Annotated in this window: 102 protein-coding genes, 1 tRNA gene and 1 riboswitch (1 of these 104 running past the window's edge); of the genes, 46 read left to right on the plus strand and 57 right to left on the minus strand. The window is 71.7% G+C overall.

Going from position 1 to position 113,561, the window contains the following annotated elements; genetic code table 11:
* Positions 1 to 427: 427 nt before the first annotated feature.
* Both NE234_RS38445 and NE234_RS38450 read left to right on the plus strand, forming a co-directional pair.
* Positions 428 to 1,153: an acetate uptake transporter family protein gene (locus tag NE234_RS38445; RefSeq protein WP_252785902.1), complete on the plus strand. Its 726-nt coding sequence runs from the start codon at positions 428 to 430 to the stop codon at positions 1,151 to 1,153.
* A gap of 329 nt (positions 1,154 to 1,482) precedes the next feature.
* Positions 1,483 to 1,683, plus strand: coding sequence for a hypothetical protein (locus NE234_RS38450; RefSeq protein WP_252785903.1), 201 nt, complete (start codon positions 1,483 to 1,485; stop codon positions 1,681 to 1,683).
* 95 nt (positions 1,684 to 1,778) lie between these two features.
* On the opposite strand, the gene NE234_RS38455 is transcribed toward NE234_RS38450, so the two are convergent.
* The gene (locus NE234_RS38455) at positions 1,779 to 2,303 is read right to left on the minus strand and encodes a hypothetical protein (RefSeq protein WP_252785904.1); all 525 of its coding nucleotides are present in this window, start codon (positions 2,301 to 2,303) and stop codon (positions 1,779 to 1,781) included.
* Between the two features lie 155 nt (positions 2,304 to 2,458).
* Here NE234_RS38455 and NE234_RS38460 point away from each other — a divergent pair, with 155 nt between their 5' ends.
* Both NE234_RS38460 and NE234_RS38465 read left to right on the plus strand, forming a co-directional pair.
* Complete coding sequence (locus NE234_RS38460; RefSeq protein ID WP_252785905.1) at positions 2,459 to 3,274, plus strand: alpha/beta fold hydrolase; 816 nt, start codon at positions 2,459 to 2,461, stop codon at positions 3,272 to 3,274.
* A gap of 2 nt (positions 3,275 to 3,276) precedes the next feature.
* Positions 3,277 to 4,803, plus strand: coding sequence for a hypothetical protein (locus NE234_RS38465; RefSeq protein ID WP_252785906.1), 1,527 nt, complete (start codon positions 3,277 to 3,279; stop codon positions 4,801 to 4,803).
* Here NE234_RS38465 and NE234_RS38470 read toward each other — a convergent pair.
* Together NE234_RS38470 and NE234_RS38475 are read right to left on the minus strand one after the other, a co-directional pair.
* Positions 4,689 to 6,215, minus strand: coding sequence for an alpha/beta hydrolase domain-containing protein (locus NE234_RS38470; protein ID WP_252785907.1), 1,527 nt, complete (start codon positions 6,213 to 6,215; stop codon positions 4,689 to 4,691). The genes NE234_RS38465 and NE234_RS38470 overlap by 115 nt on opposite strands.
* 416 nt (positions 6,216 to 6,631) lie before the next feature.
* Positions 6,632 to 8,830 carry an alpha-L-rhamnosidase C-terminal domain-containing protein gene (locus tag NE234_RS38475; RefSeq protein ID WP_252785908.1) on the minus strand — a complete coding sequence of 733 codons (2,199 nt, stop codon included), beginning with the start codon at positions 8,828 to 8,830 and terminating at the stop codon, positions 6,632 to 6,634.
* Positions 8,831 to 10,310: 1,480 nt separating this feature from the next.
* Between NE234_RS38475 and NE234_RS38480 the strand changes: the two genes are divergently transcribed.
* Complete coding sequence (locus tag NE234_RS38480; protein WP_252785909.1) at positions 10,311 to 10,676, plus strand: hypothetical protein; 366 nt, start codon at positions 10,311 to 10,313, stop codon at positions 10,674 to 10,676.
* A gap of 14 nt (positions 10,677 to 10,690) precedes the next feature.
* On the opposite strand, the gene NE234_RS38485 is transcribed toward NE234_RS38480, so the two are convergent.
* On the minus strand, positions 10,691 to 11,767 hold the full coding sequence (locus NE234_RS38485) for a hypothetical protein (RefSeq protein ID WP_252785910.1): 1,077 nt from the start codon (positions 11,765 to 11,767) through the stop codon (positions 10,691 to 10,693).
* Between the two features lie 412 nt (positions 11,768 to 12,179).
* On the opposite strand from NE234_RS38485, the gene NE234_RS38490 reads away from it, so the two are divergent.
* On the plus strand, positions 12,180 to 12,524 hold the full coding sequence (locus NE234_RS38490) for a hypothetical protein (RefSeq protein WP_252785911.1): 345 nt from the start codon (positions 12,180 to 12,182) through the stop codon (positions 12,522 to 12,524).
* 525 nt (positions 12,525 to 13,049) lie between these two features.
* Here NE234_RS38490 and NE234_RS38495 read toward each other — a convergent pair.
* From NE234_RS38495 to NE234_RS38510, 4 genes are all read right to left on the minus strand, one after another.
* Entirely contained in the window at positions 13,050 to 13,616 is a 567-nt protein-coding gene (locus NE234_RS38495; protein ID WP_252785912.1) for a hypothetical protein, read from the minus strand.
* Positions 13,617 to 13,785: 169 nt separating this feature from the next.
* Positions 13,786 to 13,881, minus strand: a tRNA-Sec gene (locus NE234_RS38500).
* Between the two features lie 14 nt (positions 13,882 to 13,895).
* Positions 13,896 to 14,600, minus strand: a complete 705-nt coding sequence (locus NE234_RS38505) for a YidC/Oxa1 family membrane protein insertase (protein ID WP_252785913.1) — start codon at positions 14,598 to 14,600, stop codon at positions 13,896 to 13,898.
* A 124-nt stretch (positions 14,601 to 14,724) separates the two neighbouring features.
* The gene (locus tag NE234_RS38510; protein ID WP_252785914.1) at positions 14,725 to 14,991 is read right to left on the minus strand and encodes a DUF6412 domain-containing protein; all 267 of its coding nucleotides are present in this window, start codon (positions 14,989 to 14,991) and stop codon (positions 14,725 to 14,727) included.
* A 95-nt stretch (positions 14,992 to 15,086) separates the two neighbouring features.
* On the opposite strand from NE234_RS38510, the gene selD reads away from it, so the two are divergent.
* The 3 genes from selD (at position 15,087) to NE234_RS38525 (ending at position 17,733) form a co-directional block, all read left to right on the plus strand.
* The gene (selD, locus tag NE234_RS38515) at positions 15,087 to 16,094 is read left to right on the plus strand and encodes a selenide, water dikinase SelD (protein WP_252785915.1); all 1,008 of its coding nucleotides are present in this window, start codon (positions 15,087 to 15,089) and stop codon (positions 16,092 to 16,094) included.
* A 69-nt stretch (positions 16,095 to 16,163) separates the two neighbouring features.
* Positions 16,164 to 16,805, plus strand: a complete 642-nt coding sequence (locus NE234_RS38520) for a trimeric intracellular cation channel family protein (RefSeq protein WP_252785916.1) — start codon at positions 16,164 to 16,166, stop codon at positions 16,803 to 16,805.
* Positions 16,806 to 16,956: 151 nt separating this feature from the next.
* Positions 16,957 to 17,733 (plus strand): LppU/SCO3897 family protein, encoded by a 777-nt coding sequence (locus NE234_RS38525; protein WP_252785917.1) that lies wholly within the window; start codon positions 16,957 to 16,959, stop codon positions 17,731 to 17,733.
* Between the two features lie 108 nt (positions 17,734 to 17,841).
* Here the strand turns inward: NE234_RS38525 and nrfD are convergent, their stop codons facing one another.
* The 3 genes from nrfD to fdh form a co-directional block, all read right to left on the minus strand.
* Positions 17,842 to 18,750, minus strand: coding sequence for an NrfD/PsrC family molybdoenzyme membrane anchor subunit (nrfD, locus tag NE234_RS38530; RefSeq protein WP_252785918.1), 909 nt, complete (start codon positions 18,748 to 18,750; stop codon positions 17,842 to 17,844).
* A gap of 86 nt (positions 18,751 to 18,836) precedes the next feature.
* Positions 18,837 to 19,673, minus strand: a complete 837-nt coding sequence (locus NE234_RS38535; RefSeq protein WP_252785919.1) for a 4Fe-4S dicluster domain-containing protein — start codon at positions 19,671 to 19,673, stop codon at positions 18,837 to 18,839.
* A gap of 5 nt (positions 19,674 to 19,678) precedes the next feature.
* Positions 19,679 to 22,897, minus strand: coding sequence for a formate dehydrogenase (fdh, locus tag NE234_RS38540; protein ID WP_252786056.1), 3,219 nt, complete (start codon positions 22,895 to 22,897; stop codon positions 19,679 to 19,681).
* A gap of 165 nt (positions 22,898 to 23,062) precedes the next feature.
* Between fdh and fdhD the strand changes: the two genes are divergently transcribed.
* Both fdhD and NE234_RS38550 read left to right on the plus strand, forming a co-directional pair.
* Positions 23,063 to 23,872 carry a formate dehydrogenase accessory sulfurtransferase FdhD gene (gene fdhD, locus NE234_RS38545; protein ID WP_252785920.1) on the plus strand — a complete coding sequence of 270 codons (810 nt, stop codon included), beginning with the start codon at positions 23,063 to 23,065 and terminating at the stop codon, positions 23,870 to 23,872.
* A 22-nt stretch (positions 23,873 to 23,894) separates the two neighbouring features.
* Positions 23,895 to 24,800, plus strand: coding sequence for an alpha/beta fold hydrolase (locus NE234_RS38550; RefSeq protein ID WP_252785921.1), 906 nt, complete (start codon positions 23,895 to 23,897; stop codon positions 24,798 to 24,800).
* A gap of 54 nt (positions 24,801 to 24,854) precedes the next feature.
* On the opposite strand, the gene yczR is transcribed toward NE234_RS38550, so the two are convergent.
* The gene (yczR, locus tag NE234_RS38555; RefSeq protein ID WP_252785922.1) at positions 24,855 to 26,273 is read right to left on the minus strand and encodes a MocR-like transcription factor YczR; all 1,419 of its coding nucleotides are present in this window, start codon (positions 26,271 to 26,273) and stop codon (positions 24,855 to 24,857) included.
* 191 nt (positions 26,274 to 26,464) lie between these two features.
* On the opposite strand from yczR, the gene yczE reads away from it, so the two are divergent.
* Entirely contained in the window at positions 26,465 to 27,055 is a 591-nt protein-coding gene (gene yczE, locus NE234_RS38560; protein ID WP_406567123.1) for a membrane protein YczE, read from the plus strand.
* Here the strand turns inward: yczE and NE234_RS38565 are convergent.
* Positions 27,052 to 28,617, minus strand: coding sequence for an MFS transporter (locus tag NE234_RS38565; protein ID WP_252785923.1), 1,566 nt, complete (start codon positions 28,615 to 28,617; stop codon positions 27,052 to 27,054). The two genes, yczE and NE234_RS38565, sit on opposite strands and share 4 nt — an antisense overlap.
* A 151-nt stretch (positions 28,618 to 28,768) precedes the next feature.
* On the opposite strand from NE234_RS38565, the gene NE234_RS38570 reads away from it, so the two are divergent.
* On the plus strand, positions 28,769 to 30,565 hold the full coding sequence (locus NE234_RS38570; protein WP_252785924.1) for a glycoside hydrolase family 15 protein: 1,797 nt from the start codon (positions 28,769 to 28,771) through the stop codon (positions 30,563 to 30,565).
* 66 nt (positions 30,566 to 30,631) lie between these two features.
* On the opposite strand, the gene NE234_RS38575 is transcribed toward NE234_RS38570, so the two are convergent.
* The gene (locus tag NE234_RS38575) at positions 30,632 to 31,495 is read right to left on the minus strand and encodes a hypothetical protein (RefSeq protein WP_252785925.1); all 864 of its coding nucleotides are present in this window, start codon (positions 31,493 to 31,495) and stop codon (positions 30,632 to 30,634) included.
* The gene (locus tag NE234_RS38580; RefSeq protein ID WP_252785926.1) at positions 31,492 to 32,448 is read right to left on the minus strand and encodes a S66 peptidase family protein; all 957 of its coding nucleotides are present in this window, start codon (positions 32,446 to 32,448) and stop codon (positions 31,492 to 31,494) included. Before NE234_RS38580 ends, NE234_RS38575 begins: the two co-directional genes overlap by 4 nt.
* Before the next feature lie 339 nt (positions 32,449 to 32,787).
* Here NE234_RS38580 and NE234_RS38585 point away from each other — a divergent pair, with 339 nt between their 5' ends.
* The 3 genes from NE234_RS38585 to NE234_RS38595 all read left to right on the plus strand — a co-directional run bounded on the left by NE234_RS38585 (position 32,788) and on the right by NE234_RS38595 (position 36,005).
* The gene (locus NE234_RS38585) at positions 32,788 to 33,543 is read left to right on the plus strand and encodes a glucose 1-dehydrogenase (RefSeq protein ID WP_252785927.1); all 756 of its coding nucleotides are present in this window, start codon (positions 32,788 to 32,790) and stop codon (positions 33,541 to 33,543) included.
* A gap of 194 nt (positions 33,544 to 33,737) precedes the next feature.
* Entirely contained in the window at positions 33,738 to 34,934 is a 1,197-nt protein-coding gene (locus tag NE234_RS38590) for a glycoside hydrolase family 3 N-terminal domain-containing protein (RefSeq protein WP_252785928.1), read from the plus strand.
* 168 nt (positions 34,935 to 35,102) lie between these two features.
* Entirely contained in the window at positions 35,103 to 36,005 is a 903-nt protein-coding gene (locus NE234_RS38595; RefSeq protein WP_252785929.1) for a sulfotransferase family protein, read from the plus strand.
* A 294-nt stretch (positions 36,006 to 36,299) separates the two neighbouring features.
* Here the strand turns inward: NE234_RS38595 and NE234_RS38600 are convergent, their stop codons facing one another.
* The 4 genes from NE234_RS38600 to NE234_RS38615 all read right to left on the minus strand — a co-directional run bounded on the left by NE234_RS38600 (position 36,300) and on the right by NE234_RS38615 (position 39,634).
* The gene (locus NE234_RS38600) at positions 36,300 to 36,701 is read right to left on the minus strand and encodes a hypothetical protein (protein WP_252785930.1); all 402 of its coding nucleotides are present in this window, start codon (positions 36,699 to 36,701) and stop codon (positions 36,300 to 36,302) included.
* A gap of 24 nt (positions 36,702 to 36,725) precedes the next feature.
* Positions 36,726 to 37,253: a hypothetical protein gene (locus NE234_RS38605; RefSeq protein ID WP_252785931.1), complete on the minus strand. Its 528-nt coding sequence runs from the start codon at positions 37,251 to 37,253 to the stop codon at positions 36,726 to 36,728.
* A 128-nt stretch (positions 37,254 to 37,381) separates the two neighbouring features.
* Positions 37,382 to 37,558, minus strand: coding sequence for a hypothetical protein (locus NE234_RS38610; RefSeq protein ID WP_252785932.1), 177 nt, complete (start codon positions 37,556 to 37,558; stop codon positions 37,382 to 37,384).
* A gap of 141 nt (positions 37,559 to 37,699) precedes the next feature.
* Entirely contained in the window at positions 37,700 to 39,634 is a 1,935-nt protein-coding gene (locus tag NE234_RS38615) for an ABC transporter ATP-binding protein (protein ID WP_252786060.1), read from the minus strand.
* Between the two features lie 262 nt (positions 39,635 to 39,896).
* Here NE234_RS38615 and NE234_RS38620 point away from each other — a divergent pair, with 262 nt between their 5' ends.
* Entirely contained in the window at positions 39,897 to 41,765 is a 1,869-nt protein-coding gene (locus NE234_RS38620; protein ID WP_252785933.1) for a Xaa-Pro dipeptidyl-peptidase, read from the plus strand.
* Positions 41,766 to 41,813: 48 nt separating this feature from the next.
* Here NE234_RS38620 and NE234_RS38625 read toward each other — a convergent pair whose 3' ends face one another.
* From NE234_RS38625 to NE234_RS38645, 5 genes are all read right to left on the minus strand, one after another.
* Entirely contained in the window at positions 41,814 to 42,650 is an 837-nt protein-coding gene (locus NE234_RS38625) for an aldo/keto reductase (RefSeq protein ID WP_252785934.1), read from the minus strand.
* 102 nt (positions 42,651 to 42,752) lie between these two features.
* The gene (gene bioB / locus NE234_RS38630) at positions 42,753 to 43,811 is read right to left on the minus strand and encodes a biotin synthase BioB (protein WP_252785935.1); all 1,059 of its coding nucleotides are present in this window, start codon (positions 43,809 to 43,811) and stop codon (positions 42,753 to 42,755) included.
* 248 nt (positions 43,812 to 44,059) lie between these two features.
* Positions 44,060 to 44,845 (minus strand): enoyl-CoA hydratase/isomerase family protein, encoded by a 786-nt coding sequence (locus tag NE234_RS38635; RefSeq protein ID WP_252785936.1) that lies wholly within the window; start codon positions 44,843 to 44,845, stop codon positions 44,060 to 44,062.
* Positions 44,846 to 44,966: 121 nt separating this feature from the next.
* Positions 44,967 to 45,179 (minus strand): helix-turn-helix domain-containing protein, encoded by a 213-nt coding sequence (locus NE234_RS38640; RefSeq protein ID WP_141961196.1) that lies wholly within the window; start codon positions 45,177 to 45,179, stop codon positions 44,967 to 44,969.
* Between the two features lie 126 nt (positions 45,180 to 45,305).
* Positions 45,306 to 46,904 carry an ABC-F family ATP-binding cassette domain-containing protein gene (locus NE234_RS38645; RefSeq protein ID WP_252785937.1) on the minus strand — a complete coding sequence of 533 codons (1,599 nt, stop codon included), beginning with the start codon at positions 46,902 to 46,904 and terminating at the stop codon, positions 45,306 to 45,308.
* 303 nt (positions 46,905 to 47,207) lie between these two features.
* Here NE234_RS38645 and NE234_RS38650 point away from each other — a divergent pair, with 303 nt between their 5' ends.
* The 4 genes from NE234_RS38650 (at position 47,208) to NE234_RS38665 (ending at position 50,662) form a co-directional block, all read left to right on the plus strand.
* Positions 47,208 to 47,447 carry a hypothetical protein gene (locus NE234_RS38650; RefSeq protein ID WP_252785938.1) on the plus strand — a complete coding sequence of 80 codons (240 nt, stop codon included), beginning with the start codon at positions 47,208 to 47,210 and terminating at the stop codon, positions 47,445 to 47,447.
* Between the two features lie 361 nt (positions 47,448 to 47,808).
* Positions 47,809 to 48,867 (plus strand): DUF2330 domain-containing protein, encoded by a 1,059-nt coding sequence (locus NE234_RS38655; protein WP_252785939.1) that lies wholly within the window; start codon positions 47,809 to 47,811, stop codon positions 48,865 to 48,867.
* Positions 48,868 to 48,924: 57 nt separating this feature from the next.
* Positions 48,925 to 49,320, plus strand: a complete 396-nt coding sequence (locus NE234_RS38660) for an ABC transporter permease (protein WP_252785940.1) — start codon at positions 48,925 to 48,927, stop codon at positions 49,318 to 49,320.
* A gap of 202 nt (positions 49,321 to 49,522) precedes the next feature.
* The gene (locus NE234_RS38665; protein WP_252785941.1) at positions 49,523 to 50,662 is read left to right on the plus strand and encodes an EAL domain-containing protein; all 1,140 of its coding nucleotides are present in this window, start codon (positions 49,523 to 49,525) and stop codon (positions 50,660 to 50,662) included.
* 99 nt (positions 50,663 to 50,761) lie between these two features.
* On the opposite strand, the gene NE234_RS38670 is transcribed toward NE234_RS38665, so the two are convergent.
* Together NE234_RS38670 and NE234_RS38675 are read right to left on the minus strand one after the other, a co-directional pair.
* Entirely contained in the window at positions 50,762 to 51,244 is a 483-nt protein-coding gene (locus NE234_RS38670) for an SRPBCC family protein (RefSeq protein WP_252785942.1), read from the minus strand.
* A 23-nt stretch (positions 51,245 to 51,267) separates the two neighbouring features.
* Positions 51,268 to 51,852 carry an HD domain-containing protein gene (locus NE234_RS38675; protein WP_252785943.1) on the minus strand — a complete coding sequence of 195 codons (585 nt, stop codon included), beginning with the start codon at positions 51,850 to 51,852 and terminating at the stop codon, positions 51,268 to 51,270.
* 96 nt (positions 51,853 to 51,948) lie between these two features.
* Between NE234_RS38675 and NE234_RS38680 the strand changes: the two genes are divergently transcribed.
* Positions 51,949 to 52,461, plus strand: coding sequence for a hypothetical protein (locus NE234_RS38680; protein ID WP_252785944.1), 513 nt, complete (start codon positions 51,949 to 51,951; stop codon positions 52,459 to 52,461).
* 22 nt (positions 52,462 to 52,483) lie between these two features.
* Here the strand turns inward: NE234_RS38680 and NE234_RS38685 are convergent, their stop codons facing one another.
* The 10 genes from NE234_RS38685 to argF form a co-directional block, all read right to left on the minus strand.
* Positions 52,484 to 52,804, minus strand: coding sequence for a metal-sulfur cluster assembly factor (locus tag NE234_RS38685; RefSeq protein ID WP_252785945.1), 321 nt, complete (start codon positions 52,802 to 52,804; stop codon positions 52,484 to 52,486).
* Positions 52,801 to 53,247, minus strand: a complete 447-nt coding sequence (sufU, locus tag NE234_RS38690; RefSeq protein WP_252785946.1) for a Fe-S cluster assembly sulfur transfer protein SufU — start codon at positions 53,245 to 53,247, stop codon at positions 52,801 to 52,803. Before sufU ends, NE234_RS38685 begins: the two co-directional genes overlap by 4 nt.
* A gap of 37 nt (positions 53,248 to 53,284) precedes the next feature.
* Complete coding sequence (locus NE234_RS38695; RefSeq protein ID WP_308206980.1) at positions 53,285 to 54,565, minus strand: cysteine desulfurase; 1,281 nt, start codon at positions 54,563 to 54,565, stop codon at positions 53,285 to 53,287.
* Positions 54,562 to 55,314 (minus strand): Fe-S cluster assembly ATPase SufC, encoded by a 753-nt coding sequence (sufC, locus tag NE234_RS38700; RefSeq protein ID WP_252785947.1) that lies wholly within the window; start codon positions 55,312 to 55,314, stop codon positions 54,562 to 54,564. The genes NE234_RS38695 and sufC overlap by 4 nt, the downstream gene beginning before the upstream one ends.
* A gap of 7 nt (positions 55,315 to 55,321) precedes the next feature.
* Positions 55,322 to 55,636: a non-heme iron oxygenase ferredoxin subunit gene (locus NE234_RS38705; protein WP_252785948.1), complete on the minus strand. Its 315-nt coding sequence runs from the start codon at positions 55,634 to 55,636 to the stop codon at positions 55,322 to 55,324.
* Positions 55,633 to 56,748 (minus strand): Fe-S cluster assembly protein SufD, encoded by a 1,116-nt coding sequence (sufD, locus tag NE234_RS38710; protein ID WP_252785949.1) that lies wholly within the window; start codon positions 56,746 to 56,748, stop codon positions 55,633 to 55,635. Before sufD ends, NE234_RS38705 begins: the two co-directional genes overlap by 4 nt.
* The gene (gene sufB / locus NE234_RS38715) at positions 56,748 to 58,160 is read right to left on the minus strand and encodes a Fe-S cluster assembly protein SufB (protein ID WP_252785950.1); all 1,413 of its coding nucleotides are present in this window, start codon (positions 58,158 to 58,160) and stop codon (positions 56,748 to 56,750) included. Before sufB ends, sufD begins: the two co-directional genes overlap by 1 nt.
* Positions 58,157 to 58,924: a helix-turn-helix transcriptional regulator gene (locus tag NE234_RS38720; protein WP_406567124.1), complete on the minus strand. Its 768-nt coding sequence runs from the start codon at positions 58,922 to 58,924 to the stop codon at positions 58,157 to 58,159. Before NE234_RS38720 ends, sufB begins: the two co-directional genes overlap by 4 nt.
* Before the next feature lie 138 nt (positions 58,925 to 59,062).
* Positions 59,063 to 60,445, minus strand: coding sequence for an MFS transporter (locus tag NE234_RS38725; protein WP_252785951.1), 1,383 nt, complete (start codon positions 60,443 to 60,445; stop codon positions 59,063 to 59,065).
* A gap of 200 nt (positions 60,446 to 60,645) precedes the next feature.
* Entirely contained in the window at positions 60,646 to 61,662 is a 1,017-nt protein-coding gene (gene argF / locus NE234_RS38730; protein WP_319947029.1) for an ornithine carbamoyltransferase, read from the minus strand.
* Positions 61,663 to 61,761: 99 nt separating this feature from the next.
* On the opposite strand from argF, the gene NE234_RS38735 reads away from it, so the two are divergent.
* The 4 genes from NE234_RS38735 (at position 61,762) to NE234_RS38750 (ending at position 65,457) form a co-directional block, all read left to right on the plus strand.
* Positions 61,762 to 62,673 (plus strand): ABC transporter ATP-binding protein, encoded by a 912-nt coding sequence (locus NE234_RS38735; protein ID WP_252785952.1) that lies wholly within the window; start codon positions 61,762 to 61,764, stop codon positions 62,671 to 62,673.
* Positions 62,670 to 63,437 carry an ABC transporter permease gene (locus NE234_RS38740; RefSeq protein ID WP_406567125.1) on the plus strand — a complete coding sequence of 256 codons (768 nt, stop codon included), beginning with the start codon at positions 62,670 to 62,672 and terminating at the stop codon, positions 63,435 to 63,437. Before NE234_RS38735 ends, NE234_RS38740 begins: the two co-directional genes overlap by 4 nt.
* Positions 63,438 to 63,440: 3 nt before the next feature.
* Complete coding sequence (locus NE234_RS38745) at positions 63,441 to 64,376, plus strand: EamA family transporter (RefSeq protein WP_252785953.1); 936 nt, start codon at positions 63,441 to 63,443, stop codon at positions 64,374 to 64,376.
* Between the two features lie 73 nt (positions 64,377 to 64,449).
* Positions 64,450 to 65,457 (plus strand): COX15/CtaA family protein, encoded by a 1,008-nt coding sequence (locus NE234_RS38750; protein ID WP_252785955.1) that lies wholly within the window; start codon positions 64,450 to 64,452, stop codon positions 65,455 to 65,457.
* Positions 65,458 to 65,572: 115 nt separating this feature from the next.
* Here the strand turns inward: NE234_RS38750 and NE234_RS38755 are convergent, their stop codons facing one another.
* Both NE234_RS38755 and NE234_RS38760 read right to left on the minus strand, forming a co-directional pair.
* Positions 65,573 to 66,640 carry an alpha/beta hydrolase gene (locus NE234_RS38755; RefSeq protein ID WP_252785956.1) on the minus strand — a complete coding sequence of 356 codons (1,068 nt, stop codon included), beginning with the start codon at positions 66,638 to 66,640 and terminating at the stop codon, positions 65,573 to 65,575.
* Between the two features lie 182 nt (positions 66,641 to 66,822).
* Positions 66,823 to 67,662: an SDR family oxidoreductase gene (locus NE234_RS38760; protein ID WP_252785957.1), complete on the minus strand. Its 840-nt coding sequence runs from the start codon at positions 67,660 to 67,662 to the stop codon at positions 66,823 to 66,825.
* A 156-nt stretch (positions 67,663 to 67,818) separates the two neighbouring features.
* On the opposite strand from NE234_RS38760, the gene NE234_RS38765 reads away from it, so the two are divergent.
* Positions 67,819 to 68,652, plus strand: a complete 834-nt coding sequence (locus NE234_RS38765; protein WP_252785959.1) for a helix-turn-helix domain-containing protein — start codon at positions 67,819 to 67,821, stop codon at positions 68,650 to 68,652.
* Here the strand turns inward: NE234_RS38765 and polX are convergent.
* Positions 68,634 to 70,346, minus strand: coding sequence for a DNA polymerase/3'-5' exonuclease PolX (polX, locus tag NE234_RS38770; RefSeq protein WP_252785960.1), 1,713 nt, complete (start codon positions 70,344 to 70,346; stop codon positions 68,634 to 68,636). The genes NE234_RS38765 and polX overlap by 19 nt on opposite strands.
* A 76-nt stretch (positions 70,347 to 70,422) precedes the next feature.
* Positions 70,423 to 71,040: a GntR family transcriptional regulator gene (locus NE234_RS38775; RefSeq protein ID WP_252785961.1), complete on the minus strand. Its 618-nt coding sequence runs from the start codon at positions 71,038 to 71,040 to the stop codon at positions 70,423 to 70,425.
* Between the two features lie 144 nt (positions 71,041 to 71,184).
* Between NE234_RS38775 and pdhA the strand changes: the two genes are divergently transcribed.
* The 3 genes from pdhA to NE234_RS38790 are packed head-to-tail and all read left to right on the plus strand — an operon-like array spanning position 71,185 to position 74,544.
* Entirely contained in the window at positions 71,185 to 72,243 is a 1,059-nt protein-coding gene (gene pdhA, locus NE234_RS38780; RefSeq protein WP_252785963.1) for a pyruvate dehydrogenase (acetyl-transferring) E1 component subunit alpha, read from the plus strand.
* 10 nt (positions 72,244 to 72,253) lie between these two features.
* Positions 72,254 to 73,240 (plus strand): alpha-ketoacid dehydrogenase subunit beta, encoded by a 987-nt coding sequence (locus NE234_RS38785; RefSeq protein WP_252785965.1) that lies wholly within the window; start codon positions 72,254 to 72,256, stop codon positions 73,238 to 73,240.
* Positions 73,241 to 73,248: 8 nt separating this feature from the next.
* Positions 73,249 to 74,544, plus strand: a complete 1,296-nt coding sequence (locus NE234_RS38790) for a dihydrolipoamide acetyltransferase family protein (protein WP_252785966.1) — start codon at positions 73,249 to 73,251, stop codon at positions 74,542 to 74,544.
* Positions 74,545 to 74,622: 78 nt separating this feature from the next.
* On the opposite strand, the gene NE234_RS38795 is transcribed toward NE234_RS38790, so the two are convergent.
* Positions 74,623 to 75,216, minus strand: a complete 594-nt coding sequence (locus tag NE234_RS38795; RefSeq protein ID WP_252785968.1) for an RICIN domain-containing protein — start codon at positions 75,214 to 75,216, stop codon at positions 74,623 to 74,625.
* Positions 75,217 to 75,622: 406 nt separating this feature from the next.
* Here NE234_RS38795 and NE234_RS38800 point away from each other — a divergent pair, with 406 nt between their 5' ends.
* Entirely contained in the window at positions 75,623 to 76,579 is a 957-nt protein-coding gene (locus NE234_RS38800) for a helix-turn-helix domain-containing protein (protein WP_252785970.1), read from the plus strand.
* A gap of 368 nt (positions 76,580 to 76,947) precedes the next feature.
* Positions 76,948 to 77,337: a hypothetical protein gene (locus tag NE234_RS38805; RefSeq protein WP_252785971.1), complete on the plus strand. Its 390-nt coding sequence runs from the start codon at positions 76,948 to 76,950 to the stop codon at positions 77,335 to 77,337.
* Between the two features lie 212 nt (positions 77,338 to 77,549).
* Here the strand turns inward: NE234_RS38805 and NE234_RS38810 are convergent, their stop codons facing one another.
* Positions 77,550 to 78,434 (minus strand): helix-turn-helix transcriptional regulator, encoded by an 885-nt coding sequence (locus tag NE234_RS38810; protein ID WP_252785972.1) that lies wholly within the window; start codon positions 78,432 to 78,434, stop codon positions 77,550 to 77,552.
* Positions 78,435 to 78,623: 189 nt separating this feature from the next.
* Between NE234_RS38810 and NE234_RS38815 the strand changes: the two genes are divergently transcribed.
* Positions 78,624 to 79,487: an SDR family oxidoreductase gene (locus tag NE234_RS38815; RefSeq protein ID WP_252785973.1), complete on the plus strand. Its 864-nt coding sequence runs from the start codon at positions 78,624 to 78,626 to the stop codon at positions 79,485 to 79,487.
* A 279-nt stretch (positions 79,488 to 79,766) separates the two neighbouring features.
* On the opposite strand, the gene NE234_RS38820 is transcribed toward NE234_RS38815, so the two are convergent.
* From NE234_RS38820 to NE234_RS38830, 3 genes are all read right to left on the minus strand, one after another.
* On the minus strand, positions 79,767 to 80,759 hold the full coding sequence (locus NE234_RS38820; protein ID WP_252785974.1) for an LLM class flavin-dependent oxidoreductase: 993 nt from the start codon (positions 80,757 to 80,759) through the stop codon (positions 79,767 to 79,769).
* Positions 80,760 to 80,926: 167 nt separating this feature from the next.
* Entirely contained in the window at positions 80,927 to 81,778 is an 852-nt protein-coding gene (locus NE234_RS38825) for a hypothetical protein (RefSeq protein WP_252785975.1), read from the minus strand.
* Positions 81,775 to 82,686 carry an ABC transporter ATP-binding protein gene (locus NE234_RS38830; protein ID WP_252785976.1) on the minus strand — a complete coding sequence of 304 codons (912 nt, stop codon included), beginning with the start codon at positions 82,684 to 82,686 and terminating at the stop codon, positions 81,775 to 81,777. Before NE234_RS38830 ends, NE234_RS38825 begins: the two co-directional genes overlap by 4 nt.
* A 133-nt stretch (positions 82,687 to 82,819) precedes the next feature.
* Here NE234_RS38830 and NE234_RS38835 point away from each other — a divergent pair, with 133 nt between their 5' ends.
* From NE234_RS38835 to NE234_RS38860, 6 genes are all read left to right on the plus strand, one after another.
* Positions 82,820 to 84,025, plus strand: a complete 1,206-nt coding sequence (locus NE234_RS38835) for a sensor histidine kinase (protein WP_252785978.1) — start codon at positions 82,820 to 82,822, stop codon at positions 84,023 to 84,025.
* Positions 84,022 to 85,173, plus strand: coding sequence for a sensor histidine kinase (locus NE234_RS38840; protein ID WP_252785979.1), 1,152 nt, complete (start codon positions 84,022 to 84,024; stop codon positions 85,171 to 85,173). Before NE234_RS38835 ends, NE234_RS38840 begins: the two co-directional genes overlap by 4 nt.
* Positions 85,170 to 85,826 carry a response regulator gene (locus tag NE234_RS38845; protein WP_252785982.1) on the plus strand — a complete coding sequence of 219 codons (657 nt, stop codon included), beginning with the start codon at positions 85,170 to 85,172 and terminating at the stop codon, positions 85,824 to 85,826. The genes NE234_RS38840 and NE234_RS38845 overlap by 4 nt, the downstream gene beginning before the upstream one ends.
* Entirely contained in the window at positions 85,823 to 86,671 is an 849-nt protein-coding gene (locus NE234_RS38850) for a carbon-nitrogen hydrolase family protein (RefSeq protein WP_252785983.1), read from the plus strand. Before NE234_RS38845 ends, NE234_RS38850 begins: the two co-directional genes overlap by 4 nt.
* A 170-nt stretch (positions 86,672 to 86,841) precedes the next feature.
* The gene (locus NE234_RS38855; protein ID WP_252785985.1) at positions 86,842 to 88,452 is read left to right on the plus strand and encodes an FAD-dependent oxidoreductase; all 1,611 of its coding nucleotides are present in this window, start codon (positions 86,842 to 86,844) and stop codon (positions 88,450 to 88,452) included.
* 23 nt (positions 88,453 to 88,475) lie between these two features.
* On the plus strand, positions 88,476 to 89,702 hold the full coding sequence (locus NE234_RS38860) for a cytochrome P450 (protein WP_252785986.1): 1,227 nt from the start codon (positions 88,476 to 88,478) through the stop codon (positions 89,700 to 89,702).
* A gap of 117 nt (positions 89,703 to 89,819) precedes the next feature.
* Here the strand turns inward: NE234_RS38860 and NE234_RS38865 are convergent, their stop codons facing one another.
* The 3 genes from NE234_RS38865 to NE234_RS38875 form a co-directional block, all read right to left on the minus strand.
* Complete coding sequence (locus NE234_RS38865) at positions 89,820 to 93,110, minus strand: GH92 family glycosyl hydrolase (RefSeq protein ID WP_252785987.1); 3,291 nt, start codon at positions 93,108 to 93,110, stop codon at positions 89,820 to 89,822.
* 322 nt (positions 93,111 to 93,432) lie between these two features.
* Positions 93,433 to 94,917, minus strand: coding sequence for a PrsW family intramembrane metalloprotease (locus NE234_RS38870; RefSeq protein ID WP_252785989.1), 1,485 nt, complete (start codon positions 94,915 to 94,917; stop codon positions 93,433 to 93,435).
* A gap of 16 nt (positions 94,918 to 94,933) precedes the next feature.
* On the minus strand, positions 94,934 to 95,878 hold the full coding sequence (locus NE234_RS38875) for a heme o synthase (protein WP_406567126.1): 945 nt from the start codon (positions 95,876 to 95,878) through the stop codon (positions 94,934 to 94,936).
* Between the two features lie 359 nt (positions 95,879 to 96,237).
* Between NE234_RS38875 and tkt the strand changes: the two genes are divergently transcribed.
* From tkt to pgl, 6 genes are all read left to right on the plus strand, one after another.
* The gene (gene tkt, locus NE234_RS38880; RefSeq protein ID WP_406567127.1) at positions 96,238 to 98,358 is read left to right on the plus strand and encodes a transketolase; all 2,121 of its coding nucleotides are present in this window, start codon (positions 96,238 to 96,240) and stop codon (positions 98,356 to 98,358) included.
* A gap of 8 nt (positions 98,359 to 98,366) precedes the next feature.
* On the plus strand, positions 98,367 to 99,461 hold the full coding sequence (gene tal / locus NE234_RS38885) for a transaldolase (protein ID WP_252785993.1): 1,095 nt from the start codon (positions 98,367 to 98,369) through the stop codon (positions 99,459 to 99,461).
* 234 nt (positions 99,462 to 99,695) lie between these two features.
* The gene (locus NE234_RS38890; RefSeq protein ID WP_252785995.1) at positions 99,696 to 101,318 is read left to right on the plus strand and encodes a glucose-6-phosphate isomerase; all 1,623 of its coding nucleotides are present in this window, start codon (positions 99,696 to 99,698) and stop codon (positions 101,316 to 101,318) included.
* Between the two features lie 385 nt (positions 101,319 to 101,703).
* On the plus strand, positions 101,704 to 103,239 hold the full coding sequence (gene zwf / locus NE234_RS38895; protein WP_252785996.1) for a glucose-6-phosphate dehydrogenase: 1,536 nt from the start codon (positions 101,704 to 101,706) through the stop codon (positions 103,237 to 103,239).
* On the plus strand, positions 103,240 to 104,265 hold the full coding sequence (locus tag NE234_RS38900) for a glucose-6-phosphate dehydrogenase assembly protein OpcA (protein WP_252785997.1): 1,026 nt from the start codon (positions 103,240 to 103,242) through the stop codon (positions 104,263 to 104,265).
* Complete coding sequence (gene pgl, locus NE234_RS38905; protein WP_252785998.1) at positions 104,262 to 105,038, plus strand: 6-phosphogluconolactonase; 777 nt, start codon at positions 104,262 to 104,264, stop codon at positions 105,036 to 105,038. Before NE234_RS38900 ends, pgl begins: the two co-directional genes overlap by 4 nt.
* A 34-nt stretch (positions 105,039 to 105,072) precedes the next feature.
* Here the strand turns inward: pgl and NE234_RS38910 are convergent, their stop codons facing one another.
* The gene (locus NE234_RS38910; RefSeq protein WP_252785999.1) at positions 105,073 to 105,846 is read right to left on the minus strand and encodes a class I SAM-dependent methyltransferase; all 774 of its coding nucleotides are present in this window, start codon (positions 105,844 to 105,846) and stop codon (positions 105,073 to 105,075) included.
* A gap of 64 nt (positions 105,847 to 105,910) precedes the next feature.
* Between NE234_RS38910 and NE234_RS38915 the strand changes: the two genes are divergently transcribed.
* The gene (locus NE234_RS38915) at positions 105,911 to 106,621 is read left to right on the plus strand and encodes a (2Fe-2S)-binding protein (RefSeq protein ID WP_252786000.1); all 711 of its coding nucleotides are present in this window, start codon (positions 105,911 to 105,913) and stop codon (positions 106,619 to 106,621) included.
* Between the two features lie 78 nt (positions 106,622 to 106,699).
* Here the strand turns inward: NE234_RS38915 and NE234_RS38920 are convergent, their stop codons facing one another.
* The 8 genes from NE234_RS38920 to tpiA form a co-directional block, all read right to left on the minus strand.
* Positions 106,700 to 107,158 (minus strand): hypothetical protein, encoded by a 459-nt coding sequence (locus tag NE234_RS38920; RefSeq protein WP_252786001.1) that lies wholly within the window; start codon positions 107,156 to 107,158, stop codon positions 106,700 to 106,702.
* An 80-nt stretch (positions 107,159 to 107,238) separates the two neighbouring features.
* On the minus strand, positions 107,239 to 107,961 hold the full coding sequence (locus tag NE234_RS38925; protein WP_252786002.1) for a glycine-rich domain-containing protein: 723 nt from the start codon (positions 107,959 to 107,961) through the stop codon (positions 107,239 to 107,241).
* A 422-nt stretch (positions 107,962 to 108,383) separates the two neighbouring features.
* Complete coding sequence (locus NE234_RS38930) at positions 108,384 to 109,094, minus strand: ClpP family protease (RefSeq protein ID WP_252786004.1); 711 nt, start codon at positions 109,092 to 109,094, stop codon at positions 108,384 to 108,386.
* 44 nt (positions 109,095 to 109,138) lie between these two features.
* Positions 109,139 to 110,206, minus strand: a complete 1,068-nt coding sequence (locus NE234_RS38935) for a GNAT family N-acetyltransferase (RefSeq protein ID WP_252786005.1) — start codon at positions 110,204 to 110,206, stop codon at positions 109,139 to 109,141.
* Positions 110,207 to 110,361: 155 nt separating this feature from the next.
* Positions 110,362 to 111,627, minus strand: coding sequence for a serine hydroxymethyltransferase (locus tag NE234_RS38940; protein ID WP_308206981.1), 1,266 nt, complete (start codon positions 111,625 to 111,627; stop codon positions 110,362 to 110,364).
* Positions 111,628 to 111,650: 23 nt separating this feature from the next.
* Positions 111,651 to 111,726: riboswitch (ZMP/ZTP riboswitch) on the minus strand.
* Between the two features lie 251 nt (positions 111,727 to 111,977).
* A complete protein-coding gene (locus NE234_RS38945) occupies positions 111,978 to 112,349 on the minus strand; it encodes an RNA polymerase-binding protein RbpA (RefSeq protein WP_308206111.1) in 372 nt (123 codons plus the stop codon).
* Positions 112,350 to 112,425: 76 nt separating this feature from the next.
* A complete protein-coding gene (secG, locus tag NE234_RS38950; protein ID WP_252786007.1) occupies positions 112,426 to 112,668 on the minus strand; it encodes a preprotein translocase subunit SecG in 243 nt (80 codons plus the stop codon).
* Between the two features lie 129 nt (positions 112,669 to 112,797).
* On the minus strand, positions 112,798 to 113,561 hold the 3' portion of the coding sequence (tpiA, locus tag NE234_RS38955) for a triose-phosphate isomerase (RefSeq protein ID WP_305886740.1). Its footprint extends 43 nt past the window's final position; 764 of the gene's 807 nt are visible here — the last part of the coding sequence; its start codon lies off the right edge, out of view — the gene reads right to left on this strand; its stop codon occupies positions 112,798 to 112,800.

Genomic DNA, 113,561 nt, shown 5'->3' on the forward strand with positions numbered 1-113,561 from the left:
GGGGGAGGAGTCGACCGTCCCACGCTCCGGCGCTCGTACGGCTCGACGCCGAAGTGGGAGCGAAATGCTCGGCGAATCCTCGGTTCGGCGATGCGCGAATCCCCATCAAAGATCATTTGTTTCGACCCACACCGTGAGTCCCGAGCATTTCTCCCTTCTCGCCGCCGGGCCGCTCCACCGCAGGTGGCGGTGGGTGCGAGACGGAACTGCCGTGACTGAAGCGGCGATGGATAAAGGTGCGCTAATACACCAATATCTACCCATAAGAGGTTTTTGGCGGATGGAATCGCGGTATGGACAGTTCGGGCATCCGTGAGCTAGGGGGGAGGATGCCATGACCGAATCAAGGGGCCAAGGCGCCTATAACAGACCCACGGGAACCGGAGCCAGGGGGCACGAGACCGCCGGTACACCCACGGGCGGGGAGATGGAGACCGAGCAACGCGAGTTCTCGTTCTGGCAGGACAGGAGCCGGGTGTTCCTGCAGCCGATCGCCGCGCCGTCGATCCTCGGTCTCTTCGGGCTGGCGACGGCGACCTTGATGGTCGGCGCGTGGATGGCGCGATGGTACGGGGGCGCGCTCAGCCCGGTGATCCTGTTCCCCTTCGTGCTGACCGCCGGCGGGCTCGCGCAGTTCCTGGCGGGCATGTGGTCCTATCGTGCCCGAGATGGCCTGGCCACCGCGGTGCACGGGATCTGGGGGGCGTTCTGGCTCGCGTTCGGCCTCATGTTCATGATGGTCGCGGCGGGGGCCTTCCCCATCGTTCTGGCACCGCGGATCGGGGCCGCCAACACACCGTTCGCGTTCTGGTTGATCGCGCTGTGCGTGATCACCGGTCTCTGCGCGATGGCCGCGACGGCTGAGAGCATGGGCCTGAGCCTCGTGCTCGTCCTGCTGGCCGTGGGGACCGGGTTCGCCGCCGCCGGCTTCTTCGCCGGGGCGTCATGGCCGATCATCATCGCAGGCTGGCTCTTCGTGGCGTCCGCCGCGGCCGCACTGTACGTGGCCGGCGCGATGATGCTGGAAGGCAGCTTCGGGCGGACCATGATGCCGCTGGGCAAGTACAGGGCGGCGGCCAACATCCCGGGCCGGAGGATCACCCGGCCCCTGGAGTACAAGTACGGACAGCCCGGGGTCAAGATCGGCCAGTGACCGGCTCCCGCGACCGCGGACGCTCCTCCGAGGGCGGCACAGCCGCCCTTGGAGCCTTCCGCCCTCAGAGGTCGCGCCGCCGTCCTCCGGAGCGGGCGGCCCGCTCCGGAGGACGGCGCCCTCGATGACGGCCGGACGCGGGCGGGAGAGTCGAGAAGGGGACACGGGGCGCGGCGGACCGCACGCCGGCCCGGGGGCGCCATCGGCCGGGAAGACTCTTACGGTCACCCATGGGATGAAGGAAACCCCTGGCCAGAGGCGGTCTTCCCGTCCGCTACGCTCGACAGACAGTCTGATTTATGACGGTTTGTCCAGCGGGAGTCCCCCTCATGTCTCGTGTGGCCGAGTTCTGTAGAGCCCTGACGCGCCGTTCCCTCCGCGCATACCGCCTCGCCTGCGCACGCGACGACGCGGCGACCTGGAACGTCGTCGTGCCCGACGGCGTGTGGTCATGTTCCGGATGCGACGCGGTACTCCTCCAGGCCGAGGCCCCGTCGTGGCACATGTGCACCGGCCACACCACCGTCTGAGCACCGTCCCCCGCACCGGCGGAGAAGCGATCGCCCGGGCCGGACACGGAACGCCGGCCGTACCGCCGCCACGATGATCCCTCGCTCAGAGGAGTTCACGCGACACTGAGCGTCGTCACTCCCGTCGCGTTGGTCAGGCCGGTGGTGAGGCAGCGCAGCGCGCTCGGCTGCGGAAGGGTGACCGTCTGAACCGCCGTCCGGCCGGTGAACCGGCCCCGGATGATGCGGCCGGTGATCGTGGTGATGACCTGACCGGCCACGGCGGTGCTGCTTCCGGTCGCGTCGAGGACGCTCGCGTCTCCGGTGTTCCACCGGAACGTGCGCCGGGCATGGAAGCCGTCGAGCAGATCGCCGCAGCCCGCGAAGATGGTGAAGCGCTCCGCGTACGCCCCGCTCGTCACCGCGCCGCCGGCGCACGAGCCGAAACGCCCCGCGGTCGTGATCTCGATGTTCCGGGGCCGCAGGAGCACTCCGGGCCGGTAGGTGACGGTCTCGGCGCCCTGGCACTGCAGGAGGGCGGGCGACTCCGCGGCGGCCGGGCGCGCGATCGGCACGATCGCCCCGAGCGCCGCGGCACTCGCCGCGACGAGGACACGCGCCGGTGTTCCGTGGTCGGCCATGAGGTTCCTCCGTCATCCGTGACGCTTCGCTCACGTTCGGTGAGCGATCCGGCCGGACCATGAGAGCACATCCCTGACCACATGCGCGTACTTTCCGGTTAACTCCCGTGACTTTGTGCGATGATGGCGGTCCTCCTCGAATGTCCTGGAGCGTCATGGCCGCCGTCGAAGTCGGCAGGCTCGCCGTGCCCGGCGCAAGCCTGCATTACGAGGTCCGTGGGACGGGCCCGCTGCTGTTACTGATCGCCGCGGGGTCCTCGGACGCGACCGTGTTCGAAGAGCCGGCGGCGGTTCTGGCCGTCCGCCACCGGGTGATCTCCTACGATCCGCGCGGCAACTCCCGCAGTGTCCTGCACGGACCGCCGGTCGACCAACGGGTCGAGGTCCACGCCGACGACGCGGCCCGCCTGATCGACCATGTGGCCGCCGCTGGTGAGCCGGTGCACGTGTTCGGCAGCTGCTCGGGCGGGCTGGTCGCGCTCGAACTCGCGGTGGGCCGGCCGGACCGGATCCAGCGGGTCGTCGTGCACGAGCCGCCCGCGATGGCGCTGCTGCCGGACGCCGAAGAGCACCAGGCCTTCTTCGAGGACGTCCACGAGGTCTTCCGCCGCGATGGCGTCGCAGCCGCGCTGGGCAGGCTCAGCGCCATCTTCGGCGGAAGCCCCCCGCCGGCGCTGCCGCGGGCACACGACAACAGCGCGTTCTTCCTCGCCCACGTCATGCGGCCGTTCACCCGTCACGTGCCCGATCTGACCGCTCTCGAGGCGGTCGCGGGCCGGGTCGTGGCGGCAGGCGGCGAAGACTCCCGGGCGTACGCCGTCCACCGTCCGGTGGACGCCCTCGCCGAGCGGCTCGGCCACCGGCCGGTCCTCTTCCCCGGCGGCCACATGGGGTACGCCAAGGACCCGGTCGGCTTCGCCGGCCGGCTCGTCGAGGTGCTCGCGGCCACGGCCCCGTCCCGGGAACGGTGACGATGCGGATCATCATGGGGGCGCAAGGTTGCGGCTTCGGACCGGCGGCCGAGCTCGTCGCCGTCTCAAGGCTGCTGGCCGGCCACGAGCGGGTGTTCGTCGGCGATGGCGTGGCGGCCGCCTTCGCGCACCGGAACGCCGACGCCTTCGACGAGCTGCACGAACGGCCGCCGGGAGCCGCGTCCGCGTCGATCGACGACCTGGTCGGGTCCGGTGACCTGGTGATCTCGGTGATGGAGGCGGACCTGGTCCTGCGGGCGGCCACCGTCGGCCGCCCCGCCGTGGTGGTGGACAGCCTGTTCGGCTTCTGGTCACTGCGCCGCCCTCTGACCGCCGTCCAGCGCCTGTGCGCGAGCCTGCCCCGCTCGTCCTTCGCCGCGGCGGCCCGGCATCTGGCCGGCCTGTCACCGCACGAACGCGTCGTCGCGGCGCATCTGCTCGCCGCGCACAGTGTCGTGCAGACCTTTCCCGGCGTCCCCGAACGCGCGGCCGCGTTCGCCTCTCTCGGGCCCGGCCCCGAGATCCACCTGACCGGCTCGATCATCGACCTGGAAGGCGTACGGGACGTGCCGCCGGACACCACCCCCGGATGCGACCTTCTCATCAACGTCGGCGGGTTCAAGAACTTCCTGCTGGACTTCGACGTCAACGACGACTACCTGCGGTTGCTGCACCGGTGGATCCCGGACCTGCTGCGAGACTGGCCGCGGTTCACGCGGGTGCTGGTCTGCGGCGGCCCCTACGGTCCCGGGCGGGAGCGGTCCTTCTCGGTCGCGGGTCGTCGCGCCGACTTCCGTCTTCTGCCCCAGCGCGAGCTGCTGCGGTGCGCGGCGGTCGCCCCCGACTATCTGATCGCGCCGGGCCTGACGGCACTGCATGAGGCGATGGCCCTCGGGCGGCTGCCGCTCGGGCTGCCCGAACAGCACTACGCGCACGTCTTCACCGTGCGGCGGCTCGGCGGCACGCTCTTCGGCCGCTCCGCCGGCCGATTCGCCGACGTCCTGCCGGATCACCCCGTACCCGAGGACGACCTCACCGGAACCGCGGCCCTCGTACGGATCGCCGGCCGGATCCGCGAGGACGACGGGCTGTACCGGCGTTTCCGGAGGACCTTCAACGAACGGATCGAGCACCACCTCGCCCTCGGCCCGGCTCGGCGCGCCGAGGGCGTCCGGGAACTACGGGAGGTACTCGACGGCGATCCGATGCCGTCGGTGCTCGCCAAGATCGTTCCTCCCCGGTGGCCCATCCCGGCCGGAGTACCGCCTGGCCCGGTGGCACCGCTCGGTGGCGCGGCGCATCACGGCTCACCCTCTCCCGCGCGGCGCCATCCGCGCGGCCCCGCCCCGGGCCGATCCCGGAGCGGGGCACGCGGGTCGGTCCTCGGGGCAGGGCGGGCGGCACCAACGCGGGTTCAGCCGCCGATGTTCGAGTTCTGCGCGTCGTCGACGATCGTCGTGGCGTCCTCCGGCAGGAGGTACCCGGCGTTCACCGAGTCCTGCGCGGCCGCCCGTACCTTGCTCACGTAGTCCGCGTGCGTCGGGTACAGCCGGCTGAGCACCGGCTCGGTGTTCAGCGGAGGGGCGGGATCGGACGGGTCACCGGCGTTGTGCCGGTCCCACGGGTCGGCGTCGCCGTTCCACGGATCGCTCGCGCCGTACAGCCCGCAGAAGACGCCGCCGCCGCTGGTGTCCCGCAGCCCGGTGAGCGTACGGGTCGGCACCGCGACGTCGGGCAACCGGATCCCTCCGGTGGCCAGGCCGGTGCTCGGGTCGCGCACATCGGCGTTCAGCACCGGCCCGCTCGGCGGCGGGTTCCCGCCCTGCGCCCAGTCGGCCAGGTGGCGCAGCGCGGCGTTCATCGAGTAGTGGCCGGGCCCGTCGTTGTAGGGGGCCGTCCCCGCGGCGCAGTCGGGCTGCGGTGCGGCGGAGCCCGCGGACCTCTGCACGGTCGGGTTACCGAGGTCGTACGCCCACTGGTCGCCGTGCGAGGTGCCGGCCAGCTCCCAGTGCACCACCCGGTTCGTGTCGGGCTGCCGGGCGACGGAGGCGAGCGGGACGTCGGTCTCGGTGAGCACCACGAACGTCGGTACGGACAGGTCGGTCCGGATGCGGGACGGGTTCGGCATCAGCAACGTGTCGGCGGCGTTGCCGCTGATGGGCGCGCCGACGGCGCTGTTGCTGTGGATCATGAAGCCGTCGTAGACCTGCGCCACCGGCTGGACGGCGTCGACGTACGTCGTCATGAACCCGGCCGACTGCGACTCGCCGTCGGCGAGCAGCGTCCGGATGTGCAGCCCGCCGAGCGGGTCGGGCCCGTTCGGCGTACGCAGCGCCTGCCCGGCCTGGGAGAAGATGTCGTACGAGAAGGCGTCGCCGGGATGGAAGAGGGTGCCGTACCGCGCCGGGTCCCAGCCCTTGAGACCGTGGATCTGGCCGAGGCCGCCGTTCACGCCGATCGCCTGCGCCGAGACGCCGACCCAGGCGTAGCCCTTGCGGAGCAGTTCGTCCCGCGCGAACCAGTAGTCCGGGGAGAGATCGATCTGCCCGCTGACGTTGAGCCACTCGACGACGACGGTGCCGTTGAACTTCGCCGGGTCGGTCGGCCGGCGGACGAGGATGCGGGTCCGGTACGGGGCGCGGAGGGACGCGCGGACGCCCCATCGGCCGTCCGAGGTCCAGATTCCGGACGGCGCGTAGGCCGTGGCGGTGCCCGCGATGAAGTACTCGCTCTCGGTGTAGCCGAATGAGCCGAGGTCCTCCGCCGCGGCGAGGAACGGAAAGCCATGGCTGCCGCTGGGCGGCACCGTGATGGTCGGGCCGGCCACCGCGGCCCGGGCGGCCGAGGTCGCCGCCGGGGCGCCGAGGAAGACGGCGCAGAGCACCGCTGCCAGCGCCGCGGCGATCGTCCGCCGCCGCGGGAACCGAACGGGTAGGCGCACGGGTGCCTCCTGAGGAGCAGGGGTCAGGGAAGCACAGTGTCGGCCGTCCGCCCCGGCCCGGGCATCGGGAGAATCACCGGTCTTGCGACTCCGATGAACTCCCGATGGTGGGGTCGGCCGTACTCGCGTTCGGACGGCCTGCACGCTGTTCCTCAGCACTCGTCGGACCGAATCCTTGGTCCTCTGGGTCTCGTCGTGCACTGGGAACCGGTCAGTCGTCGCTACGGCTCCGGCGGGCGGCAGGTGACGGCGTTGGACGGGGTGTCGGTCGACACGAGCTGATGGTCGCCCAGAACGTGCTGTTGCCGCGCCGGCTGGGCGGCCCGGCGGCACGCCGTCTCGCCGACGTGCTCGACGTCGTCGGTCTCGGCCGAATGGACCGCCGGCCGGTCCGATGTCGTCCGTACCGTCGTGCGCTAAGCGCTCCAGGCGAAGGTGTGACCGCCCTGCACCTGGTCGAACATGATTCGATCCCCCTCCTGGTGCGCGTGCACGCCGCGGACCGGGTGGCCGTCCCGCCAGGCGATCCGGCCGTCCACCGCGATGGTGCGGTCACCGTGGAAGGTCGGAATCGCGACCTGTCCGGTGGTGCGCTCCGGCGCCGCGACGCTCAGGGTGAACGAACCGTCGTCCTTGCCGCGCTTCCACGCGGTGGAGATGGCCCCGCCGGGCACGGGTACGGTCCCCTGCGCCCAGGACAGGTCGACAGGGTCGGGGCTCACCGTCCAGCGCGCGTACCCGTCGCTCACCGGCCGCACGCCGAGAACGTCCATGGACAGCGCGGGCACAGCGGTGCTCCACGCGTGCGCGAGGTCGGCCCCACCGCCGGTCCCGGTCCCGGCTCCCCCGGGTGTCCCATCGGCCGCCGACTGCTCCCACGGAGTACCGGGCCAGTTCTCGATCATGTGGTTCCAGGCCGTACGGATGAGACTCAGCGCTCCGGTGCCGTCGCCGTACTCGAAACGTCCCAGTGCCTCCCGCGCCATGATGTACGGGGACAGCTGCCGCGTCATGTACGGATCGTCGGGATACTCACCGGTCGCCGTTCCGTAGGGAGTTCCCAGCCGCCGCTTGAGGAACGCCATGGCGCTCTTCGCCTGCTCGGGGCTGAGCAGCCCGAACGACAGGGCGCCGGAATTGGCGTCGGAGCTGTGATTGCGCCGTGGATCATCCGTGTTGAGGAGCATGGCGCCCGCCTTGGCGTCCCAGAAGGTCCGCAGCAGCGCGGCGCGCACCTTCGTCGCGCGTGCATCGAGTGACCTCGCCGCCGCGGCGTCTCCGGCCACCGACCGTTCGAGGGAGGCCAGGGCGCGCAGAGCGCCGTAATAGGCCTCGTTCGTGTAGGCGTCGACGCCGTCGGCCTTGTCCGGCGGGTGCCAGTTGTAGCCGGGCTTCTCGGCGTACGTCCCGGTGCGGAAGAGGACGCCGTCCGCCGGGTGGGCGGTGAAGAGACGTACCGCTCGGCGGGCGACGGGCAGCATCGACCTGACGAACCGGGTGTCGCCGGTGTACCTGAGGTAGTCGTCGAGGGCGACCACCCACCACGCGGTGAAACTGTCGAGCCGGACCATGCCCGCGTCACCGGGCGGCTCGAACCCCTTCGGCGAGCCATCCGGCGGTCCAGGGTGACCGGGGTCGCACGGGACGTCGATGCGCGAGGCCGCCGGAAGCCCGCCATCGGGTTCCTGCTGGCAGGCGAAGAGATTGAGGCTGTCACGGACGATCCAGCGGTACGCGCCGCTCTGGTAGTACGCGGCCTGTGCGACCAGTTGGAGATCCTCGGCGTAGACGACCCGGTCCCGCTTAGGACCGTCGACGATGACCCACCGCGCCCCCGGATTCTTACGGGTGTCCCGGACCGTCGACAGGTCGATCCCGTACGCGCTGGCGTACCACGCGCGGTCGAGGACGGGATCGCTGGACAGGAAGTGTCCGTCGTACGCGCTCGCACGATTGGTCTGCCGCACCCGGACGAAGTCGAACGTCGCGGTGCCCGGCCCGTCCAGCGTGATCGCCACGTATCGCTGGGAGCCGCGCAGTCCGGGGCTCCGTAGGACGGTGGGGTGACTCGTCGGCTCGAACACATCGGCGCGCCCATCGGGGTCGTCATCCGTCCCCAGCGTCTTGCCGTGGTAGAAGAAGTCGTCCGGCTTGGTATCTCCGTCGCCCCAGCGGCCGAGGAACTGACGGCCCTCGGCGTAGGACATCCGGATCGGCGCACCGGACGCCTTCCGGACGCCGAGTTCGATGCGTCCGCTCACGAGGACGCCGAGATCGACGATCAGCCGCACGCCGCCGTCTGCGGTCGTCGTCAGCGTGGTCGTTCCGCCGCCTTCGGCGCGCAGTCCATCGGGATTCGTCACCTTTCCCGCGCTTCCCTCGACCGTGACCGAACGCGGCCGAACATATCGGCCGGGAACCGCCAGCACGTGCGACCGCCAGTTCAGATCCGGCGCCGTCGCCGTTCGCGACAAGGCCGCGGCGTTCGCCGCCAGGCCCTGCCGGCCGCCCGGCCCCGCACATGCGGCGCCGGGGAGGACGAGCGCCGCGCCGACGGCGCCTGCCAGCAGCGCGCGGGCGGTGGACCCGCCACGCCCGGGTCTTGCGCGATTCATTATCTTCCTCCGCCGGAGAGATTCGGAAAAGTCAGTGACATGCGACTGAATTGAGTCGGTCGACCTGCTTTGACTGACCAGCCTCACCTCGACACGCCTTAAAGTCAAACGGCCGGAAAGTCGGCGCCCTCATCAGCGTAAACCCCCTAATTCCACCTTCGTGTAATTGCGCCGCCGGCCCGCAAAGGATTGACTGAGTATTCAGTTCCGTCGGCCGGGTATTCAGGCGATCCCGGCTGGCATCCGCGCCGATACCACCTGCCCGAAGAACGCGCCGCCTTCAGATGACCCAGGGCGACCCGGGCGACACCCCAGGGGTGAGCCTCTCCCGGCCCACCAGGCCCGGGAGGGCAGAAGGTGCGAGCGCCGTCCGTTCCGGCGGCGATGCGACCAGAGCGGCGGCGGAGTGCCGCCGATCGTGTGGGCGGGGCTCAGCGCCGAGGATTCTCGTCGTCCGCACGACCACAACCCTCGGCGCAACGGCAGGCCGGCCTCGACGGCACGGGTCACGACCGGCACATCGGCATGGCGATCGCGATGGGCTCTGGAATCCGGCGCCCGCTTCGGCCGACTCGGGCACGCCGCGGACGGCATCTCGACGAGCGCGCGATCGTGCCCGTCCCCCGTCCAGAGCCGCTCTGTCATGAGTTCCCCGGTCGGACTCCAGGCTCGTGGCGAAACGCGGCCATGCCGGGTCTATGAGGCTGGCGGCGGAGGCGCACGGGAATCGAACCCGCCGACGACGCCGAGCGCCGTCCAATGGTTTTGAAGAGAACATGTGATCCATACCGGCCGGCTGAAGCTTGGTCGCAGCCGCCCGGACGTCCAAGTGCCAGAACTTCCGATCGATCTCGGTCGCGCGGGACCCGTGCGCGACCAGGGCCGTCTCCAGCTCGTCCAGGCGGGCCGCCACCTGTCGGCGGACGCCCGCGATGGGGTCGGTATGGGAAGCGGCCAAGGCGAAGGCCGAGGCCGAGGGCGTCACACTCAACGAGGTCGTCAACGGCTGCCTGGAGAAGTTCCTCAAGCAGAAGCCGAAGCCGAAGAAGTAGGCCAGCCGTCGAATCGCCTGTTCCTGCTGGAGGAGGGCCGGGTCAAGATCTGCGACTTCGGGATCCCCCGCCTCGCCGACGCCACGAAGATCACTAGCATCGGCGCATCGGCGGGCACCCCGGTACCGGAGCCGCGTCAGGCGCGCGGCCGACCACGTACGTCGTCCCGCCATGTCACATCCGGCGCGTCCGAAGGATCACCTCTGTGACGCCGGCGACGGGATGGGGTGACCAATGGAGGAGATCGAGTGGCTGGCCCCGCGCGGCGGCGCGTACGCTGGGCCGCGGGAGCCGACGAAACGGTGGGTGAGTGCATGTCCTGGGTACCGAGCGTGGCCGCGCGGCTGTTAACCGCCGTTGTCCTGCTGAGTTCTGTGACTGGGTGCGAGGACGGTGCCGGGCGGGGAGCGTCGACATGCGCGCCGCCCGTGCTGACCCTCAAGATCGGCTCCTGGACCCGCCAGCTCGGTAGCTGCGCGGGCCAGTACCAGGATCTGGGGTCCACGACGCTCAAGCCGGGCGGCACCATCACCGCGGACATCCCTCGTGCTCCTGGTCTGGGTGCGCTGCCGTTGCCGCAGAGCAGTGCCCCCGCGGTCGTCGCCGTCGTCTCCCGTACGCCTGACGGGCGCCATGAACGATTTCGTGCCATGGCGCCCGGCGCGGCAGTCCTGCTCGTACGGACTTCGTTCTGCTCACCGCCCAACTGGGCGGCGACGCCTTCGCCTCCCGGGGATTCGGCGGTGCCATGGGGGCTGTGCCGTGTCCTCCACGTCGACGTCACCGGCGGCTGAGGCGCGGCGTCAGCTCACAAGCAGGCCTTCCAGGTGTTCTTCCACGCGGTGGAGCTGGAGCCGCTCGTCGGGAAGTTCGCCGGCACCGACAGGAGGTTCTTATCGGCGTCGTCGGTCATGTTGACCTGGTTCCAGTCGGGATACTGGAAACCGGGGGCGACGTCCCCGTCCGGGTCGTTGGCGATCTCGGCGTCCAGGAATTGGCTGTACTTCGACGAGGGTTGCCGCAAATTCAGGTTCTTGCCGTTGACCTGCGATCGTTCGGCGATGGTCTCGGCATATGTTCCGTCGTAATAGTCGTCGGCGGTGCCGACAGGGATGCCGTTCTCGTCCTTGATGATGCTCCACGGGCCGAGCGTGACCAGCTTGTTGGTGCTCAGGTTGTAGACCTGGAACGCGATGGTGTGACCGATCGGATCGTAGTAGGTCATCGCCTGGACCTTGTTCCCGGCGGACACTTTCATGTTGGTCACAACCTGCTCGTTGAGGGTCTGGGACTTGCTCTGGTTCAGCGCCTCCCACCACACGTAGTCATCGTTCGGCCCGGTGCCGCCGATGTTGTCCACGCCTACCTGCAGGAGTCCCCACTTCGACGGGTTCGAATTCCAGCCGCCCAGCCCCGACCAGATGTTGTACGACGACGCAGTGGGACATGCCGCGACGAAGGTCGGTTCGTTCCACTGGACGAAGGCCGAGGTGAACGCGGGGCTCCCGGTCGCCCGGATCGCCATGCCGCCCGACCAGCGTGGGCTGGTCAGCGGCACCGACGCCAGAGCGGTGCCGCCCGCGCGGGACGTCGAGGGAGGCCCAGCGGTCACTCCGGTGTTGCTGCACATCTCGGGCGTGACGTAGTCGATGTGGCGGTGGGGGTACAGCCGGTTCCACCGCTCGCGCGCCGGACCGCTCGCCGGTCGCGGCGGGAATCCGTAGAGCCGGAGCTGTGAGTCGGTGGCGGCGTGCGGGTCGAACCCGGCCGGCGGCACCACCACTTTCATGCCATCGGCGCGACCGCCGAAGACGCGGACCTTCCCGGAGTCGCTCTGGGCGGCGCTTCGCCGGCCTGCGGCGTCGATGGAGTACGTCTCCCGCACCGAATACTTCTTGCAGTTCCGCGGCGCCACGTCGCCGGACCGGGCACTCGCCGTGGTGGCACCAAGGGCCGACGGTGCGGCCGTGGCAATGAGCGTCGTCGTGACGATGGAGGAGAGCGCGAATAGTTTGGCCGATCTCATCAGTTCCGTGCCCCGTTCGTCGCGTGGTCCCTGTGGAGGGACTCATCGCTACGGATCTTCCTCGCCGCATGCCGGACTATCCATTTAATGTCCGCATATGGTCATTTACACAAGACTGAAACTCGTCGTCACTAAGTGCCTGACCAGCGACATTCGGCGGCGCCCGACAGCCAGTGTGTCGAGTGCTCGTCGTGCGGACGGCCGAAGGCGGATCGTCCCGGTATCGGCGGGTATACGGGTGAAGCCGGGAACGCGGCCCCCCGTCCAGTAGGTGGAGGGCACCTCAGGCGCCGCGCAGCAGGTCGGCGACGGCGGCGATGCCCGCCTCGATCGTGCGGGTGCCGGTGTCGCCGAAGCCGAGGACGAGCTGACGTCTCCCCGGCTGTCATGGCGTGGTTCACGGGCGAGCCGGCATCGGCCGTACCGCCACCGGCGGACCCTCACCAGGTACGGGCGGTACGGATCTTCGCCGACGAGGTACGGGCGGGCCAGGCGCGTGCCGGGCGTCAAGCGCCTCCAGCGGGCCCTGGGCGGCAGCCAGGCTCGCGCGTATGAAGTACAGGCGTACCTCGCCGCTCTGGCCGAGAAACGGGCCGTACCTGAGATCGTCCGCTAGACGCTAGAGCTGGAGATATCCGCAGGTCGCGAGGGGAGAACGTGGCGTTCCCCCCTCTAGAGGGGTCGCTAGACCTAGAGGGGGTGCCCGCTAGAGTCCGGCGGTCGCTAGACCACCGCGAGGCCCCCGGGGTATGCGTACCTCGGGGGCCTCGGCGCGTAGGTACGGCGGCGGTTCCGCCACCACGCGACACCCATCAGGGAGGCAGGTGGCCGCCACAGGGGAGGTACGCCACAGGGACCGCGAGAGGCCAACCCTGGGCGGCCTCCCTGCCTCCCTGAACCAGGGAGGCCGCCCAGGCCGACACAGGGAGGTGGCCAGGGAGGCGGCTGAGGGAGAGATCCCCGGAGACCTCGGAGTCTCCCCGTTGCGAGGAGGCGCGCGCCCAAGGGCGAGTTAGCAGTTAGCCGCATGTTCGGCTGCCCCCCGAAACGGACCCGCGGATGGGGGGTGCAGGAGACCTGCCCAACTGGCCAACTCGCCTAACTTGAGGCAACTATCAGCAGGTCAGAGGCCTGGTTAGGTTCACGACGCCGAGCAGCCCAGCATCTCGCCCAACCTCTGGATCGTCGTGTCGAACGGGACCGCCTCGCGGGCCTGCTTGTCCCGCGTGGCCTTGTCCAGCGCGGCCGCGTAGTGCCGCCAGGCGCCCGGCGAGATCCGGCCGGCCGGGCGCCGCCGCCCGGCCCACACCAGATCGCGGGTCCAGTTCGGGACGGCCACGTAGCCCTCGCGCGTGTCGCGCGGCAGCCGCAGGGCGACGTGCTTGACGCTCCGCTTGAATCCGGGATTCGACGACCGGGACAGGAACGGGCCGCCGGCGACGTTGGCGAACAGCTCGCGGCGCGCGTCGTCGACGGCCGTGGCCGACGTGCCGAACCACTTGGCCAGGACGCAGCGGCCGGCCTTGGTCGCTACCTTGCCCCCGCCGAGCTGTGCGACCATCAGCGCCTCGTACGCCGACCACAGCAACACGGCGAAGTCGCCGTGTGAGTGGCTGTACAGCAGACTGCGCGGAACCGGGCTCGTCCCTCTGGGGACGCTCGTGCCATCGGCGACCGGCGGCCTGGAGCGCTCTGCCGACGCGGTCATCTGGACCCGCCCCTGCTCCGGGCACCCGGAAGGAGCAAGATCATTTCGCGTATATTTCGCGCCCGGCTGCACCGGCAGGCCGATCCTGGCACTCCGTGGCACTCGATGGCGTGCGCACGGAGCACGAACGCAGCAGCGTTTCCACAGGTCAGCGGCGCATTAGAGGTGGTGGCGGAGGCGCACGGGAATCGAACCCGCCGTCGACGCCGAGCGCCGACCAATGGTTTTGAAGACCACGAGGGCCACCAGGCACCCTCCCGCCTCCGCCGCAGAGCCTACTCAGCCCGAGGTGCCTCCGCGCCACAGGAGGGCGCGCTCGGCGGTGCTCCACGCGGTCGACGTCAGCAGGTACAGAACGGCTGCGAGTGGGACGTATGCGGCGACCACGACGGTGCCGAAGGGCAGCAGGCGCATCATCCGGCCGACCGGCTCGGCCGGGGCCGCCCGGTCGGCGTACATCCGGTGTGACGTCCACCAGGCCACCGCCGCCAGCGCGATGAACAGGGCCAGGAAGACCAGGCCGTGCGGGCCGAAGGCACCGGATGACAGGAGCCACCGGTTCCCCAGCGGGACGCCGAAGAGGGTCTGGGCGAGCAGCAGGTTGGCGTGGCCACCGACGGACGGGGACAGGAACAGCCGGTAGACGACGGCGAAGACCGGCATCTGCAGCAGCGCCGGGCCGAACCCGGCGAACATCGACGTGCCCTCGGTCCGGTACAGCGCGGTCACCTCCTGATGGGCGCGGAGCGGATCGTCGCGATGACGTTCGCGCAGCGCCTCGACCTGCGGGGCGAGCCGGCGGCGGGCACGGTCCGCGGCGGCCTGGCGGCGGCTGAGCGGGTGGAGGGCGAGGCGGATTCCGGCGGTGAAGACGACGATGGCCAGGGCGGCGCTGAGGCCCCCGGTGAGCGGGTGCAGGGCGGACGCGAGTCCGGTGACGAGGTCGTACGCCACGCGTACGGGACCGTCGAGAACGGCGAGCATGAGAGAGGCAACCCTTCGGCGGTTGGTCGGTGGGGACGGCGGAGGACCGCACGGGGCCGGTCCCGCATCGGCCGCGCCGGGAGACGCGGACGGTGACCGGGGGCGGTGCGGCGTACGCGTGTCCCTACGGGGCCCGCACGCGAGGGCGGCCGGGCGCGTCAGGGTCGCGGAGACGCAGGAGCGCCGAGCGGCCCGCGCGTTCGCGCAGCGCGGCGGCGCGGATGGGCGGGCCCGCCGTGAGGATCACCGGGACGCGGTGGGCGACCAGGACGATGAGGCCGGCGACGGCCAGGGTCGCCGCCACGACGAGGACGGCGGACGAGGCCGGCGCGTCGGTGAGATCCCACCACGCGATCATCGCCGCGACGACGGCGGCCAGCATCCGGCCCATGCCCTACCAGACGCGCCCGCCGCGCGCCCGGTTCCCGCGACGGGGGGAATCCGGACGTCGCCGGAGGCGGGCCGCCGCCGCGATAGGTTCGCCGTATGGGCAGCAGTGGAGCACCCGGGACGGCGTACCGCCTGACGCAGTTCGCGCACGGCGGCGGATGCGCCTGCAAGATCCCGCCCGGTGAGCTGGAGGAGATCGTCGCCGGGCTGATCGACACGGAGCGCCCGGACGATCTGCTGATCGGGCTGGACGACGGCGACGACGCGGCGGTGGTGCGGATTCAGGGGGACCGAGCGGTGGTGGCCACCGCCGACTTCTTCACCCCGGTCGTCGACGACCCGTACGACTGGGGGCGGATCGCGGCGACGAACGCCCTGTCGGACGTCTACGCCGTCGGCGGCGCTCCGGTCGTCGCGGTCAACCTCCTCGGCTGGCCCCGTGAAACGTTGCCGATGGAGCTGGCGCGCGAGGTGCTGCGCGGCGGTCTCGACGTCGCGCGCGCGGCCGGCTGCCATGTCGCGGGCGGGCACAGCGTGGACGATCCAGAGCCGAAGTACGGCATGGCGGTCACCGGGCTGGCGGATCCCGAACGGCTGCTGCGCCTGGACGCCGGGCGGCCCGGCGTGCCGCTCTCCCTCACCAAGCCGCTCGGCGTCGGAGTGCTGAACACGCGGCACAAGGCGACGGGTGAGGTGTTCCCGCAGGCCGTCGCGGCGATGACGACGCTCAACGCCGAGGCGTCACGGGCGGCGCTGGAGCACGGTCACCGCTGTGCGACCGATGTCACCGGGTTCGGGCTCCTGGGGCATCTGTACAAGCTGGCGCGGGCGAGCGGTGTCACCGCCGTGGTCGACGCCGCGGCCGTTCCCTATCTCGACGGCGCGCGCGACGCCGTGCGCGAGGGGTACGTGTCGGGGGGTACCCGCCGCAACCTCGCCTGGGTGACGCCGCACGCGGACTTCGGCCAGGCGCCGGAGGAGGACCGGCTGCTGCTCGCGGACGCCCAGACGTCCGGGGGGCTCCTCGTCGCCGGTGAGGTGCCGGGCGCGCCGGTGGTGGGCGAGCTCGTCCCGCGCGGGGCCACCGCCCTGATCGTCCGGTGACACACCCGTACGTCACGGCTTCGCCACCCCCTGTGCCCGGCACGACGGCGGACACGGCATGATCCGACTGTGAGCTCCGTCCACGGAACCGAAGTCGAGTACGTCATCGACCTCGCTGGGATCTTCGTGTTCGCGGTCACCGGCGCGCTCGTCGCCGTTCGTAAGCGCTTCGACGTCGTCGGGATGGCCGTGCTCGCGGAGATCACCGCGCTGGGCGGCGGGGTGCTGCGCGACCTCGTCATCGGGGCCGTGCCGCCGGCGGCGTTCCGCGACGTGGGCTACACGGCGGTGCCGATCGTGGCCACCGCGCTGACCGCCGTCTGGCATCCGCACCTGGAGCGCATCCGCCGCACGGTGCTGGTGCTCGACGCCGCGGGACTGGGGCTGTTCAGTGTGGCCGGCGCGATGAAGGCGCTGACGTACGGGCTGGGGGCGCCGGCCGCGGCGGCGCTGGGCGTGACGACGGCGATCGGCGGCGGCATTCTGCGGGACGTGCTGGCGCGGGAGGTGCCGAACGTCCTGCACGACCGGCAGCTGTACATCATCCCCGCCCTCCTCGGCGCCGGGACCGCCACGGGCGCGTACCTGCTCGGGGCGCGCGGCTACCTCGTGACCCTGGTCACCGCCGCGCTGGCGTTCGGGGTCCGGCTGCTGGCACTCCGCCTGCGGTGGCGGATGCCGCGCGCCCGCGGGCACGAGGACCACGCGTGATCCGGTACTGTCCGGCTTCGGTCAGGCACGGATCGGCGGGATCCGGAACCCGAAACCTAACGTCTTAGGTAAAGGCCGGTTTGCACATCGGCCCGCAGACTAGTTGGCTAGTACAGCTTTCGTGGGGTATTGCAACGAGGGGCGGTCGTCCGTGCACGAATCACCTGAGAGCTACGGCCAGGGGCCGTACTCGAACCAACCGCAGGGTCAGGGCGGCTACCCTCCGCAGCAGCCGTACCCCGGCCAGGGCTATCCGGGGCAGCAGCAGCCCTACCCGGGCCAGGGAGGCGCTGGTCAGCAGCCCTACCCCGGCCAGGGAGGGCAGCAGCCCTACTACCCGAGCGACCCGTACGGCGGCGGCGGTCAGCAGCCTCCGCCCGGCGGCCCGTGGGGCGGTGGAGGCGGAGGCTTCGGTCCGTCGGAGCCGTCCGGTCCGGGCGGGTGGGGGCCGCCTCCGGGGCCGCCGCGCAAGAACAACGGTCCGATCATCGTGGTGGCGATCGTCGCGGCGCTGGTCGTGCTCGGCGGCGGCAGCGCGATCGCGTGGGCCCTCAGCAGCGACGGCCACTCGAAGAAGCCCATCTCCCTTCCGACGCCGTCGTTCAGCGTGCCCACCGGCGCGCCCACGGGGGGTTATCCGACGGTCGAGCCGAGCCCGACCGACAGCCCCGACGTGCCCACGTCCTCGCCGACCCTGGACGCGGCGGCGACGGTGCAGCCGGGCGACTGCGTGCGCAACGCCGGCACGGACTCGGCCCCGCACCTGGTGCAGACGACGTGCCACTCGGGGACGTACAAGGTGCTGAAGCGGTACACCGGCACATCCGACTGGGACAAGTGCAAGAACGTCGCCGGTTCCACGGCGAAGTACCGCCGGAAGAACGACATCGCCATCCTGAGCTTCGTGCTCTGCATGAAGAAGCTCTGAGCCCGGAGAGGGAAGTGGCTCCGCGGGGAGCCGGCGGCCGAGGCCGCGCGACTCGAACCGCCCGGCACGGAACGTGTGGCTCGGACCGTGAGGTCCGGGCCACACGGCTCAGGACACGGTGTGGCGTTCGCGCTGGGGGATCACCGTGTACTTGGGGTCCTCCGCCGAGGCGTGCCCGGCGTAGAGGACCGCGAACCGGGTGCACAGCGCACCCCCGGTGAGCGCGAGGCCCGCGATGACGCCGGCCGCCCGGCTCCGGCTCGCCGCGACGGCGCCGACCGCCCCCACGACGGTCAGCGCCCGGCCGGTACGCAGGAGGACACCTGCGCGTCCGGTCCGGTAGGGCTCGGAGATGAGCTCCGGGCGTTCGCGCAGGCCGGCGCCGCGTTCGAGGGCTCCGGCGGCGGCCAGTTCGAGACCGGCGCCGAGGAGCGCCATCCGGCGCGCGGGGCCCGCGTCGCCGCGGGGGGTGGCGATCATGGCGACCGCTCCGCCGCTCGCCAGGGAACTGCCCGCGAACAGCAGCGGCAGGTGCCGGTAGGCCTCATGCCAGGCGGGCACCGCGGTGTCGGCCAGTAGGACGCCCGTGTAAGTCGCGACGAGGGGACCGGTCACCGCTGCCGCCGCGCCGGCCGCCCGGCCGAGGCCGGGGGCGATCCCGGTGACGGCGGAGACCGCCGCCGCCATCGTGAAGCCGCCCTGACCGGCGAGGATCCATGAGCCGACGCTCATCGGCGAGGTCGGCTTGAACATGCGCAGCATGTTGAGGAACCGCTCGGGCCGCCCGAGCTCGGCGACGAGCAGCCCGGAGCCCGCCGTGGCCGCCGCCGCGGCCGTGATCCTGCCGGTCAGCGCCAGCCGCTGCCGTCCGGTGGCGTCGGCCAGTGCCGCCATCGTCGAGGAGGCGCCCGACAGCCCGCCCAGGTAGAGGTAGCCCGGCATGTGCGGGGCCTTCCAGCGCGGCTTCTTCAGGATCGGGCGGCCGTAGTAGGAGCGGAACTCCGCGCGCGGGACCATGCGCTCCTCACGGCCTCCGCCGCCGCCTCTTCCACCGCGTCGCTCTTCTCGTCGCCCGGTGCGCCGCTCGTCCGGATCCGGCCGCATCAGCGCCTCCCGAGGAACGACAGGGCGACTCCCCCGGCCAGGGCCAGGGCAGCGCCGCCGGCCCACTTCCACATGGCCGGCAGGTCGCGGGTGGTGACGACCGGGTCCGGCGGCAAACCGTACACCTCCGGCTCGTCGAGGAGCAGGAAGAAGGCACCGGCGCCGCCGACGCCGTCGTTCTCGTCCTCGCCGTACAGGCGGGCCTCCGTCACGCCCTCCTCGTGCAGCGCGTCCAGCCGGGCCCTGGCGCGCTCGCGCAACTCGTCGAGCGGGCCGTACTGGATGGAGTCGGTCGGGCACGCCTTGGCGCAGGCGGGTTCGAGGCCGTCGCCGATCCGGTCGTAGCAGAGCGTGCACTTCCACGCCCGCCCGTCGTCCTCACGGCGGTCGATGACGCCGTACGGGCAGGCGGACACGCAGTAGGCGCAGCCGTTGCAGACGTCGGACTGGACGACGACGGTGGCGAACTCGGTGCGGATGAGCGCGCCCGTGGGGCAGACGTCGAGGCAGGCGGCGTGCGTGCAGTGCTTGCACACGTCGGAGGCCATGAGCCAGCGGGTGTCGGCCCCGTCGCCGACCTGGCGCGGCCGGGTCTGCTCGACGAACGCGACGTGCCGCCAGGTGCTGGCGCCGAGCGCGCCGGTGTTGTCGTAGGACATGCCGGTCAGCGCGAACCCGTCGTCGGGGACGGCGTTCCACTCCTTGCAGGCGACCTCGCAGGCCTTGCAGCCGATGCACACCGAGGTGTCGGTGAAGAACCCGCGGCGCTCGGGCGCGCCGGTGTAGCCGGCGTCCTCCGCGACGTCCGGGAGGGGGCCGTACAGGCTGTTGCTCATTCCGTTCAGTCCTCCGGGATCCCGGCCATGCGGCGGTAGCGCCGCACGAGGGCGCGCAGGGCCGGCCCCTGCGGGCGGCGTCCGGGTCGGATGTCGCAGGTCGCCGCCTTGCTCTCCTGGATGTGGGTGTTGGCGTCCAGCACGATCGGCAGCAGGTCGTTGGCGGAGTCGCCGCGGACGGCGCCGGCCGAACCCCAGTGGTACGGCAGCCCGATCTGGTGGATGACCCGGCCCTGGATCCGCAGGGGCCGGACCCGGTCGGTGACGAGGACGCGCGCCTCGATGGCGGTGCGCGCGGAGATGATGGTCGCCCAGTCGCCGTGGACCAGGCCCCGCTCGGCGGCCAGCTCCGGCGACACCTCGCAGAACATCTCCGGCTGCAGCTCCGACAGGTACGGCAGGAAGCGGCTCATGCCGCCCGCCGTGTGGTGCTCGGTCAGCCGGTAGGTCGTGAAGACGTACGGGTAGACGTCGCTGTCGACGGGTTCGTACCGGTTGCCGGGCCGGTCGTAGGTCTGCCGGACGGGGTTGCCCTGCTGCTTGTACAGCAGGTTCTCCACCGGGGACTCGTGCGGCTCGTAGTGGGCGGGCAGCGGCCCGTCGACCAGGCCGCGTGGCACGAACAGCCAGCCCTTGCCGTCGGTCTGCATGATGAACGGGTCGGTCCCGGCGAGCGCGGCCTCGGCCTTCGCGTCCGGCGGCGGCTCGTACGACGGCGGCTTGGTCTTCTCGAAGTCGGGGACGTCGTGGCCGGTCCACTGCTCGCCGTCCCACCAGACGTACGCCTTGCGCTCGCTCCACGGGCGGCCCTGCGGGTCGGCGGAGGCGCGGTTGTAGAGGATGCGGCGGTTCGACGGCCAGGCCCAGCCCCACTCGGGCGCCACCCAGGACTGCTCGGACCCCGGCTTGCGGCGGGCGGTCTGGTTGACGCCGTCGGTGTAGCAGCCGGAGTAGATCCAGCAGCCGCAGGACGTCGACCCGTCGTCCTTCAGCGCGGTGAACCCGGACAGGATGTTCCCGTCGGCGTCGTAGCCGTTGATCTCACGCAGCACCGCCTCCGCGGACGGGTCGTGGTACGGCCCCTCCTCGGGGTAGTCCCACGTCAAATCGAGGACCGGCCGGTCGACGGGGTCGGCGGAGCCCGCCAGCCGCTCCCGGATCCGCAGGCCCAGCTGGTAGATGAACCACAGGTCGCTGCGGGCGTCGTCGGGCGGGTCGATCGCCTTGTGGTGCCACTGCAGCAGCCGCTGGGTGTTGGTGAACGTCCCGTCCTTCTCCACGTGGGAGGCGGCGGGCAGGAAGAACACCTCGGTGCCGATCCCCTCGGGTGTCAGCTCACCGGTCTCGATCTCCAGGGAGTTCTTCCAGAACGTCGCGCTCTCGATGAGCTGCAGGTCCCGTACGACGAGCCAGTCGAGCGCCGCCAGCCCGAGGCGCTGCAGCCGGCCGGCCGCCGAGCCCACCGCGGGGTTCTCCCCCAGCAGGAAGTAGCCCTTGACCTTGCCGTCGATCTGGTCGAGGACGGTGTGGTACGTGCCGTGGTCCCCGGTGAGACGCGGCAGGTAGTCGAAGCAGTAGTCGTTCTCGGCGGTCGCCGCGTCGCCCCACCACGCCTTGAGGAGGCTCACCATGTAGGACCGCTTGCGCCCCCAGAAGCCGGTGTCCCCGGCGGCGCGTTCGAGGTAGGTGTCAAGGTCCTCGTGGTGGTGGGCGTACGGCATCGGCAGGTAGCCGGGCAGCAGGTTGAACAGCGTCGGGATGTCCGTGGAGCCCTGGATGCTCGCGTGCCCGCGCAGCGCGAGGATGCCGCCGCCGGGCCGCCCGATGTTGCCGAGCAGCAGCTGCAGGATCGAGGCGGTGCGGATGTACTGCGCGCCGACGGTGTGCTGCGTCCAGCCCACGCTGTAGACCCAGGCGGTGGTGCGGTCGCGCCCGGAGTTCGCCACGATCGCGTCGGCGAGCTCGGCGAAGTCGTCCGGCGCGATGCCGCAGACCTGCTCGACCATCTCGGGTGTGTAGCGCGCGAAGTGCCGCTTCAGCACCTGGTAGACGCAGCGCGGGTGCCGCAGCGTCTCGTCGCGCTCCTGCGCGTGGCCGGTCTGCGACGGCGTGGCCTCGTAGGTGGCGCCGGGACCGTGCTCCTGCGTGATGCGCCCCGACGGCCCGCTCGGACCGTCGCCCTGATCCGTGCCGCCGTCCGGGTCGTCGCCCTTCTCCTGCTCGTCGCGCGCTCCGGCGGCCGGCGCCTCCTGCTCTCCCCCGGCGTACGCCCAGGTCTCCGGGTCGTACGAGGAGGTCTCGGCGTCGTAGCCGGAGAACAGCCCGCCGAGGTCCTCGGTGTCCTGGAAGGACTCGCTCAGGATGACCGAGGCGTTGGTGTAGCGCAGGACGTACTCACGGAAGTCGTGCCCGCCGCTCAGCACATGGTTGATCAGCGCGCCGAGCAGGACGATGTCGCTGCCGGCGCGGATCGGCATGTGCCGGTGCGCCACCGCGCTCGTGCGGGTGAACCGCGGGTCGATGTGGAAGATCCGCGCCCCGCGCGCCTTCGCCTCCATCACCCACTGGAACCCGACCGGATGGCACTCGGCCATGTTCGAGCCCTGGATGACGATGCAGTCGGAGTTCGCGAGGTCCTGCTGGAACGTCGTCGCGCCGCCACGACCGAAGCTGGTCCCCAGACCGGGGACGGTGGCGGAGTGTCAAATACGCGCCTGGTTCTCGATCTGGATCGCGCCGAGGGCGGTCCAGAGCTTCTTGATGAGGTAGTTCTCCTCGTTGTCGAGGGTGGCGCCGCCGAGGCTCGCGAAGCCGAGGGTGCGGCGCACGGGCTTGTCCTCGAAGGTGTCCTGCCAGCCCTCGCGACGGGCCGCGATGACCCGGTCGGCGATCATGTCCATCGCCTCGTCGAGGTCCAGCGGCTCCCACTCGGTGGCGTACGGCCGGCGGTAGAGGACCTTGGTCTGCCGGGTCGGCGAGGTGACGAGCTGCTTGCTGGCCGAGCCCTTGGGGCAGAGCCTGCCGCGGGAGATCGGCGAGCCCGGGTCGCCCTCGATCTGGACGACCTTCTCGTCCTTGACGTAGACCTTCTGCCCGCAGCCGACCGCGCAGTAGGGGCAGACGGAGTCGACGACCCGGTCGGCCTTCTCGGTGCGCGCCCGCAGGGCGTCCGTACGCGAGGACCGGGCGGCCCGGCCGCGCCCCAGCGGGTCGGTGCCGGTCATCTGCCGGAACACCGGCCAGGACTCGATGCCCACGTCTGCCGCCCCCTCCCGGATCGCGCCTCGCCGTCCACTTCCCCTTTCCCGGCTCTTTATAGCACCGTGCACCGCGCTTTTCCCGTAAGCCCCCGCGGGCCTACGTCGGCGTTTCACGGGTACGGTCGGATCATGGGCCGAGTGACCGTGCGACGCCGGATCGCGCACATCGACGAAGGAGGACGCCGGGCGAGGCCGGACACGCTCGTCGTCGAGGAACCCCTCGAGATCCGGCTGGGAGGGCGCCCGCTGTCGGTCACCATGCGGACGCCGGGGAACGACTTCGACCTGGTGACCGGCTTCCTGTACGCCGAAGGCGTCATCCGGGCGCCGGAGGACGTCGCCGCGATGCGCTACTGCGCCGACACGGACACGTTCAACGTCGTCGACGTCGCGCTCGCGGCCGAGGTGGCCCCGCCGGAGGTCTCGGTGGAGCGTTCCTTCTACACGACCAGCGCGTGCGGAGTGTGCGGCAAGACGAGCATCGACGCGCTCCGGCAGCGGGCGCGCTATGACATCCGGTCGGACACGACCGTCCTCGACCCGGACGTCCTGGCCGCCCTGCCGGACGCGCTGCGGGAGGCGCAGCGGGTCTTCGAGCGGACCGGCGGCCTGCACGCGGCCGGGCTGTTCGACGCGAGCGGCGCGCTGGTGGTGCTGCGCGAGGACGTCGGACGGCACAACGCGGTCGACAAGGTGATCGGCTGGGCGCTGAAGGACGGGCGGCTTCCGCTCGCCGGGCACGTGCTCCTGGTCAGCGGCCGCGCGTCGTTCGAGCTCACGCAGAAGGCCATGCTCGCGGGCATCCCGGCGCTCGCGGCCGTGTCCGCGCCGTCCTCGCTCGCGGCCGAACTCGCCGAGGAGGCCGGCATGACCCTCGTCGGCTTCCTGCGCGGGCACTCGATGAACGTCTACACGGGGGCCGACCGGATCAAGGACTGACCGCGGTCCTACGGTGGGCGCCATGTCCGACGACACGCGAACCCGCCGGGTCCACGGCGACGGCGTCGACCTGGCGGTGTACGAGCGCGGCTCCGGGCCGACGGTGCTGCTGGTGCACGGCTACCCGGACACGCATGCCGTGTGGGACGCGGTCGCCGCGCGGCTGGCGGACCGCTTCCACGTGGTGGCGTACGACGTGCGGGGCGCGGGCGCGTCCTCGCGCCCGGCGCGGCGGGAGGCGTACGGGTTCGAGCACCTGACGGCCGACATGCGCGCCGTGCTCGACGCCGTCTCCCCCGGCGCGCCCGCGCACCTGGTCGGCCACGACTGGGGGTCGATCCAGTCCTGGGAGGCCGTGCGGGAGACGCCCGGCCGGTTCGCCTCCTTCACCTCCATCTCGGGGCCCTGCCTGGACCACGCCGCGTACTGGTTCCGTACGCGCCCGCGGCGGCTGTCCGGCGTCCCTCTCGTCGCCCGGCAACTGCTGCGGTCCTGGTACCTCGCGGCCTTCCAGGTGCCGGTCGTGCCGGAACTGGTCTGGAGGCGCGGGCTGGCCGGCCGGTGGAGCCGCCTCCTGGAACGCGCCGAGGGCGTGCCGCACGGCGGCGGGCACCCCGCCCCCACCCTCCTCCAGGACGCCGTGGCCGGGCTGAACCTCTACCGGGCGAACATGCTCGGCCGGAGCCGCACCGCCCGCCGGGCCGGCGTGTCCCCGCGGGTGACCGTCCCGACGCAGGTGATCGTGCCGACCGGTGACGTGTACGCGACCCCGGCGCTGGCGGCCGAGGCGCCCCGGCCGTTCACCGAGCACCTGCGCGTCCGGCCGGTCGCCACGTCCCACTGGGGGCTCCTCACGCGGCCGGAGGAGTTCGCCGGGCTCATCGCGGAGCACATCGACCAGGCGTCCGCGCCCGGCGCGACGCGTTAGGGCCCGTTTCGAAGTCCCGCCGTCCTCCTGCGCGGCGGGGCTCCGAGACCGGCCCTAGACGAAGGCGGGCCGGGGGCGCGGCGCGCCGGCCGCCTCGCGGGAGGCCGCGGCGAGCCGGGAGACGGCGTCCCGCAGCGTCTCCGGCGAGAGCACGTAGGGCAGGCGGAGGTGGTCGTCCAGGACGCCGTCCACGCCGAAGGCCGTGCCGGGCACGACGTGCAGGCCGTACCGGCCCGCGGCGGCCGCGAGCACGGTGCTCGACGTCCCCGGCAGCCGGACCCACAGTGAGAGCCCGCCCGGCGGGACGGTGAACGTCCAGTCGGGACACTCGCCGCGCAGGGCCTCGACGAGGACCGCGCGACGCTCCCGCAGCATCGCGCGCCGCTCGTCGGCGACCGCGTCCATGCGGCCGAGGAGCCGGGCGGCGATGAGCTGCTCGAACACCGGGCTGGCCAGGTCGACCGCCTCGCGGGCCTCGGCCAGCCTGCGGACGAGGGCCTGCGTCGCCCGGACCCAGCCGATGCGCAGGCCGCCCCACAGCACCTTGGACGCCGACCCGATGCTGATCACGCGTCCGTCGGTGTCGTGGGCGGCCAGCGGACGCGGCCGCGCGACGTCGTCCAGGGCGAGTTCGGCGAAGGTCTCGTCGCCGATGACGTACGTGCCGGTGGCGCGCGCGGCGGCGACCAGCGCGGCGCGGACCTCGTCGCCCATCAGCAGCCCGGTGGGGTTCTGGAAGTCGGGGATGAGGTACGCCAGGCGGGCGGCGGACTGCCGCAGGCCGCTCGTGATGAGCTCGGCGTCCCAGCCGGCGTTGACGCCCGTGGGCACGAGCCGCGCCCCGGCCCGGCGCAGCGCGTCAAGGGCGTGCGGGTACGTCGGCGCCTCGACGAGCACGGGATCGCCCGGGCGGACGAACGCCTGCAGGACGAGGCACAGTCCGTGCTGCGCGCCGGTCGTGATCAGGATCTGCTCCGGCAGCGTCGGAACGCCGCGCGCGGTGTAGCGCGCGGCGACGGCCTCGCGCAGCGCCGGCAGGCCGAGCGGCTCGTAGCCGGGCCCGCAGGCGTACGGCGGGAGCTCCGCCACAGCGGCGGCGACGTCGTCCTCGAAGCCACGAGGAGCGGACGGCGCGACGCAGGCCAGGTCGATCAGCGAGCGGTCCTCGGCGAGGCCGTGGCGGGCCGCCGTCGGGCTGCCGGCGGGCAGCGCCGTCCAGCTGCCCGCGCCCTGGCGGCTCTCGACGTACCCCTCGGCGCGCAGGGCGTCGTAGGCGGCGGTCACCGTCGTCCGGCTCACGCCCAGCGCGGCCGCGAGGTCCCGCTCGGCGGGCAGCCGCGTGCGCAGCGGGAGGCGGCCGTCGAGGACGAGGCCTCGCAGGTCCCGGGCCAGCACCGCGTACAGCGGCCGACCTTCGGGCGTGCCGCCGAGCAGCCGGGCGAGACCCGTGGCATTGATGGTCCGGGAAGTCATGTGGCCACTTTTCCTGATTGGCCCTTAAGTTGCAAGCCACTTCCGTGAGTGAATCAGCGGCAGACCGGGGCCGGGCGCCGATTCCAGCGCCCGGCCTGGACAGATGTGAGCGGAGGAAACCGTTGATCGCCCGCCGATTGGCCCAGCTGTACGTTGGATTGGCCCTTTACGGGCTTGGGATCGCCCTGCAAGTGGCCTCGCGGCTCGGCAACGACCCGTGGGACACCCTCCACCAGGGGCTCGCCCGCCACACCGGCCTGTCGATCGGCACCTGGATCATCATCGCGGCCGTCGCCGTGATGGCCCTGTGGATCCCGCTCCGCCAGCGGCCCGGCGTCGGCACGATCAGCAACGCGCTGCTCGTCGGCGCGTTCGCCGACCTCTTCCTCTGGGTGCTCCCCGACCCCCGGACGGTCGCCGTGCGGTGGGGCTACCTCATCGCGGCGGTCCTCGTCGCCGGGTTCGCGACCGGATGCTACATCGGGGCCGGGCTGGGGCCGGGACCCCGCGACGGCCTGACCACCGGCCTGGCCGCCCGCGGCCACTCGATCCGCGTCGTCCGCACCGGCATCGAGCTGACGGTGCTCGCCGCGGGCTGGCTGCTGGGCGGCACCGTGGGCATCGGCACGCTCATCTACGCGGTCACGATCGGCCCGCTCACCCACGTCTTCATCCCCATGCTGGAGATCAAGGGGACGACCCGCACGAAGACGCGCGGGCGTCCGGAGGACGAGGCCGCCCCGGCCGCGCCGGTGCCCGCCGAGTGCGGCGACGCCGCCTAGGCTCCCGCCGTTCCCGCTCCGGCGGGCCCCGTGCCCGTCGGCCCGGTACCGGTCGGCCCGGCGCCGTCGCCGAGCCGCCGGCCGACCTTTTCGGCGGTCCGGCGCGCCGCGGACAGCGGCGTCGCGACGTCCTCCAGCGACGCGCGCTCGGCCCGTACGCCGAAGACCGCCTCCACCACTCCGGCGACGAGCATGATCCCCGCCGCGATCAGGTAGGCGATGAAGAGCCGGCCGGGGTTCGGGTGGTCCTTGTCGCCGATCAGCGCGCCGAAGATGGTCGGGCCGAGGGCGCCGAACACCTGGGCGATCGCGAAGAAGAGCGCGATCGCCTGGGCGCGCAGCTCCAGCGGGAAGATCTCGCTCACGGTCAGGTAGCCGGAGCTCGCCGCCGCCGAGGCGATGAAGAAGATCACCGACCACAGGATCGTCTGGGTCAGGGCGGACAGCTCGCCCAGCTTGAACAGGTAGCCGCTGACCGCGAGCAGCGTGCCGGAGAACAGGTACGTCCCGGCGATCATGCGCTTGCGGCCGATCGTGTCGAACAACGGCCCCAGCACCAGCGGCCCGAGCAGGTTCCCGGCCGCGAAGGCGAAGAAGTACTTCGGCACGTCGTGGTCGGCCACCCCGTAGAAGTGGCTGAGCACCAGGCCGTACGTGAAGAAGATCGCGTTGTAGAGGAACGACTGGCTGATCATCAGCGTGGCGCCGAGCAGCGACCGCGACGGATACTCACGGAAGAGCGTGCGCCCGACGGTCAGGAACGACACGGACTCGTGCGGGTGGACGTCGAGGTACCGGCTTTCGTCGACGGGCGGCAGCCGGTGGCCGGTCGCCTCGACCTCGCGTTCGATTTGCGCGACCGTCTCCTCCGCCTCTTCGGCGCGCCCGTGCATGAGCTGCCAGCGTGGGCTCTCCGGCAGCGTTCTGCGCAGCGTCCAGATCCCCACGCCGATCACCGGGCCGATGAAGAAGCCGATCCGCCAGCCGAGGTTCTGGGGCAGCAGGTGCGGGTTCAGCAGGACGTACTCGCCCAGCGACGCGAGGATCGCGCCGAACCAGTACGTGCCGCTGACGGCCAGGTCCACCCGGCCCCGGTACCGTGCGGGGATCAGCTCGTCGATCGCCGAGTGGATCGCGGCGTACTCCCCGCCGATGCCCATGCCGGCGATGAACCGGAACAGCAGGAAGATCCCGTAGTTGAACGACAGGGCGGTGAGGGCGTTCGCCGCCAGGTACAGCCCGAGCGTGGCGATGAACAGCTTGCGGCGGCCGAGCCGGTCGGACAGCCGGCCGAACACCAGCGCGCCCACGACCTCGCCGAGCAGGTAGACCGTCGCGGCGAACCCGACGGCACGGGAACTCAGCCCCAGCGTGCCATGGTGCTGCAGGACCGGCCCCACGATGCTGGCGATCTGGATCTCCAGCCCGTCCAGCACCCAGGCGACGCCGAGCGCGACGATCATCCGCGTGTGGAACCGCGACCAGGGCAGCCGGTCGATCCGGGCGGGTACCAGGCTGCGGACGACATCCGGCGGAGACGCCGGGCCACCGGTCTCGTGCATGTCATCTCCTTGGTCCTCGCACCGCCGCGAGGGACAGGGGAGACGTAACCGACCGATCAGGCGGTAAACAACGATGTGGTCCCGGGCCTGATGGGTGCGCCGGGCCCGTGCCACGCTACGGTACGACGGAGATCCGAGACCTGAGGGGGCGATGTTGCCCGGACGCATCGAGGATTACGCGCTCATCGGCGATCTGTTCAGCTGCGCGCTCGTCGGGCTGGACGGCTCCATCGACTGGCTGTGCCTGCCCCGCTTCGACTCCCCCGCCTGCTTCGCCGGGCTGCTCGGGACGCCCGACAACGGCCGCTGGCAGATCGCCCCGGTCTCCGGCGGACGGGCGACCCGGCGCCGCTACCGCGGCGACACGATGATCCTGGAGACCGAGTGGGACACCCCTGACGGCACCGTCCGGGTCATCGACTTCATGCCCGAGCGCGGCGATGCCGCCGACGTCGTCCGCATCATCGAGGGCGTGTCCGGCCGGGTGCCCATGCGCCTCGACCTGCGGCTCCGGTTCGACTACGGCCGGGTCGTCCCCTGGATGCGCCGCGTCGGCGACCACCTCACCGCCACCGCCGGGCCCGACTCGGTGTGGCTGCGCAGCCCGATCGAGCTGGAGGGCCGCGACTTCGCGCACCGCGCGACGTTCGTGGTCTGCGAGGGCGACTCGCTGCCGTTCGTCTGCACCTGGCACCCCTCCCACCTGCCCGCGCCGCGTGACGTGGACCCGTACGAGGCCCTCGACGGCACGGACCGCTTCTGGACCGGCTGGGCCCGCCAGTGCACCTACGACGGCCGGTACCGCGACGCGGTCGTCCGCTCGCTGGCCACGCTGAAGGCACTGACGTACGAGCCCACCGGCGGCATCATCGCCGCCGCGACCACCTCGCTGCCCGAGGACGTCGGCGGCGTGCGCAACTGGGACTACCGCTTCTGCTGGCTGCGCGACGCGACGATGACCCTGGAGGCCCTGCTGCGCAGCGGCTACCGCGACGAGGCCAAGGCCTGGCGGGCCTGGCTGATGCGCGCCGTGGCCGGCACCCCCGAGGACCTGCAGATCATGTACGGCGTCGCGGGCGAACGCCGGCTGGAGGAGTACGAGCTGCCGTGGCTGCCGGGGTACGAGGACTCCCGGCCGGTCCGCGTCGGCAACTCCGCGTCCAAGCAGCTGCAGCTGGACGTCTTCGGCGAGGTCGCCGACTCGCTGTACCTTGCGCTGAACACCGGGATCCAGCCCGAGCGGCACGCCTGGTCGCTGCAGCGCGCGCTGACGGAGTTCCTCGAGGATCACTGGAGCGACCCGGACGAGGGGCTGTGGGAGGTCCGCGGCCCCCGGCGGCACTTCGTGCACTCGAAGGTCATGACGTGGGTGGCGGTCGACCGCGCCGTACGGATGATCGAGCGGTTCGACCGGCAGGGCCCGCTCGACAAGTGGCGGGCCCTGCGCGACGAGATCCACCGCGAGGTCTGCGCCAAGGGGTTCGACTCCGACCGGGGGACGTTCACCCAGTCGTACGGGTCCAAGGAGCTCGACGCCGCCCTGCTGCTCATCCCCCGCGTCGGCTTCCTGCCCCCCGACGACCCGCGCGTCGTCGGCACGGTCGAGGCGATCCAGCGGGAGCTCACCGTGGACGGTTTCGTCCAGCGGTACGAGACCGGAGAGCAGGACCAGGGGGTCGACGGGCTGCCGGGCCGTGAGGGGGCGTTCCTCGCCTGCAGCTTCTGGCTCGCCGGCGCGCTGCGGCAGATCGGCCGGGTCGACGAGGCCCGCGAGCTGTTCGAGCGGCTGCTCGGCCTGCGCAACGACGTCGGCCTGCTGGCCGAGGAGTACGACCCGCGGCTGCGCCGTCAGGTCGGCAACTTCCCGCAGGCGTTCAGCCACGTGCCCCTCGTCCTCACCGCCTACGACCTGGACGGTCACGACGGCGTCCGCCGCGCGAGGGCGTGAAGGCCCCGACCGGCAGTGCCGAGGGTCTTCGGCGCCATGGCGGCGAGGATCCTCGGCCCGGTCTCATCAGGGGAGGCTGTCGAGGAAGCGCATGAAGTCGGCCGGCAGCACCAGGCGGCCGCCGATCGTGCGGGTCTCCAGGAGGGTGAGCCTGCCGTCCCGGCTCCAGAACAGCTCCGGGGTGAGGGACCCGGGCCCCTCGTCGTAGGCGTTCCTGGCGAAGGCGAGCAGGCGCTCGGCCGTGATCAGCGCGGTGTTCTTGCGGATGGCGCAGGCGGCGATCGCGCTCCGGGTGGGAGCGACGGCCAGCGCGCCGTACGGCCCCGGGTCGAGGTAGGCGTCCAGCCACAGCAGGTGCGTCGCGGCGTAGAACGTCTGCCCCTCCAGGACGCGGATGCCGGTGTCGTCGATGACGTCGCACTCCAGCGGGCCGTCGGCGCGCACGCCCTCGCGGCCGACGGCGAACAGCTCGTCCGCCGTCACCGGCCACGTCACGGCGTCGTCGGTGACGATGGTGCGCACGGTCGTGGGGGTGTCGGCGACGATCGCCTCGATGAGCCCGGGCGCGAACGGCCGGCAGATGAGGCGGCCCGTGCGGGCCTCGGCCGGATAGACGCGGGCCCGCAGCAGCCCGCGCACCAGCGGGAAGTCGCGCAGGTCGAGCGGCTCCTCGATCGCCGTGATGATGGTGCCGACGTGGTCGGCGACCAGGGCCGGCCAGTCGTCGCGCGGCACCTGCCGGGCCAGCTGGCGCAGGTTGCGCATGCCGATGTGGAGACGTTGCGGGCCGTCGAGGAGCATCGCGTCGTTCTGGACGGGCCGGCAGCCGTACCCGTGGCTCTCGGCCACCAGCACGACGAGCGAGTCGAGGGCCCGGTCGTCACCACCGGCCGGGGCGGGCCGGTGATCGCGGCGTTCATACGTCGTCATGGTGTCTCCCCCGCGAAGGCGCCCGGAGGCCCGGACCGCCGGCCCCGGGCGTCCGGCACGCCCGGATGAAGTACGAGCGCGTCCGCGTCGAGCATGACGGAGGCACCCAGCCGGATGGTGAGCTGCCGGGGACCGTGCCCGACGGGCACGCCCGCGAGGATCGGCACGCCGAGCGGGCCGAGGCGGTCGGCGAACACCGCGTCGAGGTCGCCGCAACCGGTCCAGGTGCCGAGCACGATCCCGGCGACACCGTCGAACCAGCCCGCCTGGCGGAGCTGGGTGAGCATGCGGTCGACGCGGTAGGGCGCCTCACCGACGTCCTCGAGAAAGGCGATGCGGCCGGTGGCGGGCTCCGGTGCGTACGGCGTGGCGAGCAGGGAGGTCAGGAGGGCGAGGTTGCCTCCCGTCAGGGTGCCCGTCGCGCGGCCCGCGCGCAGCGCGTGCGTGCCGGCGACCGGGGCGCCCCGGTCGAAGATCGCGGCCCGCAGGTGGTCGAGCGCCTCTGGCTCCCCGTCGGCGATGAGGGAGGCGACCATCGGCCCGAACGAGGTCGCCACCCCGAGGCGCCGCCCGAACGCGACGTGCAGCGCGGTGATGTCGCTGGACCCGTGCAGGAGCTTCGGTGTCGCGCGGCCGAGCGCGGCCCAGTCGAGGTGGTCGAGGACCCGCGCGGCGCCGTATCCGCCGCGGGCGCAGAAGACGGCCGCGATCTCCGGGTCGCACCAGGCCGCCTGCAGGTCGGCCGCGCGGTCGGCGTCGGTGCCGGCGAGGTGCGGCAGGCCGGGGGCGACGTCGAGGACGTGCCGCCCGAACGTCACGTCGAGGCCCAGGCTCCGCAGCACCGCGGCACCGCGCTCGAGGCGGTCGGAGTCGACCGGGCCGCTGGGGGCGACGACGGCGACTCGATCCCCGGCGTGCAGCGACGATGGCTGACCGCCCCCGGGGTCGCGCATCCGCCCCTCCTTGTTATGTGCTGCGTCAGAGCATGGCACCAACAACCCCCGCAGCGGAAGAGGTGAGGTGTCGCGCGACCGAGCCTGTGGTGTCAGCGCACCCCTGACACCATCCGGTCAGAAACGTCCCCGATCGGCTCGCGCATCACGCGGCAAGGCGATCATACGGTGTTCGCCGTCCCTTAACGATCCGGAGCCCGCCGGTCACTCCTCGCCCGTCCCGTCCGGATTCGGGCGGCCGGGCGCATCACCGGCCAGGTGATCCACGGCAACGGGGGCGCGTTCCCGGGCCGCTGACCTGCCCGATCGAACCGTGGACCGATGCTGCATCATCGGGGGATGCGATTCTCAGGACGTTCGGTGGTGGTGACCGGCGGCGGCGCCGGGATCGGGCGGGCGATCGCCCTGAGGTTCGGCGCGGAGGGCGCGCGGGTCCTCGTCGCCGACCTGGACGCCGCCGGCGCCGAGCGCACGGCCGGCGAGATTCCCGGCGCCCGTTCGGTCGCCGTCGACGTGACCGATCGCGCGAGCGTCCGGGCGGCGCTGGCGGACCTGCCCGTCGACGTCCTGGTCAACAACGCCGGCGGCGCGACCGACGCCGCGTTCGAAGAGCTCCCCGAGGACCTCTGGGACCGCGACGTCGACCTGTGCCTGAAGGGGACATTCCTGTGCACCCAGGCGGTCCTGCCGGCGATGCTGCGGCGGGGCGGCGGCGTCATCGTCAACGTGGCCTCGGTGAACGGCCTCACCCATCTCGGGAACGAGGCGTACAGCGCGGCCAAGGCGGGGGTTCTCAGCCTCACCCGCAGCGTCGCGGTGCGGTACGGCCCGGGCGGGATTCGCTGCAACGCGGTCGCGCCGGGCACGGTCCGCACGGCCGCGTGGGACGAGCGCGAGCGACAGAGTCCCGGCGTCCTTGACCGCGTCGCCGGCTGGTATCCGCTGCGGCGCGTCGGCACTCCGGACGACGTCGCCGCCGCCGTGCTCTTCCTCGCCTCCGACGAGGCCGCGTGGATCAGCGGCGCGACGCTGCCCGTGGACGGCGGGCTGCTGGCGGGCAACCAGCGCATGGCCGACGACATCATGGGCGACTGAGCCGTCCCACGGGCCAGACCGGCGAGGGGTCGCCCCGGCCGATCCCGGCCGCGGCGGGAGGAGCGGCCGTCTCACCGGCCCCGGCGGGGTGGCGTGCGCGGCGGCGTTCCACAATCGGAGAAGGGGCCCGCACGCGGGCGGCGAGCAGCCGCGCGGCCGCCCGCCACGGAGGGGCCTCCGAGCGGGGGGACGTCATGGAAGACCCGATCCGGCCGCCGACCCGACGGGAAGCGATGGACGACCCGACCCGGCGGGAAGCGATGAAAGACCCGTCCCGGCGGGACGCGGCGGAAGACCCGGCCCGGCCGCTCACCCGGCGGGACGCGATCCGGGGCGGCCTGACCGTCGCGGCGCTCGCGCCGGTGCCCGCGGCCGTCCTGGGCTCGCCCGCCGGCCTGTCGCCGGAGCAGCAGGCCGGGCAGCGCGTCATCTTCTCCTACTCCGGAACGGCCGTCCCGGACGCGCTGCTGGCGCAGATCGAGGCCGGAACCACGGCGGGCGTCATCTTCTTCGCCGACAACGTCTCCGGCCTCGACCAGATCGCCTCGGTGGCCCGGCGGCTGCAGGCCGCGCGGAAGGCGGGAACGGATCCGCTGCTGCTGATGACCGACCAGGAGGGCGGCCGCGTACGGCGGCTGCCGGGCGGTCCGGTCAGGTCGCAGAAGGAGATCGGCCAGGCGTCCGATCCCGTCACGGCGGCGGCCCGCGCCGGTACCGAGGCCGGGCGGCTGCTCGCGGGCGTCGGGATGAACGTCAACCTCGCACCGGTCCTCGACGTCCATCGGGCGGAAGGCGACTTCGCCGACCGGCTGGGGCGCTCGTACAGCACGGATCCGGCGGTGTGCGGCCGGCTGGGCGCCGCCTTCGTCACGGCGCAGCAGCGCGCCCGGGTCGCGGCGACCGTGAAGCACTTTCCCGGGCTGGGCGCGGCCGGCGCCGATGAGAACACCGACCTGCGACCCGTCACGCTGAGCGTCCCGCGATCGACTCTGCGGAGCGTCGACGAAGCACCGTACGCCCCGGCGATCGCGGCCGGGGTCCGGCTCGTGATGCCGTCCTGGGCCGTCTATCCGGCGCTGGATCCGAAGCGGCCCGCGGGCCTGTCCCCCGTGGTCTTCGAGGAGCTCCGCGGCCGGATCGGCTTCCGTGGCGTCACCGTGAGCGACGCGATCAACGCGGGCGGCCTGGAGGGGTTCGGCACGTACGCAGAGCGGGCGGTCGCGGCGGCGCGGGCCGGGATGGACCTCATCCTCGTCTGCTCCCAGCGGGTCGCCGACGGGCAGGCGGTGGTCTCCGGTCTCGCCGGCGCTCTGCGGGCCGGGCGACTGGACCGGCGCGGCTCCGACGCCGCGCGGGCACGGGTCGCGGACCTGCGCCGCGGCTCCGCCTGAATCTCCGTGTTTCGGACAGGCTCCTGCGGCAAAATTCGGGTTCCTGGCACTACCATCCGATGTGTCCGTCAACCGGTCGTGGGCACGGCCGACGCATCCGGAGAGAGGCCCCATGAGTGGCGATCAGGGCGATGGCGACCTGACCGGGGTGGCAGACTGATGGGACCCATGCGCACGACGTCCCCCCACATCCTGGTGGTCAACGGCACCAAGGTCCGTCGCCCGGTCTTCGTCCTGGGCGCGCCCCACTCGGGAACCGACCTCCTCGCCCGTGCTCTCAGACGCTCCACCGGATTCCACGTCACGCTGGGACGCCCCGGCGTCGTCCGGACGGTGTACGCCTTCGCCCGGCGGCCCTCGATCGCCACCGAACGCGGGCAGGGCGCGGCGCGGGTGCTGCGCGACGCGTACGCGCACACCTGGCAGGTCACGCGGGAGGGCTGCGGCGAGTGCCCGGCGGACTGCCGTGAGCTGGGCCGGATCGGCGCCGACGGCACGTGCGCGGACCCGCGCGGCGTCCAGCGCTTCGCCGACGCCACCCCGGACCTGATCTACAGCACGGACGTGATCCTCGACGCCTTCCCCGACGCGCAGCTCATCCAGATCATCCGGGACGGCCGGGACGTCGTCGCCGGGATGCTCACGGACGAGCGTTGCCTGGCGTGGTTCCGGCCCGGGTTCGCCAACCTCGACGAGGTCTTCCCCAACCCGTTCTTCGGGGTCGAGGACGTCACCGAGCGCGCCCGCTGGCCCCAGGCCGGGGTCGCGGTGAAGTGCGCGCTGCGCTGGCGGGGGTCGATCCGGCTCAGCGCCCGGCTGCGGGCGCAGACGCCCGAGGAGCAGCTGTTCACCATCCGGTACGAGGAGCTCGTCGCCCGGCCCCGCGAGGTCGTCTCGGCGCTGTCCGACTACCTCGGCCAGCGGGTCGCCCGCACCGCGCTGTACGGCATCCACGACGGAGGCGTCGGGCGGTGGCAGGAGGAGCTGACGCCCAAGCAGGTGACCCAGGTGGAAAAGATCGCCGGGGCGGAGCTCGGCCGTCTCGGCTACCGGCTCAGCGACCGGGTATAGCCCGCGGGCTCCCGCGCTCGGCATAGCGCCAGCCGATCGCCAGTCCGGCCGCACCGCACCCGACCAGGAGTGCCGTGATCCGCCGCAACCCGCGCCTGTTCTTCACCATCGCGCTCACTCCGCAGTGACGATCCGCCGCTCGCCTCATGCTGTCCCGAGCGCGCGACGGCGGCGTTGCGATGAGAATGCGCTCAGGTGAAACCCCGCGGGCGGCCTACGGCGTGCAGCCGGACGGACGAGGTGCCCGCGGGCCCGGGGCCGCAGGGCGGCGGCCCCGAACGCCGGACGCGGATCTCAGTCCTCGTTGTCCCCGTCGTCCCCGTCGTCCCGGCCGGACCCGCTGAAGACCGACTCGTGCGTACGGTCGATGTCGTCGCCGGACCCGTCCACGCAGCTCACCGTGACGCCGTGGCCGGGCAAGTGGCTGGTGGCGCAGCCGTTCGGCTGTCGCACCGGTGGCCGTCGTCGCCCTCCCGCCGGCTCCGGTACGGGGGTGGCACCCGCTCGGAACGCCGAGAGCCACGGCCGCCGGTGCCGGACCTCACGGAACAGCCGGTGATGGGCCAGCCCGGCCCGGGCGGTGTGGTGATGGGAGATGTCCACGTCCCGGTTCACCGGCTCGATCCTCTGACGGCAGCCGGTCACCGCCAGCACGGCTCCTAAGAGCGCGCCCGCCATGACGATCGAAAATCTCATCTGGTCCCCCGATCCACGTCCCGCTCAGGGACTGAAGTAGTGCTGCATCCGGGTGATCCGGCCCCGGCCGTCGAACCACAGCTCGAACATGTGCGACCGGTCCAGCAGCGGATGGAGTCGCGTCTGCAGCTTGACGAGCAGGGTGCGGAACTCCTCCGGGGTGAGCCGGATCCCGCGTACCCAGTCGGTGACGCCATCGTTGGCGATCGGGGCGGACGCCCGGATCACCGCCCCTGACGCCAGCCGCAGCGACACGTAGCGCCCCACGTCCGCCGGGTGCACCGTCTCCGGTCCCCCGGGCTGGACCTTGCGGGCCGGCGCGAACAGCACGGTCTCCGCCGTCGGGCCGGCCATGACGAGTCCGAAGACGCGGGAGCGGTCGGCGTACGCCGCCCCCGGCGCGTTGGTGTCCGGGCCCGCCGACGGAACCCCCGGGCCAGGCGGGTCGGTCCGCTCATCGGTACGCGCGCCGGTCAGCAGCAGCGTCCCGGCGCAGGCGATCAGCGCGACGGACGTCACCCAGCGTGCCCGTCTGGTATACGCAGCGCTCACGCTGGGGATCTACCCTGGCCTCCACCAGGTCATTCCTCTGTGCTGACCGGGCAATGGCGAGTCATCACATATGGCGTAACGCCCATTGCGTCCGATTCACCCGTCATGACGGCACGGAAGATCGGAGATCACGCCCGGTCGGGGTTCTGCTCACCGCCGGGGTTCTCGGGATCGCGCCTGCGGACGTGGGAGGCGGGGCGTTCGAGTTCTTCGGCGACGAGCCGGCCGACCTCCCGGAACAGCTCGCTGCTCGGCCAGATCTCGCGCGGCGGGGGAATATGGGTACGGGCTCGGTCACCCGGCATCGCCATCGACCGTTCCCTTCGTTGTCGCGGACGGATGATGAGTCCGTCTACCCGCGAACGGCCGATGTACGCGGGGCCGTCCGCTTCCCGGTGGTCGGCGCGGCCCGCCCCCGAGGGCCGCGCCGACCACCGGGAAGGGTCTCAGCGCACGGCGTCGGGCACGTCCTGCCGGGCGAACTGCGTGTGGTAGAGCTCGCTGTACAGCCCGCCCTCGGCGAGGAGCTCGTCGTGCCGGCCCCGCTCGACGACGCGGCCGTCGTCGATCACGAGGATCTGGTCGGCCTCCCGGATCGTCGACAGCCGGTGGGCGATCACGATCGACGTGCGGCCGGTCAGGGCGGTGCGCAGGGCGCGCTGCACCGCCGCCTCGGACTCGGAGTCCAGGTGCGCCGTCGCCTCGTCGAGCACGACCACCGAGGGCGCCTTCAGCAGCAGCCGGGCGATGGCCAGCCGCTGCTTCTCGCCGCCGGACAGCCGGTAGCCCCGATCGCCGACGACGGTGTCGAGGCCGTCGGGCATGGCGTCGACGAGGTCCCAGATCTGCGCGGCCCGAAGCGCCTGGACCAGTTCCTCGTCGGTGGCCTCGGGCCGGGCGTACGCGAGGTTGGCGCGGATCGAGTCGTGGAACAGGTGCGCGTCCTGGGTCACGACGCCGACCGTGTCGCGCAGCGACGCGAGGGTCGTGTCCCGTACGTCCTGCCCGGCGATGCGGACGACGCCGTCCGTGACGTCGTACAGCCGGGACACCAGCTGGGTGATGGTCGTCTTGCCGGCACCGGAGGGCCCGACCAGCGCGGTCATCGTCCCCGGATCGGCGCGGAAGCTCACTCCGTGCAGGACCTCGCGGCTCGGCGCGGTGTCGGTCCGCGCGATCGACTCCAGGGAGGCCAGCGAGACCTCGGCGGCCGCCGGGTAGCGGAACACCACGTCGTCGAACTCGATCGCCGGGGCGCCGGACAGGTCGGGATCGGCCGGCCCGGAGGGCAGCGTCTCCTCCGGAGCCGGGCGCTCCGGCAGCGGCCGGGCGTCGGGCCTCTCGTCGATCATCGGCGGCAGGTCGAGGACCTCGAAGACCCGGTCGAAGCTGACCAGCGCGGTCATCACGTCGACGTGCACGTTGGACAGCGCGGTCAACGGGCCGTACATGCGGGTGAGGAGCGTCGCCAGGGCGACGAGCGTGCCGAGCTGGAAGCTGCCGTCCACGACGAGCGATCCGCCGACGCCGTACACCATGGCGGTCGCCAGCGACGCCACCAGCGTGAGGGCGGTGAAGAAGACCCGCCCGTACATCGCGGAGGTCACCCCGATGTCGCGCACCCGCTCCGCCCGGTCGGCGAAGCCGGCCGACTCCTCCTCGGGACGGCCGTAGAGCTTGGCGAGCATCGCGCCGGCGACGTTGAACCGCTCGGTCATCAGCGAGCTCATCTCCGCGTCGAGCTGCATCTGCTCCCGGCTGATCTTCTGCAGCCGGCGGCCGACCCACTTGGCCGGGAAGATGAAGATCGGCAGCAGCACCAGCGCGACCAGCGTGACCTGCCACGACAGCACGAACATCGTGACCAGCACGAGGATCAGGCTGATCACGTTGGACACGACCGAGGACAGCGTGGTGGTGAGGGCGCGCTGCGCGCCGATGACGTCACTGTTGAGGCGGCTGACGAGCGAACCGGTCTGGGCGCGCATGAAGAAGGCGACCGGCATGCGCTGCACGTGGTCGAACACCTGGGTGCGCAGGTCGTAGATCAGCCCCTCACCGATGCGCGCGGAGTACCAGCGCTGACCGAGCCCGATCAGCGCCTCCACCAGGGCGAGGCCCGCGACGGTGGAGGCGAGCGTGATCACGATCCCGGTCCGGTGCGGCACGATCCCGCGATCGATGATGGCCTTCAGGAGCAGCGGGTTGGCCACGACGATGACGGCGGCCACGGCGTTCAGCGCCAGGAAGAGCACGAGCTCCCGGGTGTACGGGCGGGCGTAGCCGGCGATGCGGCGCACCGTGCCGGCCTTGAGCCTCTCCTTGACCACCGACCTGTCGCGGCGGAACGACGCCATCATCATCCAGCCGTTGTCCGGCATCCCCACGGCGGTCCTCCCGACGGTTCAGGACGTAATCATGTAAGCGTGTCGGCAAGAACGTACCGGATGGTCGGTTGATTCCCCCGAGATCCCGGTTCGTCGCTCGCCTTCAACCAGCCTGCGCCATCCGCGCGGGCCTCCGCCATCCGCCGTCCGGCCGAGCCCGCCCCGACCCGGAGACCTAGTTCTCCGCAAAGGGGTTGTGCCGGATGTCGATCTTGCGTGGAATGTCACAAGCCCCGACCAACCCACGGAGCCCCCCATGCGACAACGCACGCTCGGCGCGGTCCTCGCGATCACCGCGGTCACCGCCGTGCCCGCCGTCTCGGCGCACCCCGCCCAGGCCGCCCCGTCCCCCCACGTCACCGTGTCCGGCGGCGAGACCCAGCCGGTGTTCTCCCGCGCCGACGCCATCACCCAGACGGTGAACATCGAGGTCCCCGTCGACAGCGACCACGACGGCGTACGGGACCGGGTGCAGATGCGCATCATGCGTCCCAAGGAGACCGACCAGGGCCTCAAGGTCCCGACCATCGTCGAGCCCAGCCCGTACTGGGCCGGCGGCAACGACGTGCCGAACCACGACGTCGACATCGACGGCCTGAGCGCACGCGGCCTGCGGCAGAACCGGTCGGCCGACGTCCTCGCCGGCGCCTTCCCCGGCTACTACGACAACTACTTCCTGCCGCGCGGCTACGCCGTCGCCGACCTCGACAGCCTGGGCACCGGCGGCTCGACCGGCTGCCCGACCTCCGGCGCGCGCAACGAGCAGGCCGGGGCCCGCGCCGCCGTCGACTGGCTGACCGGCCGCGCCCGCGGCTGGGCCCCCGACGGCACGCCCGTCAAGGCGACCTGGTCGACCGGGAACGTCGGCATGATCGGTCAGTCCTACGACGGGACGCTGCCGAACATGGCGGCCGCGACGGGAGTACCGGGCCTGAAGGCGATCGTGCCGATCGCCGGGATCTCCTCCTGGTACGACTACTACCGCGCCAACGGCGGCGTCGTCGCGCCCGGCGGCTTCCAGGGCGAGGACCTGGACGTCCTGGCCAAGTACGTCTACACGCGGGCGGACCGGGAGATCTGCAAGCAGGTCATCGCCGACATCGAGGCGAGGCAGGACCGCGACACCGGCGACTACAGCCGGTTCTGGGACGAGCGGAACTACGTGCAGGACGCGCGGAAGGTGCGCGCCGCCGTGTTCGTCGTGCACGGCCTGAACGACTGGAACGTCAAGACCAAGCAGTCGGTGGAGTGGTGGAACGCACTCGCCCGCGCCGGCGTCCCCCGGAAGCTGTGGCTGCACCAGGCGAACCACAACACGCCGTTCCGCTGGCGGATCGAGGAGTGGCTGCGGCAGACGCACCACTGGTTCGACCACTGGCTGTACGGGATCGACAACGGCATCATGCAGGAGCCGCGCGTCGACATCGAACGGGCGCCGGGGCAGTGGGAACAGCACGCGGACTGGCCAGAGCCCGGCACGCGCACCGTCGACCTGCACCTGAACGCCTCCGGTGACCTGGCCGCCAGGCCCCAGAGCGGCGCGGCGCAGTCGATGGTCGACGCGGGCCGCACCCGGACGGCCGAGCAGCTCGCGGCCGACCCGGCCGCCTCTGACCCGAACCGCCTGATCTACCTGACGCCGGAGCTCACGAAGCCGGTACGGGTCGGCGGCACCCCGCGCATCTCGCTGCGCGCGTCCCTCGACGGCCGCTCTCCGTACCTCACCGCACTGCTGGTCGACTACGGCACCGACACGCGCCCGACCGGTGCGGTGGCGAGCACGGGCGAGCAGGTCTGCTACGGCGAGGGGGTGCCCGGCGACGACGGCTGCACCACCAGGACCGCGCACGTCACGGAGACCAAGCCGTTCAAGATCGTGACGCGGGGCTGGCTGGACGCCCGCAACCGGCACGACCCGGCCCGTACCGAGCCGGTCAAGGCCGGGAAGATGTACGACTTCACCTGGGACCTCCAGCCGAACGACTACGTCTTCAAGGCGGGCCACCGGCTGGGCGTCGTGGTGCTGTCCACCGACTACGACTACACGCTGCGCTATCCGGCCGGCACGAGGCTGAGCGTGCGGCCCGGAGTCAGCACGCTGCACCTGCCGGTCGCCCCGCGCTGAGACGACGAAGGGCGGGCGGCCTGACGCCGCCCGCCCTTCGCGGCCCGTTCAGGCGCCGAGATTGAAGGTGTCCGGGTCCGGGCCGGTGCGCTCGTCGCGGTTCAGGCCGGCGATGGCGGCCAGGTCGTCGTCGCTCAGCTCGAAGTCGAAGACCTCGATGTTCTCCCTGATGCGGGACGGCGTGACCGACTTGGGGATCACCACGTTGCCGATCTGGAGGTGCCAGCGCAGAATGACCTGCGCCGGAGTCTTGCCGTGCTCGGCCGCGATCCGGGCGATCGTGTCGTCCTTGAGCAGCTCGCCGCCACTGGCGAGCGGGCTCCACGCCTCCGTCGCGATCCCGTGCTCGGCGTGGAACGCCCGCAGGTCCTCCTGCTGGAGGTACGGGTGCAGCTCGATCTGGTTGAGGGCGGGGACGACGTCGGTCTCCTCGAACAGCCGCCGCAGGTGCGGGATCTGGAAGTTCGAGACGCCGATCGCCTTGGCGCGGCCCTCGTTGTAGACCTTCTCGAACGCCTTCCAGGTCTCGACGTAGGCGTCCTTGGCCGGCAGCGGCCAGTGGATGAGGTACAGGTCCACGTAGTCGAGCCCGAGCTTGTCGAGGCTCAGGTCGAACGCCCGCAGCGCGGCGTCGTACCCCTGGTCACCGTTCCACAGCTTCGTGGTGACGAACAGCTGCTCGCGGGGAACGCCGGCGGACGCGATGGCCTTGCCGACGCCCTCCTCGTTCTCGTACGCCGCCGCGGTGTCGATGCTGCGGTAGCCCGCCTCGATGGCGGTGCCGACCGCCGAGACGGCCTCCTCGTCGGGAACCTGCCAGACACCGAACCCCAGCTGCGGGATGGCGGCGCCGGTGTTCAGGGTGATGGTCGGGACGGTTGGCACAAGAGTCCTTCCGTGGTCGTCGGTGTTACGTCTCCGCAGGGTACGGGCCCGGCCGGAACGCGCCTCCGGCCAGGTCCGTTTTGCCGCCGAGGGGGCGGACCATCACGTGTTGCCCTCTATGTCGGTTCCTATTCCTCGCTCCCGGATGGCGACGAGGTCGTGCCGGGCCTCCGGCCCGGACGGCCGTTCGGCGCCTTCGACGACGAAGCCCGCGTCCGCGATCATGCGCAGGTCGTCGTCGCCGGCCTGGCCCTCGCTGGTGAGGTAGTCGCCGAGGAAGATCGAGTTCACGACGTGCAGCGCCAGCGGCTGCAGGGCGCGCAGGTGGATCTCCCGTCCGCCGGCCAGCCGCACCTCCACGTCGGGGAAGACCAGCCGGAACAGCGCGAGGATGCGCAGGCAGCGCAGCGGCGTCAGCTCCCACTTCCCGGCCAGCGGCGTCCCCTCGAACGGGATGAGGAAGTTCACCGGCACCGAGTCCGGGTTCAGCTCCCGCAGCGCGAACGCGACGTCGATGACGTCCTCGTCGCCCTCCCCCATCCCGAAGATCGCTCCCGAGCACGGCGACAGCCCGGCGGCCGCCGCCTCGTTGACCGTGTCCACCCGGTCCTGGAAACCGTGGGTCGTGCAGATGTCGCCGTACCGCTCGGCGCTGGTGTTGAGGTTGTGGTTGTAGGCGAACGCCCCCGCCTCGCGGAGCTGTTCGGCCTGGCCGGGCTTCAGCAGGCCGAGGCACACGCAGACCTCGACGTCGCGTGCGGCGATCTCCCGGACGGCCGCGCTGACCCGGTCGATGTCCCGCTGGGCGGGGCCGCGGCCACTGGCGACCAGGCAGACCCGGCGGGCGCCGCGCGCGACCGCCTTGTCGGCGGCGCGGACCATCTCCTCGGTCTCCTGCCAGGAGTACTTCAGGATGTCGGCGTCGGACCCCTTGCGCTGCGAACAGTAGAAGCAGTCCTCCGGGCACAGGCCGCTCTTCATGTTGACCAGGTAGTTCAGCTTCACCCGGTCGCCGAAGAACGCCCGCCGCACCCTCCCGACCGCCGCGATCAGTGCGAGCGTGCCCTCATCGGAGACGGCGAGCACCGTACGGGCCTCATCGCGGGTCAGCGCCTCCCGGCGCATCGCCTTGGCCACGATCGGATCCACGAGATCGTCCATGGGGGCGAGTCTGCCGTGTCCCGGTCGGGGCTCGGAGGAGCCACCGGCACAACAGGGCGGACCGTGGCTTGTAGGCGTGGTCCACTTGACGTGAGGGGCCCGGAGAAGCTCCGGACCGCCCGGCGGCGAAGCCGAACCGGCCCTGAGAACGCGGTGGAGCCTCGGACCGCCCGACGGCGGAGCGGACCGGCGGCGTCAGTGGCCCGGCGGGGCCTCGGACCGTGCGGCGGCGGAGCGGGCCGGTGGCCTCAGGAGGCCGCCGGCGCGGCGGCCGGGCTGCCGAGCAGCGGCACCTGTTCGCGGCGCTCGGCCGCCGCCTGCTCCTCGAGGGTGTTGTGGGGCGCCTGCCGGATGAGCCGCTTGGTCGCCGCCGCGGTCTCCGGCCGGACCTGCAGGATCGCCGCGACGAGGTCGGCGACCGCGGAGTCGAGCTCGGCGGCGGGCACCACCAGCTCGGCCAGGCCGAGCCGGGCGGCCTCCTCGGCGAAGACGGTGCGCGTCGTCAAGCAGAGCTCCAGTGCGCGCGGCACGCCGACGATGTCGACGAGCGGCTTGGTGCCGGTGAGGTCCGGGACGATGCCGAGCGCGGGCTCTTTCATGGCGAATTTCACGTCGTCGGCCACCACGCGCAGGTCGCAGGCGAGAGCGAGCTGGAAGCCACCGCCGATCGCGTGCCCCTGCACGGCGGCGATGGAGACGATGTCGGGGCGGCGCAGCCAGAGGTAACCGGCCTGGAGTCCGGCGATGAAGGCCTCGTCGCGGGGAGCGGAGGTGTCCTCGCCGGGCACTCCCTCGGGGCTGAAGAGACGCAGGTCGATGCCCGCGGAGAAGGACGGGCCGTCGCCGCGTACGACGACGACGCGGACGGTGTCGGGCAGCGCCTCGCCGATGCGGGCGAGCGTGTGCCAGGTGCTGAAGGTCAGGGCGTTGCGCCGCTCGGGCCGGGCAAGGCTGATCGTCGCCACGGCGCCGTCGACGTCGAGGCGCAGGCCTGCTCGCTGAAGCTCGGCAGGGTCGAGCGGTGAGTCCGCCATGACGCTCCTTCCACGCGTGCGTCGTGGCGGACGGGCCCGCCACCGTGCCCGACCTTAGCGGGTCGGGCACGGTGGCCTCTCATGCGGTCCGGCGCCGAGAGCTGGGGGGAGTAGCCGTCCGTCAGGACTTCTTACCGCGGGTCGCTCCGCCGCGTCCGCGCAGATTCACGCCGGACTCGGTGAGGATGCGGTGGATGAAGCCGTACGACCGTCCGGTTGCGGCAGCCAGGGCACGGATGCTCTCGCCGGAGTCGTAGCGCTTCTTCAACTGCTCCGCCAACTTATCTCGCTCGGCACCGGTCACGCGGGTGCCCTTCTTTAGGGTCTCGGCCACGAGTACCTCCCGTAGTGATGCGGTGACCGCTGCGTTATCCCCAGCCATGATCAGACATTCGCGCGCGATCGGCTACCCACTACGCCAGAAAAGATCTGCTTCGTTGTGTCAAGGTTGCGCTGCAGGTCAGGCAAGTGCCACGAGATCGGAAAATTCGTCACTCCAGATGTCCTCAACACCATCCGGAAGCAAGATCACTCTTTCCGGTTGCAGCGCCTCCACCGCACCCTCATCGTGAGTGACCAGAACGATCGCCCCGGCGTACGTCCGGAGGGCGGCCAGGATCTCCTCGCGGCTCGCCGGATCGAGGTTGTTCGTGGGCTCGTCGAGGAGCAGCACATTGGCGCTGGAGACGACGAGAGTGGCCAGCGCGAGGCGTGTCTTCTCGCCTCCGGACAGCACGCCGGCGGGCTTGTCGACGTCGTCTCCGGTGAACAGGAACGACCCCAGGATCTTGCGCGCCTCCGTCTCCGGGAGGTCGGGAGCGGCCGAGCGCATGTTCTCCAGGACCGTACGGTCGACGTCGAGGGTCTCGTGCTCCTGCGCGTAGTACCCCAGGCGCAGGCCGTGCCCGTCGACACGCTCGCCGGTATCGGGCTTTTCGACGCCCGCGAGCAGGCGCAGCAGGGTCGTCTTGCCCGCTCCGTTGAGCCCCAGGACGACGACCCGACTGCCCCTATCAACCGCTAGGTCGACATCCGTGAAGACTTCCAACGAACCGTACGATTTGGACAAAGCTCGTGCCATGAGCGGCGTTTTGCCACACGGAGCCGGCGCGGGGAACCGAATCCGGGCCACTTTGTCGGTCTGACGCTCGCCCTCGACCCCGGCCAGGAGGCGCTGCGCGCGGCGTTCCATCTGCTGGGCGGCCTTCGCCTTGGTCGCCTTCGCGCGCATCTTGTCGGCCTGGGCCTGCAGGGTGCCCGCCTGGCGCTCGGCGTTGGCGCGCTCGCGCCTGCGGCGCCGCTCGTCGGTCTCCCGCTGAGTGAGGTAGGTCTTCCAGCCGACGTTGTAGATGTCGATGACGCACCGGTTCGCATCGAGGTGGAAGACCTTGTTCACCACGGCGTCGAGCAGGCCGACGTCGTGACTGATCATGATCAGCCCGCCCTGGTGCGTCTTGAGGAAGTCGCGCAGCCAGGTGATCGAGTCGGCGTCCAGGTGGTTGGTGGGCTCGTCGAGCAGGAGCGTGTCGGCTCCGGAGAACAGGATGCGGGCCAGCTCCACCCTGCGGCGCTGGCCGCCGGACAGCGTCCGCAGCGGCTGGCCGAGCACCCGGTCCGGGAGGTTGAGGCTGGAGGCGATGGAGGCCGCCTCGGCGTCGGCGGCGTACCCGCCGAGCACGTGCAGCCGGTCCTCCAGGCGGCCGTATTTGCGGACCGCCTTGTCGCGTTCGGCGCCCTCGGCCGTCGCCATCTTCAGCTCGGCCTCGCGCATCTGGCTGATGACCTCGTCCAGGCCGCGCGCGGACAGGATGCGGTCGCGGGCGAGGACCTCGAGGTCGCCGGTGCGCGGGTCCTGGGGAAGGTAGCCGATCGTGCCGGACCGCGTCACCTCTCCGGCGGCGGGCAGACCCTCGCCTGCGAGCACCTTGGTGAGGGTGGTCTTGCCGGCGCCGTTGCGGCCGACCAGGCCGACGCGGTCGCCGGGGTTGACGCGGAACGAGGCTCCCTCGAGCAGCAGACGGGAGCCGGCGCGGAGTTCGATGTCACGGGCGGTGATCACAGTGGGAACGCTCCTGGGGGGCGGGCTGGGAGAGGCGGGACGACGAAAAGGGCGCCGCCCGGAGGCCCGATGGCCCGGCCGCGCCCTGGGAGCGCCTGATCAGCTCGCAAGCATGCCCCCAGTGTAGGGGACGCGGCCCATGGATCTTGACATCGTCGCGGGCGCGGCCCCACTCGGTGATCGCGAACGGCCCGACTCGGTGATCTTGAACACGTGTGGCGGCCGGGATCAGGGGAAGCGTCTACGGCGAAGCGGCTCGCCGACCCGGGCGGGCCGTGACCGAGGACGAGAGGAAGGCCCGTGATGCCGCAGGAACGCTCAAGGGAGGAGCTGGAGGAGGAGCTCCGGGTGGTCGAGGACGACATCGCGTCCGTGCGGCCGGCGGTGGAGGACCTGCGCCGGACGATCGGGCAGCAGGAGGACGGCCCCACCGACCCGGAGGAGCGGTCCGTCCAGCTGCAGAACGCCGAGGAGCAGGAGGCGATCCTCCAGCGGATGGAGGACAGGCGCGCGGACCTGCTGCGGCGGCTGGGCAAGGAGTGACCCCAGCTCGGAGTGCCCTCCGCCGGCCCCCCCTTTCCGGTCCGATCCAGGTACCCGAACGGGGAGTCTCCCCGTGGTCGCGCCTCCTCTCGGAGACGAGAGTGGACGTCGACCGTTCCGCCCCGCTTCCCCGCCCGAGGATGAGGTCCTGATGCGTCGTATCCAGATCAAGGTCAAGCGCCCGCGTCCGAATCCGGTCGTCGAGCTCGACCTGCGCACTCCCTCCGGCCGCCCGCTCCCGTACTGAGCTCTCTCCTCCCCGGCGCGCCGGCCGGGGACCGGCTCCCGGCCGTGTCCGGGGGTGATCCATTCGTGATCGACGGCGCGCAACCGCCGTGCCGCCGCCCGCGTCTGAGCGGGCATGCGTACGCTCACCCGGATCCTGGTGCCGCTCGTGGTGGCCGCGGCGGTGCTCGGGGTCGTGCGGCCGTCCTGGGCCTGCGGCTGCGGGGCGCTGATCACTTCGACGAACTCAGGGGTCGACGTCGCCGCGGAGACCTCGATCGTCCGCTATGACGGCTCGTCCGAGGAGATCGTCATGCGGCTGTCGGTGCGGTCCAGCGCCCGCGACGCCGCCTGGCTGATGCCGACCCCGTCCCGCGCCACGGTGACGCTCGGCGAGCGCGGGTGGTTCGACCAACTGGACCGGCTCACCGCGCCGAAGGTCGTCCGGCGCAGGCACTGGCTGCCGGATCTCGGCGGCGGAACCCGCGTGGCGGGCGCCCCGGCGCCGGCGGGCGGCCGGGTCGGTGTGCTCGCGCAGCAGCGTCTGGGCCCCTTCGAGGTGACGACGCTGTCGGCGGCCGATCCCCGCGCCCTCGCGGCGTGGCTCACGTCGCACGGCTACCACCTGAAGGGGCGCCTCGCTCAGGCGCTCGCACCGTACGTGGCGCGGCGGTGGACCTACACGGCGGTCCGGCTGGCTCCCCGCAGCGGTCCGCTCTCAGGAGAGCTCGACCCGTTGCGCATCAGGTTCGCCGCGGACGCCCCGGTCTACCCGATACGGCTGTCCCGGCTGGCGAGCACTCCCCAGGCCGTGCACCTGTACGTCCTCGCGCCGCACCGGGTCACCGTCCGCGGCCTGAGCCTGTTCACCACGTACGCGGGCCGGGTGCGCCCCGCGCAGGTCGCCTCTCCCGGGTTGCGCTCCCTCCTCGGCGGCGGCGCGTTCCTGACCGAGTTCGTACGCCAGGGGATCCCGCCGGCCGACTTCACCGACGACCTCGGCTTCACGTACACCGCCGACACGCCCTATCAGCAGGTCGAGTACGAGGAGGGCGGGCTGGTGACGTTCCTGGGCCTGCCCGCCGTCCTGTGGCTCCTCGCGGCGCCCGCGGCGGTGCTCGTGGCCCTGGTGGTGTTCCTCCTGACCCGGCGGCAGCGACGCCGGGCGCGGGGCGCGGTCCGACCTGTCCTTTGATCGACATCCCCGTCACCGTGGGTTTGGGAAAGGTCACACGGTGGGAGGATGCCGAGCATGTGGATCGCTCCCGAGCGCCGACGCGCGGGCCGGTGGATCGCACCGGCGCTCGCCGTGGCCGCCGGCGTGGCGATCGGCGCCACCGAGACCGCCCGAGGGCATGTGACGACGGGCCTGGTGGGCCTGGCCGTGCTCCTCGGCTACGGCGCGCTGCTGGCCTACCGGCGCGGCGAGTCGGTCCTCACCCTGCATGAGGCGTTCGGGCTCGGCCGGCGCTCCGGGATCCATCTGCGGGCCGCCGCCATGACCGGTGACGTGCTGGTCGGCGTGATCGTGGCGGCCATGCTGGTCCAGGCGCTGCGCGGCGCCCAGATCGGCCTGCTCGCCGGTCTCGCCGCCGTGGCAGGGGTGACCTACTTCCTGTCCGTCCTGATGCTGAACCGCACCTACTGAGCCCCCTGCGCACCGGCCGACCGGGCGGCGCTGAAGCCGACGGGGCGGCGCGCTGAAGCCGACTCGGATTCCGCCGGTTACGGAAGCCCCCCGGCCGCGGCAGGGGCCGCCCGTTATCACAATGGCGGCAATCGGTGAAATTCCCGATGAATACTGAGGTCAGCGGGGCGCCGAAGCCACGAGAACATCGCAGAATCGTTCCGTGACAGCTTTCGCCGCCGCCCCTGGCGGCCCGGAGTCCGCATTCGCGGGGCGTTCCCACGCCTCGCCTCTGGAGCGCGTCACCTTCCACCCGATCGTCGATCTCGACACCGGAACGGTCGTGGCCGTCGCCCCCTCGGTGCCCGGCCCATCGGTCCCCGATCCGGACGGAGAGGTGGACCGCGCGATCCACGCGGCGCGGGCCCTGTCCCGGTCGGAGACCATGCTCCCCCTCCAGCTCGTCCTCCGGATGAGCACCCTCGCCTACGACCGGCCGATGGAGCGGCTTCACCGGACGCTGGCGGACCTGGGCCGCCGTCCCGGCGGCGTCATCGTCTCGGTGACGGGCGGCCCGGCCGGAATGTCGCTCGACGAGGCCGCCGCCCGGCTCGGGGGGCTCCGCTCGGCCGGATACCTCCTCGCCCTGGAGGTGGGCGACCTGCCGACCCGGTTCGTCGCCGACATGGCGCCGACGGTCCTGATCCTCGACCCCGCGGTCACCCGGCGGGCCGCGGCGGACCCCCGGCGCGCCGCGATCGCGGAGGCGTTCGTCGCGCTGGGCCGCCGGACCGGCGGGCACGTGCTCGCTCCGGGCGTCGTCTCCGACGACCAGCTCACGAATCTGCGGGGACGCGGAGTCCGGCTGGCGCAGGGGCCGCTGCTGACCCCACGGCACTGGCGACCCGGCATGCCGGTGACCGTCCCGGTCGGCGCCCGCGACTCGGAGCGCGACCGGCTCGGCCCGCGCGTGACCGAGTTCATGATGCCGGCGACGGTGATGCCCGACACGGCCACCGCCGAAGAGGTGCTGTCGGTGTTCAACGCCCAACCGGCCACCAGCAGCGTCGTCCTCGTCGACCAGACCGAACGCCCCCGCCACACGGTCGACCGCACCCGTTTCCTGCTCCGGCTGGCCGGCGCGTACGGGCACGCCCTGCACGCCCACCGGCCTGCGGCGCGGCTGGCCGACCCGCCCCGGCCGGTGCCCAGGACCGTTCCCGCGATCGCGGCCCTGCGCGCGGCGGGCGATGACGCCGAGCGCGTCTACGACGATCTCGTGGTGATCGACGAGATCGGCCGCTGCCTCGGCATCGCGCGGGTCGGCGACCTCATCCGCAGCCTGGCCGCGCTCGACCACTGAGGCCCGGCCGCGGGGCCGCGGCGGTCGCGGATGCCCGGCCACAGGGCCGTGGCGGTCGAAAGGGCGCCCGGCCCCGGCACGTCGGGCGGGCCGCGCGGGTCAGCGCTCGAGGCGGGACTTGATGCGGGCCAGGGTGATGCGCATGCCCTGCCGGTTGACCTCGGCGCGCCCGTCCGCCGGGACCCCGGTGAAGACCCTGCCGAGGATCGAGGCGAACGCCGCTCCCCGGCCCTCCCGCCGCAGGTCCTCCCAGTGCTCGGTCAGCCGGGTCGAGCCGTCGCCGACCGGCTCGACCCGGTAGCCCCACACCGCCACGGGAACGCCGAAGGTCGTCACCCGGAACGCGAACGCCCGGCCCGGGACGGCCTCGACGACCCGGCAGTTCGTGAACCACACGCGGGCGCCGATCCGGTTGAACCCGATGAAGGTCAGGCCGGGGACCACCCGGCGGCCGCGTACCCGCACCGCGAAGACCTCCGGGCTCCATTCCCCCATCCGGCGCGGGTCGGCGACCGCCGCGTACACGCGCTCCGGCTCCGCGTCGATGACGACGCTCTCCTCGACCGTCCACTGGCGTCCCATCGGGCGATCATCTCCTACGGAGGTCAGCGCAGGTGGACGAAACGGTCCTGCCACGCGGCGAACCAGGCGGCGAACCAGGGCTCCCCCGCCGCCAGCGGCACGATGTAGGTGACTGTCTCGGCGTGGTAGCGGCGCTGGAAGTCCGGCGGCATCCGGTCCAGCGTCTGCACGTTGCTGACCCGGTCGGCGAGCTTCACGAGGATCGCCTCGCGGGGCGCGTCGCGCAGGCGCCGCAGGTAGGAGACCTTCGCGGCGCGCTTCGCGGCCTTGCCCTCCACCGGCGGCTTGGTGACCCAGTCCACCAGCTCCCCGACCTCCGGGCCGAACGCGGCCTCGACGTCGGCGAGCGTCGCGGCGGTGTCCTCGACCGTGTCGTGCAGCAGGGCCGTGACGAGCACGTCCGTGTCGGTGACGCCGGCACCGCGGACCAGCACTTCGAGGGCCTCGAACAGGTGCTCGGCGTACGGCGCGCCGGTGGGCCGCCGCTGCTCGCCGTGCCAGCGCAGCGCGGCCTCGGCGGCGCGGTCCAGGGTCGCCAGGTCGACGGGGTGCGGCGTCAGGGCGGCGCGAGCCTGCTCCCAGGTCCGCCAGTTCGTGAAGGTCTCCACGCTGCCTTCTCCTTCAGGTGGCCGGGCACCGTCACGAGGTCGTCTCGATCGTCCCCGGGCGTGCGCCGAACCGTACGGTCGCGGCATGATTGCACGGTGCGAAACCCGCCCGATGATCATGCCGTCGCGGTGTGGATATGGCCCAGGGCGCTCCCGCTGGCCTCGATCTTCGGACCTGCATGGGACGGCACGGAGGTCCGCGCGCGTTTCCTCACCCTGACCGGCCAGTGGCAGGCCCGCCATCCGGCGCCGTCGGCCGTCGGCGGGACGGGCGGGCCACGGCCCGGCCAGTGGATGTGGCATCCGCCCGCCCGCCGCATCTACGACTGCCACACGTACGAGGCCGGGGACGACTGGCTCGAGGTGGCGATCCGGATGGAGTCGATCGACTTCTACCCGGACCACTGCCGGATCGGGGCGAGCCTCACCATCGCCTGCCGCTGCGAGACCGCGCACCCCGGTCACCACACGATCGTGGAGACCTCGTGGCGCACCGGCGGGCCCGCCGGTGCGCTCGACGCGCTGACCGCGGTCCTGCGCTACACGGACCAGTGGATCGCCAACTCCCAGCAGCCGGCGGGCTGGCGCCGGCATGCCGGGTTGGACTGAACGGGCCTGGAGGCCGGAGGACTCAGACGTTGAAGCCGAGGGCGCGCAGCTGCTCGCGGCCGTCCTCGGTGATCTTGTCCGGGCCCCACGGCGGCAGCCACACCCAGTTGATCGTGACCTTCTCGACCAGGCCCTCCAGGGCGCTCGCCGTCTGGTCCTCGATCACGTCGGTGAGCGGGCAGGCCGCGCTCGTAAGCGTCATGTCGAGGACGACGACGTTGTCGTCGTCGATGTTGACGCCGTAGACCAGGCCCAGGTCGACCACGTTGATCCCGAGTTCGGGGTCGACGACGTCCCTCATCGCCTCGAGGACGTCGTCCTCGGCGACCTTCGTGTCGCTCATGCGTCGCTGCCTTCCATGGCTTTCGCGGTCGCGTCCTTCCACGCCATCCAGGCGAGCAGGGCGCACTTGATACGGGCGGGGTACTTCGACACCCCGGTGAAGGCGACGGCGTCCTCGAGGATGTCCTCGTCGGGCTCGACCTGCCCGCGCGACTGCATCAGCTTGAGGAACTCGTCGCCGGTCACCATCGCGTCCTTCACCGGCCTGCCGATGACGAGGTCGGTCATCACCGAGGCGCTGGCCTGGCTGATCGAACAGCCCATCGCGTCGTACGACACGTCGGCGACCTCGTCGCCCTCGAGCCGGACGCGCAGGGTCACCTCGTCACCGCAGGTCGGGTTCACATGGTGCACCTCGGCGTCGTACGGCTCCCGGAGGCCCTTGTGGTGAGGGTTCCGGTAGTGGTCCAGGATGATGTCCTGATACATCGACTCGAGCTGCATCTGCTTCCCTTCTCACAGCGGCCGATCGGGTGCAACGTCAGGCGCTGCCGAAGAATTTCTGCGTCTCCCGCAGTCCCTCGACCAGCGCGTCGACGTCGGCCGTGGTGTTGTAGAAGTACAGCGACGCGCGGGTGCTCGCGGTCACCCCGAAGCGCCGGTGCAGCGGGCGGGCGCAGTGATGACCGGCGCGCACGGCGATGCCGTGGGCGTCCAGCACCTGGCTGACGTCGTGCGGGTGGATCTCGCGGCCGTCCGGCCCCTCCAGGGTGAAGGAGATCGCGGTGCCGCGGTCCTCGGCCTCGGCGGGGCCGAGGATCCGCACGCCCTCGACCGCGGTGAGCGACTTGAGCGCGTACGCCAGCAGCTCGTTCTGCTGCGCCGCGATGTCGTCGATGCCCACGGCGTTCAGGTAGTCGATCGCGGCGCCGAGCCCGGCGGCCTCGGCGATCGGCATCGTGCCGGCCTCGAACTTGTGCGGCGGCGGCGCGAACGTGGAGCCCTCCATCGCCACCGTCTCGATCATCTCACCGCCGCCGAGGAACGGCGGCAGCGTCTCGAGCAGCTCGGCGCGGCCCCACAGCACCCCGATGCCCGTCGGCCCGCACAGCTTGTGCGCGGTGAACCCGTAGAAGTCGACGCCGAGCTCCTGGACGTTCACCCGCATGTGCGGCACGGCCTGCGCGCCGTCGGCGAGCACCAGCGCGCCGACCGCGTGCGCCTTGTCCGCGATGAGGCGGACCGGGTTGATCGTGCCGAGGACGTTCGACTGGTGCGCGACCGCGACGATCTTCGTGCGCTCGTTGATGAGCTCGTCGATGTCGCTCAGGTCGAGACGGCCGTCGTCGGTCACCCGGAACCAGCGGAGCGTCGCGCCGGTGCGCTGGGCGAGCAGCTGCCACGGCACGATGTTGGAGTGGTGCTCCATCTCGGTGATGACGATCTCGTCGCCCGGGCCGATGCGGAACCGCTCGGCCTCCGGGCCCGCCGTGGCCGCGTTGCCCATGGCGTAGGCGACGAGGTTGATGCCCTCGGAGATGTTCTTGGTGAACACCACCTCGGTCTCGCTGCCCGCGCCGATGAAGTTGGCGACCTTGATCCGGGCGCCTTCGTACGCCTCGGTCGCCTCTTCGCCGAGCTGGTGCGTGGCCCGGTGGATGTTCGCGTTGTGCCGGGCGTAGTAGTCCTCGATCGCGTCGATCACCTGGCGGGGCTTCTGCGAGGTGTTCGCGCTGTCGAGGTAGACCAGGGCCTTCCCGTCGCGGACGGTCCTGGTCAGGATCGGGAAGTCCGCCCGGATCCTCTCGACGTCGATGCTCACGCGGACGCGCCCGCCTTCGTGAACCGCTCGTAGCCCTCGTTCTCCAGCAGCTCGGCCAGCTCCGGGCCGCCCTCCTCGACGACGCGGCCGGCCGCGAAGACGTGCACGAAGTCCGGCTTCACGTAGCGGAGGATGCGGGTGTAGTGCGTGATCAGCAGCACGCCGGTCTCGCCGCCGGAGCGGAACCGGTTGACGCCCTCGGAGACGATCTTCAGCGCGTCGATGTCGAGGCCGGAGTCGGTCTCGTCGAGCACCGCGACCTTCGGCTTGAGCATCTCGAGCTGAAGGATCTCGTGGCGCTTCTTCTCACCGCCGGAGAAGCCCTCGTTCAGGTTGCGCTGCGCGAACGCCGGGTCGATCTGCAGCTCGGCCATTGCCGAGCGCATCTCCTTGGAGAACTCCCGCAGCTTCGGCGCCTCGCCGCGCACCGCGGTGACGGCCGTGCGCAGGAAGTTCGACACCGACACGCCCGGCACCTCGACCGGGTACTGCATCGCGAGGAACAGCCCGGCGCGGGCGCGCTCGTCGACGGCCATGTCCAGGACGCTCTCGCCGTCCAGGAGGACCTCGCCGCTCGTGACGGTGTACTTCGGGTGACCGGCGATGGCGTAGGCGAGGGTGGACTTGCCGGAGCCGTTCGGCCCCATGATGGCGTGGGTCTCGCCCGCCTTCACGGACAGGTCGACGCCCCGGAGGATCTCCTTGTCCTCGACGGAGACGTGCAGGTCGCGGATCTCAAGCGTGGCCATGGTGATTTCAGGACTCCTTGAGCGACACGTACACGTCGTCGCCCTCGATCTTCACTGGGTACGTGGGGACCGGCTGCGTGGCCGGCGGGTTGGTGGGCTTGCCGGTGCGCACGTCGAAGCACGAGCCGTGCAGCCAGCACTCGATGGTGCGGTCGTAGACCTCGCCCTCGCTGAGGGCGACCTCGGCGTGCGAGCACACGTCACGCAGCGCGTAGACCTCGCCGTCGGCGCGGACGACCGCCACGGGCGTGCCGTCGATCTCCACCGCGAGTGCGCCCTCGGCGGGCAGCTCGGACAGGGCGCAGGCGCGCGTGAAGCTCATCGGTCGATCTCCTCATCGATCGCGGCCATGACCCGCTCTTTCAGCTGCGGCACGTCGATCTTGTCGACGAGCTGGCCCAGGAATCCGCGGACGACCATCCGCCGGGCGGTGTCGTACGGGATGCCCCGTGCCTGAAGGTAGAACAGGTGCTGGTCGTCGAGGCGGCCGGACGCCGAGGCGTGCCCCGCGCCGGCGACCTCACCGGTGAGGATCTCGAGGTTCGGCACCGAGTCGACCCGCGTGCCGTCGGTGAGCACGAGGTTGCGGTTCAGCTCGTACGTGTCGGTGCCCTCGGCCTCGGCCCGGATGATCACGTCGCCGATCCAGACGGCGTGCGCGTCCTCGTCCTGCAGCGCGCCGCGGTAGTCGACGCGGCTGCGGCAGTTCGGCTGGGTGTGGTCGACGAGCAGGCGGTGCTCGAGGTGCTGGCCGCCGTCGACGAAGTAGAGGCCGTACAGCTCGGCGTCGCCGCCCGGCGCGTCGTACGCGACGGAGGGGGCGATGCGCACCACGTCGCCGCCCAGGCTGACGGTGAAGCTCTTGAACCGCGCGTCCCGGCCCAGCTTGGCGTGCTGATGCGACAGGTGGACGGCGTCCGGCGCCCAGTTCTGCAGGCTGAACACCGTGAGCGAGGCGCCGTCGCCGACGACGAACTCAATGTTGTCGGCGTAGGCGGCCGAGCCGATGTGATCGAGCACGACCGTGGCCTGCGCGAACGGCTCCAGGACGACGGTGGTGTGGCCGTAGGCGACGCCGCCTTCGCCGCGCAGCGTGAGGACGGTCGGCTCGGTCGCCACGACCTCCTTGCGCACGGTCACGACGGTCGCGTGGGCGAACGAGGCGTACGCCTGCGCGCTGACGCGGTCGGACGGGACGTACGCCTTGCCGACGCGCTCGTCGTCGCGGCCCACCGTCTCCACGGTGACCTCGGGCGCGGCGGACACCTCCACGATCACCTTGCCGTCGGCCGCCACGCCCTTGTGCAGGTCGCGCAGCCGGCGCAGCGGCGTGAAGCGCCACTCCTCCTCGCGCCCGGTCGGGACGGCGAAGTCGGCGACGTCGTACGACGCGTGCTCGTGGAGGGTGGACACCGGCTTGGTCTCGAGGCCCATCAGCCCACCGCTCCTTCCATCTGCAGCTCGATCAGGCGGTTCAGCTCGAGCGCGTACTCCATCGGCAGCTCGCGCGCGATCGGCTCGACGAAGCCGCGCACGATCATCGCCATCGCCTCGTCCTCGGTGAGGCCGCGGCTCATGAGGTAGAACAGCTGGTTCTCCGAGACCTTCGAGACCGTGGCCTCGTGGCCCATCTCGACGTCGTCCTCGCGGACGTCGACGTAGGGGTAGGTGTCGGAGCGGCTGATCTGGTCGACCAGCAGCGCGTCGCACTTGACGGTCGACTTGGAGTGCTCGGCGCCCTCCTGCACCTGGACCAGGCCGCGGTAGCTCGTACGGCCGCCGCCGCGCGCCACGGACTTGGAGATGATCGTCGAGGAGGTGTTCGGCGCGGCGTGCACCATCTTGGCGCCGGCGTCCTGGTGCTGGCCCTCACCGGCGAAGGCGATGGACAGCGTCTCGCCCTTGGCGTGCTCCCCCATGAGGTAGACCGCCGGGTACTTCATCGTCACCTTGGAGCCGATGTTGCCGTCGATCCACTCCATCGTGCCGCCCTCGTAGCAGACGGCGCGCTTCGTGACGAGGTTGTAGACGTTGTTCGACCAGTTCTGGATGGTCGTGTAGCGGCAGCGGGCGTTCTTCTTCACGACGATCTCGACGACCGCGGAGTGCAGCGAGTCGGACTTGTAGATCGGCGCGGTGCAGCCCTCGACGTAGTGGACGTACGCGCCCTCGTCGACGATGATCAGCGTCCGCTCGAACTGGCCCATGTTCTCGGTGTTGATCCGGAAGTAGGCCTGCAGCGGGATCTCGACGTGCACGCCCGGCGGCACGTAGATGAAGGACCCGCCCGACCACACGGCGGAGTTCAGCGCGGCGAACTTGTTGTCGCCCACCGGGATCACCGAGCCGAAGTACTCCTGGAAGATCTCCGGGTGCTCCTTGAGACCGGTGTCGGTGTCGAGGAAGATCACGCCCTGCTTCTCCAGGTCCTCGCGGATCTGGTGGTACACGACCTCGGACTCGTACTGGGCCGCGACGCCGGCGATCAGGCGCTGCTTCTCCGCCTCGGGGATGCCGAGCTTGTCGTAGGTGTTCTTGATGTCGGCCGGGAGCTCGTCCCACGACGCGGCCTGCTTCTCCGTCGACCGGACGAAGTACTTGATGTTGTCGAAGTCGATGTCGGAGAGGTCGGCGCCCCACGTCGGCATCGGCTTCTTGCCGAACAGGCGCAGGCCCTTCAGGCGAAGGTCGAGCATCCAGTCGGGCTCGTTCTTCTTCCCCGAGATGTCGCGGACGACCTCTTCGGACAGCCCGCGACGGGCCGAGGCGCCGGCCACGTCGGGGTCGGCCCAGCCGAACTTGTACTTGCCGAGCCCCTCGAGCTCGGGGTGGGCTGCCGTGGTCATACGGAGGTGCCTCCGGACTCCTGCTTGTCGAACTTGTCGGTCTTATCGGGTTTTTCAGTCAGTTCACGTGACGTCACGTGGGTCGTGCATATTCCATCGCCGTGCGCGATCGTGGCCAGCCGCTGCACGGGGACGCCGAGCAGCCGCCCGAACGCCGCCGTCTCCGCCTCGCACAACTGCGGAAACCGAGCCGCGACGTGCGCGACCGGGCAGTGGTGCTGGCAGAGCTGCTGCCCGCCCGCCGGCGCCGTGCTGGCCGAGGCGGCGTAGCCGTCGGTGGACAGCGCCTCCGCCAGGGCCCGGACCCGCTGCTGCGGCGGGACGGCCCGGATGGACGCGCCGTAGCGCGCCTCCAGGTCGCCCACCTGCCGCAGGGCGAACTCCACGACGGCCTCCTCGCCGAGCTTGTCGGCCAGGAACCGCAGGGCGTTGGCCGCCAGATCGTCGTAGGCGTGCACGAAGGCGCTGCGCCCGGCGTCGGTGATGGCGAACAGCTTCGCCGGGCGGCCGCGCCCGCGCCTCGACTGCGGACGGCTCCGCCGCTCCTCGATCATCTCCTCGGCGAGGAGGGTCTCGAGGTGACGGCGCACGGCCGCGGGCGTGAGCCCGAGCCGTTGTCCGAGCGCCGAGGCGCTGATGGGACCATGTTCAAGAATCAGCCGTGCCACTCGAGCGCGGGTCGTGCGCTCGGCGTGGTTCGGACCGAGCGCGGGCACACCGGCGGCCGCCGGGTCGCTGCTCGTCGTCTCGGTCACGTTTTTCACAACATCAGTGTGGCCTAATTACTTCCCCCGACACAAACGGATCCCGGTTATCTGGCTCACTTAGGTGAGCCTTGCCTCGCCTGCGCGGACGCCCGCAGCGCGGACGCCCGCAGCGCGGCCGCGTCCCCAGGCTCCGCGTCACGACCCCGCGTCGGATCGTGGTCCGCGGCCCCGGACCACGACGGCCACCACGAGGGCTCCGGCGAGGAAGGCGGCGCCCGCCCCCGCCATCGGCGCGGCCAGGCGACCGCCCGCCCCCAGCGTGCCGAGCAGCGCGACGCCGATCGTGCTCCCCATCTGCCGGGCCGTGTTCACCGCCCCGGAGGCGACGCCCGCCCGCTCCGGCGGGGCGGCCTCGACGACGGTGGTCGTCGCGGCGGGCATCGTGAAGGCCATCCCGAAGCCCGCCGCCATCAGCGGGACCATGAGCAGCGGGTACGGGGTGCTCCGGCCGGCGGCCGTCAGCGCGAACAGCCCGGCCGCCCCGATGACCAGGCCGATCAGCATGGTGGTCCGGGTGCCGGACCGGCCCGTCATCCGCCCCGACAGGAACGACGCGAGCGAGACCAGGATCCCCTCGGGCACCAGAGCCAGCCCGGCGATGGTGGGGCTCATCCGGCGCACGTCCTGGAAGAACAGGCTGAGCACGAACAGCTGACCGTAGAAACCGAGGTTGATCAGCAACCCGACCGCGTTCCCGCCGGAGAACGCCGCGCCGCGGAAGAGGCCGAGCGGCAGCATCGGGTTCGCCGTACGCCGTTCCACCGCCGTGAACACGGCGGCGAGCAGCGCCGCGACCCCCAGCGCACCGAGCACGACGGGCGAGACCCAGCCGCGGGTCCGCGCCTCGATCAGCGCGAAGGTCAGCAGGCCGAGCGCGCCGACCACGGCGATCTGCGCCCCGAGGTCGAGCCCGCGCCGCCCGTGCCCCTCGGGCCGTACGACGTGCCGGACGGTGAGCAGCAGGGCGGCCAGGCCGATCGGCACGTTGATGAAGAAGACCAGGCGCCAGCTCGCCGCGTCGGTCAGCACCCCGCCGAGGACGGGGCCCGAGGCGGCGGCGACTCCGGCCACCCCGCCCCACACCCCGACGGCACGGGCACGCGCACGGGGGTCGGGGTGCGCCGCCTGCAGCAGCGCCAGCGAGGACGGGACCAGGACGGCGGCCGCGGCGCCCTGGATCAGCCGGGCGGCGACCAGAGTGCCCGCGGTCGGCGCCAGCCCGCAGGCCGCCGAGGCGACCGTGAAGAGCGCCAGACCGGCGCAGAACACCCGGTGAGGCCCCAGCCGGTCGCCGAGCGCGCCCGCGGACAGCAGCAGGGTCGCGAACGTGAGCGTGTAGCCGTCGACCACCCACTGGAGGACGCCCATCCCGCCGCCCAGGTCGCGACCCAGCGCGGGCAGCGACAGGTTCACGGCGGTGGCGTCGATGATCACCGCGAAGTACCCGAGGCAGATGGCGACCAGCGGCAACGCCCCGGTGCGCGGCCGGGACTCGGATGTCGATCTCAGCGTCAGCATGCCCCGATGCTTGCCCGGGGTCGTTTAGACGATCACCGAAGCGTTCCCGCGAGCGTGCTGTGCCGGCGGTCGGGGTGGGCCGCCATCCGGTGCCGGGCTCACCCGCCACCCGCAGCGCGCGCGCTCGGCGGCGGACCCGTCCCGCCGCTCGGGCCGGCACGCCCCTGCCCCGGGCCGGAACTCCCCGGGGCGGAGCCCGCTCAGACCTCGCCGGCGAGGGTGGCGACCATGACGGCCTTGATCGTGTGCAGGCGGTTCTCGGCCTGGTCGAAGACGATCGAGGCGTCCGACTCGAAGACCTCGTCGGTGACCTCGAGGCCCTCCAGGCCGAACTGCGCGTAGATCTCCTCGCCGACCGTCGTCTCCCGGTCATGGAAGGCCGGCAGGCAGTGCATGAACCGCACCGACGGGTTTCCCGTCGCTTCGAGCACCTTCGCGTTGACCTGGTACGGCGCGAGGAGCTCGATCCGCTCCGCCCAGACCTCCTTGGGCTCGCCCATCGACACCCACACGTCCGTGTGGACGAAGTCGGCGCCGCGCACGCCCTCCGCGACGTCGTCCGTGAGGGTGATCCGGGCCCCGCTGCGCTCGGCCAGGGCGCGGGCGGCGGCCTGGACCTCGGCGGACGGCTGCAGGCCGCCCGGCGCGACGAGACGCACGTCCATGCCCAGCAGCGCGCCCATGACGAGGAGGGAGTCGCCCATGTTGTTGCGCGCGTCGCCGAGGTAGGCGAAGGCGATCTCCTCGAGTGGCCGCGCCGCGTGCTCGGCCATGGTGAACGCGTCGCAGAGGCTCTGCGTGGGGTGCCACTCGTCGGTCAGGCCGTTCCAGACCGGGACTCCGGCGTACGCGGCGAGGGTCTCGACGTCCTCCTGGCGCCGGCCGCGGTACTGGATGCCGTCGAACATCCGGCCCAGCACGCGCGCGGTGTCCTTCACCGACTCCTTGTGCCCGATCTGCGAGCCGGCCGGGTCGAGGTAGGTGACGTGCGCGCCCTGGTCGTGCGCCGCCACCTCGAACGCGCTGCGAGTGCGCGTGGAGGTCTTCTCGAAGATCAGCGCGATGTTGCGGCCGGTCAGACGGGGGCGCTCCGTGCCCGCCCGGCGAGCCGCCTTGAGCTCACCGGCCAGGTCGATGAGCGAGCGGAACTCCTCGGCGGTGAAGTCGAGCTCCTTGACGAAGCTACGGCCGCGCAGCATGTGACCTCCCAGAGACATGAGGGGACTGTATCGCCATGCGCTATACTGAATCAATATTCAGATCAATGTCAGGGGTGGCCGCCTCCCTCCCGAGGACGTCCTCCTAGACTCAGGTCCATGGAGCCCCTCGCGGTCGCAGTCAATGACCTGGTCAAACGCTATGGCATGACCGCCGCGGCCGACGGCCTCTCCTTCGAGGCGCGATCCGGCGAGGTGACGGCCCTGCTCGGGCCCAACGGGGCGGGCAAGACGACCACGGTCGAGATCTGCGAGGGCTACCGGCGCGCCGACTCCGGCAGCGTGCGCGTCCTCGGCCGCGACCCCCGTGATCCCGCGCTCAAGACGCGGATCGGCGTGATGCTGCAGTCCGGGGGCGTGCCGACCAACGCGCGCGCCGGGGAGTTCCTGCGCCTGATCGCCAGCTTCTACGCCACTCCCCTGGATCCCGCCGCGCTGCTCGACCGTCTGGGGCTGACCGCCTCGGCCCGCACCTCGTACCGCCGCCTCTCCGGCGGCCAGCAGCAGCGGCTGGCCCTCGCCGCCGCGGTCGTCGGCCGCCCCGAGCTGGTCTTCCTCGACGAGCCCACCGCGGGCCTCGACCCGCAGGCCCGCCACGCCACCTGGGAGCTCGTCGAGGACCTGAAGGCCGCCGGCGTCGCGGTCATCCTGACCACCCACCACATGGACGAGGCCGAACGGCTCGCCGACGAGGTCGTCATCGTCGACCACGGGAGGGTCATCGCCTCGGGCCCCCCGTCCTCGCTGACCGGCGCCGAACGGCAGCTGCGCTTCCGCGCGCGTCCCGGGCTCGGCCTGGACGAGCTGCTGTCCGCGCTGCCGCCCGCGACGATCGCCAAGGAGTCCCCCGCCGGCCACTATGTCATCGAGGGCGACCTCGTCCCCGAGCTGCTGGCCACCGTGACCGCCTGGTGCGCCTCCAACGGCGTCATGACCGAGGACCTGCGGATCGAGCGCCGCACCCTCGAAGACGTCTTCCTCGAACTGACCGGACGGGAGCTCCGCTCGTGACGGACCTGACGTTCAGCCCCTCGCCCGGCGCGGCGCCGAGGTCCCGCATGGTCCGGGCCCAGACGGCGTACGAACTGCGCACGCTGCTGCGCAACGGCGAGCAGCTGCTGCTCATCCTGATCATCCCCGTCGCCCTGCTGATCCTGTTCAGCAGCGCGCCACTGCTCGACGTGGGCGCCGGACGGCGCGTCGACTTCCTGACGCCCGGCGTGCTGGCGCTCGCCGTGATGTCCACGGCGTTCACCGGCCAGGCCATCGGCACCGGCTTCGAACGAAGGTACGGCGTGCTCAAGCGCCTCGGCGCCACGCCCCTCCCCCGGTCCGGCCTGATCATCGCCAAGACGCTGACCGTGCTGGCCGTCGAGGTCCTGCAGGCCCTGGTCATCTGCGTCGTGGCCGCCGCGCTCGGCTGGAGCCCGCACGGAAACCCGGCGACCGTGATCCTGCTGCTGCTCCTGGGCACCGCGGCGTTCAGCGGGTTCGGCCTGCTGATGGCGGGCACCCTGCGCGCCGAGGCGACCCTGGCGGCCGCGAATCTCGTTTACATCCTCCTGCTGGCCCTCGGCGGCGTCGTATTTCCGTTGACAAAATTCTCCGGCGGCGTACGGTCGGTGCTCGAACTGCTACCGATCTCCGCGCTCGCCGACGGGCTGCGCCAGGTACTGCAGCACGGTGCCGGGTTCCCCGCCCGCGACCTGGTGATCCTCGCCGTGTGGGCGGTTCTCGGCCTCGCTCTCGCCGCGCGCTTCTTCTCCTGGGAGTGACGCATGGCGCTCGCCGAAGCCCCCGGCTCCTATGACGGGACGGCCCGGTCCCGCCCGGCCGGTCTCCGGCTGTCTCTCGGCTCCGTCCCCCCGCCCGCCCTGATCCTGCTCGGCATCGTCTCGGTCCAGGTCGGCGCCGGCCTCGCCAAGAACCTCTTCGGCCGCATCTCGCCGGACGCCATCGTGATGCTGCGCCTGGCCACCTCGGCCATCGTGCTCTCGGTGATGGCCCGCTCCGCGCTGCGCGACCTGCGGCGCCTGCACTCCCGGCGCGACCTCATGGTGGCCGTGCTGTTCGGCCTCACCCTCGCCGGGATGAACTTCAGCTTCTACCAGGCGATGGCGCGGATCCCGCTCGGCGTCGCGGTGACGATCGAGTTTTTGGGGCCGCTCACCGTCTCGATCGTCGCGTCGCGGCGCCGGCTCGACCTGCTGTGGGCGGCCCTGGCGCTGGGTGGCGTGGCGATGCTCGCGCGCGGCGACGGCGGCGTGCCCCTGGCCGGCGTCGTGTTCGGGCTGCTCGCGGCGGTCGGCTGGGCCGCGTACATCCTGCTGAGCGGCGCGACGGGCAAGCGGTTCTCCGGGTCGACCGGCCTGGCCATCGCGAGCGTCGTCGGCGCCATCGCGATCATGCCCGTCGGGATCGCCACCGGCGGTGCGCGGCTGCTCGACCCGAAGATCCTGCTGATCGGGCTCGGCGTCGGGCTGCTGTCGTCGGTCATCCCCTACAGCCTGGAGCTCGAGGCGCTGCGGCGCGTGCCCGCCCGGGTGTTCGGCATCCTCATGAGCCTGGAGCCCGCGGTGGCGGCCCTCGTCGGCCTCGTCTTCCTCGGCGAGGTCCTGATGTGGCGCGAGTGGCTGGCGATCGGCTGCGTCATCGCCGCCTGCGTCGGCGCCACCCGCTTCCAGGACTCCCCTCCCGAGGCCCCCGAGGCCTGACGGCCGGTGCGTCGGGGAGAAGAGGGCTACCCGGCGGGGACCCGGATCCGGGGCATGGCCGGGCGCTCGTACGATGAAGGGCGTGCGATCCGACAACCCGCTGACCCGGCTCCGTGACCTCGTGTGGCGCCCGACGCCCGCCGCCCTGCGCGGGCTGGCCCTCGCGAGCGTCGCGGGCAACGCCCTGATCATGGCGACCGGCGCGGCCGTGCGCGTCAGCGGCTCGGGCCTCGGCTGTCCCACGTGGCCGAAGTGCACCGGCACCAGCCTCGTCCCGACGCACACCCCGCAGCACTCGGCCGTCAACATGGCGATCGAGTTCGGCAACCGGATGCTGACCTTCCTGGTGCTGGCGCTCGGCGTGGCGGTGTTCGTCGCGGCCCTGCGGCTGCGGCCCCGTCGCACGGGCCTGGTGCGGCTGGCCGCGATCCAGCCGCTGAGCGTGGTCGCGCAGGCGATCGTCGGCGGGATCGTCGTCCTGACCGACCTGCACCCGGTCTCGGTGACCGTCCACTTCCTGCTGTCGCCCGCCATCCTGGCCGCGGCCGTCGTGCTGTGGGTGCGCGCGGGCGAGGGCGACGGGCGCGCCAGACCCGTCGTCCGCCAGGAGCTGGTCTGGCTGGGCCGCGCGCTGACGGGCGTGGTCTTCCTGCTCCTCGTGGCGGGCACCGTGGTGACCGGCACCGGCCCGCACGCGGGCGATCCCAAGGCACGGCGCTATGACTTCCAGATCGCGCAGGTGGCCCAGCTCCACGCGGACATCGTCTGGGCGACGGTCGGGCTGACGTTCGCGCTGCTCCTGGGCCTGCGGCTGACCAACGCCCCGAAGCACGTCCAGCGGCGCGCGCTCGAGCTCCTGGTGGTCGAGCTGGCGCAGGGCGTCATCGGCTATGTGCAGTACTTCACCAACGTCCCCGGCACGCTCGTCGTCGCCCACGTGCTCGGCGCGGCCCTGGTGTGGATCGCGACCCTGCGCGTCCTCTTCGCCCTCCGCGACCGCGGCGCCATGCCGCCGGCCCCGGCCGCCGAGCCCTCGGAGGCGATGCGCGACACCGCCCCGGCCGCCTCCCTCGGCGGCTGACGCCCCCGTACCACCTCACCGCGTCCCGGAGCGCTCGGCGATCGCGGGCGCGGGTTGAACGCCCACTGTTGTGGAGCCCTCGGCCGAGCCTGCGGTTCGGCCGGTGCTCAGTGCGTCAGTCGGCGTGGGTGAGCTGGGTGGTGAGCCACTGGAAGCACTTGGGGAGCATGGCCGTCCAGACGCCGGTGTTGTGGCCGCCGCGCGGCACGACGTAGGTGTAGACGACCGAGGGCGGCCGGGCCGCCCGCACCATGGTGTTCACCGCCGTGGTCGTTCCGGGGTCCTGCTTGCTGGCGGTCAGGAGCAGATCGACGTTCGGGTGCCTGGTCTGCAGCAGCGTCGGCACGTCGGCGCCGGGGACTCTGGCCAGCGCCGGGTTGGAGGCGGTGAAGTAGCCGGACATGCTGACGCCCGCGCGGAAGAGGCGGGGGTATTCGGTGGCGAGCTTGGCGGCGCAGTAGCCGCCCGTCGAATAGCCCATCGTCCCCCAGCCGTCACGGCCGGGCAGGGCGCGGAAGTTCTCCATGACGATGCGACGGACGTCCTCGGTCAGCCACGTGGCGACTTTCGGGCCGCCCGGCACGTTGGTGCACTCGGTGTCGTGACCGGGGACGACCGTGATGGTCGGCGCTACGAGGATGTAGGGCTGGGCGGCGCCCTTCTTCATCGCCTCTTGGAGCTTCTTCGGCCCCTGCATGGTGTGGAACCACGTGATCGGGGTGCCGGGGAACCCGGGGAACAGTTCGATGACGGGGAACCGCTGCCGCGGACGCTGACGGTACTGCGGCGGCAGCCACACCCAGATCCTGCTGCGGATTCCCGACTTCGCCCCGACCAGTTCGGCGGAGTACGCGGAGTCGCGCCGGTCCGGGCGAAAGTCGTTGCGGAGCCGCTTGGACAGGCCACGGGCCAGCGGCTGCGATCCGGAGTTCTGCTGCTGGATGGGCGCGTCGGCGCCGTTCTGGCCGATCAGGTCGTTCCAGGAGGCGAAGAACTGGAAGTGATCGTTGAGGCCGACGCCCGCCAGGAGGACGGCCGTCACCTGGCAGACCACGATCATCGCGATCCTGACCGGCCATGCGGTCATGCCCCGCACCCGTCCCCACAGCAGCGCGCAGCCGGCCGGCGCGGCCAGTGCGAGCAGGATCGATAGGACGAGCAGTGGCGGGCCCAGCAGACTCACCCGTGGCCTCCCCCGAAGGCGTCGAACTGAGCGTCACCGCAACGCCACCTGGACGGTGGCTCCATGCGCTGTCATCGCGGGCCGATCGTAGAGGGGGTCAGGTTCGCTCCGGCTTGAGCGAACGTGTCGGCCGCGTGTACTTCACGTTCACCTGGCGTGAAGGTCGCCGCGGACCCGGCCGGTCACTCGCCGGGGGCGATGTCCGTCGTCGCCGCCTGGGCCTCCTGCGGCTCGATCTGCGCGAGCCGCTCGGTCAGCGCGGCGCGGACGGCCCGGTAGGAGTCGCTGCCGAGCACGAGACGGAGCGGCGCGGGCTCCTGATCGGCGCTGGCGATGATCAAGTCGGCCATCTTCACCGGGTCGCCCAGTGGCGGGCGGCTGCGGTCCTTCGCCTGCCGGACCATCGCGGCGGGGCTGTCGTCGTACTCGGGCATCGGGTCGGCCAGCTGCAGGCTGTCGAACCGGAACTCGGTGCGGGCGCCGCCGGGCTCGACGATCGTGACGCCGATGCCGAACGGGGCGACGTCCTTGGCGGTGGCCTCCATGAACCCCTCGATGCCCCACTTTCCGGCGTGGTAGAGCGACGCGCCGGGGTTCGTGGCCTGGCCCCCGTACGTCGACAGCTGGATGATGCGGCCGCCGCCCTGCCGCCGCAGGTGCGGCAGCGCGGCGCGGACGACCTGGATCGACCCGAGCAGGTTGGTGTTGAGCTGGTGGACGACCTGTTCGTCGGTGAGCTCCTCCACGGCGCCGAAGAGGCCGTAGCCGGCGTTGTTCACGACCACGTCGATCCGGCCGAGGTCGCCGAAGGCGTGATCGACGACCCTCCTGACCTCGGGGAGGTCCGTCACGTCCAGGTGCGCGACCCGGAACCGGTCCCCGTACGCGGCCTTCAGGTCGTCCACCGATCCCCGCTTGCGGACGGTTCCGGCGACCCGGTCGCCCCGCTCCAGCAGTCGCTCGGTCATGTGGCGGCCGAAGCCGCTGTTGACACCCGTGATGAACCAGGTGCGGCGTTCCATCGTGTGCCTTTCTCTCTGCCCCCGTGGGGCGGTGCGCGCCTCCCGTTCGGGGAGGCTCTTCAAGAGTCCGCTCCCCGGCGTCCCGGTGGGAGTTCCCCCGTGTTCCTGGTAGTGCGGGGGCCAGTCACCGGCGGAGCCTGGCGTAGCGTGGGCGCCGTGAGCGGCGGTAACAGACTCGGCGAGTTCCTGCGCGCCCGGCGGGAGCTCGTCCGTCCGGAGGACGTCGGGCTGCGGGTGACGGGGATGCGCCGGGTGCGCGGCCTGCGGCGCGAGGAGGTCGCGCTCCTCGCCGGCATCAGCGCGGACTACTACCTGCGGCTGGAGCAGGGACGCGACCGCAACCCCTCGGCCCAGGTCCTCGACGCTCTGGCCGCGGTGCTGCGGCTGGACGCCGAGAGCACGGCGTACCTGATCCGGCTGGCCCGGCCGGAGTCACGCCGCCGGCCCGAGCGCCGCGAGCGTGTCCCCGAGGGCGTGGAGCTGCTGCTCCAGACGCTCAACGTGCCCGCGTTCGTGGTCGACAAGTACCGTGACGTGCTGGCGGCCAACCGTCTCGCCCGGGCCCTCTCCCCGCTGATGGCACCGGGGGTGAACCGGCTCCGCGCCATCTTCACCGACCCCGTCGCGCAGGAGTACCACCCGGACTGGGAGGAGAACGCGCCCGGTCTCGTCGCCCAGCTGCGCGCCGAGGTCGGCACCGACACCGACGACGACCGGTTCCGGGCACTCGTCGACGAGCTGTCGCGGAGCAGTGAACGCTTCCGTACGCTCTGGGCGCGCCATGACGTGCACCGCGGGGAGAGCGGCGCCGGCCTCATCCGCCATCCGAGGGGCGGCGACCTGCGGCTGCGGCGCGAGAAGCTGGCCGTCACGGGCACGGACGGACTGCTGCTGGTGATCTACCACGCCGACCCCGGCACTCCGGCCGCCGAGGCGCTCGCGCTGCTCGCCTCGCTCGAGCTCTCCGAGGGTCAGTCGCCCCGGAGGTAGGCGCGCAGACGGTCGAGCGGCCAGGTGTTGACGACGTCCTCGGGAGTGAGCCAGCCGCGCTGCGCGGTGCCGACCGCGTACCGGAGGTTGTCGAAGTGGCCCGGCGCGTGGGCGTCGCTGTCGATGGCGAACTTCACGCCGTGCCGCCGGGCGCGCCGGATCAGGTCGGCGGGCAGGTCGAGGCGGTCGGGGAAGGCGTCGATCTCCAGGATCGTCCGGGCCCGCGCACAGGCGGCGAAGACGGCGTCCCAGTCGGCGTCGACGGGGGCACGGCGGCCGATGCTGCGCGCGGTCGGGTGGCCGAGGATGTGCACGTACGGGTTCTCGACCGCGCGGAGGAGCCGGCGGGTCATCGCCGCCCGGTCCTGGGTGAAGTGCGAGTGGACGGAGGCGACGCAGACGTCGAAGCCCGCGAGGAACTCGGCCGGCCAGTCCACCTCGCCGTCGGGGTCGATGTTCAGCTCGGTGCCGTGCAGCAGCGCCATGTCCGGGTACCGCTCCTGCAGCGCGCGTACGGCCTCGCGCTGGGCGAGCATCTTCTCGTCCGTCATGCGCTGCATGAAGAGGTTCGGCGCGTGGTCGGTGATCGCGTAGTACGCGTTGCCGCGCGCGGCCGCGGCGGCGACCATGTCCTCCAGGGAGGCGACGCCGTCGGTCAGGTCGGTGTGGGTGTGCAGGTCGCCGCGCAGGTCGGCGAGCTCGACGAGGCGGGGCAGCTCACCGCGCAGCGCCGCCTCGATCTCGCCCTCGTCCTCGCGCAGCGGCGGCGGGATCCACGGCAGCCCGAGCCGGGCGTAGACGTCCTCCTCGGTGGCGGAGACGATCAGCTCGCCGGTCTCGACCGAGAACAGGCCGTACTCCGACAGCTTCAGCCCGGCGCGTACGGCGATCTCGCGGGTGCGGACGTTGTGGGCCTTGGACCCGGTGAAGTACTGCAGCGCGGCGCCCCAGGACTCCGGCGGTACGACGCGCAGGTCGACCTGCAGCCCCTTGAGCGTGCGGACGGAGGTCTTCGTCTCGCCGCTGCCGATCACCTCGGTGACGAACGGGAGGGCGGTGAACGCCGCCATGAGCGGGCCCGAGTCGTCGGCGGTGGCGAGGATGTCGATGTCGCCGATCGTCTCCCGGCGGCGTCGCAGCGACCCCGCGACCGCGCAGCGGCCGGCGAGCGGCGAGAGCGCGGCGACGATCTCCGTGGCGAGTTCGGTGGCCACGTCGATCAGCGCCCGCTCCCCCTGGCTCCGCAGGAGCTCGATGCCGTGGAGGATGTTCTCCTCGGTCTTGGCGCCGAAGCCCTTGAGACCGGTCAGCCGACCGGCCGGGATGGCCTCGGCGAGCTGCTCCACCGAGGAGATGCCGAGCTCCTCGTACAGCACCATCGCCTTCTTCGGCCCGAGGGTCGGGATGGCGGTGAGGGCGCGCACCCCCGCCGGGATGCGCTCGCGCAGCGCCTCGAGCTGCCGGATCGTGCCGGTCTGCTGATAGTCGAGGATCTTCTTGGCGATCGCCTCGCCGACGTTCGGGATCTTCCGCAGGCCCTTCAGGTCGAGGGCCGTGACGTCGTCGGGGTGGCCCGCGATGGCGCGGGCCGCCTTCTCGTAGGCGCGGACCTTGAAGGCCGCCTCACCGGTGATCGAGAGCAGATCGGCGAACTCGGCGAACAGAGCCGCGACGTCGTCATTAGGGCGCCCCATGCTCCCGATCCTAGGGTTCATGCCGCGGTCTCCAGGCCCAGGTCGGGGCCGAACGCCTCGAGCCCTGCCGGGGCCGTCAGGGCGCGTAGCTCATGACGTGGTCGTGGACCATGCGGCCGACGCCGGGGTCGCCACGGCGGAACGCCTCGGTGATGTGGGCGTGCTCGGCGGCCTTGCCGCACAATTCGGTGCCCCGGCGCTTCAGGGACAGGGCCGTCCAGACCTCGATGCCGAGGGACTGCCACACCGAGCGCAGCAGGCGGTTGCCGGAGGCCTCCACGATCTCGCGGTGGAACGCGATGCTGTGCCGCATCTCCTCGTCCCGGTCGGTGGCGGCGGCCAGGCGCGCGATGTGGACCTCGAGCCCCTCGACCTGACCGGCCAACCGGTGGACGGCGAGATCGGCGGCGGTCTCCTCCAGGCCGGCGCGGACCGGGAAGACCTCGGCGAGGTCCTCGTCGGTGAAGTCGCGCACCCTCGCGCCCCGGTTGGGCAGCGTCTCGATCAGGCGGAGGGCCTCCAGATGGCGGAGCGCCTCCCGTACGGGCGCCTGGCTGACGCCGAGCTCGGCCGCGATGCGGCGCTCCACGATACGCTCGCCGGGCGCCCAGCGGCCCGAGGTGATGCCCTCGATCAGAACCTGACGGATCTGGTCGCCGAGGCCGGTGCGCACCAGCGCGGGAGACGCGTTCATGTTACTCAATGGTAGCCGCCTCCTACGTGGTAAAACCCTTCTTAACACTGATCTATGATCGATCATAGATAATCGCCTCCTGATTGTATGGGCGCGGGTCGTGGGAACCCCATCGCAGCGCCCGGACACGAAGGGAACACCTCGATGGGTGACACCAAGACGAGGACCCCGGCACGACGGGCCCGGACCCGCGCGGCGCAGCCCGAGCCGGAGACGCTTGTCGCGTACTACCGGCAGATGCTGCTCATACGCCGGTTCGAGGAGCGCGCCGCCCGGGCGTATACCGAAGCCAAGATCGGTGGCTACTGTCACCTGAATCTCGGTGAGGAGGCGACGGTCACCGGGCTGATGGCGGCCCTGGAGCCTCGCGACTACCTGTTCACGAACTACCGGGAGCACGGGTACGCCCTCGCCCGCGGCATCGACGCCCGCCGCGTCATGGCCGAGCTGTACGGCCGGAGCACCGGCGTCTCCAAGGGCTGGGGCGGGTCGATGCACATGTTCGACCTGGAGTCGCGGATGCTCGGCGGGTACGGCATCGTCGGCGGCCAGCTCCCCCTCGCCACCGGCGCGGCGCTCGCCGTGAACTACAAGGGCGGCGACGAGGTCGTCATGTGCCAGATGGGCGACGGCACGACCAACATCGGGGCGTTCCACGAGTCGCTGAACATGGCCGCCCTATGGGACCTGCCGATCGTGTTCGTCGTCATCAACAACGGCCTCGGCATGGGCACGACCGTTGAGGCGTCCTCGGCCGAGCCGGAGCTGTACCGCCGGGCCGCGGCGTACCGCATGGAGGGTGCCCGCGTCGACGGCACCGACGTGGTCGCCGTACGCGAGGCCGCGCACGCGGCGGTCGAGCGGGCCCGGAGCGAGAGCAAGCCGTTCCTGCTGGAGACGACGAGCCCGCGCCTGCGCGGCCACTCGGTCGTCGACCCGGCCCGCTACCGCACGGCGGAGGAGAAGGAGGCGCTCAAGGCCGCCGACCCGCTCGCCCACTTCGGGCTGGTGCTGGAGGAGGCCGGCGTCCTGGACGCCGAGGCGCGCGCGAAGCTGGACGCCGAGGTCAAGGCCGAGGTCGACGACGCGGCCGCGTTCGCCGACGACAGCCCGCACCCGGACGTGTCCACGCTGTTCGACTACACCTACGCCACGCCCGTCCGTGGCGAGTCCCGCCGCCTGCCGGCCGACCCGGTCTTCTGAGGAGATTCACATGGCGACCATGACCTACCGCCAGGCCCTCCGGGACACCCTGCGCGACGAGATGCTGCGCGACGAGAACGTCTTCGTCATGGGCGAGGAGATCGGCGTCTTCGAGGGCTCGTACAAGATCACTGAGGGGCTGCTCAAGGAGTTCGGGCCCAAGCGCGTCCGTGACACCCCGATCGCCGAGGAGGGCTTCGTCGGCGCCGCGATCGGCGCGGCCATGCTGGGCCTGCGCCCCGTCGTGGAGATCATGACGATCAACTTCTCGCTGCTCGCGCTGGACCAGATCGTCAACCACGCGGCCAAGATCTACGGCATGTTCGGCGGGCAGTGCAGCGTGCCCATGGTGATCCGCACGCCCGGCGGCGGCGGACAGCAGCTCGGCGCCACGCACTCGCAGAACGTCGAGCTGTTCTACTCGTTCATCCCGGGCCTGAAGGTCCTCGCGCCGAGCACGCCCGCCGAGGCGTCCTCGATGCTGCGGGCGGCGATCCGCGACGACGACCCGGTGCTGTTCCTGGAGAACCTCGCGCTGTACAACACGCGCGGCGAGGTGCCCGACGACCTGGAGCCCGCCGAGATCGGCCGGGCGGCCGTCACGCGGCCGGGCACCGACGTGACGATCGTCGCGTACTCCCGGATGGCCCACGTCGCCGTCGAGGCGGCCGAGAAGCTGGCCACCGACGGCATCTCCGCCGAGATCGTGGACCTGCGCAGCCTGCGCCCGCTGGACCGGGAGACCATCGTCGAGTCCGTTCGCCGCACCGGCTGCGCCGTCGTGGCCGAGGACGACTGGCTCACGTACGGCATCGGCGCGGAGATCGCCGCGACGATCCAGGAGGGCGCGTTCGACCATCTCGACGCCCCGGTGCGCCGTGTCGCGATGGCCGAGGTGCCGCTCCCCTATTCCAAGCCGCTCGAACTGGCCGCCCTGCCGTCGGCCGAGTCGCTCGTCACCGCCGTGCGCGACACCGTACGCGCGACCGGCCGTTAGGAAGATTGATGTCCGAGATCCTCATGCCGCGCCTGTCCGACACCATGGAGGAAGGCGTCATCAGCGCGTGGCACAAGAAGCCCGGCGACAAGGTCACCGCCGGAGAGGCCCTGGTCGACATCGAGACCGACAAGGCCCTCATGGAGTACGAGGCGTACGAGGACGGCGTGCTCGGCGAGATCCTGGTCGCCGAGGGCCAGACCGCCTCCATCGGCGCGCCGATTGCGATCCTCCTGGCCGAGGGCGAGTCCGCCCCGGCGAAGGCGCCCGCCGCGGCGGAGACCGCCGCCGCGAACGGCCAGGCGACCCCGTCGCCGCAGACCGCCGACGCCCCGGCCGCGACCGCGACGGTTCCCGCCCAGGGCGTCCCCGCCGACGCGTCGAACGGCGCCCGTTCCCGTCCGCCGTCCTCCCCGCTCGCGCGCAGGCTAGCGCGGGAGAACGACATCGACCTCACGACGCTCACCGGTTCGGGCCCCGGCGGCCGGATCGTGCGCGCCGACATCGAGGCCGCGCTGAAGAACGCGCCTGCCGCCCCGGCGCCGGCCGCGCAGGCGTCCTCCCCCGCGCCGACCGCGCCGACCGCGGCTCCCGCTGCCGCCGCGGCGGCCGAGGACCCGGACGTCGAGCGGGTGCCGCTCAGCCGGATCCGGAAGGTCACCGCCCGCCGGCTCACCGAGAGCATGCAGACGACGCCGCACTTCTACCTGACGCGGGTCGTCGACGTCGGCGCGCTGCTGGCCTTCCGCAAGACGCTGAACGAGGCCCTCGCCCCGGCCAAGGTGAGCGTGAACGACCTCATCGTCAAGGCGTGCGCCACGGCCCTGCGGGCCAACCCGGTGTTGAACGTCTCGTTCACCGAGGACAGCCTCCTCGTGCACAAGCGGGTGAACGTCGGCGTGGCCGTCGCGCTGGAGGACGGTCTCGTGGTCCCGGTCATCCGGGACGCCGACCGCAAGACGGTCTCGCAGATCGGGGCGGAGACCCGTGAGCTCGCCGGGCGGGCGCGCGAGCAGCGCCTCACCCCGCAGGAGATGTCCGGCGGCACGTTCACCGTCAGCAACCTCGGGATGTTCGGCATCGACTCGTTCACCGCCGTCATCAACCCGCCGGAGGCCGGCATCCTCGCCGTCGGCGCGACCCGCAAGGACGTCGTGGTCGGCGACGATGGTGAGTTCACCGTCCGGGACCGGCTCACGCTGACGCTGTCCGTCGACCACCGCGCCTGCGACGGCGCGACCGGCGCGAAGTTCCTCGGCGAACTGGCCGAACTGCTGGAGAACCCGCTCCGCATCATCGCCTGAACCGCGCGAGGGCGCCCCTTCCACGGCCGGCCGTGGAAGGGGCGCCCTCTGCCGTACGCGTGCCGGTGCGGACCGCGATCAGGGCAGGTCCGGGATCTCGAAGATCTGACTCGAGTTGCCGGTGTCGCAGAAGTCCCGCCAGATGCTCCAGTCCGCGCTCGGCGGTGACGTCGGGTGGAGCGCCATGCATCGGCCCTGACCCGTGCCCAGGTAGTTCGTCAGCACGTACTGGTGGGCCGCACCCGCGGGGAGGAAGGCCCAGACGTCCTGATTCTGGACGATCGGGTGCAGGCAGTCGCCCTGCCGCACCTCGAACCGGAATGGCGCCAGGCACAGGTTCGAAGCCGCGTTCAGGATGCGGTAGGTGTGACTGAACCCGGACACCGGGACCGGGATGAGGGTGAACTGCTGTTCCTGGGTGTTCTGGCACGGCGCGGTGCCGATGTTCTGGTTGATGTCGGTCGTGCCGCCCCACACGTCGATGCAGGTGTTACTGGCCGGTGCGTACATCCGCGTCACGATCTCGCCGGCCGCGACCTGCGCGGTACGGCCGGTGATGATCGCCGCGGCGCGCGGTGTCACGGTGGCGGCCTGCGCGACACCGCTGCTCGCCCCGAGGGCCGCAAGCACGCCGCCGACTCCGAGGCCGGCGGCGATGAATCTCCGTCTCATCTCATCTCCTCGCGTACGGGGGTGAAAGGGCGAGAAGCGCAAATAGCCCTTTATTGCCGTAAAACGCGATCAGCGTCGCATGGCCCGCTGATCTGATCAATGAGCTACGACAGACTCGACATCAATCTTTGACAGAACTTAACATTTGTCCCTGACCAGCCGGAACGGTGCAGAGAGCAGTGCCGTCGAACGGTTCGATCACCTCGCCGGCGCCCGGATCGGATCGTGATGATGGTGCTTCCCAGATCTCGACGAGCCGGATGGCGTGGGACGGCCCGGCGTGGCCGGTTCATGCCATGCGTCGGGGAGCCCCAACGGCGTAGCCTGGTTCCGGCCACCCTGTCGTCGCGAGGGAAGTGGTCAGCGTCAGCCGGTGGAGGGCTGATGGCCCCTCGTACAGGAGGTAGTGGCCGTCATCATGCACACGGTGCTGACCACCGAGGATGTCGCGAATGCCGAGCGACTGGAATACCTCTGGGAAACACTGTCGCCGGCGGAACCTTATGTCGAGGACCGCGAATCCCTATTGGACGGGGCAATAGATGTCGGCGTGCTAGGCACCGTCAACCTGCTGCGGATCGTCAGTCGTTGTGCAGCCCGTCACGGGTTACGTCATTCCGGCCGGTCGGATCCGGAAGACTATCGGCTGTCGCTGTTCATGGACACGCCCACCATGCTGACCCACAACGAGCGACAGACCGAGCTCGCTCCCGGCGACATGGTGTTGTTCGATGTGTCCCGCCCTTACGACGCGTGGAATCACCCGGGCAAGGCGGGTCTTCTCCACTTCGTCCTTCCCCGGAAGCAGATGCGGTTGCCTCCCGCCTCCGTGGACAAGCTCGTCGGAGTCCGCTTGAGCGGCCGTTCCGGTATCGGCGCGTTGCTGCACACCTTCGCGGCGCAGGCCGCCCGGGACCTCGATACGTACGACCTGACCGACGGCGCGCACGTGTCGACCGTCCTGCTGGACCTCGTTGGCGGCGTGCTCGCCCACCATCTGGACGCGGCCGGTCAACTCCCCGTCGAGTCACGGCAACAGGTGATGCTCCAACGCGTGCACCAATTCATCCAGCATCGGCTCGGCGACCCCGACCTGACACCTGCCATGGTCGCAGAGGCACATCACATCTCGATTCGGACCCTGCACCGGCTGTTCGAGTCCAGCGGCTGCACGCTCGCCGAATGGATCCGTACCCAGCGCCTCGAACGCTGCCGCCGCGACCTGTCCGACCCCCTCCTCGGCGACCAGCCCATCCACGCGATCGCCCGGCGATGGGGCTTCACCTCGCACGCTCACTTCACTCGTGCGTTCCGCATCGCGTACGGCCTGAGCCCGCAGGAACACCGGCACCAGCGACGATGACCTCACGCCAGGAGGGTGAACCCCCTGGCTCTGGGTCCCCGGCCACGGGCCGCCGCATACGACATCTCCGTCGTCCCTCACCGGCCGATCCCCCGATTCCTGATCTCGGCGTTTCCATGGCACGCGAAGCAAAGAACGTGGCGTGGAGCGTCAAAGACATCCCTCTCTGCCCGATAGAGACTCGGGGACGCAGCGGAAATCGAACGCCGACAGGGCGTGACCGTCGGAATCGAAAAGCGAAAGGATCGATCACTCAAGCGCCTTATCACCGCGCGCTCGTGAAGGTGTCGTACGGCTGTCGCCGTTCGTCCGCAACTTCGTCAACCCGCTCGACCGCTGCTCCTTCCAACCCCCAGAAACGAGGGAAAATGAAACTCATCGGCAAAGGCAGGGTCGTAGGCGCTGCCGCAACCTCCGCCGCGGCCATCGCACTGCTCACCGGAGCAGCCGCGCCCGCCAACGCGACTCCCCCGGGCCCTGCCGCGTGCACGGCGTGGCAGAACATCTCCGCCGCGACCTCTGGGTCAGATACGGTCTGGCTTCAGTACAACTCGGGCTGCAGGACCGTACGCGCGGTAATGAGCAACTGGAGCACCTCTTCCGGATGGGAGATCTGGGTCTACAACGAAGACACCGGGGCGACCGCCTCGGCCTACAACCCGCACGTCGTAACTGACACGATCAGCGACGCCGGCACTCGCTCACACGCATGCGTACAGCAGAGCGGACGCGCGAAGAGCTGCACGCCGTACTTCTGATCCCTGAGCCGCTCAGTCCGGGGAGTGTCACGACCACCGGATTGTGCCGCGAAGGCGGGTGATCCTTCAGCTCACCGCCCTCCGGCCGCCGGACGGCGGTGAGCTGAAGCCCGACGAGTCCGTCCCTACGGGCTCGGCTCGGCGCCGAACCGTCACGTCACGGCGTACCGAGATGGGCCGCATTGGTCGGCGCGGTCGCCCGCACCGTCCGACTACGCGGATTCCGCGCTGGACCGGTGATCGATGGGGCTGGTGAAGGTCCAGCTCGCCAGCAGGTTCAGGTTCTTCTGGGACTCCGAGTCGGGCTCGGCCGAGTAGATGAAGAGAGTGGTGTCGGGGTCCCCGGGCAAGGTGAGGGTCTCGTACTCGACGGTGAGATCTCCGACGAGGGGATGACGGAGGCGTTTGCTGCCGTGGGTGCGCTGGTGGACCCGGTGCTGCTCCCACCACTGGTCGAACTCGGGGCTGTGCTCCCGCAGCTCCTCGACGAGGGCCGTCGTGACCTGGTCGTGGGGATCGCGGCCCACTTCGAGTCGCAGGCTCTCGACCGCGGCGCGGGCCTGATCCTCCCAGTCCACGAAGAGAGCGCGGGCGTGATCGTCGAGGAACATCCAGCGCGCGTAGTTGCGCTCCCGGCGGGGCATTCGATCGAAGTCGGCGAAGAGCGCGCGTGCCATCCGGTTGGCGGCGAGGACGTCGGTGCGACGTCCCAGGATGAGGGCGGGCTCACCGTCGAGGGCGTCGATGAGCTGGCAAAGGCCCGGACGCACGCGCTGGACCCCCACGGGGCGCCGCCGGACCGACGCCGGCGCCGTGGTCACCCCGATGAGGTCGTGAAGGTGGGCCTTTCCCGCAGCGTCGAGGTCGAGGGCCCGGCCCAGGGCTTCGACCACGGCGGGTGAAGGGTTGATGGGACGTCCCTGTTCGAGGCGGGCGTAATAGTCCGTCGACACCCCGGCCAGCAGGGCGACCTCCTCGCGGCGCAGGCCCGGTACACGGCGGACGCGACCGTCCGGGGGAAGGCCTGCTCGTGAGGGATCGACCTGTGCGCGGGCGCGTCGGAGGAAGTCCGCCAGTTCACGATTCCGGTCAGCCACGCCTACCAGTCTGACCGATACGGGGTGTTCCCCGACTGGTCCTGTGAGTCCTAGGTCGCCGCGTCCGCGTCCGTGCAGGGCGCGATAGGGGCGTCCACGGTGGGACTCGGCGGGTCACGCTGGAGGTGCCGGCTCCGACGAATCACTCGGGACCGGACCCCTGGCACCCGACACGAAGTAAGGACGATCATGGCTTTCCCGACCGACCGGCCTGCGATCTGGCTCGTCACCGGTACTTCCCGCGGCCTGGGGCTGCACCTGGTCAGGCGGCTGCTGGAGCGCGGTGACCGTGTCACGGCGACGACGCGTTCCTCCGACCGGCTGCTCGCGGCGCTCGGCGACGAGGTCGACACCTCCCGTCTCCTCCCGCTCACCGTCGACCTGCGCGACGAGGCACAGGTGACGGCCGCCGTGCGCAAGACCACCGAACACTTCGGCGGCCTGGACGTGGTCGTCAACAACGCCGGCTACGGCTTCCTGGCGGCGGTCGAGGAGACCCGTGACCGCGACGTCCGCGACATGCTCGACCTCCAGGTCGTCGGTGTGTGGAACGTCCTGCGGGCCGCCCTGCCCGTGCTGCGCGAACAGCGCAGCGGCCACATCGTCAACGTCTCCTCCGTCCTGGGCCTGACCGCCGTACCCGGCTGGGCCCTGTACTGCGCGGGTAAGTTCGCCCTGGAGGGCATCAGCGAGGCTCTGGCCGCCGAGGTCGCCGGCTTCGGCATCGACGTCACCATCGTCGAGCCCGGCTACTTCCGCACCGACTTCCTCACCACCGACTCCCTCGCCCTGCCCGCCGACACCACCGAGCACTACCCCGCCATCCGCGCGATGGTCGACGACCACCTCAAGCTCCAGGGCGGCCAGCTCGGCGACCCCGCCAAGGGGGCGCGAGCCATCATCGACCGCGTCGTCGCCGGCGAAGGACCTCTGCGCCAGCTCCTCGGCTCCGACTCCCACGCCTACGCCACCGCCAAGGTCCGGGCCCTCCAGGACAACCTCGACGCCACCGCCACCACGGCACCCGCCACCGACCACCCCACCACCGCCTGACCCGGAGAAGCTCTCCGAAGCCACGGACCACCATGTCCGGTCCAGGTACGCGCTGCCGTTCCCGGTCTCGCCCGGGCGTTCCGGGAACGGCGGCTTCCGCCGCTGTCGCCCCTCTCAGGCCTCCATCACTTCCGTGGTTTCGCGGCGACCGACCCCTGGCTGAACGGCGAAACCGGGCTCGTCATCGACCCCGAGTGCTCCCCGTCGGACGCGCTGACCGGAGCACTCGCCCCCGACCTGATGGCGGCGGCGCGCGCCCTCACCGAGCGCACGCTCGGTTCACGAACCGGGAGTCAGGACGCGGGCGAGTGAGCCGAGGGATGCCAGGGCGTCGGGGCCGGTGGGAGCGAGGACGACGCTGGTCGCGCCCGCCGTATGGCGGGCTCTGATCGCTTCGCGTGCCTGGTCGGGGGTGCCGGCGATGCTCAGTTGGCGGACCCAGGCGTCGGGCATGGTCTGGGCGAACTGCCGGGCGTCGGCGCAGGCGGCGCGATGTTCGCGCAGCCGCGTGGCGAACGGCAGGGGATCGATGTGGGCGGCCCAGGCCGGCTCGCCGATGGCGGTCAGGCCGCCACGGACGCGGGCGAGAGCGGTGTCCTCGTCGTCGTCGACGGCGGTGGCGTCGTAGGTGACGACTTCGAAGGTGCTCGCGTCGAAGGCACTGCCCAGATGCCGCAGCGAGGAGGCGATGTAGGCGGGGGCCGCGGGTTCGGCCAGGAGGAGCCCGTCGGCCACCTCGCCTGCGGCGGCCTGTGACTTAGGACCGCGCACGCCCAGGACGACCGGCGGGACGATGTCGGGAGTCTCGGTGATGACGACGCCTTCGCAGCGCACGTAGCGGCCGTCTGCCGGGCCGGGCTCGCCGCGCATGAGCAGGCGGAGCGCGGTGGTGTACTCCCTGATCAGTGTCAGGGGGCTGGCGGGCCAGGCTCCGGCCTGGCGCATCCAGTCGGGCATGCCGTGGCCGATGCCGGCGATGAGGCGGCCGGGATAGAGCTGGGCGAGGGTGGCCAGTTCCATCGCGGCGAAGCACACGTTGCGGGCGCCTGCGGGCATGATGCCGATGCCGACGGTGATGCCCGCGGTGCCGGCGAGGACGGCGCCGGCCTGGGCGAGTCCACCGCGCCAGCCGAGGTCCTCCACCACCCATACCTGGTCGAATCCCAGCTCCTCGGCTCGCCGGGCGTACGGCACCACGTCCCGGACGGGCAGGTCGCGGGGCAACATGACACCGACACGCCCGCGCGCGCGAGTGGTGTCCGTCTCAGGCATCGAGGGCTCCTTCTGCCGGCGCCGAGTGCTCTCTCACCGATCCGGTGACCGGCCGGGGTGAGCGGGGTTCCGGCGCGGCATGGTGTCCGATCCGGCTCGGCAGAGTATCGCGGCACGTGAGCCGCGTTGATCCGGACCAACGCGGCTCCGGCGTCGAAGACCCTCCACTAGACGTCGCGGTGGTGGACGACCGTGACGGCGACGGCCGCGGCGACGATCGCCCATGAGGCGAGCGCGATCCACGCCTCGGTGGTCGTCGTGGGATGGCGTACGGCGAAGCCGAAGCGCCCGTAGCCGACGTCGATCAGGCGTCCCCAGGCGCTGGCGGGCAGGGCGTGCTTGACGTCGGCCGTCCAGCGGTAGTGGTCGGTGAAGCAGAGGGGCAGCAGCAGGAGCACCGCCGCGGTGATCACCATGGTGGCCGCGCCGTGCCGGATGATCGCGCCGAGGCCCATGCCGACGAGCGCGCTGACCGGTGCGAGCAGTGCGGACGCCGTGACCGCCTGGAACGCTCCGGGGTAGCCGATCGACATGCCGACATGACGGCCCGACAGGATGGCCTGGGTCGCCCAGAAGGAGGCTCCGGCCACGAGCGCCCCGTAGCCGAGCATGACGACCGTGACGTCGATCAGCTTGGCGGCCACCACCGAACGACGGGCCGGCACGGCCGCGAAGGTGGTGCGGATGAGCCCCGTCCCGTACTCACCGGTGATGGTGATGGCGCCGACGCTGCCGGCGGCGAGCATGAGGACCAGGCCGGCGACCTGCGTGAACGCGTCACGCATCGCCCAGATCGGGACGAAGATGGCGCGGATGTCGGCGTCGTAGTGCGGCCAGTTGTGGTGGTCGGCGACGGCGGCGTTGACGTTCAGCCCGACGATGAGCAGCCCGCTGAGGAGCAGCGTCCAATAGGTCGAGCGGAGTGACCAGAGCTTGGTCCACTCGGCGGCGAGGAGGTCACGGAACCGGGCGGGCGGCTCGGTGACGCCGGGGCGGATGGTGCGGGCCGGTGCGGTCATCGGGCGTCTCCGGCGAGGTACTCGACGCTGTCGGCGGTGAGTTCCATGAACGCCTCCTCCAGCGAGGCGGTACGGGGGGCGAGCTCGTGGAGCAGCACCCGGTGCCGGAAGGCGAGTTCGCCGATGCGGGCGGCGCTCAGGCCGGTGACCGTGAGCGCCTGGTCGCCGTCCGGTCGCACGGACGCTCCCTCGGCGGTCAGGACGGTCATCAGCGCGGAGGCGTCAGGCGTGCGCACGGTCACGCTCTGCGGTGTGCCGCGGGCGGCGAACTCGGCCAGGCTCTCGTCGGCGATCAGCTCGCCCCGGCCGATGACGATGAGATGGTCGGCCGTGTGCTCCATCTCGCTCATGAGATGGCTGGAGACGAACACGGTCCGGCCCTCGGCGGCCAGGCGGCGGAACAGCCCGCGGACCCATCGCACGCCCTCGGGATCGAGGCCGTTGATCGGCTCGTCGAACAGCAGGACGGGCGGGTCGCCGAGCAGGGCGGTCGCGATGCCGAGCCGCTGCCTCATCCCCAGGGAGAACCCGCCGATGCGACGGCGCGCCGCCTCCGTCAGTCCCACTTCGCGCAGGACCTCGTCCACCCGGCGCCGCGGGATCCGGTTGGCGCGGGCGAGGGCGGACAGGTGCGCGTACGCGGTGCGCCCGCCGTGCACGTCCTGGGCGTCGAGCAGCGCGCCGACGTGGCGGAGCCCGCGCGGCCGGTCGCGGAACGGACGGCCGGCGACGGTGGCGGTTCCACCAGTGGGTTCGTTCAGTCCGAGGATCATCCGCAGGGTCGTGCTCTTGCCCGCGCCGTTGGGGCCGAGGAACCCCGTGACGTGCCCGGGGCGCACGCTGAAGGTCAGGCCGTTCACGGCCGTCGTCGACCCGTACCGCTTCGTCAGTCCGCTCACTTCGATCACGGGCCAACGGTGCCGCGCGCGGGACCCGCCGCGCATCGGGCCGTCGTCGGCATTCGCGGGGTACGGGTGCCGACCGTGGTCGTACACCCCTGGTCCGATGCCCCGCGCGGATCAGGCGATTACGATCTCGAACATGTCCGCCGTGCCCCCTTCTCCGCTGCTCAAGCGCGTACCTCCGGGCGCGTGGACGGCCCTGGCCTGGTGCGCCGGCACGGTGTTCACGTTCCTGATCCGGATGAGGCTGCCCGGTGAGAGCATGAGCTCGGCCTACCCGGGAGTCCTCTTCCACCGGTGGGACGGCCGGACGACGCTGGCGCTGGCCACCGCGCTCACGCTGATCGGCAGTGGCCTGCTGCGCCGACGGCCGCTCGCGGCTCTCATCCTGGTGCTCGCCGGCGCCGTCCTCGGGACGGTCCCGCTGAGCGTCGGCGCGATTCCGTTGCCGCAGTTCCTGTCCGTCGACGTCGCCTTGTACTTCATCGCGGCCACCAGACGACGCGGGGTGTGCTTCACCGCCGTCGGTCTGGTGTTCGCCACGCTCACCGCGTATGTCGCGGTCCGGCTGGCCAACGATTGGACCATTGGGACGTCGACGGAGCTGGCCGTGGCGATGACCGCCCTGGTGGCCTGGCTCATCGGCAATTCGACGCACCAGGCCCGCGAGCACGCCGAGGCCGCACGAGCCCGTACCGCGGCCGAGGCCGTCACCGCCGAGCGGCTCCGCATCGCACGTGAGCTGCACGACATGGTCGCGCACAGCATCGGCATCGTCGCCCTGCAGGCCGGTGCGGCGCGAAGAGTCATCGACACCCAGCCCACCGGCGCGCGTGACGCCCTGCGGGAGGTGGAGATGGCGAGCCGGGAGACGTTGTCCGGGCTGCGCCGGATGCTCGGCGCCCTCCGGCAGGCGGAGCTGAAGGACGGAGCGCGCGTGGCGGTACTCGATGAGATGCCCGGTCTGGCCGACGTCGATCGGCTGGCCGAGACGATCACCTCCGCCGGGGTCCGCGTCGAGGTCCGGTGGCGCGGTGAACGACGCCCGCTGCCCCCGCAGGTCGACCTGTCGGCGTTCCGGATCATTCAGGAGGCCGTCACCAACGTGGTCCGGCACTCCGGCGCACGATCGTGCGTCGTGTCCATCGAGCGCCGGGACGAGGAGGTGGCGATCGAGGTCGTCGACGACGGCCGCGGCCACGGCGTAACCTCCGGCACCGGCTACGGCCTGGTCGGCATGCGCGAGCGCGTCGCCCTGCTCCACGGAGAACTCACCACCGGGCCACGGCCCGAAGGCGGCTTCCGCGTCACGGCCCGTCTTCCCCTGCCGACGGGGGTCAGATGAGGAGGAGCGCGATCACGGCCTGGGGCGGAGCCGTCCTGTTCCCCCTCGCGCTGGCCTGGTCACAGCTGGGCTCGCCGCGCCCGGGGCCGTTTCACTACTACAGCCCTGTTCTGGCCGTCGCGGCGATCCTGTCGATGGGCCTGCTCATCGGCGTGCTCCGGCGGGTCCCGCTGCTCGCGCTGCTCATGATGCTCCTCGGCTGCGTCGCCGTGGTCCTGCTGGCGGGGCCTCCGGGCCAGAGCGGTCGAGCCCCGTTCCTTCCCTTCCTGGCGGTGGATCTGGCCCTGGCGTACATCGTCGCCACCCGGACCTCTCGGGTCTCGACCGCCGCCGTCCTGCTCTCCCTCGTCGTGCAGTTCCTGACCGTGGGGGTCTTCTCCAACGGCGGGGACGTGGCCGTCAGCGCCGAGATGGCCCTGCTGGCGCTCGCCACCGCCTACATGGTCGGCAGGCTGATCCGCGAGCGCCGCGAGCACGGGGAGGCGCTGCGCACGCGCGCGGTGGCCGACGCCGTCACCGCCGAGCGGCTCCGTATCGCGCGCGAGCTGCACGACATGGTCGCGCACACCATCGGAATCGTCGCCCTGCAGGCCGGCGCGGCGAAACGGGTGATCGACACCCAACCCGCCCGGGCACGTGAGGCGCTGGGCGAGGTCGAGACGGCCAGCCGGGAGACGCTGTCCGGACTGCGCCGGATGCTCGGCGCCCTCCGGCAGGCCGAGCTGGAGAAGGGCGCCGAGCCCGCGCCGCTCGACGAAATGCCCGGCCTGGCGGACGTCGACCGGCTGGCCGAGGCCACCACGGCCGCCGGAGTCCGCGTCGACATCCATTACCGAGGCGAACGGCGCCCGCTGCCTCCAGAGGTCGATCTGTCGGCGTTCCGGATCATCCAGGAGGCCGTCACGAACGTGGTCCGCCACTCCGGCGCCTCCCACTGCGCCGTCTCGATCGACCACCGGAACGACGAGATCTCCATCGAGGTCGTCGACGACGGCCGCGGCCACGGCGTAACCTCCGGCACCGGCTACGGCCTGGTCGGCATGCGCGAGCGCGTCGCCCTGCTCCACGGAGAACTCACCACCGGGCCACGGCCCGAGGGCGGCTTCCGCGTGACCGCCCGCCTCCCCCTACCGACAGGAGTCACATGACCGTCCGCGTTGTCCTCGCCGACGACCAGCCGCTGGTGCGCACGGCACTGCAGATGGTCATCACCGACGCCCCCGACATCGAGGTCGTCGGAGAGGCCGGAAACGGCGCCGAGGCGGTCGAAATGGCGCGCAGCCTCGATCCGGACGTCGTCGTGATGGACATCCGCATGCCCGGCATGGACGGAATCGAGGCGACCCGGCGGATCACCGCCGACCACGACTCGACGCATGTCGTCGTCCTCACCACGTTCGACGATGACGACTACGTCTACGGCGCCCTGCGCGCCGGCGCGGCCGGGTTCCTCGTCAAGGACATGGCGCTGGACGACATCCTCGCCGCCATCCGCGTGGTCGCCGCCGGGGACGGCCTGATCGCCCCGAGCGTCACACGCCGCCTGATCGAGGAGTTCGCCGGCCGCCCGGGGCCCGTCCCCGCGCGGCGCACGCTCGACGGCATCACCGAACGCGAGCACGAGGTGCTGACCCTCGTCGGGCGCGGCCTGTCCAACGCCGAGATCGCGGCCGAGCTGATCATCAGCGTCGCCACCGTCAAGACCTACGTGACCCGGCTGCTCACCAAGCTGAACGCCCGCGACCGCGTACAGCTCGTCATCATCGCCTACGAGACCGGTCTGGTGACCGCGACGCAGTGACCACCCTGACGATCGCGGCCGCGCAGATTCCGGTCGGCTGCGACCCGGAGGCCAACGGCACCGTCATCCGGGAGACGATGGCGGCCGCGAAGGCGGCGGGCGCCCGGCTCGTCCAGTTCCCCGAGGGCGCGATCTCCGGCTACCCCGGCGACCGGGCCGCGAAGCGGTCCCTGTCCGGCTGGAACGTCGACTGGGGCGCCGTCCGGGAGCAGCTGGAGCGCGTCGCGGCGCTGGCGGGTGAGCTCGGTCTGTGGGCCGTGGTCGGCGGCAACCACCGTCTGACGCCGCCGAACCGGCCGCACAACAGCCTGTACGTCCTCTCCGACCAGGGCGAACTCGTCGGCCGGTACGACAAGAGGCGGTGCTCTCACACCGAGATCGGCGACTGGTACTCCCCCGGCTTCACCCCCTGCGTGTTCGACGTCGACGGCTTCCGGTTCGGCTGCGCGCTCTGCATCGAGGTCAACTTCCCGGAGCTCTTCCTCGATTACGCCGCCTCGGGCGTCGACTGCGTCCTGTTCTCCTCGTACTCGCGCGACCCGATCTTCGAGGTCCTCGCGCAGGCGCACGCCGCCGCCTCCGCTCTCTGGATCTCCGTCTCCGTACCGGCGCAGTGCAGCGCCGCCATGCCGTCCGGAGTGATCGGGCCGCACGGATACCGGCTCGGGAGCTGTACGGCGGACGGTGCGCCCGGGCTGGTGTGCGTCGAGCTGAATCGGGACGATCCGGCCCTCGACGTGGCGTTGCACAAGGCCCGGCCGTGGCGGGCGAGGGCGCGGGCGGGTGACGTGTACGAGGCCCGCCGGGTCGACGACCCGCGCAGCGGGGACAGGACCCGCTTCTGAGCGTCACCGGTCCTCCTCCGGCGCACCGGGTGCCGAGGCACCTCAGCCGTCGGTCCCCGGCCTGAAAGACCGGAACGCCGGGTAGGTCTCCGACGGACAGCCGGAGGAAGGCCGCCGCGCCGATTCGACCGGGTCCGCCGGGTGGCCGCGCACGACGGGGGGTGCGCCGGATGCGGGTGATCGTCGATCTCACACGGTGCCAGGGGTACGGCCAGTGCGCGTTCCTCGCACCCGACGTGTTCACCATGAACGGTCAGGAGGCGCTGCTCTACGACCCGGACGCGGACGACGCGCAACGCGAGCACGTCCTGCGGGCGGCGGCGGCCTGCCCGGTGCAGGCCATTCACCTCGAGCAGATGGCCACGCGGCACCGTGGGATGAGGACCGGTCCTGCTCCTCCGCCGGTTCGTGCCGGCGACGGGTTCCGGAAGACGGGCCGGATCGTGATCGTCGGCGCCTCACTGGCCGGCGCGCGGGCCGCGGGCGTCCTTCGCCGGGACGGCTTCACCGGCTCGCTGACCCTGATCGGCGACGAACCGTACGAGCCGTACGACCGTCCGCCGTTGTCCAAGCAGGTGCTGACGGGTCTCGCGCCGGAGGATCACACGCTGCTCCCCCGCCTGCGCGAGGTCGATGCCGAGTGGCTCTCCGGGATCGCCGCGACCGGCCTCGACCTGGCGGCCAAGAGGGTGCGGCTCGCCGACGACCGTGAGGTGCCCTTCGACCGGCTGCTGATCGCGACGGGCGCCCGCGCCCGGCCCTGGCCGGACCAACGGGAGGCGGCGCTGGACGGGGTGATCCCGCTGCGCGGGATCGACGAGGCCGCCCTGCTGCGAGAGCGCCTCGCGGCCGGCCCGCGCCGGGTACTGATCATCGGCGCGGGGTTCACCGGCTCGGAGGTCGCGTCGGTCTGCCGGGGGCTGGACCTGCCGGTGACCGTGGTCGAACGCGGGCCGGTGCCGCTGGTCGGCGCGCTGGGCGGGGTCATCGGAGCCGCCGCGGCCGCCATGCAACGAGATCACGGCGTGGACCTGCGGTGCGGCGTGACCGTGGACGCCCTGGAAGGCGACGCGGACGGCCGGGTTCGGGCCGCGCGGCTCTCCGACGGGAGCACGGTCGAGGCCGACGTCGCGGTGGTCGCCCTCGGAGCGGTCCGCAACGTCGAGTGGCTGCACGGCTCCGGGCTCGCGGCGGGGGTCTGGGGGGTGGCCTGCGACGCGGGCTGCCGCGCCTTCGACAGCAACGGCCTGGTGACCGACGACGTGTTCGTCGCGGGCGACGTCGCGCGCTTCCCGCATCCGGTCTACAACTATCAGTTCATGGCGCTCGAGCACTGGGGGAACGCCGTCGCCCAGGCCGAGATCGCCGCGCACAACATGATCAGCGACCAGGCGCACCGCTGGCCGCATCTGTCCCTGCCGGTGTTCTGGTCGAACCAGTTCGGGACCAACATCAAGTCGGTCGGGGTGCCGACCTTCGCCGACGAGGTGGTCATCGCGCAGGGTTCTCTCGCGGAACGCCGGTTCGTCGCCGTCTACGGCTACCGGGGCCGGATCACGGCCGCGGTCACGTTCGACCAGGCCATGTGGCTGGAGTTCTACCAGGGCCTGATCGAGCGAGCCGCGCCGTTCCCGCCCCGGCTTCCCACCGCCGACCGGGTCGAACGGCGGCCGGTCCCGGCCGAGGTGCCGGAACGGCTGGAGCCGTCCCAGGTCACCGTCGTCGTGACCGGGCACGATCCGGCCGAACGCCGCGCCTGGTTGCTGCACGGCGACCGGTGAACGAGCCAGGAGGAGGCGCCGCCATGGCACCCATGAGCGTCTTCGAGCAGATCTTCGATCCGGCCAACCGCGCCGACCCGTACCCGCTGTACGCCGAGTTGCGCGCGACCCCGGTGTCGCGGCAGGAGGACGGGACGTACGTCGTCAGCGGGTACGACGAGATCGTCGCGCTGCTGCACGACCCGCGCGTCAGCTCGACCCGCCGCAACGTCCCGCGGCCGGGCGAGCCGGGGTCCGAGGAGGCCACGGCGGTGCTGCCGCCGTCCTTCATCAACACCGACCCGCCCGAACATGACCGGCTCCGCCGCCTGACGATGCGTCACTTCGGCCCGCCGCACTCGCCGCGCCTGGTGGAGAGTCTGCGGCCGGAGATGCTCCGGGCCGTCACGGAGCTGATCGACGGCGTCGCCAGCCGGGCTCGAATCGACGTCGTCGACGACATCGCCTATCCGTTCCCGGTCACGGTGATCTGCCGGATCCTCGGCGTGCCACGCGAGGACGAGGCGTCGTTCCACGAGTGGGCCGACGCGGTGGTGGAGTCGCTCGATCCCAGAGAGGAGGGCCGGGCGGAACGGCAGCGGCGACGGCAGACCGCGGTGGTCGAGCTGCACCGGTACCTCGGCGGCATCATCGACGAACGCCGCGGGAACCCCGGGGACGACCTGCTCTCCGGCCTCGTGACCGATGAGGGCCCGGAGGGCCCGATGTCGCCGGTCGAGGTCGTGGCCACCGCCACACTGCTGCTGATCGCCGGCCATGAGACCACGGTCAACCTGATCACCAATGGCATGCTCACCCTGCTGCGTCACCCGGCGTTGCTCGATCGGCTGCGTCGGGAGCCGGCGCTGGCCGTCTCCATGGTCGAGGAGCTGCTGCGGTACGAGCCCCCGGTGCACTTCCTGTCCTCGCGGGTCGCCCTGGACGACATCGAGATCGGTGGGACCACCATCCCGAAGGGCGCGCCCATCGCCGTGGCGCTCGCGGCGGGAAGCCGGGACCCGGCGCACGTGCCCGATCCCGACCGCTTCGACCCGGATCGCCGGTACAACGAGCACCTCGGGTTCGGCGGCGGAATCCACTACTGTTTCGGCGCCCCGCTGGCCCGGCTGGAGACGCAGATCGCCCTGACGGAGCTGGCGAGGCGGCTCGACAATCCCCGTCTGGTCGCGGACCCGCCTCCGTACCGCCCGAGCGCCGAGCTGCGCGGGCCCCGCCATCTCCTCGTCGACGTCGACGGGGTGACCGCCTGAGCGGCCGCTCGCCCGGCGACACGGCGGGAAACGGATGATGCCCCGGTGCTCGTGGCACCGGGGCATCGATGGTGACGGCCGTTCCCGGTGAGCCCGGTCGGGCTCACCGGGAACGGTTCAGGAGGAGAAGGCCCAGGCGAAGACGTGCAGCGAGCCTCCGCTGGACGGGGTGTTCAGCGTCACGCTCTTGACCTGCTTGCTCGCGTCCAGCGCGATCGGCGTGGCCGCGAACACGTAGATGTTGAGCTTCTGGTTGCCGCCGTCGGAGGTGTTCCGGTACGGCGTCTTGGCGACGATCTCGTTGCCGAACTTCGGCGGGTAGGCGTCGGCGCCGAGCGCCCAGTCGCTGAACTCCAGCTTGGCGGTCGCCGTCGACCCGTCGGTGTAGGTGATCGTCACCGTCGACGAGGCGTCGCCGTTGCCGGCCGCGCCGAGGAAGGCCAGCTGGGACGCGCCCTTCGGTGCGGTCGGCAGGTCGACGACCTGGCCGTTCGCCTGAACGTTGTCGAGCTGACCCGGCGTGCGGTTCGGCCAGGTGAAGGTGAAGCCCTTCCACGTCACCGGCTGTCCCGGCTTCAGCCCGGCCGCGGCCAGTGCCTGCGCGGAGTAGCTCCAGCCGCCGCCGTCGAAGTTGGCGTTCCCGGCCTTGCCGTCGTCGGAGATGCCGGCGTTGTTCTGATACCACTCGATCGTGCCGCGCTTGGCGACGTTGAGCGAGATGCCGGTGGTGCCCACCGACTGCCCGGAGGCGGTCAGCTCGATCGGCACCGAGTAGTAGTCCAGCTTCTGGTCGGCGCTCACCGACACGGTGACCTTCTGGTCGGCGTGCCCGGCGTCGGGGATCTTCAGCGTGCCGGAGGACGGCGTGACGGTGATGCCCGCCGGCGGCTTGGCGGTCCAGGTGACGGTGTCACCCGCGCCGACGGCCTGCACACGCAGGGTCGCCTCGGTGGAGCCGCCCGGCTCGACCGACGCGGTACCCGGCTGGAGCGCCGACAGGAACGGCCGCGCGCCGGTGCCGAAGGACGGCGGAGCGTCCTTCGGGTCGCTGCCGAACGTGGTGTTCGGCTGCGCGCCGAGCGTGTAGTCCAGCGTGCCGCCGGAGGCCACGAAGGACTCGGGCAGCCAGGCGCGGCTCGTCGCCTTGCCGCCGACCTTCAGCGACTGGACGTACTTGTTCGTGTCGGAGGCTCCCGGCGCGTTGATCGTGATCTTCTGGCCGCTCGACCGCTTGACCGTGATCTGCGGGAACTCCGGGCTGTTCAGCACCATCTCGGCACGGCCCGGGATCGCCGGGTACATGCCGAGTCCGGCGAACACCCGCCACGCCGACATCGTGCCGAGGTCGTCGTTGCCGACCAGGCCGTCCGGGGTGGACTTGAACAGTTGCGTACGGGCGCGCGCGACGACGTCCTGGGTCTTGTAGGGCTGCCCGGCCCAGGCGTACAGCCACGGCGACTGCAGGGACGGCTCGTTGCCCAGGTAGGCGTACGCCTCGTGCGAACCGGCGTTCAGCTTGGTGAAGAACGTGTCGAGCCGCTTGGCCGCCTGATCCCGGCCGCCCATCGCGTTGAACAGCCCGGCCACGTCCTCGTAGACCATCCAGTGGTACTGCGACCCGTTGCCCTCGACGTACCAGTTGGAGTCGGCGGGGTCGAACGGCGTGAGGAACGAGCCGTCGCCGAAGCGCGGCTGGATCCAGTCGTTCAGCGGGTTGTAGATCGTCTCCCAGCCGTGCGCCCGCTTCATGAACTCCTGGTAGGTGTCCTTCTCCCCCAGGCGCTGGGCGAGCTGGGCGATGCCGAAGTCGGCCATGCCGTACTCCAGCGTCGTCGCCGGGTCGGCCGGCACGTAGCCGAGCTTGAGGTAGTCGGCGTTGCCGGGACGTTCGGTGTAGCCGGTCGCCTTGTCCTCCCCGACGCGGTTCGCGCCCTTGACCATGGCGGCCAGTGCGGCGTTCGCGTCGAAGTTCCGGGCGCCGAAGGCGTACATCGTCGCGATGATCGAGTGGTACGGGTCGCCGTTCATCACGCCGGTGATGGTGTTCTGGTGCGACCAGCGGTCCCACACGTCACCGACGGAGTGCGCGTCGTTGTACATCGACTGGGCGATGTCCGCGCCCACGTCCGGGGCGAGCAGCGCGATGAGCTGCGCCTCGCTGCGGTAGATGTCCCACCCGGAGAAGGTCGCGTACTGGTGGTGGCCCTTCTTGACCTTGTGGGTGCGGTAGTCGAAGCCGGTGTAGGTGCCGTCGACGTCGTCGAAGACGTACGGCTGCAGCAGCGCGTGGTAGAGCGCCGTGTAGAACGTGCGCAGCCGGTCGGCGGCGCCGCCGCTCACCTTGATCTGCCCGAGCCGCTTGTTCCAGGCGGCCCGCGCGGCGGACCGCACGGAGTCGAAGCTCCGCCCGCCGATCTCCTTCTTCAGGTTCTGCTTCGCGCCGTCGATGCTGACGTACGACACCGCGGCGCGCATCTGCACCGGCTTGGCCTTGCTGGTGTCGAACTGCAGGTAGACGCCCGAGCCGGGGCCCTTGACGGTGACGTCCTGGGTCTTGGCCTGGAGCGAGCGCTGCGGCATCGGCCGGCCTTCGGGGCCGTTGTTGATCCGCCCGAAGATCTTCCTGGTCTGCTGCGGCACCTTCGCCGGGGAGCTGCCGCGCACCGCGTCCTCACCGGGCTCGACCGAGTCGTTCTTCCACGTGCCGTACGCCTGGAACGGCCGGTCGAAGGTCGCGGTGAAGTAGACGTAGTACTTGGCGTCGGTGTTGCAGAACCCGCCGGTCTTGGCCCAGCCCGACACGGTGTTGCCCTTGACGGTGGCCTCGGCGTCGTCCACGCCGTTGATCGACCCCGTCACGTTGAGCAGGAGCGTGCCGACCTTGTCCGTCGGGAAGGTGAACCGCGCGACGCCGCCCCGCTGCGACGCGGTCAGCTCCGTTTTCACGCCGCTGTCGAGCGTCACGGCGTACGACCCCGGGGAGGCCTGTTCGTTCTCGTGCTTGAAGGTCTGCACGTAGTCGGTGCCGTGGGTCGCCGGGGAGTTCTTGATCGGCCCGGAGAACGGGATGACGGGGAAGTCCTGCGCGCCCGTGCAGCCCGGCCCGGAGATGTGGGTCATGCTGAAGCCGCGCAGGCGGTTGTCCTCGTACTTGTAGCCGCCGCCGGACGAGCGGACGGTGTCGGGGCTCCACTGCATCATCCCGAACGGCGCGACGGCACCGGGGAAGTCCATCCCGGCGCCGCCGCCGTGTCCGAAGTCGGGGCCGCCGTCCTGCGTCCCGACGAACGGGTTCACGTAGGAGGCGAGGTCGGGGGTGGCCGCTCGGGCCGGTACGGCCGAGACGGCCAGGGAGGTCAGGGCGAGGCCGAGCAGGCCTGCCAATCGGGGGCGGACGCGTCTGAACACAGTTGCTCCTCGGGGGAGGTCACCGGTTGCGCTGGCGGAGGACCATCGCGCGCGCCATGACAACGTTGTCACGACTACCGGCATTGTTAACCCACGTAACTCGGGAGTCAATGGTCAGAATCGGTCACAGAGGTAGCGACCGGTCACGCCACGTGAGGGCTCCTGGTCGGCACGTCCGGAGCGGGGACGGCACGAGTGGCGCGTGCGCCGTCGCCTCATCGTCCGCACGGCGGTCGGTACGCCCCCGGCCTCGGCGCCCGCAGGACGGTGAGCAGGCCGCCCGGTCTCAGCGCCCGATAGGGCGGTGACCGCGCCGACGGCCTCAGTGCCCGTACGGGCCCGGCGGGTCCTGAGGGCCGTGACCGCCCGGAGCGTCATGGGGGCCGGAGGAACCGGGCGGGCCCCAGGGTCCTCCCGGACCGGCGGGACCGGGCGTTCCGGAGCCGCCCTGCGGTCCGTAGGGACCCGACGGACCGTACGGATTCGGCGAGCCGTACGGATTCGGCGAGCCGTACGGACCTGCGGGCCCGTGCGGGCCTGCGGGGCCGTATGGACCCGAGGAACCGTACGGGCCGCCCGGAGGGGCGTACGGCGGGGCGGAGAACGGTCCGGGCGGCGGCGGGCCGTACGACGCGCCCGGATGGAGGAACCCCGATCCTCCCTGCCCGGCCCACGGTGGGACGAGAGGCCGCGGCTGACGGCCCTGGAACGCCTGGCGCGCCAGGTGCATGAGGTTCAGCAGGTCCTGGCGGCGCCGGTAGAACCACGCCGGCTCGGCGACGTGCCGCTCGGCCCTCTGGTGCAGCAGCGCCAGCTCCGTGGCGGCGAGCTGGTAGTCGGCCATCGCCCGGCCCGCCCGGGTGCCGCCGGCCATGCGGGCCCACTGGCGGGCGCGGCGGCGCAGCTTGAGATTGCCGAGCATGTGGACGTCCTGCGGCGTGACCAGGCCGGTGCCGGCGTACATCGGCAGGTGCCGCTGGATGAGCCGGACGGTCTGGCGGCGCTCCCAGCGAACGACGACGATCAGCCCGATGAGGATGCAGAAGTCGATGCCGTAGGCGATCATCAGGCCCTTGAGGCCGAAGGCGGTGGAGAAGTTCCACGTGCCGTGCAGCAGCATCGCCGTGCAGAGCCCGGCGACGGGCGCCGCGACCCGGGCGGCGCCCCGGTGCAGCGCGGCGTAGGCGACGCCCAGCCCGGTCATCGAGGTGAACAGCGGGTGCCCGAACGGCGAGATCACCCCGCGCATGATGAACACGGCCTCGAGGTTGTGCTGGTGGACGGCGCGGATGTAGTAGCCGATGTTCTCCATCATGGCGAAGCCGAGGGCGACCATGGCGGCGTAGATGATGCCGTCGGTCAGCCCGTCCAGCTCGTTGCGCCGGAACCACAGGAACCCGAACAGCACCGCGCCCTTGAGCGACTCCTCGACCAGGGGCGCGCCGACGGAGGCCGTGACCAGCTCGCCGCGCTGGCCGAACACCGGTTTGGTCAGGAACTCGTACCCGGCGGTGTTGAGGAGGAGCGCGCCGAGGACGGCGACGCCCGCGCCCCACATGAAGGCGAACAGCAGGGCCCGCCACGGCTCGGGCTCGAGCCGGTCCAGGGTGAGGACGAGTGCGACCAGCAGCGGAACGGGCAGGATCGCCAGGACGAGGCCGACGAGGAACGGCGCACCGTTCATCGCGTCCAGGCCCAGCACGACGATCGCGCAGGCCGACGAGACGACCAGCCCGATGATCAGTCCGACCGGGGCCCGGCCGGGCATCCGCCCTTCGAGGATCGCCTTGGGATCGACACGCGCCATGCCGGGAGGTTAACCGTCAGTGCAGCAGCGGGTCGATCGCCACCGCGAGGAAGAGCAGCGCCAGGTAGGCGTTGGACAGGTGGAAGTAGCGCATCGGCTTGAGCACCGCGCCGGTGATGCCCGCGCGGACCCGGCCGAGGAGGCGGTACGCCTCAACGAGGCAGGCGGCGCCGAGGACGGCCGCGGCGATCGGGTAGAAGATCGTCGTGTGCGCGATCGGCCACAGCGCCAGCGAGCACGCGATCGTGATCCAGGTGTAGACGATGACCTCGACGGCGACGCGGCGCTCGGTGGCCACGACCGGCAGCATCGGCACGTTGGCGGCCGCGTAGTCCTCGCGGTAGCGCATGGCCAGCGTCCAGGTGTGCGGCGGCGTCCAGAAGAACACCACCAGGAACAGCACGATCGGGGTCCACGACACGCTGTCGGTGAGCGCGGACCACCCGATCAGGACGGGCATGCAGCCGGCGATCCCGCCCCAGACGACGTTCTGCTTCGTCCGCCGCTTCAGCACCATCGAGTAGACGAAGACGTAGAACAGGATCGCGAACACCGACAGGGCCGCGGACAGCGGGTTGACGGCGAGGGCGAGGAAGACGGTTGAGGCGACGGCGAGGGTGATCCCGAAGACCAGGGTCTCCTTCGGCGTGACCTGCACCATCGGCAGGGGCCGCCGACGGGTCCGGCGCATCTTCGCGTCGATGTCGCGGTCGATGTAGCAGTTCAGCGCGTTGGCGCTGCCCGCCGAGAGCATGCCGCCGACGAGGGTGGCGATCACGGGCCACAGCGGCGGCAGACCGCGGGCCGCCAGGAACATCACCGGGATCGTCGTGATGAGCAGGAGCTCGATGATGCGCGGCTTGGTCAGCGCGACGTAGGCGCGCACGAGCGCGCCGAACGGCCGACGGCCGGGCGTGGGCGGCGCAGGAGTCCTCGCCGGACGGTTGATGACCACCGTCACCGGATGTTCACCTGCGCGTTCACGACGTTAAGGGACACTGTGTCTGATCCTCGGATTCCTGCCGCCACTCGGCTCTGATCGGGCACCGGCCACGTGGGCTCCACCGCGCAATCACTGTAGTGCCGGTCCCCGTGTACCCCGTCACCGGGGTGGGTGCGGCAGAACGGGTTAACCCCGGCGTCTCCGGGAAATGCGGTACAAGGTCGCGGTGTTCATATAGAGGAGCACCTGTCAAAGCCGTGGGAGCGCGGGCGATAGGCTCGCGTTCGGGCCCCGGCGTGGCCTGGTCACGGGTTCTTTTTTCGGCTGGGGACGGGTCTGGGGACATGACAGAAGTCGAGAGGAGCCTGGAGCGTCTCGTGAGTACGCAATCCGATAAGTCATTCGAGTGGACCGACCTGGACCGGCGGGCGGTGGACACGATCCGCGTGCTGGCCATGGACGCGGTGGAAGAGGCGGGCTCCGGTCACCCGGGCACCGCGATGAGCCTCGCCCCCGCCGCCTACCTGTTGTTCCAGCGGGTGATGCGCCATGACCCGACCGACCCCGACTGGACCGGTCGCGACAGGTTCGTGCTGTCGGCCGGCCACTCGAGCCTGACCCTTTACATCCAGCTGTACCTGGCGGGCTACGGCCTCACCCTGGACGACCTGAAGCACCTGCGCAAGTGGGGCAGCCTGACGCCGGGTCACCCCGAGCACGGGCACACCGCCGGCGTTGAGACCACCACCGGGCCGCTCGGCCAGGGCCTCGGCAACGCCGTCGGCATGGCGATGGCGGCGCGCCGCGAGCGCGGCCTGTTCGACCCCGAGGCCGCGGCCGGGGAGAGCCCGTTCGACCACTACATCTACTCGATCGTCTCCGACGGTGACATCGAGGAGGGCATCAGCCACGAGGTCAGCGCGATCGCGGGCCACCAGAAGCTGGGCAACCTCGTCGTCATCTATGACGACAACCACATCTCGATCGAGGACGACACCAACATCGCCAAGTCCGAGGACGTGGCGGCGCGCTACGAGGCGTACGGCTGGCACGTCCAGAGGGTCGACTGGACCGCGGACGGCGAGTACAAGGAGGACCCGGAGGCGCTGTACCGCGCCATCGAGGCCGCCCGTGAGGTGACCGACCGGCCGTCGTTCATCGCGCTGCGCACGATCATCGGCTGGCCCTCGCCGAACAAGCAGAACACCGGCAAGATCCACGGCTCGGCGCTCGGCGCCGACGAGGTCGCCGCCACCAAGCGCGTTCTCGGGTGGAACCCGGACCAGACCTTCGAGGTCCCGGAGGACGTGCTCGAGCACACCCGCAAGGTGATCGACCGGGGCCGCGCGGCCCGCGCCGAGTGGGAGCAGGCGTACGAGGCGTGGCGGGCCGCCAACGCCGAGCGCGCCGCGGAGTTCGACCGGATCCGCGCGCGGCGGCTGCCGGACGGCTGGACCGCCAAGCTGCCGGAGTTCGAGGCGGGCAAGGGCCTGGCGACCCGCGCCGCCTCCGGTGAGGTGCTGAACGCCATCGGCCCGGTGCTGCCGGAGCTGTGGGGCGGCTCGGCCGACCTGGCGGAGAGCAACAACACGACGATGAAGGGCGAGCCGTCCTTCATCCCCGACGAGTACCAGACCAAGGCGTTCCCCGGCGGCCGCTACGGCCGGACCCTGCACTTCGGCATCCGCGAGCACGGCATGGGCGCCATCCTGAACGGCATCACGCTGCACGGCGGCACCCGCCCGTACGGCGGCACGTTCCTGGTGTTCAGCGACTACATGCGCCCGTCGGTGCGGCTCGCCGCGCTGATGAAGCTGCCGGTTACCTACGTCTGGACGCACGACTCGATCGGCCTGGGCGAGGACGGCCCGACGCACCAGCCCGTCGAGCACCTGTGGGCGCTGCGCGCCATCCCGGGCCTCGACGTCGTCCGCCCGGCGGACGCCAACGAGACCGCGGTGGCCTGGCGGACGGTCCTGGAGCACACCGACCGTCCCGCCGGTCTGGCGCTGACCCGGCAGAAGGTGCCGACCTTCGACCGGAGCGAGTTCGGCTCCGCCGAGGGCACCGCCAAGGGCGGGTACGTCCTGGCCGACGCCTCCAACGGGCAGCCCGAGGTCATCCTCATCGCCACCGGCAGCGAGGTGCAGATCGCGGTCGAGGCCCGCAAGGTCCTCGAGGAGGCGGGCACGCCGACGCGCGTCGTGTCGATGCCGTGCGTCGAGTGGTTCGAGGAGCAGGACGACGCCTACAAGCAGCAGGTGCTGCCCCCGGCCGTGCGCGCCCGCGTGTCGGTCGAGGCGGGCATCGCGCTCGGCTGGCGCGGCTACGTCGGTGAGGCCGGCGAGAGCGTGAGCCTGGAGCACTTCGGCGCCTCCGCCGACTACCAGACGCTGTACGAGCAGTTCGGCTTCACCGCCGAGCGGGTCGTCGCGGCCGCGCACGCCAGCATCGCCAAGGCGAACGCCGGTGGCCGGGGCTCGACGACCGGCAACTGAGGAGAGACATGAGCGACATCCTGAAGAAGCTCTCGGGCGAGGGCGTATCCATCTGGCTGGACGACATCAGCCGGGAGCGCCTCCGCACGGGCAACCTCGAGGCCCTGATCCGCGACAAGCAGGTCGTGGGCGTGACCTCCAACCCCACGATCTTCTCCAAGGCGCTGAGCCAGGGCTCGGCCTACGACGAGCAGGTCCGTGAGCTGCGCGTCCGCGGCGTCGACCTCGAGGAGGCCGTCCGGGCCATCACGACGTACGACATCCGCTGGGCCGCCGACGTGCTGCGCCCGGTCTACGACCGCACCGAGGGCCTCGACGGCCGGGTGTCGATCGAGGTGGACCCGCGCCTGGCGCACGACACCGAGAAGACCACGGCCGAGGCCAAGGCGCTGTGGTGGCTGGTCGACCGGCCGAACACCATGATCAAGATTCCGGCGACCCTCGCGGGCCTGCCGTCGATCACCGAGACGCTGGCGCAGGGCATCAGCGTCAACGTCACGCTGATCTTCTCGCTGGAGCGCTACGGCCAGGTCATCGACGCGTTCTTCGAGGGCCTGGAGAAGGCCCGGGAGAACGGCCACGACCTGTCGAAGATCGCGTCGGTCGCGTCGTTCTTCGTCAGCCGCGTCGACACCGAGATCGACAAGCGGCTGGACAAGGCCGGCCGCTCCGACCTCGCGGGCAAGGCGGGCATCGCCAACGCCCGGCTCGCGTACGCGCTGTACGAGGAGAAGTTCGGCACCGACCGGTGGAAGGCGCTCAAGGACGCGGGCGCCCGCGTCCAGCGTCCCCTGTGGGCGTCGACGGGCGTGAAGAACCCGGACTACGCCGACACGATGTACGTCGACCAGCTCGTCGCCCCGGACACGGTCAACACCATGCCGGAGCCGACCCTGGACGCGGTCGCCGACCACGGCCAGGTCACGGGCGACACCATCCACTCCTACGAGGACGCGCGGGCGCACATGGCCGCGCTCAAGGAGGCCGGCGTCGACTACGACGACGTCGTCCGGGTCCTGGAGGAGGAAGGCGTCGAGAAGTTCGAGGCGTCCTGGACCGAGCTGCTCGACACGGTCAAGGGCGAGCTGCGCGACAAGGCCTGAGCACCGGGCCTGAGCACCCGAACGTGCCCGGCCGGCCCCGCCTCACGGCGGGTGACCGGCCGGGCACGTTTCACTATCGCCGCCGTGTCGTGAGTGACACGCGCCGGGCCGGGTATCGCCCGACGCGAAGGAGACCAGGACACGTCACGGCCGGCGGTGCGCGCCGCCGCCCCGGGTGACCCGCGGGCGGTGGCGCGGCGCGGGCGTGGCGGGAGGATCGGGCCGGGAGACGCCGTGACCTTGCGAGTGACCGCCGGACGCCTGTCCGTGACCGTTCAGGGCGACGCCGTCGCGCGCACCGAGGAGACGCTGGAACGCCTCACGTACGACGGGGTGCCCGCGGCGCTCATGGCCGGGAACGCGTCCCTGTGGGGGCCGGACGCGGCGGGCCGGGCGGCCGGCCGGCTCGGGTGGGTCGACGCGCCGGAGACGTCCCGCCGCCTGCTTCCCGAGCTGTCCGAGGCGGCCGGCCGCTTCGCGGGTCTGGACCGCGTCGTCCTCGCGGGGACGGGCGGTGCGGCGCACGCCGCCGAGGTCGTCGCCCGCGCGCACGGCACCGACCTCACCGTCCTCGACGGCGCCGACCCGCAGGAGGTGCGCCGCGTGCTGGACGACCGCCTGGACCGTACGGGCCTGGTCGTGTCGAGCAAGAGCGGCCGCGCCGTCGAGATCGACGCCCTGCGCCGGATCTTCGAGCAGGCGTTCCGGGCGGCAGGCATCGACCCGGCGGAGCGGATCGTCGTGGTCACGGATCCGGGTTCGCCGCTGGAGGCGGCGGCCAAGGAGGCCGGCCACCGGGTGGTCCTGTCCGATCCGGAGGTGAACGGCCGGTTCGCAGCGCTGTCGGCGGCCGGGCTTCTCCCGGCGGCACTGTGCGGCGTGGACGTGGAACGGCTGCTGGAGGAGGCGACGGCGGTCCTGCCCGCGCTCCGCCTGCCGTACGACAACGCGGGCCTGACCCTGGGCGCGGCGCTGGGCGCGGCCGCGTCCCGCGGCAGGGACAAGCTGATCATCTCGGACGGCGGTTCGGGTGTTCCCGGGCTCGGCGGCTGGGTCGAGCAGCTGGTCGCCGCGGCGACGGGCAAGGACGGCAAGGGCATCCTGCCGGTCGTCCTCGAGGATCCGGCCGCGCCGGGCGCCGGCGCGGCCGACGACCGGCTGTCCCTGATCCTGGGCGGGCGTTCCAGGGACACCGGGCTGGCGGTCACCGGCCCGCTCGGCGCGCAGATCGCGCTGTGGCAGTTCGGCGTGGCGGTGGCGGCCCGGGTGATCGGCGTGGATCCGTTCGACGAGCCGGCGTTGCGGGAGACCCGCGCCGCGGTCGCGGCGCTGCTGCGCGGCTCGGAGGACGGCGCGACTCCCCTACCGATCGCCGGGGAGCCCGTGCTGGTGGACGGCGAGGTCGAGGTGCACGGCCCGGCCGAGCTGTTCCACGGGGCCGGGGACCTGCGCGGCGCGCTCGGGGCGGTGATCCGTGCCGTCCCCGAGCGGGGCCACCTCGCGGTCGCCGCCCACCTGGACCGCGTCGCGGACGCGGCGGCCGGGCGCATGCGGCCGCTGCTCGCCCGGCGGCTGCGTACGGCGCCGGTCACCTTCGGATGGGGTGGCCGGGTCCTGCACTCGACGGGCCAGGCTCTCAAGGACGGTCCTCCCGGGGCGGTGGTCCTGCAGCTCACCGGCGCGGCGGACGAGGACGTCCCGGTACCCGGCCGGCCGTACGGGCTGTCGGCGCTGCAGCTCGCCCAGGCGTTCGGCGACCTGCGGGCGCTGCGCTCCCGCGGCCGCACGGCCGTGCGGTTGCACCTGCGGGACCGCGCCGCCGGCCTCGCCCGGCTGGAGAGCGCCCTCGCCGACTGACGAGGAGCCCGGCATGGGATCCTGGGACCTACCGGGATACGCGGGTTCACGGGGTTCTTTCCGGCGTCTCCTGGAACGATCGGAGTATCGCGCCATTTCGGTTCACCGGGCCTCCGACGGAGAATGAAGCAGTCGAGGAGCCGAATACGGACTGTGTAGATGCCCGCGTGATGGGAAGATCGCGCACCGTACGAGGGTTACCCATGGTGGCCGTCGTCTCGTCGTGAGCGCGGATGACCGGTCTTGAAGCGAGAGAGAATACGTACGCCGAGCGGCCCACCGCCCGGCCGGAGCGCCGTCAGGCGCGCCACTAGGAAGGACGGGGAACCTTGGGCATGAGATGGCCCACCGGGACACGTGAAGCCCACGGGAACGGAGACATGAGATGAACACCGGCCAACAGCCGCCGAACCCGCTCCGCGACCCCCGGGACAAGCGGCTGCCGCGAGTGGCCGGGCCGTGTGTGCTCGTGCTGTTCGGCGTCACGGGTGATCTGTCCCGCAAGAAGCTGCTGCCCGCCATTTACGACCTGGCCAACCGCGGCCTGCTGCCGCCGGGCTTCTCGCTGGTCGGCTTCGCCCGCCGGGACTGGGAGCACCAGGACTTCCGGCAGCTGGCGCACGACGCGGTGAAGGAGCACGCCCGCACGCCGTTCCGCGAGGACGTCTGGAACCAGCTCGCCGAGGGCATCCACTTCGTCCCCGGCACGTTCGACGACCCCGGGGCGTTCGAGACGCTCGCGATGGCCGTCAAGGAGCTGGACGAGCAGCGCGGCACCGGCGGCAACTACGCGTTCTACCTGTCGATCCCGCCGAAGTTCTTCCAGGAGGTCGTCCAGCAGCTGCAGGCCAGCGGCCTGTCGCAGCCGTCGGAGGGCTCCTGGCGCCGCGTCGTCATCGAGAAGCCGTTCGGCCACGACCTGGCCAGCGCGCAGGAGCTCAACGCCATCCTGCACGAGGTCTTCCCCGAGGAGTCGATCTTCCGGATCGACCACTACCTCGGCAAGGAGACGGTGCAGAACATCCTGGCGCTGCGCTTCGCCAACAACCTGTTCGAGCCGATCTGGAACCGCTCCTACGTCGACCACGTGCAGATCACGATGGCCGAGGACATCGGCATCGGCGGCCGCGCCGGCTACTTCGACGGCGTCGGCACCGCCCGTGACGTGATCCAGAACCACCTGCTGCAGCTCCTGGCACTGACCGCCATGGAGGAGCCGGTGTCGTTCGCGGCCGAGTCCGTGCGCGCGGAGAAGGCCAAGGTGCTGTCCGCCGTGCGCCTGCCCAAGGACCTGGGCGCCAACACCGTGCGCGGGCAGTACTCCGCCGGCTGGCAGGGCGGCGTCAAGGTGCGCGGCTACCACGAGGAGGAGGGCATCCCGCCGAACTCCCGTACCGACACGTACGCCGCCGTCCGGGTGGACGTCGACACGCGCCGCTGGGCGGGCGTGCCGTTCTACCTGCGGACCGGCAAGCGGCTGGCGCGGCGCGCCACCGAGGTCGCGCTGGTGTTCCAGCGCGCCCCGCACCTGCCGTTCGCCGCGACGGACACCGAGGAGCTCGGCCAGAACGCCCTGGTGATCCGCGTGCAGCCGGACGAGGGCGTCACCATGCGGTTCGGGTCGAAGGTCCCCGGCACCTCCATGGAGGTCCGGGACGTCAACATGGACTTCGACTACGGCGAGTCGTTCACCGAGTCCTCGCCCGAGGCGTACGAGCGCCTGCTGCTCGACGTGCTGATCGGCGACCCGCCGCTGTTCCCCCGGCAGGAGGAGGTCGAGCTGTCCTGGGAGATCCTCGACCCGATCGAGGAGTACTGGGACCGGCACGGCAAGCCCGAGCTGTACAAGGCGGGCAGCTGGGGACCGAAGGCTGCGGACGAGATGATGGCCCGCGACGGCCGGGCGTGGAGGCGACTCTGAATGAACATCGACCTCACCAACACCACGACCCGGAAGGTCCTGGACGCGCTCAGCGCGGCGCGGCACCGGATGGGCGGGCCCGCCACCGGCAAGGTCCTCACCCTCGTCGTCCTGACCGAGGAGGCGTCCCAGTACGACGCCGTGCGCGCCTCGACCGAGGCCGCCCGTGAGCATCCCTGCCGGATCATCGTCGTCATCGCCCGCAGCCCGGGCGGGGAGTCCCGGCTGGACGCGGAGGTCCGGGTCGGCGAGACCGGTCCCGGCGAGACCGTGGTGCTGCGGCTGTACGGCCAGCTGATCGAGCACGCCGACTCGGTCGTCCTGCCCCTCCTGGTGCCCGACACGCCCGTCGTGGCCTGGTGGCCGGGCATCGCCCCGGACAGGCCCGCCGAGGAGCCGCTCGGCGCGCTGGCCCAGCGCCGCGTCACCGACGCGAAGGGCGGCAGCGACCCTCTCGGCACCCTCAACCGGCTGGCCGAGGCGTACGTACCGGGTGACACCGACTTCGCCTGGACCCGCATCACCGGATGGCGCACGCTGCTGGCCGCGACCCTCGACCAGCCGCACGACGACATCACGGGCGCCTGCGTCGAGGCCGACCCGAAGAACCCGAGCGCCGCGCTGCTCGCCGCGTGGCTGTCGGTGCGCCTCGCGGTGCCGTGCACGGTGGCCGAGTCGCACGGGCCGGGCATCACCGGCGTCCGCCTCACCACGACGGCCGGCGACATCGCCATCACGCGGCCCGACGGCCGCGTGGCGACGCTGTCGCGTCCCGAGCAGCCGGACCGCCAGGTCGCGCTGCACCGCCGGCCGACGTCCGAGCTGCTGGCGGAGGAGCTGCGCCGCCTCGACCCGGACGAGGTCTACCGCGACGCCGTCCTGCGGTTCGCCAAGGGTCTCGGTGAGCCCGCCGAGGCGAAGGAGCCCGCCGCGGCCAAGGAGGCCGGCGGCGAGGTCAAGGAGACGCCCGAGGACGCGGCCGCGCCGGCCAAGGCCCCGCGCGGCGGCAGGGGCAAGAAGTCGTGACCGCCCCGTCCGTACTCGTCCACCGCGACCAGCCGCTGCTGGCCAAGGCCGTCGCCGCCCGCCTGGTGACCCGTCTGGTCGACGCCCAGGCCGCCGCCGGAGGGGCGCACGTCGTCCTCACCGGCGGCGGCGTCGGCACCGCCGTGCTGGAGGAGCTGGCGGCGGCCCCGGCGCGGGACGCGGTCGACTGGGGGCGCCTGGACGTCTGGTGGGGCGACGAGCGCTACCTCCCGTCCGGGCACGAGGAGCGCAACGAGACGGGCGCGCGCACGGCCCTGCTCGACCACGTCGACATCGATCCGAAGCGGATCCACCCCATGCCCTCCTCGGACTCGGGCCTGAGCCCGGAGGACGCGGCGGAGCAGTACGCCGCCGAGCTCCGGGCCGCGACCCGGCCGGAGGACCACGGGGTGGTCCCGTCGTTCGACGTGCTGATGCTCGGCCTGGGCCCGGACTCCCATGTGGCCTCGCTGTTCCCCGGCATGCCGGCGCTGTACGAGGAGGAGCGCCCGGTCGTCGCCGTGCACGGCGCGCCCAAGCCGCCGCCGACCCGCATCAGCCTGACCATGCCCGCGCTCCGTACGGCGCGTGAGGTCTGGATCATCGCGGCAGGCGAGTCGAAGGCCCGCGCGGTGCACCTCGCGCTGTCCGACGCGGGCCCCGTCCAGGTCCCCGGCGCGGGCGCTCGCGGGCGGCAGCGCACGCTGTTCCTGCTCGACCGGGCGGCCGCGAGCCAGCTGCCGCCCGGGATGGACCGCATCGCCTCACCCTGAGGCAGGAGCCGCATCGAGGGGTCCTCATCCGGTCTCAGCCGCCGGTTGAGGACCCCTCGGGCGTTCTGCGCAGCAGGGTGAGCATCCGCCAGGCCTCGGGAGAATCCAGCGCCACGCCCGGGTCGAAGTCGCCGAACTGCGCCTCGACGGTCAGTCCCCCGGCGAGGCGGAGGGCGGCCTCCAGCTCGGTCGCCGTCCAGAACCGGTAGGGCACCACGCCCTGGATCACATCGCCGCCGTCGATCGCGATCGTCACGTGGTCGTGGACGATCTGCGTGATCGGATCCAGCTGATCCGACGGCTCGCCCCACCGTACGCGGGCGCTGACGCCGTCCTTCTCCACCGCCCACGCCGCGGAGACGCGGGGCGTCTCGCTGAGCCGGTCGGCCGGATGGCTCATCTCGATCACCGCCAGCCCGTCGTCGGCGAGGTGCGCGGCGACGCACCGCAGGTAGGCGACGAGGGCGTCCAGCGTCATCAGGTGCGCCGTCGAGTCGAGCATGGTGATGACGAGGTCGAAGCGGCGTCCGAGCCGGAAGTCGGTCATGTCGCCCTCGACGACCTCCAGCGGCAGCCCGCTCCCCCGCTCCCGGGCGTACGCGCACATCGCCGGGCTGAGGTCGAGGGCGGTCGCCGCCACCCCCCGGCGGGCGAACTCCCGTGCGTGCTCGGCCGGACCCGCGGCCAGTTCGAGGACGTCGCGCGCGTCACCGGCCCAGCGCCGCAGCACGTCCACTTCGGCGCGCACGTCGCGGAACGAACAGGCCAGTTCGTACGCCCATGGATGGTCGTAGATCACAGTTCCCATGCTCCCAGACCCGCGGGGTGGCGCGGTTTGACCGGTCCCCGTGGCCCCGGCAGGCTCGTCGGCGATGGAACTCCCCGAGCACGCGACGACGGACGACGCCCTGGCCGACGTGGCCGGGATCGGGCCGTACTTCGCCGTCGACACCGACCCCGGCATCACCGACCATCCGCTGTGGCGGCCGCTGACCGCTCTGTACGGTCCCGCCCCGACCACGCCGCACGGCCCGGCGCTGCCCGACCAAGTCGCGAACGTGCGCGTGCGCCTGGGCACGGCCGAGGAGCGGGTGGCGGCGTCCCTGTTCTTCCAGGGCGTCGCGGGCCGCCTGTGGTCCCCGGCGCTGGCGACCGCCGTCCTCCACGGTCGCGTTCCGGAGCTCGATCCGGCCGGAACATACTGGCGCGCCGCCTCCCCCGGTCCGGTCGTGCTCGCGGCGCCGGGCGCACCGGCCCTCCCCGGGAACGCGACCGCCCTGCGCCGCGTCATCGTGGACGGCCACCTGGTCCCGCTGGTGCGCGCCGTCCGCGCGGTGACGCCGGTCGCGGAGGGCCTGTTGTGGGGCAACGCCGCGTCCGCCCTCGTCGGCGCGCTCACCGTCCTGACCATGGCCCGCCCCCGGTGTGCCGGAACGGCGTCCCGGCTGGTCGGGGAGCTGCTGAGGACGCCGCTGCTCGGGGCGGCCGGCGACTTCGGCCCGCGCGGCTTCCGCCGCCGGAGTTGCTGCCTGTACTACCGGGTCCCCGGCGGCGGCAAGTGCGCCGACTGCGCCCTGACATGAGAGACCGTGATCGCCGCTACACGCGAGGCACAGAGCTGATGTAGCAGGCGGGGCCGGCGGTGGAGTCGTCGTGGCCGGCTACTGGAAGCTGTAGACGTGCTGGTCGGTGGAGCAACGGTTGTCCGGACAGGCTCTAGTGTTCTCGGTGACCTGCTTGGTCGTGAAGTCCGCGTGGAAACGGGCCTTGACAAAGGTGACGTCGGGCGAGCAATCCGGGTGAGCCGGGGTGAGTGTGCAGGGGCCGGGCGGCGGGTCGTCGGACGTGCCCCGGAGCATGGTCGTCGTGTGTACGACCGGCGGGTCGTTCGTCCAGCACACGTAGTCCCTGAGCTGCTGGTTGGCGTTGTTCCACGACGCGTAGGAACGAATCCAGACCTGGCACTGCTCGGCGTCGCCGGTCAGGTGCCGGGCGGCTGCGGGGAGCGCAGCTGTCTGGGCCGTCGGCGTCAGGGGCACCGCCCGCGTCTGAGTGGCGGGGATGGCGAGCAGGCCGATGGCTGCGGACAGGGCAGCCGCAGAGGCGGTTGAGAGCTTCATTGCGGTACCACCTGAGATCGGGGAATTGAACACTTCGAATGCCGGGGGGCTGACCGGGCCCTCGGTGCTGTCTTGGGGTATCAGTACGTGAGGACGACGCAACCGTTTGCGCCCGGAAAGCCGCGCCGGAAGGGGGCAGGAGCCGAGTCGGCACCGTTTCCGCCTCGGCCGGTGCCGGCGGGGCAGGCGTTGGACACCCCTGCGCCGGGCGCACCTCCGGGACCTCCCGTGTCTTTGACTCCGGCCGTGCCGTCCTGGCCGAAGTTGTGACCGGCATCGTCGCCGACGCACCAGGTGGCCTTCATTCCTCCCGCGCCGCCGGCGTTGCCATGGCCGCCCGGGCCGGTATGGCCACCGCCACCGGCATCGGCGCTGGCGCCGCCGGCGTTGGGGTAGGCGACGGAGGAGGCCGTCCCGGAGAGGCCGTCGCCGTTCGGCGCGGCACCGCCGGCGCCAACGGTGATGGTCATCGTGTCACCGGGATGTACGGCCAGGGTGCAGAACGAGGTGGCGCCCCCGCCCCCGCCGCTGCCGGAGGGCAGGTAGGCGTCGTTGCGGGTCCCCATGCTGCCGCCTCCCCCGGCACCGGTCAGGACGACCCTGATCCGGGACACCCGGGTGGGCACGGTAAAGGTGGTCGTGCCCGGTGCGGCGTAGACCCTTCGGGTCTCGGCGTGGGCGGGAACGGCCCCGGCCAGCGGCAGCACCACCCCGGCCGCCGCCGCGACGTTTACGACGCCTCCACGGACGCGACACAACAGGTCGCCCCTACGGCGGCCGGGCTGCCGGATGTTGGTGTGCATGCGCGCCCTCTTACTTCCATTACCGGTGGTGTCCAGATCGCTACAGGGAATCATAATCACTCAAGGCATCTATGCGACTACGTTCCGAGACGAGTCGGAGCAGGGCGGCACCGCCACATCGACACGGACGGCCGATCACCATGCGACCTCGGCGAACACCTGGCCCGCGTGGCGGTACGCGTTGTCGAGCACATCGGCGTGGCCTTGCCCGCTGACACCAGGCTCCCTATCGGCTGACCGAACGGTCCTTACTACGCGGCTCGTCGTAGCTTCGGGAGTTCCGGGCCGTGACCGGGCAGGACCAGAGGCCCGGGGCGACCTCGGCGGACGACCGATCACGCCAAGCGGATCCCACCCGTACTCCTTAGCGCGGCCTTTCGTTCGCCTGCTACATCAGCTCCGGCACACCGCCGCAAGGCGGCCTATGGCCGTGCCACGACGGTGTGGACCAGGCCGTAGGCGACCGCCTCGTCGGCGGTGAGGAGGCGGCCCTCCCGCGCGTCCGCACGGATGTCGTCGGCCTCGCGGCCCGTAGTCTCGGCGAGCCGGAGGTAGAAGGCGTCGACGAGGCGCCGGTGCTCCTCCTCCCGCGCCGCGACGTCCGTGGCGCCGCCGGCCGTGAGGCCCGCTCTGGGCTCGGCCAGTCGCAGCACCGCGTGGGGCGTCATCTCGCGCCGTCGCGCGGCGGTGAGCACGGCGAGCGGTGGCCCGCCGACCTGGCCGATGACGAGGACGTGGACCGGGCAGGTGACCGCGGCCACGGTGTCCGCGGCGGCGAACGCCGCCTCGAGATCCCCGTCCGGGGTCTGCAGGTGCAGCCGGACCGCCTCGTCCCCCGCGGCGGCGAGCGTCACGAGCCTCGCGCACACCTCCGAGGCGCGCGTGCCGTCCAGACGGCCGGTGGCCAGGATGATCCGGTGCTCCAGCAACCGGTCGCCGAGCGGATCGGCCTCGCCTGACGGGAACGACCCGCCCGGCGAGAGTGGCCCGCCCGGCGGGAGCGGTTCTCCCGGCGGGAGCGGCCCGCCCGGCGGGAACGGTTTCCCTGGCGGAGACGGCCGCTCGGGCCGGGACGGCTCTGACGGGCGGGCCGGGTCGCCGGGGAACTCCGGCGGAAAGGGCGGCATCGTCATGCGGGCACCTCCTCCACGGGCTCCCTACGACGATAGCCGCCGCGTCACCGCGCCGACCGGACCCGCACCGCTCGCGGGTCGTCCGTACGGCCGGGGCCGAGGGCGATCCGCGCTTCGAGCAGCCGCGGATCGTCGGACGCGCGGAAGCGCCCGCCGAGGCCGCCGAGCAGTGCGCGCACGCGGGTGTTGTCCGCGAGCATCGTGGCGCGGACCTCGGCCAGCCCCTGTTCGTGCGCCACGGCGACCAGGTGACGCGCCAGGGCCGCCCCGATGCCCCTGCCCTGCCAGCCGTCTTCGACGAGGAACGCCAGTTCGCCGACTCCGGGGTCCAGCGTGTACATCAGGTGGGCGAGCGCGAGGATCGACCCGTCGGGGCCCTCCGCGGCCATGGTGAGACCGTGCGCCCGGTCGCAGAAGACCCGCAGGAGCCGCTCCGGGATGTCCGACCGCGCGCTGAAATAGCGCCGCCGCCGGCTCTCGAGCGAGCACCGGGCGTGCAGGTCCCGTACCGCCTCCGCGTCGAGCGGCGTCAGCGGCCGTACGGTGATCTCGGTGCCGTCTCCGAGGACCAGCCGCTGCCGGGTCGGCGCCGAGCCGTGGGACGGGAGCAGCGAGCGGACCAGCGCGTTGGCCCGGGCGATCTCGGTGAGCGTGAACGGCAGACCCTCGCGGTGCAGGAGGACTCCGTGGAGGTGCCCCGCGGAGACGATGACCGTCGTCGGATCCGGGTGGTCGTCGAGGGCGGCGGGGCCGGCCACCCATTCGGCGCCGTCGGCGCGGAGCAGTTCGGCGAGGATCTCCGGCAGGGCACGCGGGTTCGACCGCAGGCGGACGGCCAGGGACAGGGCGCGGCTCGGCTCGTCGATCAGTTCCTGCGGGGCCGCCGGAACGACGCTGGTCCGGCGGCCCGACGCGACCGAGACGGCCGCGGTGAGCGCCTCCGCGGTGACTCCGGTGGGCACGTCCACGACGAACTCGTCCACCACACCGTCCGCGTCGACCTGGACGGACAGGTCGAGGATGTTCGCGCCCCGGGCCGCCAGGGCGGCGGTCAGGACGGCGAGCCGGCCCGGCCGGTCGTCGATCTCGGTGCGTACGCGGAGCAGCGGCATGTCATCCCCTTCAGCGACTGAACGCGGGAAGCCTCCCGCATCACTGTTACGGGGTCGCTACATGGCCGTTTCCGCCGGATCAGCACTTCCGCCGGACAAAAGGAAAGGATCCGGCACCCTCTCGGCCGCCGGATCCTTCCTCATGGAGCGCTCGGTCAGGGCGTCGCGGCCCAGCCGGGCATCGGGAAGCCCGCGAGCAGCTCGCGGATCTCCCCGGCGATCTTGTCGAGGGTCGCCTCGTCGTCGGCCGCCGTGATCGCCTGGTCGATCGACGCCGCGACGAACGCCATGTGCTCCTCGGTGAGGCCGCGGGTCGTGATCGCGGCGGTGCCGAGGCGGATGCCCGACGGGCTCCACGGCTTGCGCGGGTCGAAGGGCACCGTGTTGAAGTTCAGTTCGATGCCCGCGCGGTCGAGCGCCTTGGCCGCCGGCTTGCCCGCGATGTCCTTGTTGGTCAGGTCGATGAGGATCAGGTGGTTGTCGGTGCCGCCGGAGACCAGGTCGAAGCCGCGCGCGGTCAGCGCCGCGGCCAGCGCCCGGGCGTTCGCCACGATCTGGCGGGCGTACGTCTTGAACTCCTCCTGCGCGGCCTCCTTCAGCGCGACCGCGATCGCGGCGGTCGTGTGGTTGTGCGGGCCGCCCTGCAGGCCGGGGAAGATCGCCTTGTCGATCGCGGTGGCGTGCTCCTCGGTCGTCATGATCATGGCGCCGCGCGGGCCGCGGAGGGTCTTGTGCGTCGTCGTGGTGATGACGTCGGCGTGTCCGACCGGGGACGGGTGCGCGCCGCCCGCGACGAGCCCGGCGATGTGCGCGATGTCCGCGGCGAGGACGGCGCCGACCTCGCGGGCGATCTCGGCGAACGCCGGGAAGTCGATCGTCCTCGGGATCGCGGTGCCGCCGCAGAAGATGAGCTTCGGGCGTTCGGCACGGGCGAGATCGCGCACCTTGTCCATGTCGACCCGGCCGGTCTCGCGGTCCACGCCGTAGCGCACCGGCCGCAGCCACTTGCCGGTGATCGACACGGGCGACCCGTGGGTGAGGTGGCCGCCGTGGGCCAGCTCCAGCGACAGGAAGGTGTCCCCCGGGTTCAGGAACGCCAGGTGGACGGCCAGGTTCGCGGGCGAGCCGGAGTACGGCTGCACGTTGGCATGGTCGGCGCCGAACAGCTCGCGCGCTCGCGCCTTGGCCAGCTCCTCGATGGGGTCGACGACCTGCTGGCCCTCGTAGTAGCGCTTGCCGGGATAGCCCTCGGAGTACTTGTTGGTCAGAACGGAGCCGGTCGCCTCCAGCACGGCGGGCGAGACGTAGTTCTCCGAGGCGATGAGGCGGACCTTGTCGTGCTGCCGGCGGGCCTCGGCCTCGATCAGCCCGGCCAGGTCGGGATCGGCGGCGGAGAGATGGGACAGCGGTGGCTGGTGCACGGGGCCTCCAGTACGGGCTCGGCTCCCAGCACCCAGGCGCGCGGTGCCAGATCTCTTCGCTCCCCGGTGGTGAACTCCACCTCATGCGCCAGTCGCGTTCCCCATCCTAACGGACCGCTCCGCCGTCGATCGGGATTCCACGCGGGACACGAGCGGCCGGAGCGGGGATCCACCACGGACGCGACCGGCCCGAATCGGGACTCACCACGGGACGCGACCGACCGGCCGGGGCGGGCATTCCCGCCGGGGACGCGACCGACCGGCCGGGACGCGGATCTCCGCCGGGGACGCGACCGGCCCGGTGCCCGCCGAGGCGGGCACCGGGCCGATCACCGCTGCGATACGCGGAGCTAGTTACGAGCGCGCTGCATCGCCGCCTGGATGGCGGCGCGCTCGGCGCGCAGCTTGGCCAGCGCCTCCTCGAGGATGGCCTCGCCGTCGGCGTCGCTACGCCGCTCCTTCACGTAGGCGAGATGCGTCTTGTAGGGCTCGTTGCGCGGCGGCGCCGGCGGGTTCTCAGGGTCCTTACCGGCGGGGAATCCGCACCGGGGGCAGTCCCACTGGTCGGGCACCGCGACGTCGGTCGCGAAACTCGGCCGGGACTCGTGCCGGTTCGCGCAGTAGAAGCTCACCCAGACGCGCGGGGCCGCCTCACCACGCTCGGCCTCTCCCATCGGGCCAGCACCGACACGGCTGCCCCGAATAGCGTTGCCACTACCCACGGACTACTCCTCGCTTCCTTTGGCCGCCGCGACGCGGGGCGCGGCGGCCGTCAACACACTGCGGGTCTTGCCGGACTCAGCCGTGGTGGCCGTGCTTGAGCAGCAGACCCAGCGCGATGATCGACGCGAACCAGATCACGCCCGTGCCGATCGTGAACCGGTCGAGGTTCCGCTCGACCACGGACGACCCGCCGAGCGACGAGCTGATGCCGCCGCCGAACAGGTCCGACAGGCCACCACCCTTCCCCTTGTGCAGGAGGACGAGCAGCACCATCAGCGCGCTCGTCAGGATGAGCACGATGGAGATTGTGATGATCACAGCAGTTCAGCGCTTTCGTGATTCACCCCGCTGCTCGCGGGGAATGTTCGCGTATTCAGGTCATCCGCTACCGAGGGTACGACGTTCCACCGCGTGGTTCAGCAGAAACGCGCAGTCTGTTGCGCAAGATCACACCGGCAGCTCGCGATACCTGCAGATCTTGACGAACTCCCCGGCGTCCAGGCTCGCTCCGCCCACGAGTGCTCCGTCGATGTCCGGCTTCGCCATGATGCCGGCGATGTTGTCGCCCTTGACGGAGCCCCCGTAGAGAACGCGGACCTGATCGGCGAGGTCTCCACTGTACAGCTCGGCCAGCCGCGTGCGGATCGCGCCGCAGACCTCCTGCGCGTCTTCGGGGGTCGCGACCTCGCCCGTGCCGATCGCCCACACCGGCTCGTACGCGATGACGACGCGCTGCGCCTGGTCGGCCGGGACCTTCTGCAGGCCGCCCTCGACCTGGGCGAGCGTGTGGGACAGGTGCTCTCCGGCCTTGCGGACCTCCAGGCCCTCGCCGACGCACAGGATCGGCGTCAGGTCGTTCTTGAGGGCCGCCTTCACCTTCGCGTTGACGAGCGCGTCGTCCTCGTTGTGGTACTGGCGGCGCTCGGAGTGCCCGGCCAGGACGTAGGTGCAGCCGAGCTTGGCGAGCATCGCGCCGGAGATCTCGCCGGTGTAGGCGCCCTTCTCGTGCGGCGAGATGTCCTGCGCGCCGTACACGAGCTTGAGCTTGTCGGCGTCCACCAGCATCTGGATGCTGCGGATGAAGGTGAACGGCGGCAGCATCGCGACGTCGACCGCCTCATAGTCGGCGTCCTTGAGGCCGAAGGCGACCTTCTGGACGTGGGCGATGCCCTCGAAGTGCGTGAGGTTCATCTTCCAGTTGCCGGCGATGA

It is taken from the genome of Actinoallomurus rhizosphaericola, from assembly GCF_024055675.1.
Classification (GTDB): domain Bacteria; phylum Actinomycetota; class Actinomycetes; order Streptosporangiales; family Streptosporangiaceae; genus Actinoallomurus; species Actinoallomurus soli.

What these genes read in the sequence shown, in the direction of transcription:
- NE234_RS38460 (WP_252785905.1), top strand. Translation starts at nt 2,459, where the DNA reads ATGGCCGCCGTCGAAGTCGGCAGGCTCGCCGTGCCCGGCGCAAGCCTG.
- NE234_RS38785 (WP_252785965.1), top strand. Translation starts at nt 72,254, where the DNA reads ATGGCGACCATGACCTACCGCCAGGCCCTCCGGGACACCCTGCGCGAC.
- NE234_RS38550 (WP_252785921.1), top strand. Translation starts at nt 23,895, where the DNA reads ATGTCCGACGACACGCGAACCCGCCGGGTCCACGGCGACGGCGTCGAC.
- NE234_RS38760 (WP_252785957.1), bottom strand. Translation starts at nt 67,662, where the DNA reads ATGGAACGCCGCACCTGGTTCATCACGGGTGTCAACAGCGGCTTCGGC.
- fdhD (WP_252785920.1), top strand. Translation starts at nt 23,063, where the DNA reads ATGGGCCGAGTGACCGTGCGACGCCGGATCGCGCACATCGACGAAGGA.
- NE234_RS38600 (WP_252785930.1), bottom strand. Translation starts at nt 36,701, where the DNA reads ATGAGATTTTCGATCGTCATGGCGGGCGCGCTCTTAGGAGCCGTGCTG.
- zwf (WP_252785996.1), top strand. Translation starts at nt 101,704, where the DNA reads ATGAACACCGGCCAACAGCCGCCGAACCCGCTCCGCGACCCCCGGGAC.
- NE234_RS38855 (WP_252785985.1), top strand. Translation starts at nt 86,842, where the DNA reads ATGCGGGTGATCGTCGATCTCACACGGTGCCAGGGGTACGGCCAGTGC.
- selD (WP_252785915.1), top strand. Translation starts at nt 15,087, where the DNA reads ATGGGCAGCAGTGGAGCACCCGGGACGGCGTACCGCCTGACGCAGTTC.
- pdhA (WP_252785963.1), top strand. Translation starts at nt 71,185, where the DNA reads ATGGGTGACACCAAGACGAGGACCCCGGCACGACGGGCCCGGACCCGC.
- polX (WP_252785960.1), bottom strand. Translation starts at nt 70,346, where the DNA reads ATGGGGCGCCCTAATGACGACGTCGCGGCTCTGTTCGCCGAGTTCGCC.
- NE234_RS38575 (WP_252785925.1), bottom strand. Translation starts at nt 31,495, where the DNA reads ATGACGACGTATGAACGCCGCGATCACCGGCCCGCCCCGGCCGGTGGT.
- NE234_RS38505 (WP_252785913.1), bottom strand. Translation starts at nt 14,600, where the DNA reads ATGCTCGCCGTTCTCGACGGTCCCGTACGCGTGGCGTACGACCTCGTC.
- NE234_RS38845 (WP_252785982.1), top strand. Translation starts at nt 85,170, where the DNA reads ATGACCGTCCGCGTTGTCCTCGCCGACGACCAGCCGCTGGTGCGCACG.
- NE234_RS38450 (WP_252785903.1), top strand. Translation starts at nt 1,483, where the DNA reads ATGTCTCGTGTGGCCGAGTTCTGTAGAGCCCTGACGCGCCGTTCCCTC.
- argF (WP_319947029.1), bottom strand. Translation starts at nt 61,662, where the DNA reads ATGTCTCTGGGAGGTCACATGCTGCGCGGCCGTAGCTTCGTCAAGGAG.
- NE234_RS38610 (WP_252785932.1), bottom strand. Translation starts at nt 37,558, where the DNA reads ATGCCGGGTGACCGAGCCCGTACCCATATTCCCCCGCCGCGCGAGATC.
- NE234_RS38915 (WP_252786000.1), top strand. Translation starts at nt 105,911, where the DNA reads ATGGAACTCCCCGAGCACGCGACGACGGACGACGCCCTGGCCGACGTG.
- NE234_RS38580 (WP_252785926.1), bottom strand. Translation starts at nt 32,448, where the DNA reads ATGCGCGACCCCGGGGGCGGTCAGCCATCGTCGCTGCACGCCGGGGAT.
- bioB (WP_252785935.1), bottom strand. Translation starts at nt 43,811, where the DNA reads ATGGACGATCTCGTGGATCCGATCGTGGCCAAGGCGATGCGCCGGGAG.
- NE234_RS38655 (WP_252785939.1), top strand. Translation starts at nt 47,809, where the DNA reads ATGCGTACGCTCACCCGGATCCTGGTGCCGCTCGTGGTGGCCGCGGCG.
- NE234_RS38820 (WP_252785974.1), bottom strand. Translation starts at nt 80,759, where the DNA reads ATGCCTGAGACGGACACCACTCGCGCGCGCGGGCGTGTCGGTGTCATG.
- NE234_RS38685 (WP_252785945.1), bottom strand. Translation starts at nt 52,804, where the DNA reads ATGAGCGACACGAAGGTCGCCGAGGACGACGTCCTCGAGGCGATGAGG.
- NE234_RS38790 (WP_252785966.1), top strand. Translation starts at nt 73,249, where the DNA reads ATGTCCGAGATCCTCATGCCGCGCCTGTCCGACACCATGGAGGAAGGC.
- NE234_RS38735 (WP_252785952.1), top strand. Translation starts at nt 61,762, where the DNA reads ATGGAGCCCCTCGCGGTCGCAGTCAATGACCTGGTCAAACGCTATGGC.
- NE234_RS38510 (WP_252785914.1), bottom strand. Translation starts at nt 14,991, where the DNA reads ATGGGCCGGATGCTGGCCGCCGTCGTCGCGGCGATGATCGCGTGGTGG.
- NE234_RS38795 (WP_252785968.1), bottom strand. Translation starts at nt 75,216, where the DNA reads ATGAGACGGAGATTCATCGCCGCCGGCCTCGGAGTCGGCGGCGTGCTT.
- sufC (WP_252785947.1), bottom strand. Translation starts at nt 55,314, where the DNA reads ATGGCCACGCTTGAGATCCGCGACCTGCACGTCTCCGTCGAGGACAAG.
- NE234_RS38650 (WP_252785938.1), top strand. Translation starts at nt 47,208, where the DNA reads ATGCCGCAGGAACGCTCAAGGGAGGAGCTGGAGGAGGAGCTCCGGGTG.
- NE234_RS38660 (WP_252785940.1), top strand. Translation starts at nt 48,925, where the DNA reads ATGTGGATCGCTCCCGAGCGCCGACGCGCGGGCCGGTGGATCGCACCG.
- NE234_RS38725 (WP_252785951.1), bottom strand. Translation starts at nt 60,445, where the DNA reads ATGCTGACGCTGAGATCGACATCCGAGTCCCGGCCGCGCACCGGGGCG.
- NE234_RS38635 (WP_252785936.1), bottom strand. Translation starts at nt 44,845, where the DNA reads ATGGCGGACTCACCGCTCGACCCTGCCGAGCTTCAGCGAGCAGGCCTG.
- NE234_RS38620 (WP_252785933.1), top strand. Translation starts at nt 39,897, where the DNA reads ATGCGACAACGCACGCTCGGCGCGGTCCTCGCGATCACCGCGGTCACC.
- NE234_RS38670 (WP_252785942.1), bottom strand. Translation starts at nt 51,244, where the DNA reads ATGGGACGCCAGTGGACGGTCGAGGAGAGCGTCGTCATCGACGCGGAG.
- NE234_RS38920 (WP_252786001.1), bottom strand. Translation starts at nt 107,158, where the DNA reads ATGAAGCTCTCAACCGCCTCTGCGGCTGCCCTGTCCGCAGCCATCGGC.
- NE234_RS38590 (WP_252785928.1), top strand. Translation starts at nt 33,738, where the DNA reads ATGGAAGACCCGATCCGGCCGCCGACCCGACGGGAAGCGATGGACGAC.
- NE234_RS38815 (WP_252785973.1), top strand. Translation starts at nt 78,624, where the DNA reads ATGGCTTTCCCGACCGACCGGCCTGCGATCTGGCTCGTCACCGGTACT.
- NE234_RS38930 (WP_252786004.1), bottom strand. Translation starts at nt 109,094, where the DNA reads ATGACGATGCCGCCCTTTCCGCCGGAGTTCCCCGGCGACCCGGCCCGC.
- NE234_RS38570 (WP_252785924.1), top strand. Translation starts at nt 28,769, where the DNA reads ATGTTGCCCGGACGCATCGAGGATTACGCGCTCATCGGCGATCTGTTC.
- NE234_RS38900 (WP_252785997.1), top strand. Translation starts at nt 103,240, where the DNA reads ATGAACATCGACCTCACCAACACCACGACCCGGAAGGTCCTGGACGCG.
- NE234_RS38925 (WP_252786002.1), bottom strand. Translation starts at nt 107,961, where the DNA reads ATGCACACCAACATCCGGCAGCCCGGCCGCCGTAGGGGCGACCTGTTG.
- NE234_RS38535 (WP_252785919.1), bottom strand. Translation starts at nt 19,673, where the DNA reads ATGAGCAACAGCCTGTACGGCCCCCTCCCGGACGTCGCGGAGGACGCC.
- NE234_RS38860 (WP_252785986.1), top strand. Translation starts at nt 88,476, where the DNA reads ATGGCACCCATGAGCGTCTTCGAGCAGATCTTCGATCCGGCCAACCGC.
- NE234_RS38805 (WP_252785971.1), top strand. Translation starts at nt 76,948, where the DNA reads ATGAAACTCATCGGCAAAGGCAGGGTCGTAGGCGCTGCCGCAACCTCC.
- NE234_RS38775 (WP_252785961.1), bottom strand. Translation starts at nt 71,040, where the DNA reads ATGAACGCGTCTCCCGCGCTGGTGCGCACCGGCCTCGGCGACCAGATC.
- NE234_RS38565 (WP_252785923.1), bottom strand. Translation starts at nt 28,617, where the DNA reads ATGCACGAGACCGGTGGCCCGGCGTCTCCGCCGGATGTCGTCCGCAGC.
- tal (WP_252785993.1), top strand. Translation starts at nt 98,367, where the DNA reads ATGAGCGACATCCTGAAGAAGCTCTCGGGCGAGGGCGTATCCATCTGG.
- NE234_RS38835 (WP_252785978.1), top strand. Translation starts at nt 82,820, where the DNA reads ATGTCCGCCGTGCCCCCTTCTCCGCTGCTCAAGCGCGTACCTCCGGGC.
- yczR (WP_252785922.1), bottom strand. Translation starts at nt 26,273, where the DNA reads ATGACTTCCCGGACCATCAATGCCACGGGTCTCGCCCGGCTGCTCGGC.
- NE234_RS38825 (WP_252785975.1), bottom strand. Translation starts at nt 81,778, where the DNA reads ATGACCGCACCGGCCCGCACCATCCGCCCCGGCGTCACCGAGCCGCCC.
- NE234_RS38445 (WP_252785902.1), top strand. Translation starts at nt 428, where the DNA reads ATGGAGACCGAGCAACGCGAGTTCTCGTTCTGGCAGGACAGGAGCCGG.
- NE234_RS38495 (WP_252785912.1), bottom strand. Translation starts at nt 13,616, where the DNA reads ATGACCGCGTCGGCAGAGCGCTCCAGGCCGCCGGTCGCCGATGGCACG.
- sufD (WP_252785949.1), bottom strand. Translation starts at nt 56,748, where the DNA reads ATGGGCCTCGAGACCAAGCCGGTGTCCACCCTCCACGAGCACGCGTCG.
- NE234_RS38870 (WP_252785989.1), bottom strand. Translation starts at nt 94,917, where the DNA reads ATGGCGCGTGTCGATCCCAAGGCGATCCTCGAAGGGCGGATGCCCGGC.
- NE234_RS38705 (WP_252785948.1), bottom strand. Translation starts at nt 55,636, where the DNA reads ATGAGCTTCACGCGCGCCTGCGCCCTGTCCGAGCTGCCCGCCGAGGGC.
- NE234_RS38465 (WP_252785906.1), top strand. Translation starts at nt 3,277, where the DNA reads ATGCGGATCATCATGGGGGCGCAAGGTTGCGGCTTCGGACCGGCGGCC.
- NE234_RS38595 (WP_252785929.1), top strand. Translation starts at nt 35,103, where the DNA reads ATGCGCACGACGTCCCCCCACATCCTGGTGGTCAACGGCACCAAGGTC.
- sufB (WP_252785950.1), bottom strand. Translation starts at nt 58,160, where the DNA reads ATGACCACGGCAGCCCACCCCGAGCTCGAGGGGCTCGGCAAGTACAAG.
- NE234_RS38935 (WP_252786005.1), bottom strand. Translation starts at nt 110,206, where the DNA reads ATGCCGCTGCTCCGCGTACGCACCGAGATCGACGACCGGCCGGGCCGG.
- NE234_RS38910 (WP_252785999.1), bottom strand. Translation starts at nt 105,846, where the DNA reads ATGGGAACTGTGATCTACGACCATCCATGGGCGTACGAACTGGCCTGT.
- NE234_RS38455 (WP_252785904.1), bottom strand. Translation starts at nt 2,303, where the DNA reads ATGGCCGACCACGGAACACCGGCGCGTGTCCTCGTCGCGGCGAGTGCC.
- nrfD (WP_252785918.1), bottom strand. Translation starts at nt 18,750, where the DNA reads ATGGTCCCGCGCGCGGAGTTCCGCTCCTACTACGGCCGCCCGATCCTG.
- sufU (WP_252785946.1), bottom strand. Translation starts at nt 53,247, where the DNA reads ATGCAGCTCGAGTCGATGTATCAGGACATCATCCTGGACCACTACCGG.
- NE234_RS38840 (WP_252785979.1), top strand. Translation starts at nt 84,022, where the DNA reads ATGAGGAGGAGCGCGATCACGGCCTGGGGCGGAGCCGTCCTGTTCCCC.
- NE234_RS38750 (WP_252785955.1), top strand. Translation starts at nt 64,450, where the DNA reads ATGAAGGGCGTGCGATCCGACAACCCGCTGACCCGGCTCCGTGACCTC.
- NE234_RS38585 (WP_252785927.1), top strand. Translation starts at nt 32,788, where the DNA reads ATGCGATTCTCAGGACGTTCGGTGGTGGTGACCGGCGGCGGCGCCGGG.
- NE234_RS38475 (WP_252785908.1), bottom strand. Translation starts at nt 8,830, where the DNA reads ATGAATCGCGCAAGACCCGGGCGTGGCGGGTCCACCGCCCGCGCGCTG.
- NE234_RS38745 (WP_252785953.1), top strand. Translation starts at nt 63,441, where the DNA reads ATGGCGCTCGCCGAAGCCCCCGGCTCCTATGACGGGACGGCCCGGTCC.
- NE234_RS38615 (WP_252786060.1), bottom strand. Translation starts at nt 39,634, where the DNA reads ATGCCGGACAACGGCTGGATGATGATGGCGTCGTTCCGCCGCGACAGG.